The 113,754-nt window shown below is 55.3% G+C and carries 97 protein-coding genes, 3 tRNA genes, 3 rRNA genes and 1 other RNA gene; 60 read left to right on the top strand and 44 right to left on the bottom strand.

The annotated features are described in order from the left end of the window. The first annotated feature begins 1,161 nt into the window (after positions 1–1,161). From CAP48_RS16475 to rrf, 5 genes are all read left to right on the top strand, one after another. A 16S ribosomal RNA gene (locus CAP48_RS16475) occupies positions 1,162–2,704 on the top strand. A 237-nt stretch (positions 2,705–2,941) separates the two neighbouring features. Next, positions 2,942–3,018, top strand: a tRNA-Ile gene (locus tag CAP48_RS16470). A 12-nt stretch (positions 3,019–3,030) separates the two neighbouring features. Further along, positions 3,031–3,106: transfer RNA gene (locus tag CAP48_RS16465), tRNA-Ala, on the top strand. A 500-nt stretch (positions 3,107–3,606) separates the two neighbouring features. Then, positions 3,607–6,482: ribosomal RNA gene (locus CAP48_RS16460) — 23S ribosomal RNA — on the top strand. Positions 6,483–6,701: 219 nt separating this feature from the next. After that, positions 6,702–6,814 (top strand): 5S ribosomal RNA (gene rrf, locus CAP48_RS16455). Together the 16S, 23S and 5S rRNA genes with 2 tRNA genes alongside form the textbook arrangement of a ribosomal RNA operon. A gap of 324 nt (positions 6,815–7,138) precedes the next feature. On the opposite strand, the gene CAP48_RS16450 is transcribed toward rrf, so the two are convergent. Continuing rightward, on the bottom strand, positions 7,139–8,155 hold the full coding sequence (locus CAP48_RS16450; protein ID WP_100698613.1) for a LacI family DNA-binding transcriptional regulator: 1,017 nt from the start codon (positions 8,153–8,155) through the stop codon (positions 7,139–7,141). A 242-nt stretch (positions 8,156–8,397) separates the two neighbouring features. On the opposite strand from CAP48_RS16450, the gene hisD reads away from it, so the two are divergent. From hisD to CAP48_RS16430, 4 genes are all read left to right on the top strand, one after another. Further along, positions 8,398–9,711 carry a histidinol dehydrogenase gene (gene hisD / locus CAP48_RS16445; RefSeq protein WP_100698611.1) on the top strand — a complete coding sequence of 438 codons (1,314 nt, stop codon included), beginning with the start codon at positions 8,398–8,400 and terminating at the stop codon, positions 9,709–9,711. Between the two features lie 20 nt (positions 9,712–9,731). Then, on the top strand, positions 9,732–10,499 hold the full coding sequence (locus CAP48_RS16440; protein WP_100698609.1) for an SDR family NAD(P)-dependent oxidoreductase: 768 nt from the start codon (positions 9,732–9,734) through the stop codon (positions 10,497–10,499). A 76-nt stretch (positions 10,500–10,575) separates the two neighbouring features. Further along, positions 10,576–11,943, top strand: a complete 1,368-nt coding sequence (locus CAP48_RS16435; protein ID WP_100698607.1) for an MFS transporter — start codon at positions 10,576–10,578, stop codon at positions 11,941–11,943. 51 nt (positions 11,944–11,994) lie between these two features. Continuing rightward, complete coding sequence (locus CAP48_RS16430) at positions 11,995–12,999, top strand: galactitol-1-phosphate 5-dehydrogenase (RefSeq protein ID WP_100698605.1); 1,005 nt, start codon at positions 11,995–11,997, stop codon at positions 12,997–12,999. A 247-nt stretch (positions 13,000–13,246) separates the two neighbouring features. Here the strand turns inward: CAP48_RS16430 and CAP48_RS16425 are convergent, their stop codons facing one another. After that, positions 13,247–15,448, bottom strand: coding sequence for a TonB-dependent siderophore receptor (locus CAP48_RS16425; protein ID WP_242444527.1), 2,202 nt, complete (start codon positions 15,446–15,448; stop codon positions 13,247–13,249). Positions 15,449–15,799: 351 nt separating this feature from the next. Here CAP48_RS16425 and CAP48_RS16415 point away from each other — a divergent pair, with 351 nt between their 5' ends. Next, entirely contained in the window at positions 15,800–16,114 is a 315-nt protein-coding gene (locus tag CAP48_RS16415; RefSeq protein ID WP_100698601.1) for a hypothetical protein, read from the top strand. Between the two features lie 82 nt (positions 16,115–16,196). Here CAP48_RS16415 and CAP48_RS20270 read toward each other — a convergent pair whose 3' ends face one another. The 6 genes from CAP48_RS20270 to CAP48_RS16385 all read right to left on the bottom strand — a co-directional run bounded on the left by CAP48_RS20270 (position 16,197) and on the right by CAP48_RS16385 (position 21,050). Continuing rightward, positions 16,197–16,385, bottom strand: a complete 189-nt coding sequence (locus tag CAP48_RS20270; RefSeq protein WP_161495287.1) for a hypothetical protein — start codon at positions 16,383–16,385, stop codon at positions 16,197–16,199. Positions 16,386–16,442: 57 nt separating this feature from the next. Next, positions 16,443–17,675, bottom strand: coding sequence for an L-fucose:H+ symporter permease (gene fucP / locus CAP48_RS16405; RefSeq protein ID WP_100698597.1), 1,233 nt, complete (start codon positions 17,673–17,675; stop codon positions 16,443–16,445). A gap of 83 nt (positions 17,676–17,758) precedes the next feature. Continuing rightward, the gene (locus CAP48_RS16400) at positions 17,759–18,103 is read right to left on the bottom strand and encodes an L-rhamnose mutarotase (protein ID WP_100698595.1); all 345 of its coding nucleotides are present in this window, start codon (positions 18,101–18,103) and stop codon (positions 17,759–17,761) included. Between the two features lie 13 nt (positions 18,104–18,116). Beyond that, on the bottom strand, positions 18,117–18,893 hold the full coding sequence (locus CAP48_RS16395) for an SDR family oxidoreductase (RefSeq protein WP_100698593.1): 777 nt from the start codon (positions 18,891–18,893) through the stop codon (positions 18,117–18,119). Between the two features lie 18 nt (positions 18,894–18,911). Next, positions 18,912–19,736 carry an amidohydrolase gene (locus tag CAP48_RS16390; RefSeq protein ID WP_100698591.1) on the bottom strand — a complete coding sequence of 275 codons (825 nt, stop codon included), beginning with the start codon at positions 19,734–19,736 and terminating at the stop codon, positions 18,912–18,914. 36 nt (positions 19,737–19,772) lie between these two features. After that, complete coding sequence (locus tag CAP48_RS16385) at positions 19,773–21,050, bottom strand: L-fuconate dehydratase (protein WP_100698588.1); 1,278 nt, start codon at positions 21,048–21,050, stop codon at positions 19,773–19,775. 149 nt (positions 21,051–21,199) lie between these two features. On the opposite strand from CAP48_RS16385, the gene CAP48_RS16380 reads away from it, so the two are divergent. Next, complete coding sequence (locus CAP48_RS16380; protein ID WP_100698586.1) at positions 21,200–21,925, top strand: FadR/GntR family transcriptional regulator; 726 nt, start codon at positions 21,200–21,202, stop codon at positions 21,923–21,925. A 234-nt stretch (positions 21,926–22,159) separates the two neighbouring features. On the opposite strand, the gene CAP48_RS16375 is transcribed toward CAP48_RS16380, so the two are convergent. Then, the gene (locus CAP48_RS16375; protein WP_100698584.1) at positions 22,160–22,435 is read right to left on the bottom strand and encodes an SWIB/MDM2 domain-containing protein; all 276 of its coding nucleotides are present in this window, start codon (positions 22,433–22,435) and stop codon (positions 22,160–22,162) included. Between the two features lie 384 nt (positions 22,436–22,819). On the opposite strand from CAP48_RS16375, the gene pyrC reads away from it, so the two are divergent. After that, complete coding sequence (gene pyrC, locus CAP48_RS16370; protein WP_100698582.1) at positions 22,820–23,881, top strand: dihydroorotase; 1,062 nt, start codon at positions 22,820–22,822, stop codon at positions 23,879–23,881. A 29-nt stretch (positions 23,882–23,910) separates the two neighbouring features. Next, positions 23,911–24,591, top strand: coding sequence for an O-methyltransferase (locus CAP48_RS16365; protein WP_100698580.1), 681 nt, complete (start codon positions 23,911–23,913; stop codon positions 24,589–24,591). Here the strand turns inward: CAP48_RS16365 and CAP48_RS16360 are convergent, their stop codons facing one another. Then, positions 24,592–26,412 carry an ATP-binding cassette domain-containing protein gene (locus CAP48_RS16360; RefSeq protein WP_100698578.1) on the bottom strand — a complete coding sequence of 607 codons (1,821 nt, stop codon included), beginning with the start codon at positions 26,410–26,412 and terminating at the stop codon, positions 24,592–24,594. A gap of 134 nt (positions 26,413–26,546) precedes the next feature. On the opposite strand from CAP48_RS16360, the gene rnpB reads away from it, so the two are divergent. The 15 genes from rnpB to ftsZ all read left to right on the top strand — a co-directional run bounded on the left by rnpB (position 26,547) and on the right by ftsZ (position 44,563). Then, an RNA gene (rnpB, locus tag CAP48_RS16355) (RNase P RNA component class A) lies at positions 26,547–26,928 on the top strand. Between the two features lie 252 nt (positions 26,929–27,180). Continuing rightward, positions 27,181–27,609 carry a division/cell wall cluster transcriptional repressor MraZ gene (gene mraZ / locus CAP48_RS16350; protein ID WP_100698724.1) on the top strand — a complete coding sequence of 143 codons (429 nt, stop codon included), beginning with the start codon at positions 27,181–27,183 and terminating at the stop codon, positions 27,607–27,609. Continuing rightward, positions 27,609–28,688, top strand: a complete 1,080-nt coding sequence (gene rsmH, locus CAP48_RS16345; protein WP_100698576.1) for a 16S rRNA (cytosine(1402)-N(4))-methyltransferase RsmH — start codon at positions 27,609–27,611, stop codon at positions 28,686–28,688. Before mraZ ends, rsmH begins: the two co-directional genes overlap by 1 nt. After that, positions 28,670–29,014: a cell division protein FtsL gene (ftsL, locus tag CAP48_RS16340; RefSeq protein ID WP_100698574.1), complete on the top strand. Its 345-nt coding sequence runs from the start codon at positions 28,670–28,672 to the stop codon at positions 29,012–29,014. Before rsmH ends, ftsL begins: the two co-directional genes overlap by 19 nt. Then, complete coding sequence (locus CAP48_RS16335) at positions 29,011–30,831, top strand: penicillin-binding protein 2 (protein WP_100698572.1); 1,821 nt, start codon at positions 29,011–29,013, stop codon at positions 30,829–30,831. The genes ftsL and CAP48_RS16335 overlap by 4 nt, the downstream gene beginning before the upstream one ends. Next, positions 30,828–33,626, top strand: a complete 2,799-nt coding sequence (gene murF, locus CAP48_RS16330) for a bifunctional UDP-N-acetylmuramoyl-L-alanyl-D-glutamate--2,6-diaminopimelate ligase MurE/UDP-N-acetylmuramoyl-tripeptide--D-alanyl-D-alanine ligase MurF (protein ID WP_100698570.1) — start codon at positions 30,828–30,830, stop codon at positions 33,624–33,626. Before CAP48_RS16335 ends, murF begins: the two co-directional genes overlap by 4 nt. Further along, a complete protein-coding gene (mraY, locus tag CAP48_RS16325) occupies positions 33,616–34,785 on the top strand; it encodes a phospho-N-acetylmuramoyl-pentapeptide-transferase (protein WP_100698568.1) in 1,170 nt (389 codons plus the stop codon). Before murF ends, mraY begins: the two co-directional genes overlap by 11 nt. Further along, complete coding sequence (murD, locus tag CAP48_RS16320) at positions 34,782–36,314, top strand: UDP-N-acetylmuramoyl-L-alanine--D-glutamate ligase (protein WP_100698566.1); 1,533 nt, start codon at positions 34,782–34,784, stop codon at positions 36,312–36,314. Before mraY ends, murD begins: the two co-directional genes overlap by 4 nt. Continuing rightward, positions 36,311–37,531, top strand: coding sequence for a putative lipid II flippase FtsW (ftsW, locus tag CAP48_RS16315; protein WP_100698564.1), 1,221 nt, complete (start codon positions 36,311–36,313; stop codon positions 37,529–37,531). The genes murD and ftsW overlap by 4 nt, the downstream gene beginning before the upstream one ends. Next, positions 37,528–38,616 (top strand): undecaprenyldiphospho-muramoylpentapeptide beta-N-acetylglucosaminyltransferase, encoded by a 1,089-nt coding sequence (murG, locus tag CAP48_RS16310; protein ID WP_100698562.1) that lies wholly within the window; start codon positions 37,528–37,530, stop codon positions 38,614–38,616. Before ftsW ends, murG begins: the two co-directional genes overlap by 4 nt. Next, a complete protein-coding gene (gene murC / locus CAP48_RS16305) occupies positions 38,613–40,028 on the top strand; it encodes a UDP-N-acetylmuramate--L-alanine ligase (protein WP_100698560.1) in 1,416 nt (471 codons plus the stop codon). Before murG ends, murC begins: the two co-directional genes overlap by 4 nt. After that, positions 40,018–40,980: a D-alanine--D-alanine ligase gene (locus tag CAP48_RS16300; RefSeq protein WP_100698558.1), complete on the top strand. Its 963-nt coding sequence runs from the start codon at positions 40,018–40,020 to the stop codon at positions 40,978–40,980. The genes murC and CAP48_RS16300 overlap by 11 nt, the downstream gene beginning before the upstream one ends. Continuing rightward, on the top strand, positions 40,981–41,790 hold the full coding sequence (locus CAP48_RS16295; protein WP_100698556.1) for a cell division protein FtsQ/DivIB: 810 nt from the start codon (positions 40,981–40,983) through the stop codon (positions 41,788–41,790). Continuing rightward, positions 41,787–43,016, top strand: coding sequence for a cell division protein FtsA (gene ftsA / locus CAP48_RS16290; protein ID WP_100698554.1), 1,230 nt, complete (start codon positions 41,787–41,789; stop codon positions 43,014–43,016). The genes CAP48_RS16295 and ftsA overlap by 4 nt, the downstream gene beginning before the upstream one ends. 314 nt (positions 43,017–43,330) lie before the next feature. Further along, positions 43,331–44,563, top strand: a complete 1,233-nt coding sequence (gene ftsZ / locus CAP48_RS16285; RefSeq protein ID WP_100698552.1) for a cell division protein FtsZ — start codon at positions 43,331–43,333, stop codon at positions 44,561–44,563. A gap of 230 nt (positions 44,564–44,793) precedes the next feature. On the opposite strand, the gene CAP48_RS20265 is transcribed toward ftsZ, so the two are convergent. Beyond that, on the bottom strand, positions 44,794–44,952 hold the full coding sequence (locus tag CAP48_RS20265) for a hypothetical protein (protein ID WP_161495286.1): 159 nt from the start codon (positions 44,950–44,952) through the stop codon (positions 44,794–44,796). 102 nt (positions 44,953–45,054) lie between these two features. Here CAP48_RS20265 and lpxC point away from each other — a divergent pair, with 102 nt between their 5' ends. Beyond that, the gene (gene lpxC, locus CAP48_RS16280; protein WP_100698550.1) at positions 45,055–45,978 is read left to right on the top strand and encodes a UDP-3-O-acyl-N-acetylglucosamine deacetylase; all 924 of its coding nucleotides are present in this window, start codon (positions 45,055–45,057) and stop codon (positions 45,976–45,978) included. Here lpxC and CAP48_RS16275 read toward each other — a convergent pair. Next, positions 45,957–46,460: a DciA family protein gene (locus CAP48_RS16275; RefSeq protein WP_100698722.1), complete on the bottom strand. Its 504-nt coding sequence runs from the start codon at positions 46,458–46,460 to the stop codon at positions 45,957–45,959. The genes lpxC and CAP48_RS16275 overlap by 22 nt on opposite strands. A 60-nt stretch (positions 46,461–46,520) precedes the next feature. On the opposite strand from CAP48_RS16275, the gene CAP48_RS16270 reads away from it, so the two are divergent. Both CAP48_RS16270 and secA read left to right on the top strand, forming a co-directional pair. Next, complete coding sequence (locus CAP48_RS16270) at positions 46,521–47,561, top strand: peptidoglycan DD-metalloendopeptidase family protein (protein WP_161495285.1); 1,041 nt, start codon at positions 46,521–46,523, stop codon at positions 47,559–47,561. An 83-nt stretch (positions 47,562–47,644) separates the two neighbouring features. Continuing rightward, positions 47,645–50,395, top strand: a complete 2,751-nt coding sequence (gene secA, locus CAP48_RS16265; RefSeq protein WP_100698546.1) for a preprotein translocase subunit SecA — start codon at positions 47,645–47,647, stop codon at positions 50,393–50,395. 338 nt (positions 50,396–50,733) lie between these two features. Here secA and mgtE read toward each other — a convergent pair whose 3' ends face one another. Together mgtE and CAP48_RS16255 are read right to left on the bottom strand one after the other, a co-directional pair. Then, positions 50,734–52,215: a magnesium transporter gene (gene mgtE, locus CAP48_RS16260; protein ID WP_100698544.1), complete on the bottom strand. Its 1,482-nt coding sequence runs from the start codon at positions 52,213–52,215 to the stop codon at positions 50,734–50,736. A 20-nt stretch (positions 52,216–52,235) separates the two neighbouring features. After that, positions 52,236–53,087, bottom strand: coding sequence for an inositol monophosphatase family protein (locus CAP48_RS16255; RefSeq protein ID WP_100698542.1), 852 nt, complete (start codon positions 53,085–53,087; stop codon positions 52,236–52,238). A gap of 71 nt (positions 53,088–53,158) precedes the next feature. Here CAP48_RS16255 and CAP48_RS16250 point away from each other — a divergent pair, with 71 nt between their 5' ends. From CAP48_RS16250 to CAP48_RS16240, 3 genes are all read left to right on the top strand, one after another. After that, positions 53,159–55,249: an FAD-dependent oxidoreductase gene (locus CAP48_RS16250; RefSeq protein WP_153045719.1), complete on the top strand. Its 2,091-nt coding sequence runs from the start codon at positions 53,159–53,161 to the stop codon at positions 55,247–55,249. Positions 55,250–55,378: 129 nt separating this feature from the next. Beyond that, a complete protein-coding gene (locus CAP48_RS16245) occupies positions 55,379–57,604 on the top strand; it encodes a glycoside hydrolase family 31 protein (RefSeq protein ID WP_369806369.1) in 2,226 nt (741 codons plus the stop codon). 108 nt (positions 57,605–57,712) lie between these two features. Continuing rightward, positions 57,713–57,788: transfer RNA gene (locus CAP48_RS16240), tRNA-Lys, on the top strand. A gap of 97 nt (positions 57,789–57,885) precedes the next feature. Here the strand turns inward: CAP48_RS16240 and CAP48_RS16235 are convergent. The 3 genes from CAP48_RS16235 to CAP48_RS16225 form a co-directional block, all read right to left on the bottom strand. Then, the gene (locus tag CAP48_RS16235; RefSeq protein WP_100698540.1) at positions 57,886–58,755 is read right to left on the bottom strand and encodes a DNA-binding transcriptional regulator; all 870 of its coding nucleotides are present in this window, start codon (positions 58,753–58,755) and stop codon (positions 57,886–57,888) included. A gap of 110 nt (positions 58,756–58,865) precedes the next feature. Further along, positions 58,866–59,615, bottom strand: coding sequence for an HpcH/HpaI aldolase/citrate lyase family protein (locus CAP48_RS16230; RefSeq protein WP_242444525.1), 750 nt, complete (start codon positions 59,613–59,615; stop codon positions 58,866–58,868). A gap of 49 nt (positions 59,616–59,664) precedes the next feature. After that, positions 59,665–60,621 carry a tripartite tricarboxylate transporter substrate binding protein gene (locus tag CAP48_RS16225; RefSeq protein WP_161495284.1) on the bottom strand — a complete coding sequence of 319 codons (957 nt, stop codon included), beginning with the start codon at positions 60,619–60,621 and terminating at the stop codon, positions 59,665–59,667. Between the two features lie 211 nt (positions 60,622–60,832). On the opposite strand from CAP48_RS16225, the gene CAP48_RS16220 reads away from it, so the two are divergent. Further along, positions 60,833–61,258: a nuclear transport factor 2 family protein gene (locus CAP48_RS16220; protein WP_242444535.1), complete on the top strand. Its 426-nt coding sequence runs from the start codon at positions 60,833–60,835 to the stop codon at positions 61,256–61,258. 22 nt (positions 61,259–61,280) lie between these two features. On the opposite strand, the gene CAP48_RS16215 is transcribed toward CAP48_RS16220, so the two are convergent. The 7 genes from CAP48_RS16215 to CAP48_RS16185 all read right to left on the bottom strand — a co-directional run bounded on the left by CAP48_RS16215 (position 61,281) and on the right by CAP48_RS16185 (position 67,776). Further along, positions 61,281–62,150, bottom strand: a complete 870-nt coding sequence (locus CAP48_RS16215) for a hypothetical protein (RefSeq protein WP_100698538.1) — start codon at positions 62,148–62,150, stop codon at positions 61,281–61,283. A 42-nt stretch (positions 62,151–62,192) separates the two neighbouring features. Then, complete coding sequence (locus tag CAP48_RS16210; protein ID WP_100698536.1) at positions 62,193–62,819, bottom strand: flavin reductase family protein; 627 nt, start codon at positions 62,817–62,819, stop codon at positions 62,193–62,195. Then, a complete protein-coding gene (locus tag CAP48_RS16205) occupies positions 62,820–63,680 on the bottom strand; it encodes an amidohydrolase (RefSeq protein WP_100698534.1) in 861 nt (286 codons plus the stop codon). Positions 63,681–63,833: 153 nt separating this feature from the next. Continuing rightward, a complete protein-coding gene (locus CAP48_RS16200; protein ID WP_100698532.1) occupies positions 63,834–64,652 on the bottom strand; it encodes an amidohydrolase in 819 nt (272 codons plus the stop codon). A 10-nt stretch (positions 64,653–64,662) separates the two neighbouring features. After that, entirely contained in the window at positions 64,663–65,685 is a 1,023-nt protein-coding gene (locus tag CAP48_RS16195; RefSeq protein WP_161495283.1) for a tripartite tricarboxylate transporter substrate binding protein, read from the bottom strand. 341 nt (positions 65,686–66,026) lie between these two features. Continuing rightward, positions 66,027–67,016: a tripartite tricarboxylate transporter substrate binding protein gene (locus CAP48_RS16190; protein ID WP_100698528.1), complete on the bottom strand. Its 990-nt coding sequence runs from the start codon at positions 67,014–67,016 to the stop codon at positions 66,027–66,029. Positions 67,017–67,392: 376 nt separating this feature from the next. Further along, complete coding sequence (locus CAP48_RS16185) at positions 67,393–67,776, bottom strand: hypothetical protein (protein WP_100698526.1); 384 nt, start codon at positions 67,774–67,776, stop codon at positions 67,393–67,395. Positions 67,777–67,802: 26 nt separating this feature from the next. On the opposite strand from CAP48_RS16185, the gene CAP48_RS16180 reads away from it, so the two are divergent. From CAP48_RS16180 to CAP48_RS16100, 15 genes are all read left to right on the top strand, one after another. Next, positions 67,803–68,999 (top strand): MFS transporter, encoded by a 1,197-nt coding sequence (locus CAP48_RS16180; RefSeq protein ID WP_100698524.1) that lies wholly within the window; start codon positions 67,803–67,805, stop codon positions 68,997–68,999. A 375-nt stretch (positions 69,000–69,374) separates the two neighbouring features. Continuing rightward, entirely contained in the window at positions 69,375–69,908 is a 534-nt protein-coding gene (gene sodC / locus CAP48_RS16175; RefSeq protein WP_100698522.1) for a superoxide dismutase family protein, read from the top strand. A gap of 136 nt (positions 69,909–70,044) precedes the next feature. Beyond that, positions 70,045–70,377, top strand: a complete 333-nt coding sequence (locus CAP48_RS16170) for a YnfA family protein (RefSeq protein WP_100698520.1) — start codon at positions 70,045–70,047, stop codon at positions 70,375–70,377. Between the two features lie 6 nt (positions 70,378–70,383). Next, entirely contained in the window at positions 70,384–71,898 is a 1,515-nt protein-coding gene (locus tag CAP48_RS16165; protein ID WP_100698518.1) for a patatin-like phospholipase family protein, read from the top strand. Positions 71,899–72,047: 149 nt separating this feature from the next. After that, the gene (gene rraA / locus CAP48_RS16160; protein ID WP_100698516.1) at positions 72,048–72,545 is read left to right on the top strand and encodes a ribonuclease E activity regulator RraA; all 498 of its coding nucleotides are present in this window, start codon (positions 72,048–72,050) and stop codon (positions 72,543–72,545) included. Positions 72,546–72,839: 294 nt separating this feature from the next. Continuing rightward, the gene (locus CAP48_RS16155; RefSeq protein ID WP_100698514.1) at positions 72,840–75,167 is read left to right on the top strand and encodes a TonB-dependent hemoglobin/transferrin/lactoferrin family receptor; all 2,328 of its coding nucleotides are present in this window, start codon (positions 72,840–72,842) and stop codon (positions 75,165–75,167) included. Positions 75,168–75,229: 62 nt separating this feature from the next. Then, positions 75,230–76,282 carry a hemin-degrading factor gene (locus CAP48_RS16150; protein ID WP_369806368.1) on the top strand — a complete coding sequence of 351 codons (1,053 nt, stop codon included), beginning with the start codon at positions 75,230–75,232 and terminating at the stop codon, positions 76,280–76,282. A 34-nt stretch (positions 76,283–76,316) separates the two neighbouring features. Continuing rightward, complete coding sequence (locus CAP48_RS16145) at positions 76,317–77,162, top strand: hemin ABC transporter substrate-binding protein (RefSeq protein WP_192871347.1); 846 nt, start codon at positions 76,317–76,319, stop codon at positions 77,160–77,162. Further along, positions 77,152–78,162 carry an iron ABC transporter permease gene (locus tag CAP48_RS16140; protein WP_100698508.1) on the top strand — a complete coding sequence of 337 codons (1,011 nt, stop codon included), beginning with the start codon at positions 77,152–77,154 and terminating at the stop codon, positions 78,160–78,162. The genes CAP48_RS16145 and CAP48_RS16140 overlap by 11 nt, the downstream gene beginning before the upstream one ends. After that, positions 78,159–78,974 carry a heme ABC transporter ATP-binding protein gene (locus tag CAP48_RS16135; protein WP_242444524.1) on the top strand — a complete coding sequence of 272 codons (816 nt, stop codon included), beginning with the start codon at positions 78,159–78,161 and terminating at the stop codon, positions 78,972–78,974. Before CAP48_RS16140 ends, CAP48_RS16135 begins: the two co-directional genes overlap by 4 nt. A gap of 817 nt (positions 78,975–79,791) precedes the next feature. Beyond that, positions 79,792–82,611 carry an aconitate hydratase gene (locus CAP48_RS16120; protein WP_100698502.1) on the top strand — a complete coding sequence of 940 codons (2,820 nt, stop codon included), beginning with the start codon at positions 79,792–79,794 and terminating at the stop codon, positions 82,609–82,611. A 332-nt stretch (positions 82,612–82,943) separates the two neighbouring features. Then, on the top strand, positions 82,944–83,372 hold the full coding sequence (locus CAP48_RS16115; RefSeq protein ID WP_100698500.1) for a GFA family protein: 429 nt from the start codon (positions 82,944–82,946) through the stop codon (positions 83,370–83,372). A gap of 332 nt (positions 83,373–83,704) precedes the next feature. After that, positions 83,705–83,911, top strand: a complete 207-nt coding sequence (locus tag CAP48_RS16110) for a CsbD family protein (protein ID WP_100698498.1) — start codon at positions 83,705–83,707, stop codon at positions 83,909–83,911. Between the two features lie 264 nt (positions 83,912–84,175). Continuing rightward, positions 84,176–84,925 (top strand): AzlC family ABC transporter permease, encoded by a 750-nt coding sequence (locus CAP48_RS16105; RefSeq protein WP_100698496.1) that lies wholly within the window; start codon positions 84,176–84,178, stop codon positions 84,923–84,925. After that, on the top strand, positions 84,912–85,247 hold the full coding sequence (locus CAP48_RS16100) for an AzlD domain-containing protein (protein WP_161495282.1): 336 nt from the start codon (positions 84,912–84,914) through the stop codon (positions 85,245–85,247). Before CAP48_RS16105 ends, CAP48_RS16100 begins: the two co-directional genes overlap by 14 nt. A gap of 119 nt (positions 85,248–85,366) precedes the next feature. On the opposite strand, the gene CAP48_RS16095 is transcribed toward CAP48_RS16100, so the two are convergent. From CAP48_RS16095 to CAP48_RS16080, 4 genes are all read right to left on the bottom strand, one after another. Continuing rightward, a complete protein-coding gene (locus tag CAP48_RS16095) occupies positions 85,367–86,167 on the bottom strand; it encodes a thiazole synthase (protein ID WP_100698492.1) in 801 nt (266 codons plus the stop codon). A gap of 18 nt (positions 86,168–86,185) precedes the next feature. Next, positions 86,186–86,413 carry a sulfur carrier protein ThiS gene (gene thiS, locus CAP48_RS16090; protein WP_100698490.1) on the bottom strand — a complete coding sequence of 76 codons (228 nt, stop codon included), beginning with the start codon at positions 86,411–86,413 and terminating at the stop codon, positions 86,186–86,188. Next, complete coding sequence (locus CAP48_RS16085) at positions 86,410–87,483, bottom strand: FAD-dependent oxidoreductase (RefSeq protein ID WP_100698488.1); 1,074 nt, start codon at positions 87,481–87,483, stop codon at positions 86,410–86,412. The genes thiS and CAP48_RS16085 overlap by 4 nt, the downstream gene beginning before the upstream one ends. Positions 87,484–87,660: 177 nt before the next feature. Then, positions 87,661–88,098, bottom strand: a complete 438-nt coding sequence (locus CAP48_RS16080) for a hypothetical protein (RefSeq protein WP_100698486.1) — start codon at positions 88,096–88,098, stop codon at positions 87,661–87,663. Between the two features lie 126 nt (positions 88,099–88,224). Here CAP48_RS16080 and recQ point away from each other — a divergent pair, with 126 nt between their 5' ends. Continuing rightward, positions 88,225–90,057: a DNA helicase RecQ gene (gene recQ / locus CAP48_RS16075; protein WP_100698484.1), complete on the top strand. Its 1,833-nt coding sequence runs from the start codon at positions 88,225–88,227 to the stop codon at positions 90,055–90,057. A gap of 59 nt (positions 90,058–90,116) precedes the next feature. On the opposite strand, the gene CAP48_RS16070 is transcribed toward recQ, so the two are convergent. Beyond that, positions 90,117–90,908 (bottom strand): (2Fe-2S)-binding protein, encoded by a 792-nt coding sequence (locus tag CAP48_RS16070; protein ID WP_161495281.1) that lies wholly within the window; start codon positions 90,906–90,908, stop codon positions 90,117–90,119. Then, positions 90,902–93,064 carry a TonB-dependent siderophore receptor gene (locus CAP48_RS16065; protein WP_242444523.1) on the bottom strand — a complete coding sequence of 721 codons (2,163 nt, stop codon included), beginning with the start codon at positions 93,062–93,064 and terminating at the stop codon, positions 90,902–90,904. Before CAP48_RS16065 ends, CAP48_RS16070 begins: the two co-directional genes overlap by 7 nt. 158 nt (positions 93,065–93,222) lie before the next feature. On the opposite strand from CAP48_RS16065, the gene CAP48_RS16060 reads away from it, so the two are divergent. Continuing rightward, entirely contained in the window at positions 93,223–94,173 is a 951-nt protein-coding gene (locus CAP48_RS16060) for an AraC family transcriptional regulator (RefSeq protein WP_100698479.1), read from the top strand. Positions 94,174–94,533: 360 nt separating this feature from the next. Here the strand turns inward: CAP48_RS16060 and ruvB are convergent, their stop codons facing one another. From ruvB to CAP48_RS16010, 10 genes are all read right to left on the bottom strand, one after another. Beyond that, entirely contained in the window at positions 94,534–95,586 is a 1,053-nt protein-coding gene (gene ruvB, locus CAP48_RS16055) for a Holliday junction branch migration DNA helicase RuvB (RefSeq protein ID WP_100698477.1), read from the bottom strand. A gap of 100 nt (positions 95,587–95,686) precedes the next feature. Continuing rightward, a complete protein-coding gene (locus CAP48_RS16050; protein ID WP_100698475.1) occupies positions 95,687–96,961 on the bottom strand; it encodes a TRAP transporter large permease in 1,275 nt (424 codons plus the stop codon). Between the two features lie 54 nt (positions 96,962–97,015). Next, positions 97,016–97,516, bottom strand: coding sequence for a TRAP transporter small permease (locus CAP48_RS16045; RefSeq protein ID WP_100698473.1), 501 nt, complete (start codon positions 97,514–97,516; stop codon positions 97,016–97,018). Positions 97,517–97,548: 32 nt separating this feature from the next. Next, a complete protein-coding gene (locus CAP48_RS16040) occupies positions 97,549–98,529 on the bottom strand; it encodes a TRAP transporter substrate-binding protein (RefSeq protein ID WP_192871346.1) in 981 nt (326 codons plus the stop codon). 182 nt (positions 98,530–98,711) lie between these two features. Further along, positions 98,712–99,278 (bottom strand): Holliday junction branch migration protein RuvA, encoded by a 567-nt coding sequence (ruvA, locus tag CAP48_RS16035; RefSeq protein WP_100698471.1) that lies wholly within the window; start codon positions 99,276–99,278, stop codon positions 98,712–98,714. Between the two features lie 118 nt (positions 99,279–99,396). Further along, on the bottom strand, positions 99,397–99,948 hold the full coding sequence (ruvC, locus tag CAP48_RS16030) for a crossover junction endodeoxyribonuclease RuvC (protein ID WP_100698707.1): 552 nt from the start codon (positions 99,946–99,948) through the stop codon (positions 99,397–99,399). 56 nt (positions 99,949–100,004) lie between these two features. Further along, on the bottom strand, positions 100,005–101,594 hold the full coding sequence (gene purH, locus CAP48_RS16025; protein ID WP_100698469.1) for a bifunctional phosphoribosylaminoimidazolecarboxamide formyltransferase/IMP cyclohydrolase: 1,590 nt from the start codon (positions 101,592–101,594) through the stop codon (positions 100,005–100,007). Positions 101,595–101,604: 10 nt separating this feature from the next. Beyond that, the gene (locus CAP48_RS16020; RefSeq protein WP_100698467.1) at positions 101,605–101,841 is read right to left on the bottom strand and encodes a helix-turn-helix domain-containing protein; all 237 of its coding nucleotides are present in this window, start codon (positions 101,839–101,841) and stop codon (positions 101,605–101,607) included. 35 nt (positions 101,842–101,876) lie between these two features. Further along, the gene (dusB, locus tag CAP48_RS16015) at positions 101,877–102,890 is read right to left on the bottom strand and encodes a tRNA dihydrouridine synthase DusB (RefSeq protein WP_100698465.1); all 1,014 of its coding nucleotides are present in this window, start codon (positions 102,888–102,890) and stop codon (positions 101,877–101,879) included. 49 nt (positions 102,891–102,939) lie between these two features. Beyond that, on the bottom strand, positions 102,940–104,097 hold the full coding sequence (locus CAP48_RS16010) for an FAD-dependent monooxygenase (protein ID WP_100698463.1): 1,158 nt from the start codon (positions 104,095–104,097) through the stop codon (positions 102,940–102,942). A 121-nt stretch (positions 104,098–104,218) separates the two neighbouring features. Here CAP48_RS16010 and CAP48_RS16005 point away from each other — a divergent pair, with 121 nt between their 5' ends. After that, a complete protein-coding gene (locus CAP48_RS16005; protein WP_100698461.1) occupies positions 104,219–104,653 on the top strand; it encodes a hypothetical protein in 435 nt (144 codons plus the stop codon). A gap of 54 nt (positions 104,654–104,707) precedes the next feature. Further along, positions 104,708–105,643, top strand: coding sequence for a cytochrome c oxidase assembly protein (locus tag CAP48_RS16000; protein ID WP_369806362.1), 936 nt, complete (start codon positions 104,708–104,710; stop codon positions 105,641–105,643). A 2-nt stretch (positions 105,644–105,645) separates the two neighbouring features. On the opposite strand, the gene CAP48_RS15995 is transcribed toward CAP48_RS16000, so the two are convergent. The 3 genes from CAP48_RS15995 to CAP48_RS15985 all read right to left on the bottom strand — a co-directional run bounded on the left by CAP48_RS15995 (position 105,646) and on the right by CAP48_RS15985 (position 107,433). Further along, positions 105,646–106,641, bottom strand: coding sequence for a YheT family hydrolase (locus CAP48_RS15995; RefSeq protein ID WP_242444522.1), 996 nt, complete (start codon positions 106,639–106,641; stop codon positions 105,646–105,648). Positions 106,642–106,787: 146 nt separating this feature from the next. Continuing rightward, positions 106,788–107,246 carry a nuclear transport factor 2 family protein gene (locus CAP48_RS15990; protein ID WP_242444521.1) on the bottom strand — a complete coding sequence of 153 codons (459 nt, stop codon included), beginning with the start codon at positions 107,244–107,246 and terminating at the stop codon, positions 106,788–106,790. Next, a complete protein-coding gene (locus CAP48_RS15985; RefSeq protein ID WP_100698457.1) occupies positions 107,236–107,433 on the bottom strand; it encodes a zinc-finger domain-containing protein in 198 nt (65 codons plus the stop codon). The genes CAP48_RS15990 and CAP48_RS15985 overlap by 11 nt, the downstream gene beginning before the upstream one ends. A gap of 228 nt (positions 107,434–107,661) precedes the next feature. On the opposite strand from CAP48_RS15985, the gene CAP48_RS15980 reads away from it, so the two are divergent. The 3 genes from CAP48_RS15980 (at position 107,662) to CAP48_RS15970 (ending at position 110,270) form a co-directional block, all read left to right on the top strand. Continuing rightward, complete coding sequence (locus tag CAP48_RS15980) at positions 107,662–108,426, top strand: AzlC family ABC transporter permease (protein WP_100698455.1); 765 nt, start codon at positions 107,662–107,664, stop codon at positions 108,424–108,426. Beyond that, entirely contained in the window at positions 108,423–108,743 is a 321-nt protein-coding gene (locus tag CAP48_RS15975; RefSeq protein ID WP_100698453.1) for an AzlD domain-containing protein, read from the top strand. The genes CAP48_RS15980 and CAP48_RS15975 overlap by 4 nt, the downstream gene beginning before the upstream one ends. Positions 108,744–108,851: 108 nt before the next feature. Beyond that, on the top strand, positions 108,852–110,270 hold the full coding sequence (locus tag CAP48_RS15970; protein ID WP_100698451.1) for a DEAD/DEAH box helicase: 1,419 nt from the start codon (positions 108,852–108,854) through the stop codon (positions 110,268–110,270). 170 nt (positions 110,271–110,440) lie between these two features. Here CAP48_RS15970 and CAP48_RS15965 read toward each other — a convergent pair whose 3' ends face one another. Then, on the bottom strand, positions 110,441–110,827 hold the full coding sequence (locus CAP48_RS15965; RefSeq protein ID WP_100698449.1) for a thioredoxin family protein: 387 nt from the start codon (positions 110,825–110,827) through the stop codon (positions 110,441–110,443). A 66-nt stretch (positions 110,828–110,893) separates the two neighbouring features. On the opposite strand from CAP48_RS15965, the gene CAP48_RS15960 reads away from it, so the two are divergent. The 3 genes from CAP48_RS15960 (at position 110,894) to CAP48_RS15950 (ending at position 113,478) form a co-directional block, all read left to right on the top strand. Further along, the gene (locus CAP48_RS15960) at positions 110,894–111,706 is read left to right on the top strand and encodes an EI24 domain-containing protein (protein WP_100698447.1); all 813 of its coding nucleotides are present in this window, start codon (positions 110,894–110,896) and stop codon (positions 111,704–111,706) included. A 48-nt stretch (positions 111,707–111,754) separates the two neighbouring features. Next, entirely contained in the window at positions 111,755–112,564 is an 810-nt protein-coding gene (locus tag CAP48_RS15955) for a molybdopterin-binding protein (protein WP_100698445.1), read from the top strand. 107 nt (positions 112,565–112,671) lie between these two features. Further along, complete coding sequence (locus tag CAP48_RS15950; protein ID WP_100698443.1) at positions 112,672–113,478, top strand: IclR family transcriptional regulator; 807 nt, start codon at positions 112,672–112,674, stop codon at positions 113,476–113,478. Positions 113,479–113,754 lie beyond the last annotated feature (276 nt).

Genomic DNA, 113,754 nt, shown 5'->3' with positions numbered 1-113,754 from the left:
GTTTTGAGCGCAGACATTGTCGTTTTTGGACTAAACCCCACATGGATTCTGACCAACAGCGCCCGAGAGCGTGGCGAGCAGGGCATAGTTAGCGCAGTTTTGCCGAAAAAAACGGTGAGAAACCGCTGCCTGCGTTATTGCGATTGAGCGGTGATGTTGCATTTTTGTCGCAAAAAACGGACATCATTGGGGGGCGCGTAAAAAGAATAAGAAATGTCGCAAAAAAGCGAATCTGAATCAAATCATGCGCTTAGGGTAATTACGGATCAAAAAGGGATGGGGCGGGGCAAAGTATTTTGTCGATGAGGCTTGCCAAGGGGCAAATGGCTTGCTATAGTTTCGATCTTTCCTGCTTAACAAACAACGCAGGGCACCTCAAGAAGGGTACCGCAAGAGCGGCAAATTCTTTAGGTAAATCAAGGCGTTGTTAATATACTTCGGTATGTTTGGGGTGGGGGAATCGCAGCCGGTGTGGCGAGCAGTTATGAGTGGTTTTATGTTTTTGGCGGTTGCCTTGGCAGCGGTCGATAAGGAAACAGAAGGCTGATCATGAAGATCTAGAAAGTGAAAATAGTTCTTGCTTTTTATTTCAAAGTGATTCATAATAGCGGGCTACGCTACTGAGAAGTGAAGTGGTTTTGCAGTCAGTGGCAGGGTTTTTTTGGAAGTGAGTGAGAAAAGAAATTTTCGAGCTGTTGCAAAAAAGTCTTGACAATAGAAACCAGATGCTTCATAATCTCGTTTCTCTGCTGATGACACACAACGGTGTGACAGCGGCAAGAGGCAGAAGCGGTAGGGTAAGTTGTTGACTGAGTTAGTCGTCACTTACTTAGGTAGTACAGAATTTCACAGTATGCGATTCCTACTTTATTAAGTATGAACGCCGAATGTGACAGCGCAATGTCACCGCTTGGTCCAATGGGAGCAAGAAGAAAAATGTTCTTTAACAACTAACAGCCGATAAGTGTGGGCGCTTGGAATGAGTGCGCAACATGGTCTATCCGGGGGTACCTGGTTAGATTGTGATGCTAACAATATATATTTTAAGCGCTCACTTGAAATACAGAAGTAAGGTTTATATCACTATAAACGTTATTTCTTTTGAGTGAAGCAGCGACCATTTACCTATTTAAACAGTTAAATGGCAATTAAACAGAGATTAAACTGAAGAGTTTGATCCTGGCTCAGATTGAACGCTAGCGGGATGCCTTACACATGCAAGTCGAACGGCAGCGGAAAAGTAGCTTGCTACTTTTGCCGGCGAGTGGCGAACGGGTGAGTAATGTATCGGAACGTGCCCAGTAGCGGGGGATAACTACGCGAAAGCGTGGCTAATACCGCATACGCCCTACGGGGGAAAGGGGGGGATCTTAGGACCTCTCACTATTGGAGCGGCCGATATCGGATTAGCTAGTTGGTGGGGTAAAGGCCTACCAAGGCAACGATCCGTAGCTGGTTTGAGAGGACGACCAGCCACACTGGGACTGAGACACGGCCCAGACTCCTACGGGAGGCAGCAGTGGGGAATTTTGGACAATGGGGGAAACCCTGATCCAGCCATCCCGCGTGTGCGATGAAGGCCTTCGGGTTGTAAAGCACTTTTGTCAGGGAAGAAAAGGTTTCGGATAATACCCGGAACTGATGACGGTACCTGAAGAATAAGCACCGGCTAACTACGTGCCAGCAGCCGCGGTAATACGTAGGGTGCAAGCGTTAATCGGAATTACTGGGCGTAAAGCGTGCGCAGGCGGTTCGGAAAGAAAGATGTGAAATCCCAGGGCTCAACCTTGGAACTGCATTTTTAACTACCGGACTAGAGTATGTCAGAGGGGGGTGGAATTCCACGTGTAGCAGTGAAATGCGTAGATATGTGGAGGAACACCGATGGCGAAGGCAGCCCCCTGGGATAATACTGACGCTCATGCACGAAAGCGTGGGGAGCAAACAGGATTAGATACCCTGGTAGTCCACGCCCTAAACGATGTCAACTAGCTGTTGGGCCCTTCGGGGCTTAGTAGCGCAGCTAACGCGTGAAGTTGACCGCCTGGGGAGTACGGTCGCAAGATTAAAACTCAAAGGAATTGACGGGGACCCGCACAAGCGGTGGATGATGTGGATTAATTCGATGCAACGCGAAAAACCTTACCTACCCTTGACATGTCTGGAATCCTGAAGAGATTTAGGAGTGCTCGCAAGAGAACCGGAACACAGGTGCTGCATGGCTGTCGTCAGCTCGTGTCGTGAGATGTTGGGTTAAGTCCCGCAACGAGCGCAACCCTTGTCATTAGTTGCTACATTTAGTTGAGCACTCTAATGAGACTGCCGGTGACAAACCGGAGGAAGGTGGGGATGACGTCAAGTCCTCATGGCCCTTATGGGTAGGGCTTCACACGTCATACAATGGTCGGGACAGAGGGTTGCCAAGCCGCAAGGTGGAGCCAATCTCACAAACCCGATCGTAGTCCGGATTGCAGGCTGCAACTCGCCTGCATGAAGTCGGAATCGCTAGTAATCGCGGATCAGCATGTCGCGGTGAATACGTTCCCGGGTCTTGTACACACCGCCCGTCACACCATGGGAGTGGGTTTTACCAGAAGTAGTTAGCCTAACCGCAAGGGGGGCGATTACCACGGTAGGATTCATGACTGGGGTGAAGTCGTAACAAGGTAGCCGTATCGGAAGGTGCGGCTGGATCACCTCCTTTAAGAGCGAAGCGCACGAAGCGAAAGCGTCCACGCTTATCGGTTGTTAATAAGAACGAGTACAGCGGTCTGTGTACGAAGTTGTGTCGGTAGGGATCTTGATGGGTTAATACGGCTGGCTTTGTATATGGATGAACAATCAGGTTTCGCTGGGGTTGGCTTGGCGAGTGAAGGGCTGCGGGATGCGCGAAGCGTATTTGAGTGGCGTCTCACGAGCGGTTGCTGACTGATGTGAAGTTGGGTCAGTAGCTCAGTCGGTTAGAGCACCGTCTTGATAAGGCGGGGGTCGTTGGTTCGATTCCAACTTGACCCACCAAACAGGTTTGTTGGGGGATTAGCTCAGCTGGGAGAGCACCTGCTTTGCAAGCAGGGGGTCGTCGGTTCGATCCCGTCATCCTCCACCATCATGATTGGCGTGCCGAGATTGTGGCGCACCAGGTACATAACAACGTTCTTATTGACGAACACACAGAATTTAAGTGCTTTCTTTTTTAGAAAGGAAGTGCTAGAATACTGATCCTCTCGAATTTGGGTTTACCCGAATGCGGGAAGGGCAGTGACGCATTATTGGCTGTATATGTTCTTTAACAATTTGGAAGAAGCACAACTAAAGTATTCAAAGGGTACTTATGCGATCCACCAGGGTCGGGTAAGTAAACGATGAAAAATTGGGTTGTGATTGCATTATTTTATGAAGTTCTATTAACTCAAGCTTCATGATCGAATGCGCTTGTATCTTGTGGGTCAGGATTTATTCTGGTCTGTGGGGTGTGAGTGGATTTGAGAATGAGGAATGACATTGATGAACGGCACACAAACGCAAAAACTCAGCATGTTTATACGGTGAATTCAAAAGGCACTGTATAGACGAAGCAGTAAATTCCTATAGCCTTTAGTGTTATAGGATCAAGTGACTAAGTGCACATGGTGGATGCCTTGGCGATCACAGGCGATGAAGGACGTTATAGCTTGCGAAAAGCTACGGGGAGCTAGCAAATAAGCATTGATCCGTAGATATCCGAATGGGGCAACCCACTGTCTTTTAGACAGTATCCTGTACTGAATACATAGGTACAGTGAAGCGAACCGAGTGAACTGAAACATCTAAGTAACTCGAGGAAAAGAAATCAACCGAGATTCCGAAAGTAGTGGCGAGCGAAATCGGAACAGCCTGGACGAGATAGCAGCATTGGTAGTTGAACGGGATGGAAAGCCCGGCCGTAGCAGGTGATAGCCCTGTAGACGAAATCTTTGCTGTGGTACTAAGCGTCGAACAAGTAGAGCGGGACACGTGAAATCCTGTTTGAACATGGGGGGACCATCCTCCAAGGCTAAATACTCGTGATCGACCGATAGTGAACCAGTACCGTGAGGGAAAGGCGAAAAGAACCCCGGAAGGGGAGTGAAATAGATCCTGAAACCGTGTGCATACAAACAGTAGGAGCCTCCTTGTGGGGTGACTGCGTACCTTTTGTATAATGGGTCAGCGACTTACATTCAGTGGCAAGCTTAACCGAATAGGGAAGGCGCAGCGAAAGCGAGTCCGAATAGGGCGATTTAGTCGCTGGGTGTAGACCCGAAACCAGATGATCTATCCATGGCCAGGTTGAAGGCACGGTAACACGTGCTGGAGGACCGAACCCACTAATGTTGAAAAATTAGGGGATGAGCTGTGGATAGGGGTGAAAGGCTAAACAAATCTGGAAATAGCTGGTTCTCTCCGAAAACTATTTAGGTAGTGCCTCGCGTATTACTGCCGGGGGTAGAGCACTGTTATGGCTAGGGGGTCATGGCGACTTACCAAACCATGGCAAACTCCGAATACCGGCAAGTACAGCGCGGGAGACAGAGCACTGGGTGCTAACGTCCAGACTCAAGAGGGAAACAACCCAGACCGCCAGCTAAGGTCCCTAAATATTGCTAAGTGGGAAACGAAGTGGGAAGGCATAGACAGTCAGGAGGTTGGCTTAGAAGCAGCCATCCTTTAAAGAAAGCGTAATAGCTCACTGATCGAGTCGTCCTGCGCGGAAGATGTAACGGGGCTAAGCAATATACCGAAGCTGCGGGTGTACGGATTTATCCGTACGCGGTAGGAGAGCGTTCTGTAAGCCTGTGAAGGCAGCTGGAGACGGTTGCTGGAGGTATCAGAAGTGCGAATGCTGACATGAGTAGCGATAAAGGGAGTGAAAAGCTCCCTCGCCGTAAGTCCAAGGTTTCCTGCGCAACGTTCATCGGCGCAGGGTGAGTCGGCCCCTAAGGCGAGGCAGAGATGCGTAGCTGATGGGAAGTTGGTTAATATTCCAACACCATTGTTAAATGCGATGGGGGGACGGATTGCGAAATGTGAGCGGGTGATTGGTTGTACCCGTGACTGGTACTGAGAAGGCGGTTAGGTAAATCCGGCCGCGTAATTCAAGGTATTGGTGCGAAGCGAATTTATTCGTGAAGTCATAGGAAGTGGTCCCAGGAAAAGCCTCTAAGCTTCAGTTTAACAATGACCGTACCGCAAACCGACACAGGTGGACGGGATGAATATTCCAAGGCGCTTGAGAGAACTCAGGAGAAGGAACTCGGCAAATTAATACCGTAACTTCGGGAGAAGGTATGCCCTAGTAGCGTGTTAAAGCGCGAATGGGCCGCAGAGAATTGGTGGCTGCGACTGTTTATTAAAAACACAGCACTCTGCTAACACGAAAGTGGACGTATAGGGTGTGACGCCTGCCCGGTGCTGGAAGGTTAAGTGATGGGGTGCAAGCTCTTGATCGAAGCCCCAGTAAACGGCGGCCGTAACTATAACGGTCCTAAGGTAGCGAAATTCCTTGTCGGGTAAGTTCCGACCTGCACGAATGGCGTAACGATGGCCACACTGTCTCCTCCTGAGACTCAGCGAAGTTGAAGTGTTTGTGATGATGCAATCTCCCCGCGGCTAGACGGAAAGACCCCATGAACCTTTACTGTAGCTTTACATTGAATTGTGAACCGGCCTGTGTAGGATAGGTGGGAGGCGTTGAATTACGGTCGCCAGATCGTAGGGAGCCATCCTTGAAATACCACCCTGGTTTGTTTGCGATTCTAACCTAGGCCCGTTATCCGGGTTGGGGACAGTGTATGGTGGGCAGTTTGACTGGGGCGGTCTCCTCCCAAAGTGTAACGGAGGAGTTCGAAGGTACGCTAGGTACGGTCGGAAATCGTGCTGATAGTGCAATGGCATAAGCGTGCTTGACTGTGAGACTGACACGTCGAACAGGTGCGAAAGCAGGACATAGTGATCCGGTGGTTCTGAATGGAAGGGCCATCGCTCAACGGATAAAAGGTACTCTGGGGATAACAGGCTGATACCGCCCAAGAGTTCATATCGACGGCGGTGTTTGGCACCTCGATGTCGGCTCATCTCATCCTGGGGCTGTAGCCGGTCCCAAGGGTATGGCTGTTCGCCATTTAAAGAGGTACGTGAGCTGGGTTTAAAACGTCGTGAGACAGTTTGGTCCCTATCTGCCGTGGGCGTTGGATACTTGACGGAGCCTGCTCCTAGTACGAGAGGACCGGAGTGGACATACCTCTGGTGTATCGGTTGTCATGCCAATGGCATTGCCGAGTAGCTATGTATGGAAGAGATAACCGCTGAAGGCATCTAAGCGGGAAACTCGTCTGAAGATTAGGTATCCCGGGGGCTAGACCCCCCTGAAGGGTCGTTCGAGACCAGGACGTTGATAGGTCAGGTGTGTAAGCGTAGCAATGCGTTTAGCTAACTGATACTAATTGCCCGTGCGGCTTGATCCTATAACTCTGCAGGTTATACGTAGCCATGGTAATCATGGTTGCTACAACTGCGCTGAGCAATAGCGGTTGAGTGTCGTTCAAAAAACTGAAGTAAATTGCAGCAAAATCAATCACCAACGCAAGATTGACTCATCTGCCCGATCGAATACAACTAGCTTGTGCTTCTTCCAAATTGCTAACGCATAGCAACCAGCTAGCGCTAAGCCATACCAGCTTACGCTTGACGACCATAGCAAGGTGGACCCACTCCTTCCCTTCCCGAACAGGATAGTGAAACGCCTTTGCGCCGATGATAGTGGATGGACATCTGTGAAAGTAGGTCATCGTCAGGCTTTTTATTCCTTCAAACGCCCCGCAATGTCGCCATTGCGGGGCGTTTGTGCGTTGGTCTCCAATTCGCGGTAGACCGCATGCTTGTCCTGCGCCTATACGTGTATCGCACACGAGTGGATAGCAGGGGCTGTGTATAGACCGCATTCTTGCCGCACACATACGCTCAAACATCGTACGCAATCTCGCTAAACCCACATCGACATGGCCGCGCAAGCGGCCTTTGTCTTATCAGCAGACGCCCCGCCTCACCCGGCTTGAATACGCTTGTTCTTTTTTACCTGCGATGATTGGCGCTTTTCTTCGCTCAGTTCCATCGTGTCTTGTCAGTCTGGATCAGCAGGAGGCCGGCCCGTTGTTCCCCGGACGATCAATTCGATATCAAGGCAAACAGAGACGGGTCGGGCGTCCTTTTCTATCCATTCCAGTACAGAATGAGCGCACTCGATGCCCAGTTCGTATGTAGGCAACTGCACTGTGGTCAATCCTGGTGGCAGGTGAGAGACAATAGGCAGATTATCGCAGCCCACAATGGACAGATCCCGGGGTAACTGTATACCGTGTTTTTGCGCTTCAAACATGCATCCCATTGCCAGAACATCGTTTCCGCAAAAAATAGCGGTGGGAGGCGCCGGCAATTGCATCAGGCGAGCCCAGCCTGAGCGTCCGCCTGGAAAACCAAAGGGCTGTTCGATCAGATTCCGTTTTTCAAATTCAATGTCATGGCGTTGCAAGGTGTCGATGAACCCGTCAGCACGTTGCCGTGCCCTGTCGTTGTAGCGGGTATAGCCTGAAATCATGCCAAAGCGCTTGTGTCCCAGCGAGACCAGATGCTCGGCGGCCAGTTGCCCGATAAGACGATTATCGAAGGCAACGGAAGGGTAGCTTTCGTGAGTGGCCCAGGCCACCAGCAGTGGCGTGCCACTGCGTCGCACCAAATCCCAGGTTGTGTCTGAGTGATGCACGCCAACCAGCACCAGGGCGTCTATCCGGGTTTCTAACAAGGCACGCACTTGCTGGGCTTCAGTCTCAAGATTATATTCATGCGCTGCGATCAGCAGCTGGTAGCCATGAGCGGCCAGGGTTGTTTGTAATCCTTGGACAGCCAGGGCAAATATCGAATTATCCAACGTTGGCACCACCATGCCGACTGTATGGCCATGGCCAGACGCCAATGCCCTGGCTGATCCGTCCATGAAATAGTTCAGTTCATCGATGGCACGTTGAACCCGTTCACGGGTCGCGGGCCTGACCGATGCTGGATTGGATAAGGTTCGGGATACGGTTGCTACTGACACTCCTGCCAGGGATGCAACGTCAGCGATGCGCGCCCGGTGTTTCATGGCTTGCCTCTGTCTTTGTTGATAAACAGAATGAATTATAAGCCGTTGTGCACGCGAATAATTTAATGTTTATGCATTGACGAATGTCCGCTACTTCCCTACAATAAAATGTAAGCGCATACATTAAACGACGAGTTTAGTTCCATTAATGTAAGAATACGAATATAAACTTAGTAAATACAACGTATTAGTAACGATATTATTTATATTTAATTGAAAGCGAATACATTCAGGAGGAAAAAGTGGCTATTGAATACATGAAGAAAGCCGACAAGACGCCAGAGTCGGAAACGGGAGCTGCCAGAGCAGTTGTGGATGAAATGCTGGCCGATATACGCGAGCGCGGCGAAAAGGCAGTACGTCAGTATGCAAGCAAGCTGGACAAGTGGACCGGTGACATCGTGATGAGCGATGCGCAGATCAACCAGGCGACCCGCGATATTCCCGCTGCGATCAAGAACGATATTGAGTTTGCAGTGCGTCAGGTTTATGACTTTGCGGTAAGCCAACGCGAATCTGTCAGGGAGTTTTCAGTGCAACTCGATGGTGGCGTCACGGCCGGCCAGCGGGTATTGCCTGTCAATGTTGTTGGCTGTTACGCACCGGCAGGCCGCTATGCGCATATTGCATCGGCTTATATGGGTGTGGCCACAGCCAAAGCGGCGGGAGTAAAGAATATTATCGCTTGTTCCAGTCCGTTCCGTGGCGGTGCCATGCATCCGTATGTTCTGTACGCCTTTCGCACGGCCGGGGCAGACACGATCATGACGCTCGGCGGCGTGCAGGCCATTGCCAGCATGGCTTTTGGTTTGTTCACGGGCACACCGGCAGATGTCGTGGTTGGGCCAGGTAATAAATTCGTTGCCGAAGCCAAGCGCAGTCTGTTTGGCCAAGTGGGTATCGACGTATTTGCGGGTCCTTCAGAGGTCGCTGTGATTGCCGATGAAACTGCTGATCCGGAAATTGTGGCTAGTGACTTGGTGGGCCAGGCCGAGCATGGACATGAGTCGCCGGCATGGCTGTTCACGACGTCACGTTCCCTGGCGCAAGAAGTTGCGAGACGCGTACCACAACTTATCGAGCAGCTCCCCGGTCTTGCCCGGGATGCCGCCACTGCAGCCTGGCGCGATTATGGCGAAATTGTCATTTGTGATACCCGAGAGGAAGTGGCCGTGGTATCGGATCGCTATGCATCGGAACATCTCGAGGTTCAGGCCAAGGATCTTGACTGGTGGCTTGAGCGCCTGACTTGTTATGGCTCGCTGTTTCTGGGTGAAGAATCTACCGTGGCCTTTGGAGACAAATGCAGCGGACCCAATCATGTATTGCCAACCAAAGGCGCGGCGCGGTACTCGGGTGGGCTATCGGTCCATAAGTTCATGAAAACACTGACCTGGCAGCAGATGTCCAAGGAGGCCGTCAGGCAGATCGCCCCGGTGACGGCACGAATATCGCGACTGGAAGGCATGGAAGCCCATGCCCGTACTGCCGATGATCGACTGGCAAAGTACTTTCCCGGAGAAAAATTCGATGCCGGTCAAGCCGTGACGGTATAAGCCAGCGACAGGAGGCAAGTATGAAAAACAAGGCTATGTTCGATCTTTCCGGCAAAACAGCCCTGGTGACAGGCGGCAATTCGGGTATTGGCGCGGCCGTTGCCAGGGGGTTGGGGCTGGCTGGGGCAAAGGTGGTCTTGGTGGCCCGGCGCGAGCAGTCGTTGCAAGAGCAGGTCGCGCTCCTGGCTGAAGATGGTATTGAAGCGCGTTATAAGATATGTGATCTGGCCGACCATTCCGCGCGGCAGGCATTCGCCAGCGAGGCAGGGGCCCGCGCCGGAGCAATCGATATTCTGGTCAATGCCGCAGGAGTTAATCTGCGCCAGCCGTTTGAGCAGGTCGATTATGAAGCCTGGCGTCTGCAAATGGAGCTTCATCTGGCAGCGCCATTCTTTTTGACCCAGACGCTGGCCCCGGCAATGAAAGAAAATGGCTGGGGCCGCATCATCAATATCGCCTCTTTGCAGTCGTATCGCGCATTTGCGCATAGTGCCCCGTATGGCGCCGCAAAGGGCGGCGTCGTACAACTGACGCGCGCCATTGCGCAAGAATGGTCGTCACATGGCATTACATGCAATGCAATTGGTCCGGGTTTTTTTCCGACGCCATTGACCGCTTCTGTATTTGGCGATGCAAGCCTGAGCCAGCATCACGCCGACCAAACCTGTATCGGCCGCAACGGTCGACTGGACGACTTGCACGGGGTTGCGGTGTTTCTGGCCAGTGACGCCTCAAGCTATATCACCGGACAGGTAATCATGGTCGATGGGGGCTACACAGCGAAGTAGGCAGTATTTCCTGCGGCAGCATTTTGCCGCTCATCAATATAAAAGCAGAATAAAAACGCTATGGAGCAGAGACAGCATGAACACTTCAGCACAAGGGCAGGCCCGCGTTAATCTCCACCGCGCGACCGTATCCAGCCTGTTTGGATCCATTATCGAGTGGTACGATTTTTTCTTGTACGGCGTTGTGGCCGGATTGGTATTTGACAAGCTTTATTTCCCTGGTGATAACGAGTTTATTTCCACAATGCTGGCGTATGGCACCTTTGCGCTTGGATTTGTGGCCAGGCCTCTGGGCGGTATCATATTCGGGCACTTCGGCGATACGGTTGGTCGCAAGAAAATGCTCATGCTCACGTTGCTGTTGATGGGCGGAGCGACAGTGGCGATCGGCTTTATTCCTACCTATGCCCAGATCGGAATCTGGGCGCCCATTCTTCTATTGTTCTTTCGTATTATTCAGGGGATCGGGCTTGGCGGAGAGTGGGGCGGCGCAGTCTTGATGACTTACGAGTCGGCTCCGCCGGCGCGCCGTGGTTTTTTCAGCAGCATTCCCCAGACCGGCATGTCGCTTGGGCTGGTTCTGGCTTCGGGCGTGGTTGGCTTATTATCGTGGCAGCTAAGTAACGAAGACTTTTTGTCATGGGGTTGGCGTGTCGCGTTTCTGCTAAGTGGTCTGATGGCGCTGGTGGGTGGCTACATTCGCAATCATGTGTCTGAGTCGCCCGAGTTTGAGGCGATGAAGCACAAAGCAAAAACCGAGAAGCGGATCGAGAAGCCCGTGTTGCCACTGGTCGACACGCTGCGTCGGTACCCGCGAATAATCTTGGCGTGTATGGGTGCCCGCATGATCGACGGGGTCTTCTTCAACGTTTTCGGGGTATATTCGCTCAATTATCTGACGCGTGAGCTGGATCTGCCTCGCACACAGGCTCTGATGGGTGTCATGATCAGTGCGGTATTGATGACATGCTTCATTCCGTTCTGGGGCGCGGTGGCCGATCGTGTCGGCAAGGCGCGTGTATACGGACTGGGTGCGCTGTTTGCTGCATTATCGGCGTTTCCGGCTTTCTATGTCATGCAGACCTTTTCCCACAATGTGTATCTGGTCTGGCTTGCCATTATTATTCCGTTTGGCATATTCCATGCGGCGGTGTTTGGCACTATGTCATCGTTTTTTTCCTCGTGTTTTGATGCGAAAGTACGCTATACCGCGATTTCATTTGTGTATCAGCTTGCGGGCGTACTGGCCGGTGGACTCACTCCCATTGTCGCAACGGTGCTAACGGACATCAATGGCGGCGATCCCTGGTTGTTATGCCTGTATGTGCTCGCAGCTGGTTTGCTCAGTGTTGCGTGCACTCGGTGGATTGCCCGGCATGTTCCTGACCACGCAACATCGGCGGGTCGCGAGATGACCGGCGCCGCACAAACCTCAATCTCTTGATTTAGCAGCGGATCCGGCCTGCGCCGGGCCGCATACAAGGAGTTCTATCAAATGAAAGCACTGGTTTATACCGCACCCAACGAAATGACGCTGCAGGAGCGTCCGCTGCCAGATCTGCACGCGGGCGAAGTCGTTCTGAAAATTGATGCCGCAGGCATTTGCGGTTCTGATATGCATGCCTATCACGGGCACGACCCAAGGCGTAAACCCGGTCTTGTTCTGGGGCATGAACTGGCGGCCACGGTGACTGAAAGCGCGAGCGATTCAATCGGGGTTGGCCAGCGGGTGACGGTCAATCCGCTAATCACCTGCGGCGTGTGTCAGTACTGCATGCAGGGAAGAGATAATTTGTGCAGCAATCGCGGCATGGTTGGTATGTCGCGTGCTGGTGCGTTCGCGCAATTTATGTCGGTGCCGGCCAAATCAGTCGTGCCGATTCCCGACGATATGTCACCCGTGGTTGCTGCCCTGACAGAGCCGGCCGCCACAGTGCTGCATGCGATAAATCTGGCGATGGGAAAAATGCATCGTCCCTTGCCGGAGGCGCGAGTGCTGGTCATTGGCGGCGGGGCAATCGGCTTGCTGACCGCCATTTTGCTGCGCGCATACGGCTGCAGGCTTGTTGATTTGGCTGAAACCAATGCCTTGCGGCGCGCCTCGGCCGAACAGCATGCCGGTTGTGTCTCTATCGATCCAGTGGCCCATGCGCCCGCTCATGACAGTTATGATTTTGTCGTGGACGCTGTTGGCGCTGCACCCACGCGCAACACGGCGTTCAACTGCGTACGACCGGGTGGCACGATATTGCATATTGGACTGCAGGACTGGAGCAGTGAGATTGATATGCGCAAGCTGACCCTGTCGGAGGTCACATTGCTGGGAACGTACACATACACCATGGCAGACATGTACGCGACTGTGAACGCATTGCACAATGGCACCTTTGGCGATCTGTCGTGGGTTGAGACGCGCACGCTAGAGGAGGGTGTGGCGGCATTTACCGGGCTGGACCGTGGGAGCATTGCGTCCGGAAAAGTGGTATTGTTGCCGCATTGATAACGGCTATGGCGCAACCGTTATTGCAACGACTATCCAACGGTTATCGCCGTTGGCATTGATTGCCACTGCCACTGCTATCACATCCGCTATTGCAACCGATATCACTATTGTTCTGGCAAGCGCTATTGCCATCGGCCCGCGTCGCGACACAAATCATTGACGCGCCATCTCATCCGGTCGACAGAAAGCCGGACCAATAAACGGGTCCGGCGATGTTAACGAGCGTCATTTCATGGGCGGTGCACTAGAATTCCATCTCGGCCGATAAAAGAACGGTGCGCGGCGCGGCTGCCGTAGCCACGGTCAGCCGTGTACTGCTCGATAGCCAATACTTTTTGTTCAACACGTTCTGTACGCTTGCGCGCAATGTGAGAGGCCTGCCCTGGAATGTCGTGCGATAGCGTGCGCTCAGGTCATAGCGTGTCCACGATGGCAGTGTGAGGGTGTTTTCTGCATCATAAGGCGTTGCTGCTGTGTGGATGGCGCGCCCACCGAGACTGAAGCCGGGCACCCAAGGCAAGTCCCAATCAGCGGCCAGATTGAACGTACGCTTTGGTACCCCATTGGCCCGGTTGCCCTGGTTGAGCTCTCCTGCGGTACGACGCAGCTTGGCATTATAGAAAGTTGCGCTGGCCATCAGGCGCAGTCCGTCCGTGACTTCACCGACAGCAGAAAACTCCACGCCGCGATTACGCTGTTCGCCATCGTAACTATAGATATTGGTGTCCGGATCGGTAATCGCATTTGGACGGTCTACCTGGAAAACGGAAACCGTGGTCATGACGCGACCCCAGTCCACTTTTACACCGGCCTCGTACTGTTTGGACTTATAGGGCGCAAATACCTCGCCGGCATTGGCAGCAGTGGCCGGGGCTGTACCACCCGTGGTCAGGCCCGAGGTGAAGTTTCCGTAGATTGATACATTATCCAATGGGCGCACGACAATGCCAAACAGTGGCGACACGGCGCTTTCATCATAGGACGAAGTGACTGCGCCACCGACATTGAAATTCTCGGACTTCACTTGCTGCCTGCGCAGTCCGCCAGTAACCAGAATGCGATCATCGGCAAATGACAGCGTATCGGTCAGCGAAATACTAGAGAGTCGGGTTTCCGAATCTCTGTTGGGTGACTGACGATCACCCGTCATGGGTACCAGGCGCACCGGGTCGTAGATATTCGAATCGATTGTCTGATTTAATGGCGCAGACAAATAGAAGCTTCCCGCTTCAGATTTGAGGACTGAGCCGGACAACGACACTAAGTGATTGATGCCAAAGGTGGAAAATTTCGCGCGCGCGCCGATCTCGGCAGTCCGGCTGCGCGAATAGGCGTCATACCAGGAATTGATGACCCGAAAATTGCCCAGCGCATCGACGGCATCCGTGGTGCGCGCGGAAGGAAAGTCCTGTTCGCTGGCACCGTAATGATAGCCCGCAGCGGCATATACCATCAGGCTGTCGGAAATATCGTATTCCAGCCTGGAGGCGATGGTCGAGTCGCGAATGGTCAGGTCAGCGCCCGAATAGATGGCGCGATGGCCCGAAGGCGTTGACGGAATATAGGCAATATCTGGATGGAAGCCGTTTTGCGCACGAAAGTTGTCAACATTCTCGCGCTGCGAGTAGGCGTCCAGTGACCAGCGCAATTTTGCCGAACGATAGTCCAGCGAGAGTGCGCCAAGGGCGAATTTTTGCCGGCCGTCATCCAGGCTTGTCTTGCCGTTGCGGTATACACCATTAAAGCGTATGCCCCACTGCTTGTTGTCCCCGAAGCGGCGTCCCATATCCAGGTGCGCGCCCAGAATTGACTTGCTTTCATAAGTGGTAGTCAGACGGGTCAACGGTTCGTCGTCGGCCCGCTTGGTCACGATATTGATATTTCCGCCGATACTGCCGGTCGGGCTAATGCCGTACATCAGCGTACCCGGTCCCTTGAGCACTTCCACGCGCTCCATCATGGCTGTGGGCATGCGGTTGGCCGAGGCCAGACCATATAGTCCGTTAAAGCCCACATCGCCGCTGTTAACATCGAAACCGCGGATCTGGAAGTCCTCGCTGAAACTGCCCGTTGACGTCATCACGCGGACTGACGCTTCATTGACCACCACGTCGGCTAGCGTGCGGGCTTGCTGGTCATCAAGAAATTGTGAGGTATAGTTGGTGGTGCTAAACGGCGTATCCATGACGTCTGACGAACCCAGCACGCCAAGACCGCCGCCACGAGCGACCTGCCCGCCGGCGAAGGGCGCGGCAAGGCCGTCCTCGGCACCAGTTGCCATGATAGGCGTCAACTGTACGACGCTGCTATCGGCGTACGCCGCGAGTGGCAATCCCAACATAGTCATGCCAAGCGTATTGACCACAAGGCGGTTCATGAGTGAGGCCGAAATCGGCGACAGTGTTTTGCTGGCGGGATCAAGCCTCACAGGCTGAGTGGTTCTCATGAACGTGCCTTCCATTGATTTCGAAAGGCTGAATTATATAACATTAATGATAATGATTATCAATATCCGCATCATTTTTATTGCATACGCCATGCAAAGAAGATGTCGGTCCTCGTTATACGGGGTCCGCGAAGTCAATAGGGACAGATCCGGGGTGCTGTGCGGGCACAACGCGGCAAAGGAAAACGTCCTGGTCGTTTTTGGTCTTGACTTGGTTTTAAATCTGCACCTGTACCTGTCCTGTACCTATATCTATACCGGCACTCATATTCAAGGAGCGAGGCGCGAACGGGCCGTGTTTTCACGGGGTACTGAACGATGCGATAATGGTCACTTTTGAAAGTGAATGTGATGACTGAACAGGCTGTTTTGAAAGTGGTATTTCATGCACCAACCACGGATGCATTGCAACGAGCTCGGAGCAATGCCGGCAATCTGCTACGGGATGAGCCAGGCGCGCAAGTGAAAATTGTGCTCAATGCCCAGGCGGCGATTGCTGCGCTGGATGATCAGCACGAGGTACTTGATGCCATCACCTGGTTATGCCCGAACACGCTGAATCGGGCCAATCGCCAAAACAGAGCGCCGCTGCAGGTGCTCGCGCAAGGCGCTATTGTTGAACTTGTCCGGTTGCAGCAACAAGGGTGGGCGTACATTCGGGCGTAAACGTAGCTGTGTACCCCGTTTTAAGGGCCGCGACGGAAACGTGCTGTATATAGAGCATATGCAGCATATAAAGCTTGAAGCCTTAAAGCATACGAGGCATGCCAGACACATCCGACACATCCGACACATCCGGCATATCAGGCATATCAGGCATATCAGGCATATCAGGCATATCAGGCATATCAGGCATATCAGGCATATCAGCCATCTCAGCCATCTCAGCCATCTCAGCCATCTCAGCCATCTCAGCCATCTCAGCCATCTCAGCCATCTCAGCCATCTCAGGCCAGCTTGCACTGGTCACCTGGAATGGGGCGGGCCAAGCCTGTCACTTTCCAGTTTTGATGCTAAGCCTGTTATACAGTGCGGCGTAAACTGCCACAATGATGAAGCAAACCAGTGGCAGGCCGTAAGACAGCGCAGTGTGATGCCCATCCGCAATTTTGCCCATGAAATAAGGCATCACGGCGCCTCCCACAATGGCCATAATCATGAACGAGCTGCCAATTTTTGTTTTCGAGCCCAGATTTTTTACGCCCATGGCGAAAATAGTCGGGAACATGATGGACATGAAAAAGAAAATGCCAATGGCGGCGATACTGGCCACGCCTGGAAGGCCAGTCATGACAATGCCGCAAAGCACGATATTGATCAACCCGTAGATAGCTAACAGGCGAGAGGCCGGGACGCGTGTCATGATTCCGGTGCTGACAAAGCGGCCGATCATAAAGGCCAGCAAGCCTATCGAGAGCAGATAGGAGGCATCTTTGGCTTCAAAACCGCTCCAGGTTTCCAGCGTAAGGTTAATAAAGAATGCGCCTACCCCCACTTGGGCCGCGACATAAAAAAATTGAGTAATCACACCTGCGATAAATTCCCGGTGGGAGGCAAGAGACCGCTGGTTGGCGGATGCGTTTTTTTCATCGAGCGCGCTTTCTGCATCGCGCAGATCGGGTAGCCTGGTGCGTGCAAACAGTATGATCAGCAATACGACAACAACGGCAATGGCGACATAGGTCGTTGTGACCGCGCCGTTCTGGGCGGCAGGCTGTTGGCCAGTGGCGCCTTCAAAGAAAAACAGACCGCCGATTAACGGCCCGCAGAACTGGCCAAAGCCGTTGAACGACTGGGATAAATTCAATCGAGTCTCTGCCGTTTCCGGTGCTCCCAGCGCTGAGGAATAGGGATTGGCTGCCGTTTCCAGAAACCCCAGACCGCAAGCCAGCACAAACAGTGCGAATAGGAAAAAGGGGAACGTCATGGCGCTGGATGCAGGCACAAATAGCAATGCGCCGATCGCGTAGAGTGAGAGGCCCGTAATGATGCCGGCCTTATATCCTTTTTTCGATATGAACATCCCCGCGGGCAAAGCAATAATGAAATAGGCTCCAAAGTATGCAGCCTGCAGCAGCCCCGACTGCGCTTTGGAAATATGCAGGGCGTCCTGGAAGTGTTTGTTGAGCACATCCAGTAGTCCATAGGACAGACCCCACATAAAGAAAAGCGTGGTAACCAGAATGAAGCCGGTGCGGTACTGAGGGGTGGTGATGGCGTGTTTCATGAATATCTCCGTTGTCGATCTTGACTTTTTTTATCGATAGGATGGTTTGGTTGGTTATTGCAGGCGTGATTTTTTGACGTGTCTTATTGCCGTTTCAGGTCGAATATTTTTTCCATGGCAACCCATTTTTCGCCAGCGGACGTCCACGGTGTTGGCATTTGAAACTGCCACATCAGGGTTTCCCATTCCTTGACCCTAGGTTCGGTCGCGGCGATAGCGGCCGCGTATTCAGGGCTGTATGTGTCGTTAACTTCCATGATCATGAACAGACGGGTGCCGATGTGCCAGATCTGCATATCATTGATGCCGCTAGCGTAAATACTGGCTTTGACTTCTGGCCAGATTTTCGTGTGCAGCGCTATATAGGTTTGAATTTTTTCCGGATCGTCTACCAGATCCAGCGCCAGGCAATATCGCTGATGTCTCATGCATTTCCCCGCATCAGGCGATGGCACGATCAAGATGTGTATAGCCGCCATCGACGAACAGACATTCGCCTGTCGTATGCGATGATCGGTCTGACAGCAAAAATACCACGGTGTTGGCAATCTCGCGTGGCGTGGTCATGCGCTTTTCAAGGGGAATGCGAGCAGTGATACCTGCCAGCTTTTCTTGCGGGTTATCAAAACTGCTGATCCACGATTCGTATAGTGGCGTCATTACCTCGGCAGGGATTACGGCATTGACCCGGATCTTATCGTTTAGCAGCGCAACGGCCCATTCCCGTGTCAGCGCGAGTCGTCCGCCGTTGGCAGCGCAATAGCCACTAGTTTGACCCTGGCCGGTGATGGCTGTTTTTGAGCCTATATTGACAATACTGCCCTGACTTTTTTTCAAATAGGGCAGGGCATGGTGGACAATCGTAAAGTAATGCACCAGATTTTTTTCCAACGACTGACGAAATTGCGCGACGCTTGCCGTAAGCGCAATATTGTCGTTGACCCCGGCATTGTTGACCACGCCGTCGATACGCCCATATTGTTCGGCGGTCGCGCTGATGGCGGACTGACACGCCGCCTCGTCCATCAGATCCAGTTGCTGCAAGCCATATCCTGATGCTGATCCCGCCAGCTTTTCCTGCAGCGACGGCGACAACGGTGAGCGAGTGAAAATGACAGGAATAGCGCCTTCCTCTGCCAGCGTCAGACTGATGGCCTGGCCAATGCCCGACCCGCCACCTGTCACGATAATGACTTTGTTTTTCAAATTCAAATCCATTTGTCTCTCATCCTTCAATTACAGTTGGTATATTTTTACAGGTGTAGCCAGTTGCACCTGCTTGGCCTCTGCCAGCGGCATATGGCGTGTGTTTTCTTTCCAATAGTCAAGTAGCTGTTCGTATGAATGGCTCGCCGAGGACACGGGCCAATCGGAGCCCCACATGAGACGTTCCGTGCCAAACAGCGCCCAGACAGTGTCCACATAAGGCTGCAAATCGGCGGCGGTGGCGTGGGCTCCGACTTCCGTCACCAGCCCCGATATTTTGACTGTGACGTGAGGTAAAGCAGCGAGCTTGCGCATATGTCCCTGCCACGATTCAAATGCTGACGAACACGTAAAATCAGGTTTGCACAGGTGGTCAATGACAAGCCAATGTTTGTCATGACGCGTGCAGAAGCTGACCACAGCAGGCAGATCGATCTGACGAGCGAGCACTTCATAAACGTAATTGTGCTGCTGCATTGCTCGGACGCCGCGTTGCAGACCCGGGTGTTCGTTTAGATAGTGCGAAGGCTGCGGCTCGTCCTGGATCAGGTGGCGAAAGCCTTTAATGTGGGGATGGTTGCTAGCCGTTTGCAGTTGCGGTTCAATCCCCGCGTCAAAATCCCACCAGCCAATGACGCCTTTGATGATGGGAAATTGCTCTGCAAGCTGCAGCAGAAAGTTATTTTCGTCAAGCGTGGTTCTGGCCTGTACAGCAATGAGTCCGCTGACGCGTGCCGTAGTGAGCGCGGCTATATCGCCTGGCAAGCGGTTTTGTTTGAGTGCTACCTGATGCTCGCCAATCCATGAAAATTCATCACGGTTGTAATTCCAGAAGTGAACATGCGTATCAATCATAAAAATTGTCCCCTTAATGATTTTTCTTTACGCAGATCAGCCTTTAAAAGCGTACTGTCGACGAGATTGCGGTTTCATCTCTATACTGAAGCCGGGCGCAGTAGGCGGCATATATGCTGCGTTACGGATGACGCAGGGGTCCATAAAGTGTTCATGCAGATGATCCACGTATTCGGTGACGCGGCCTTCGCGTGTTCCGGAAAAGCACAGATAGTCAATCATTGAAAAATGCTGTACGTACTCGCACAATCCGACGCCGCCTGCGTGCGGGCACACAGCAAGCTTGAACTTGGCAGCCAGTAGCAGTACGGCGAGCACTTCATTGACCCCGCCCATGCGGCATGCGTCAATCTGCACAATGTCAATCGCCTGTCGGCTCATAAATTGTTTGAACATAATCCGGTTTTGACACATTTCGCCTGTGGCGACCTGTATGGGGGCAATAGCCTGCCGGATTTGTCGATGCGCTTCGATATCGTCGGGGCTGGTAGGTTCTTCGATAAACCAGGGGTTGGCAAAAGCCAATTGCCGAATCCACTCAATGGCCTGATCGGTTTCCCAAACCTGATTGGCATCGATCATCAGCTTGCGTTGCGGTCCGATGATGTCCCGGGCAATTCGGACACGGCGCTTGTCGTCTTCCAGATTATGTCCGACTTTGAGTTTGATGTGATTGAAGCCCTGATCGACTGCTTCCTGACACAGGCGAGCCAGCTTCTCATCGCTGTAACCCAGCCAGCCGGCTGATGTCGTATAGCAGGGGTATCCTTCGGCCAGAAGCGACGCTTCTCGTTCTTCCTTTGCCTGAGCGCAATCGCGGAGCAACTGCAACGCTTCGTCGCGACCAATGGCGTCGGTCAGGTAGCGCAAGTCAATGCAATCGAGCAGTTGTTCCGGACTCATATCTGCAATCAGCTTCCATACCGGTTTGCCTTCCATCTTCGCCCATAGATCCCAGATGGCGTTGACCACGGCACCGGTGGCCAGGTGCATGGCGCCCTTGTCGGGGCCGATCCAGCGCAACTGGCTGTCGCCCGTGAGCGTGCGCCACATATCGGCGGGAGACGATTTGACGCTATCCATATCAAGGCCGATGACCAGATGGCGCATCGCCTCAATGGATTGACAGCAAATTTCATTGCCCCTGCCGATGGTGAAGGTCAAGCCGTGACCTGCCAGAGAGGGGACATCGGTGTGCAGGATGACGTAGGCGGCTGAATAATCCGGATCAGGATTCATGGCATCGGACCCGTCCAGAAAGCTTGATGTGGGAAAGCGAATATCCAGCACTTCCATTTGGGTGATCTTTGTCATGGTGTCTCCTGTAACGCTATAATGTTTTCAACTGATCAGACCAACCTGTAAATCTGCCTAATTTGGTCAGACCAGTTTAATTGGTCTGTACAATTTAGGCGAAATGGCGACAGTTTGCAAGTTTTTTCAATCAATTATTAGAGTCATCCATGGAAAGTGATCGCGTTTACCAACGGATTGCCGCAAGCATCCGCGACAAAATCCAGAATAATAGTTACCCGGTGGGCAGTCGTATCCCGCCTGAAAGAGAGCTCGCCAGCCAGTTCCAGGCAAGTCGCACTTCGGTGAGGGAAGCGATTATTGCGCTTGAGGTGTCGGGCTGGGTTGAGGTCAGGCTAGGCAGTGGCGTGTACGTACGCCAGCGCGGGCCGGCTCAGGTGACTCATGAAGATCCGCCGATACATCCCAAATTGTTACCCCATCTTGCGACCTCAACAGAGGTGACACCATTTGAATTGTTGCAGGCGCGTCTTTTGCTGGAGCCGGAAATCGCGGCGCTGGCAGCACAGCGGCGCAGCGACGAACAAATGCAGGCCATTAAAGAAGCGTATCTGATGAATGTTCAGGACAATTTGAATCACTCCCAGGATCATATCGGTGATCGGCTATTTCACATCCGAATTGCCGAGGCGGCGGAAAACGGCGCCTACGCTTTTTTTGTGCGATATCTTTTGGGCAAACAGTACACCGAGCTCTTTGGTCGATTACAGCAGCTGTATACACCGGACGATATGCCCTTGAGGTCGCAATTGGAGCATCATCACATATTGCTTGCACTGGAAAAGCAGGACGCAGATGGGGCAAGGCAGGCCATGCGTGCGCATCTGACAAATGTAATTCGGATTTTTATGCGCAGTGTTGAAAGCGTGTCGTGATAATGACGGGCAAGCGGGCACAATGGCATCTGCGCTGTTGGCCGAGCCATGCAACCCTTGCTCGCGCCATTTGAGCCATGCATTTGTGCTGCCCGCGCTATTGGAACCATGCGTCCCTTCGTCACTGCTGCATGAGCCATGCAAACCCGTTCGAAAAGAAGGGAATAAAAACTAAAAAAGACATAAAAAAACGAACCCCTCGGGATTCGTTTTTTCTGGGTAATGCACAGCCGATTATTTCAGATGTGTGCTGACCAGTTTTGTCATTTCGAACATGCTGACCTGGTCTTTACCGAAAATGGGGCGCAGTTTGTCGTCGGCGTTGATGTTGCGACGGTTTTTGGGATCCTGCAGATCGTGTTTTTTGATGTATTCCCAGATTTTCTTGGTCACTTCTGTACGAGGTAACGGATCACTGCCGATTACTTGAGCCAGCTCATCGCTGGGAGTCAGCGGTTTCATGAAAGCTGCGTTTGGCTTACGGGCTGGTTTTTCTGAAGTTGTTGCCATATTTGTAAATCTCCATAAAGGCGTGTGTATATTCGTACAGGCAGAGAATAACGTGTAATTTGCCTCTTGCATAGTTTTTTTTTGCGGCAAATTGAAGAAAAATACAAATATTGTTTTTTATATGCAAGATAGAAGAAGTTAACCAAATTAGCTTGGTCGTTAACGCGGTTTTCGGTTTTTTCCGATAATCTGCCATTTGTTAGGAATTATTAGCATTGTGGCCGGCAAGCCGCGATAAGCGGGGCCGCTAACGAATTTTCAGCCCGCATTCAGCGCAAACACTCGTCTTTTATGGCGACTTTCAACCCGGGCCCGACGCGCAAGCCTCAATTTCCCCTGCGGTTTTCTGTATAGTATGGGTCATCAAAAGGACTCCATGAACTTATGCTGATTACAGATACCGCCATTACCCTTATTCAGCCAGATGACTGGCATTTGCACCTGCGTGACGATGAGGCACTGCAGGCCGTGGTCGCGCATTCGGCGCACCAGTTCCACCGCGCCATTATCATGCCCAATCTGCGACCACCGGTCACCACCGTGGCACAGGCCGGCGCCTATCGGGACCGTATCGTTGCGGCGCTAGGCAAAGCAGGCAGCGATGCGGCTGCGTTTACGCCATTGATGACGCTTTATCTGACTGAAGGGACGACGGCGGAGGAAATCGCGCTGGTCGCGCAATCGGATTTTGTGCATGCAGTCAAACTCTATCCTGCAGGCGCGACGACCAATTCGGATGCGGGTGTGACTAATTTGCTGGATCAGTGCGACAAGGCGCTGGCTGCGATGGAAAAACACGGCGTACCATTGCTGGTGCACGGGGAGGTGACCGACCAGACCGTCGATCTGTTTGATCGCGAGGCCGCATTCATTGATCGGGTGATGATTCCGCTGCGTCAGCGTTATCCGGCGCTCAAGGTCGTATTCGAGCATATTACGACCAAGGAGGGCGTCGATTACGTGACGCAGGCAGAAGGACCGATAGCAGCCACGATCACGGCGCATCATCTGCTTTTTAACCGCAATGCCATTTTCACGGGCGGCATCCGGCCTCATTATTACTGTTTGCCGGTATTGAAGCGCGAAACGCATCGTCTGGCGCTGGTGGCTGCGGCCACGGGAGATAGCGACCGGTTCTTCCTGGGAACCGATAGCGCGCCCCACGCCCGCGGGCTGAAAGAGCATGCCTGTGGGTGCGCCGGCTGTTATACGGCCTTGCACGCCATGGAACTGTACGCCACCGCATTTGAGCAAGCCGGACGACTGGACAGGCTAGAGGCTTTCGCCAGCTTGAATGGTCCTGCCTTTTACGGATTGCCGGTCAATACTGCAACAATAACACTGGAGCGCAAGGCCTATGATATTCCCTATACGCTTGCCTACGGCGCGACCGAACTGGTGCCGTTGGCAGCAGGCGAAACATTGCAATGGTCATTTGCCGGTTAACCCTTGTATCTATATAGAATCAAACCATCATGAAAATTCAAATTACTCCCCAACGTTACCTCGCAGTCGATGATTATTTCAACAACCTGCTTCTGGCAGACGACACGATCCCTGCCAAAGTGCTTGCGCATTGCGAAGCGCACGCCATGCCGGCGATTCAGGTGGCGCCCAACCAGGGCAAGTTGCTGAACCTGCTGGTGCGAATCAAGGGTGCCCGACGCATCCTGGAACTGGGCACGCTGGGTGCTTACAGTACGGTGTGGATGGCGTTGGGTATGGGGCCGGATGGGCGCCTGCTGACGCTGGATTTTGACGAAGAATATGTGAAAGTGGCGCGTGAAAGCCTGCGTATTGCGGGCGTGGAAGATCGGGTCCAGATTCGCCTGGGGCGGGCAGCTGATTCAATGCAGGCGCTCATTGATGAAGGCGCTGCGCCTTTTGATTTTATTTTCATGGATGCCGACAAGGAAAACAATCCTATTTATTTGGAGCTGGCGTTAAAGCTGTCAGCGCCGGGCACCGTGATTGTGGCCGATAATGTGGTGCGTCAGGGGCAGGTTCTGGATGCGCACTCAGAGGGTACCAATATCCAGGGGCTGCGTCGATTCTTCGACGACATGGCAGGAAATGCCAGTCTGTCGGCCACGGCCTTTCAGACCGTGGGCAGCAAAGGCTGGGATGGCTTGTCGGTGGCTATTGTTAACGGCTGATCAGCCGTTTTTCTTGCTCTCAAGCAGTTCCCAGCGTTCCAGTTTGGCTAGCAGCGCCTCTTCAATTTCCAGCAACCGCTCGTGAATGCCTGCGGCCTTCTCGGGGCCATCCGCATATAGGTCAGGCTCCGACAGAAGTTGCGTCAGTTCGCCCTGTTCTGTTTCCAGCGCCACAATGTCCTGAGGAATGCGATCCAGCTCCTGCTGTTCCCAGTTGCTAAGTCGCCCCGATTTGCCTTCTTTGCGTACGTTTGTCTGTGACTGACCTGCTGTGCTTTTTGCTGAACCCGACGTGGCTGCATTGTCCTGTCTGGCCTGTATGGAAGCCGGGCGCTGCGACAGCCAGTCATCATAGCCGCCGACGTAATCGCGCCACTGGCCATCGCCTTCGCAGGCAATGGTCTGGGTAATCACATTGTTCAGAAACGTTCTGTCGTGGCTGACCAGCAGCACGGTGCCGGAAAATTCCTGCAGCAGTTCTTCGAGCAGTTCCAGGGTCTCAATGTCCAGGTCGTTGGTGGGTTCATCCATGACCAGAACATTGGCCGGACGCGCAAAAAGACGAGCCAGCAGCAGGCGCGCGCGCTCTCCACCCGACAGGCTCGACACTGGAGACTGGGCTCGCGCCGGAGAGAAAAGGAAGTCGCCCAGATAACTCATGACATGCTTTCGCTGGTTGCCGATTTCCACCCATTCGCTGCCAGGGTTGATCACTTCAGTCAGCGCGGCATTGTCATCAAGCTGCTCACGCATCTGGTCAAAATAAGCGACGGACAGATTGGTGCCCAGTCTGACGTTGCCGCTGTCGGGTTCGAGTTTGCCCAGGATGATCTTGAGCAGTGTCGTCTTGCCGGCGCCATTGGGGCCGATTATACCGATTCGGTCGCCGCGCATAATGGTCGTGGAATAGTCGCGGATCACTGTTTTGTCCGCAAACGACTTGCTGACGTTTTCCAGTTCGGCGACCAGTTTGCCCGAGCGCTCACCAGTGGTCACCGCAAAGTTTACATTGCCGACGCGTTCGCGCCGTTCACTACGCTCGCGCCTTAACTGCTCCAGCCGTTTTACCCGACCTTCGTTGCGGGTGCGGCGGGCTTCCACGCCCTTGCGTATCCACACTTCTTCCTGAGCCAGGACCTTGTCAAAACGCTCATTCTGCAACCTTTCAGCGGCGAGCCATTCGGCTTTGTGCACCTGCCACTGGCTGAATGAACCCGGATAGCTGTGCAGTTTGCCGCGGTCAAGCTCCACGATGCGGGTTGTGATCGCATCCAGAAAACGCCGATCATGGGTGATGACCACGCATGCACCGCGATTTTGCAAAATGCGTTTTTCAAGCCAGGCAATGCCCTGAAAGTCTAGGTGGTTGGTCGGTTCGTCCAGCAGTAGCAGATCGGGTTGCTCCACAAATGCCTGCGCCAGGGCGATGCGCTTGCGGGTGCCACCGGACAGGCCGGCAATCACACTGTCCGGCGACAAGCCCAGTTCTTCAATAATCATGTTTGCACGTGTTGGCCGTTGCCAATCTTCGGTGCTTAGAAAATCGCCGACGATCGTATCGTAAATCGTGCCATCTTCGGGAAGTTGCGGCTCCTGTTCGACGGTCATGGAACGCAGTGATCCGAGGCGCGAAACTTCGCCGTCGTCCGGGTCGGCGCGGCCGTCCAGTATGCGTAGCAAAGAAGATTTACCGGCGCCGTTGCGTCCGATCAGGCCAATGCGGTCTGCCTCATTAATCGTAAGCGTGGCGTGGTCGAGCAGGGCATGATGGCCGAAGGCCAGTTGAGCGTTCAGAAGCGTGATGAGCGTATTTGCTGCCATAAGGAACTGCGAACCTGAAAAAGAGCCTGAAAGAGCTGAAAATTAAACAATACCAACATTGTCTCATTATTCCTGGGCCCACTTGTGGATATCGCTGGCTAGAGGGGCATTATCACGGTTACAATAGTAGTTGCAGGGAAGGTTGGGCAATCGCGGTACATTGGTATCGAGGAATGTCCGGACTCCGCAGGGCAGGATAGCGGCTAACAGCCGTCCGGCGGCTTACGCCGTTGAGGAACAGGGCCACAGAGACGAGACTGGCGCGCGGGCTTAACCGCACTGATACGGCAACTTCCGTATGGCGTCATCCGCAAGGATGACAGCGCGTCAGGGTGAAACGCGGTAACCTCTATCCGGAGCAACATCAAATAGGCATGCGTGTGATTCGTCACGAAGGGCGGCTCGTCCAAGCATGCGGGTAGATGGCTTGAGTGCCTTAGTAATAAGGTTGCCAGAGGAATGATTGCCAACCGGGAAACCGGTTTACAGAATCCGGCTTACAGACCTTTCCTGTTTTCTTTTGCTTACACGTCGCTAATGTTAATAAATGCTAATAATTATTCCGAAATTAGCGACCGTTTCTGACATTTCCTTGTAATTAATTTTAACTCCCTGATTTTTAATAAAAAAAATTTCGCGTTTTCGGCGAAGTTGGCTAAGTCTTTGTTGTGATTGAAAAAAGTCAACGAAATAGAGCTTGACCATTTGCGCGCATTCACTTAAAGTGGGAAAAAGTAGGATTTTGTGCAAAATTGTGGGATAAAAGTGATATTTCAGGGGAACAGTGCACTCACGCTGGATGCCAAGGGCCGGATGACTATTCCGACCCGGTATCGTGACGCCCTGGCCGAAGCCGCAGACGGCGCCCTGACGGTGACCCGCAATTTTGACGGCGGTTTGCTTATTTACCCCAGGCCGGTATGGGAAGAGAAGCGCGAAGCGATTATGGCTTTCCCCATGTCGGCCCGTCATGTACAGCGCATGTTGCTGGGCAATGCCCAGGATGTGGAAATCGATGGTTCGGGTCGTATTCTGATCGCGCCGGAACTGCGCATGGCGACCAGCATTGTGAAAGACGTGGTGCTGGTGGGTATGGGGAAACACTTTGATTTATGGGATGCCGCGATCTTTGCGCAGCAACAGGCGCAGGATCTGGCCAAGGGTTTGCCAGACAGTCTTGAGCATTTTTCACTGTGATGGCAAACGCGGAATACGAGCACAAGCCGGTTTTGTTTGAAGAAACCGTCAATGCACTGGTACTTGCCGATTTTCATGCCAAATCTGCAGCAGTCCGGCAGTGGGCGCCACCGGCAAAGCGCGATGGTGTGTTCGTAGATGGAACTTTTGGTCGGGGTGGGCACAGTCGCCTGCTGTTGTCCGCCCTGAGCGAAAGTGCCAGGTTGTTTGTGTTTGATAAAGATCCGCGAGCGATCGAAGCGGCAATGCAGTTAAGTCGCGAAGATGCCAGGGTCACGGTTGTTCATGATGGCTTTGCCACCATGGTGCAGGCGCTGGCCGAGCGGGGCGTGACGCAGGTAGATGGCGTCATGATGGATTTAGGCGTTTCATCGCCACAGATTGACGATGCTGCCCGGGGGTTTTCGTTCATGCGGGACGGGCCACTGGACATGCGAATGGATACAAGTCGCGGTCAGACGGCTGCGCAATGGCTGGCTCAGGCCAGTGTGGACAACATCAAGGAGGTCATTAAATATTATGGCGAAGAACGGTTTGCTTTCCAGATTGCAAAGGCGGTTGATGCTCGCCGCCAATCCAGCCCTTTGTGCACAACGCTCGAACTTGCCGAGCTCGTCGCAAACGTCGTCCGTACGCGGGAAAAAGGTCAACATCCGGCCACACGTACCTTTCAGGCTATACGGATTCACATCAATGAAGAACTCAAGGAACTGGCGGACACCCTCGCGTCAATTCTGAAGGTGCTGGCTCCACAAGGAAGAATGGCGGTGATCAGTTTTCATTCTCTTGAAGACCGTATGGTCAAGCAGTGCTTTGCCGCAGCCTCGACGCTGCCGGCTGAGCTTGCCCGTATGCCTTTGCGCGAGAGTGAAATGCCTGATCCTGTGCTGAAAAACCTGGGCCGGGTGCTGGCCCAGGAAAATGAAGTTCGCGCGAACCCGCGCTCCCGTTCCGCAGTGCTGCGCATCGCCGAGCGCACCGGTGCGGCCTGGAATCAGGCGCATGAAAATGCGATTCGCTCGGCGCTGCCTGGCATGGACACACAGAAAAGGAGAGGGTCATGGCCCGCCTCGCACTAATTTTTCTGATCGGTTTTTTCATGTACAGCTCCATCTCACTGGTGTCGAGCCGCTACCAGCAACGCCTACTCTATATTGATATCGGACGCGCCCAGGCAGCGGAACGCGCGCTGGAAGTCGACTGGCGTCACCTGCTGCTTGAGCGCGCGCAACTGACCACCAGCGCCAATATCGACCGGGTGATGTCCGATAAGCTCAGTATGCAAACCCCACAGATTAATCAGACCGTTTTCATCAAGGAAGCGGAAATGAAAGCAGGCGTTGCCCGGGCGGCAGCGGCCACCAAAAAATCTGCTGCCTCACCGGCGCCAGGGGGAGCGCAATGAAGCTGAATCTGGATTTGTTCAAATCAAAAAAAACACCACGCGGCGGTTACCAACCCGGTAAACGCACGCCCCAGCACCATTACTACAGCAGCAGCCCGGTACTGCATGTGCAGATTCCCAAGTGGCGCGCGCGTTTGCTGTTTGTCGTGATCAGCCTTGGATTCACGACAGTGATCGCCAAGTCACTTTACCTGCAGACCATGAATAATGATTTTCTGCAGGCCGAAGGCGGTAAGCGCTACGAACGCACGTTGGTGCTGCCGGCCAGCCGAGGTCGCGTGCTGGATCGCAACGGAGAATTTCTTGCAACCAGCATTCCGGCGAAAGCGATCTGGGCTTCACCCGAAGAGACCCGCAGCGCTACCCCTGAACAGTTGGCGCGCCTGGCACAGTTGCTGAACATGTCGCTTAAAGACCTGACGACACGCCTGAGCAGCTCGGATAAAACCTTTGTCTACCTGCGTCGCCAGGTGGCCATGGAGCCGGCGGCTGAAATCCAGAAAATGAAAATTCCCGGTATCGGCCAGTTGTCCGAAACCCGCCGCTCCTACCCGCAAGGTTCGCTGATGGCGCACATTGTGGGCTTTACCAATATCGAAGATCGCGGTATTGAAGGCGTCGAGCTGGAGTTCAACAAACAGTTGTCGGGCCAGTCCGGACTGCGCAAGGTGCTGCGTGATCGCCTGGGTCGCATTATCGGTGACACACAAGAAGTCGAGCCGGCGCGCGATGGTCAGAACCTGGAACTGACGGTTGACAGCCGCGTGCAGTTTCTGGTCTCCAAAGCGTTGCAAAAGGCGATTACCGAACACGAAGCGTCTTCGGGCGCGGCCGTGGTGGTGGACGCCCAGAATGGCGAAATTCTGTCAATGGTCAGTCTGCCTACCTACAACCCCAACAATCCGCAAGAGCGGCGGGGCGTTGCATTGCGCAACCGGGCCATCACCGACACGTTTGAGCCGGGCTCTATTGTGAAGCCGCTGGTGGCGGCCCTGGCGCTGGATGCAGGCGCAGTTACCACCAAAACCAAATTCAACACTGGACGCGGCACTTACCGCTATCACGGTGCAACGATTACGGACGTCAGTACGCGCAACGGTGTGCTGGATGTGGCGGGCATTATTCGTCGCTCAAGCAATATCGGCATGACCATGATTTCTGAGCGTTTGCGTTCAGACCAAATGTGGACCGTTTTCAATGCGCTCGGATTTGGGCAGGCGCCCAATATGGGATTTCCGGGCGCCGCTTCCGGACGGGTGCGCCCGTGGGAGCGCTGGCGTCCCATCGAACGGGCGACCATGGCGTATGGCTATGGCCTGTCCGTTTCCCTGTTGCAAATGGCGCACGCCTATACGGCACTGGCCCGCAACGGCGATATGATCTCGCTCTCGCTCGTAAAAAATCGGTCCAATCCCACCAGTATTCAGATCTATAAGCCCGAAACCGCACGTTTGGTCCGGGAAATGCTCGAAGGCGCCGCCGGCTCTGAAGGTACAAAAATCCAGGGCAAGGTGATGGGCTACCGCATTGGCGGCAAAAGCGGCACCGCGCGCAAAATTATTAACGGACACTATAGCCGCAAGGATTATCGTGGTTCGTTCGTGGCAATGGCGCCGATTTCCAAGCCACGCATTATCGTGGCTGTCACGCTTGACCAGCCACGCAAGGGCGGCTACTACGGCAGCGTGATTGCGGGTCCGGTCGCGGCCACTATTATTGAAGATACGCTAAAGTATCTGGCCGTCCCGCCGGACGCGCCAATCGAACCGGCTCCTCTTGAGGCGCGTAATATCGTACCCAAGAGGACGCAAGGATGAACGGCAAAAAGATAGCGGATTGGCTTGCGAGCCATGTCACGGATAAAGCGGATTTACGGCTAGACTCCAGAGACATCCAGACCGGGGATGTCTTTGTTGCTTGTGCGGGCAGCGTCGTTAACGGCCTGGCCTACATTCCCGATGCGATCGAAAACGGCGCGGCAGCCGTTATTGTTGACGTAACTGACCCGCAACAGGCCCCGGCAATGCAGGATGCCACGTATGCTGTGCCGGTGCTGCCCATCGTCAACTTGCGCGCCCAGTTGGGCGACATCGCCGACACTTGGTATGGCCATCCATCGGAAGCCGTTGCGGTCATCGCTGTCACCGGTACCAACGGCAAAACCTCTTGCGTGACCTGGATTGCAGAAGCTTTGAATGCGGCAGGCAAATCCTGCGCTACCATTGGCACGCTGGGAACCGTGATGCCCGATGGCACCAATCTGGGTGGTTATCTGACTACGCCGGATGTACTTACATTGCACCGGCAAATTGCCCAAATGCGCGAGGCCGGCGTCCAATACGTCGCGATGGAAGCCTCTTCCATCGGCATCGAGCAGGGGCGCATGGACCGATTGCGCGTCAAAGTGGCCGCATTCACCAATCTGACGCTGGATCATCTGGATTATCATCAAAGCATGGCTCGCTATGAAGCGGCCAAGGCGGCGTTATTTGCCTGGCCGGGCCTCAGTCATGCCATCGTCAATGTCGACGACGAGGCCGGCGCACGGATTTTTGAGGACACCACGGCGCAGGCCAAGGCAGGCTATTCGCTCAAGGCCGCACCGCTTGCGGCGTTTACTGCTGTCGAGCACGAGTTCCGTGATTACGGTCTGGTTTTTACGCTCAGAACCCCCAATGGGGATGCTCAAGTGACAACGCGCCTGATCGGTGAGCATTCCATTGCCAATATTCTGTTGGTGGTTGCCGTGTTGGATGCCCTGGGCATTCATTTGCGGCAAAGCGCCGGATTGGTTTCTCTGCTGACCCCGGTGCCGGGACGCCTGCAAACGGTCCCGCCGATAGCGACAGATCCGGTCAGAAAACGGCCGCTGGTCGTGGTCGATTATTCCCATACGCCTGATTCGCTGGAACGCGCATTGCAGGCCCTGCAACCGGTAGCCACTGCCCGGGGCGGCAGCCTGATATGTGTCTTCGGTTGTGGTGGCGACCGGGACAAGACCAAGCGGCCAATTATGGGGCAGATTGCGGCGCGCCTGGCAGACCAGGTGCTGGTGACCAGTGACAATCCGCGCACCGAAGCGCCCGTCGATATCCTGAACGATATCCTCAGGGGCATGCCCGAAGGCGCTGTGGCCGAGCAGGATCGCGGCTGCGCGATCATCCAAATGATTCTGAAGGCATCGGCTGCCGATGTGGTATTGGTCGCTGGCAAGGGACACGAGACCTACCAGGAAATCAACCACGTACGCCAGCCATTCGATGACTTGCAATGGTCCCGGCTGGGACTGCTGTTGCGTGATCAGCCGGGTATTTCAACCGACTCCAGGCATATTCCTGAGAAGGGACTGTTTATTGCCATCCGTGGCGAGCTGCACGACGGTCATGATTTCATTGACGATGCCAGGCAGGCAGGCGCTGTTGCTGCTTTGGTCAGTCGTCGCGATCCCGCTGTGGACGTGCCGCAGATCGAGGTTGCCGATACGACGCTTGCCCTGATGAGCATGGGTCACGCATGGCGTCGCCAGTTTTCGCTGCCCCTTATTGCCGTTACCGGCAGCAATGGCAAAACTACCACCAAGGAAATGATCTCCAGCGTGCTGGCCGCTGCGGTCGGCGTTGATCATCGCTTTGCCACCGAGGGCAATTTGAATAACCAGTGGGGCGTGCCGCGCAGCCTGCTGCGGTTAAGGCCTGAGCACCGGATGGCGGTGCTGGAGCTGGGCATGAATCACCCCGGCGAAATAGAACAACTGGCCGCATTGTGCGAACCCGGTATTGCCGTGGTCACCAACGCGCAGCGTGAGCATCAGGAATTTATGCATACCGTCGAAGCGGTGGCCATCGAAAACGGCCAGGTGTTGCTTGCCTTGCCCGCAGATGGTACCGCCATATTCCCGGCCGATGAGCCTTATGCTGGTCTATGGCGCGAATTGGCCGGCGAGCGTCGTGTCCTGACTTTCGGGCAGACGGCAGACGCCGATTTTTACGCCGAATCTGTGGCCTGCGATCCGCTGGGCATTTCGTTTGTCATGAAAACGCCTGCCGGACAGATCGACGTGCGGCTGGCCATCGCTGGCGTGCACAATGTTCGCAATAGTCTGGCAGCGGCCGCTTGCGCGCATGCGGCAGGCATCAGTCTGGCCGACATCCGTCAGGGTCTGCAGACGTTTGCCCCGGTCAAGGGACGAATGCGCAGTCATACGCTATCGGGCGGCCTGACACTTGTCGATGACTCGTATAATGCGAATCCGGACTCTGTGATTGCAGCGATTGACGTCCTTGCCACACTACCGGCGCCCACGGCACTGATTCTGGGCGATATGGCCGAAGTCGGCGAGAACGGACCACAAATGCACGAAGAGGTCGGGCAATATGCCCGCAACAAAGGCATCACATATGTGTTCACCTATGGCGATGCCAGTGCCCAGGCTGCAAGGGCGGCGGGTGCGGCGGCAGAACATATGACAGATATACACGAAATTGCAGAAAGGGTAGTTGCAAGACAGCCCGCAAGCATACTGGTAAAGGGCTCTAGATCAATGCGGATGGAACGGGTAGTGCAGGACTTGTTGTCCTGGTCAGAAAAAAACGAGGCCGGTCATGCTATATGAACTGACCCAGTGGCTCTCTCCGACGTTTTCCGTCCTGAGTGTCTTTGAATACATTACCTTGCGTGCCATGTTCGCTTGCGCAACGGCGCTGTTTATCGGGCTGATGGCCGGCCCGCAGGTGATCCGCAAGCTGACCGAACTGAAAATCGGCCAGGCGGTACGCAGCTACGGCCCTGAAACGCATCTGGTCAAAAATGGGACACCCACCATGGGTGGCGCGCTGATTCTGATCTCCATCGGCATTACGACACTGTTATGGGCCGACCTGAGCAACCGGTTCGTCTGGGTGGTGCTGCTGGTCACCTTCGGTTTTGGCGCCATCGGCTGGGTAGATGATTACCGCAAGGTGGTGCATCGCAATCCGGAAGGTATGTCCTCGCGAGAAAAGTTCATGTGGCAGGCCATTATCGGCCTGATTGCCTCTGTGTACCTGACTTTTGCGGTCTCGGCGCCGGCCAATGCCGATATTTTCCGCCTGATGTGGGCCTGGGTAAGCAGTGGCTTTACTATGCCGCTGCCGTCCCGCGCCGACCTGATCGTACCGTTTTTCAAAAGCGTGAGCTATCCGCTGGGCGTTTTCGGATTTGTGATCCTGACCTGGATGGTGATTGTCGGCGCCAGTAATGCCGTCAATTTGACTGATGGCCTGGATGGTCTGGCTATTATGCCAACTGTCATGGTCGGCAGCGCGCTGGGCATTTTTGCCTACGTAGTGGGCCGCGTCGATTACTCCAAATACCTGCTTTTCCCTTATATCCCTGGGGCGTCCGAGGTGCTGGTGCTATGCGCCGCGCTGGGTGGCGCCGGCCTGGCCTTTTTATGGTTTAACGCCTATCCGGCTCAGGTGTTCATGGGCGATGTGGGGGCGCTTGCGCTGGGCGGCATGCTGGGAACAATCGCCGTAATCGTGCGTCAGGAAATCGTGCTGTTCATTATGGGAGGCGTATTTGTCGCCGAAACCCTGTCGGTCATGATCCAGGTGGTGTGGTTCAAATATACGAAGAAAAAAACCGGCACTGGCCGGCGAATATTGCGCATGGCGCCATTGCACCACCATTTTGAAGTGGGTGGCTGGAAAGAAACCCAGGTGGTTGTGCGCTTCTGGATTATAACAATGATGCTGGTTCTGCTTGGACTGGCAACGCTGAAACTGCGATGACAACAGATACCGACGGCACAGCCGTCTTTCCTTCTTGTGTGTTGATTCTGGGCCTGGGCGAGACAGGGCTGGCCTCGGCGTTGTGGTGTCTGCGCCAGAATGCCGCGCTGCATATTGTTGACACGCGCGACAACCCGCCTGGTCTGGTCGCCTTGCAGGAACACGGCGAGGCGGACATTACCCAGTTTTTGGGTGAGCAGGCGTTTACAGACGCCGCGCTCGAAGGGGTGCAGCAAATTGTTCTGAGCCCCGGTCTTGCGCCTTCGGAGCCCGCGTTGGCCGCCTTTTTACACAAGGCGCAGCAACGGCAGATCCCCATTATCGGCGAAATCGAATTGTTTGCCCTGGCGCTGGCTGATCTTGCCGCAGCACAAGACTATCGGCCACGCGTGCTGGCCATCACCGGAACCAACGGCAAGACCACCGTTACTTCGTTGACGCAGGCCATGCTGCAGACGGCCGGTAAAACGGCCATTGCTGCAGGCAATATCAGTCCGTCGGCACTGACTGCGCTCATGCAGGCTATGGACACCGAATCGCTGCCCGAAGCCTGGGTGCTGGAGCTGTCCAGCTTTCAGATGCAGACGACCCGATCACTGGTTCCGGATGCTGCCGCGGTATTGAATTTGACGCAGGACCACTTGGATTGGCACCGGGATATGCAGGAATACGCCGCCGCCAAGGCCAGTTTGCTGGCGGCCAGCCGTATTGCGATTGTCAACCGCAACGATGCTGCCGTGGTTGCGATGGTCGCCGATATCCATGATGTGCAGGTGCGCAGCTTCGGTGTGGACGGCCCGCCTTTGGTGGGCGACACCGGCATGGAAAGCGCACATGGCGTGCTGTGGATTACCGCCAGTGAAAAGGACGACTTTGAACTGCCCGAAGCGCCCAGCGCACGTCGCAGGAAAAATGTCGAAAAACCCAAGCGCAAGGCCGGCCTGCTCAAGCGCCTGATGCCGGCCGACGCCATGCAGATTCGGGGGCAGCATAATATGCTTAATGTTCAGGCTGCCATGCTGCTATGCAGGGAGCTGGGCATCGGCTGGGGGCCCATGCTCAACACCTTGCGCGAGTTTTCCGCCGGACTGTATCGAACACAATTTGAACGCAGTATCCGTGGTGTCGATTTTTTTAACGACAGCAAGGGCACTAACGTGGGTGCAACCGCGGCGGCGCTTGACGGCATGGGTCGCGATATCGTGCTCATTGCGGGCGGTGTAGGCAAGGGGCAGGATTTTTCACCGCTGGCTGCGCCCGTACGGCGCTGTGCACGCGCCGTCATTCTGATGGGTCAAGCCGCCGAGCAGATTGAACAGGCTCTGGCGCAAACCGGCGTTGCGTGCCATCGTGTGCCGTCTATGCAAGCCGCAGTCAGCCAGGCGCTGGCGCTGGCTCAACCGGGCGATGCGGTATTGATGTCGCCTGCGTGTTCCAGTTTCGATATGTTCGAAAGCTATGCGCATCGGGGCCAGGTGTTTTCCGAGGCCGTGCAGGAACTGGCGCTGGATAATGGAGAAGTGGCATGAGTCTGCTGGGCGACTTGAGAGCGAGCGTCAATGCGGTCAAGCCTGGCCGCACCAGAATGCGCAACTATGATTTGCTGCTTACCGCAGCGGTTGCCACGCTTCTGATGTTCGGCCTGCTGATGGTTTTCTCGGCCTCCATCGCACTGGTAGACGGCCCCAAGTACGCCAATTCTACCCGCTATTATTTCTTTCTGCGCCATGCGATTTTCATTCTCATTGGCCTGATCGCCTTTGCCGTTACGATTTCCATGCCCATGCATATCTGGGAGAAGTTTACGCTGCCGCTGTTTTTTGCGTCGCTGTTTTTACTGGTGCTGGTGCTTATCCCGCATATCGGAAACGAAGTCAACGGCGCATACCGCTGGATTCCGCTGGGGCCACTAAATTTTCAGCCCTCGGAATTGACCAAGCTGGCCATCCTGCTGTTCGCCGCCGACTATACCGTGCGCAAGCAAAAATACATGCATAATTTCTGGCGGGGCTTTGTGCCAATGATGGTCGCTCTGGGTGTGGTCGGTATTTTGCTGTTGCTGGAGCCCGATCTGGGCGCCTTCATGGTCAGCGTCTCAATCGCCGTCGGCATTCTTTTTCTGGGTGGCATCAGCGCCGTGCTGTTTCTATTGCTGGTTGCCGTATTGCTGGGCTGCTTTGCCTTGCTGATTCTGATGGCGCCATGGCGTGTGAAGCGTATTTTTGCTTATCTGGATCCGTTTGATCCGGAAACGGTCCAGTCTACCGGCTACCAGTTGGCGCATTCGCTGATCGCTATCGGGCGTGGTGAATGGTTTGGTGTTGGGCTGGGCGCCAGCGTCGAGAAACTGCATTACCTGCCTGAAGCCCATACCGATTTCATCATGGCAGTAGTGGGCGAAGAGCTTGGATTTGTCGGCATTATTGCCGTGGTAGTGCTGTTTTTGGTCATCGTGCATCGTGGATTTGAAATCGGCAGGCAGGCCATTGCCATGGATCGCGAATTCAGCGGTCTGGTGGCCCAGGGCGTGTCCATCTGGATGGGCGTACAAGCGCTGGTCAATCTTGGCGTCTGCCTGGGCCTGCTGCCGACCAAAGGCCTGACACTGCCACTGGTCAGTTACGGGGGCTCATCTATTGTGATGAACCTGATTGCGATTGGCATTCTGATGCGCGTGGACTATGAAAGTCGCCTGATGATGCGGGGAGAGCGCCCCGACCGAAGGCCCTTGCGAGAATATCGATGAATAGCGTTCGATCTGAATCACGTACGTTACTGGTGATGGCTGGCGGAACCGGCGGGCATATTATGCCCGGGCTGGCCGTTGCCGCACAAATGCGCGAGCGTGGCTGGCAGGTCGCGTGGCTGGGCAATCCGGAAAAAATGGAAGGCCGGCTGGTGTCTGCTGCTGGCATTACTCTGTTGCCGTTGCACTTTGCCGGCTTACGGGGCAAGGGTCTGGTGGCTTTGCTCAAGCTGCCCTTCATGTTGGGCAAGGCCTGCCTGCAGGCGCGACGAGCCATCAGGCAATGTCGGCCCACAGTCGTGCTCGGAATGGGCGGCTATGTTGCTGTGCCCGGTGGCCTGATGGCCAGAATGGCAAACATTCCCCTGGTTATTCATGAGCAAAATGCGGTTGCCGGTACAGCGAACAAATGGCTTGCTAAAATGGCAGCTTTTGTATTGACGGGTTTTCCAGACGTGCTGCCCAAGGGGCAGATGGTAGGCAATCCGGTACGCACCGAACTGGCAGGCACGCCCGAACCCGGCGTGCGCTATGGCGCGCGGGATGGCGCCTTGCGAATTCTTGTTGTGGGTGGCAGCCTGGGCGCGCAGGCGCTTAACTCCGTGGTACCTGCCGCCATGGCGCTGATTGCGGCTGAGCAGCGTCCGCAGATTACGCATCAGGCTGGCGAGCAGCATATTGCCAGCCTGCAGAATGCTTATAAGCAGGTAAGTGTCAGCGCACAATGCGTGGCATTCATTGACGATATGGTATCGGCCATGATGTCGGCCGATGTGATCATCTGCCGGGCCGGCGCGATGACGGTGGCCGAAGTGGCCGCGGTCGGTGTGGCCGCGCTGTTTGTGCCGCTGCCGCATGCCATTGATGACCATCAGACCGCAAATGCTGCCTGGCTGACCAGTCGCAATGCGGCCTGGGCTCAGCCCCAGAGCCAATTTACCGCTGCCTGGCTGGCCGAATGGATACAAAGTCGTACTCGTGATCAATTGATGCAGACCGCAGTGGCTGCCAGGGCTTGCGCCAGAACGCAAGCCACGCAGGCTATTGCGGATATTTGCGAGCGCGCGAGCGCAGGGAAAACATGAAACATCGGATTAGACACATTCACTTTGTCGGTATCGGCGGCTCCGGTATGAGCGGTATTGCCGAGGTCCTGGTGAATCTTGGATACACTGTGAGCGGCTCGGATTTGCAGGAATCGGCCGTTACCCGTCGCCTGGCAGAGCTGGGTGCGCAGATTTTCATCGGGCATCATGCCGAAAACGTCGGAGAAGCCGACGCGATTGTGACATCGACCGCCGTAGCCAACAGCAATCCCGAAGTGCTCACCGCCCGTGCCAAGCGGATTCCGGTAGTGCCGCGCGCCATCATGCTGGCAGAGCTGATGCGCCTTAAACGCGGTATCGCCATTGCGGGCACGCACGGCAAGACAACCACCACCAGTCTGGTGGCAAGTGTGCTGGCTGCTGCCGACCTGGATCCCACTTTTGTGATCGGCGGTCGCTTGAATTCTGCCGGCGCCAATGCGCGGCTGGGGCAGGGCGAGTACATCGTAGTCGAGGCCGATGAATCGGACGCCTCATTTCTGAACCTGCTGCCTGTCATGTCCATCATCACCAATATTGATGCAGACCATATGGATACCTATGGCCACGACATGACGCGGCTCAAAAGCGCCTTTGTGGAATTTACCCAGCGCATGCCGTTCTACGGTAGCGCAATCGTCTGCGTAGACGACAGCAACGTTCGCAATATTATTCCATTTATCTCGCGCCCGCTGGTCACGTATGGGTTTGGCGAAGAGGCCATGTTCCGGGCGGTCAATGTCCGGGCGCAGCAGACTCAGATGGCGTTTACCGTGCAGCGGCGCGTGACGCCCGCCAAACGCCTGCCCGATCTGGAGATTGTGCTCAATCTGCCGGGTCGGCACAACGTGCTGAACTCACTGGCGGCCATCGCCGTAGCCACCGAGCTGGAGCTTAGCGACGCCGATATCGTCAGTGCGCTGGCCGGCTTCAACGGCGTTGGACGTCGCTTTTCCTATACCGGTGATTTTGCCGTTCCGGCCGATCATGGGGGTGGCACGTACACCTTGATCGACGACTATGGACATCATCCCATTGAAATGGCGGCGACTGTCGAGGCGGCCCGTGGCGCCTGGCCTGAAAGGAGACTGGTGCTGGCGTTCCAGCCTCACCGATATACGCGCACCCGGGACTGCTTCGAGGATTTTGTCAATGTACTGAGCCGGGCCGATGCCGTGTTGCTGACCGAAGTGTACGCTGCCGGGGAGCAGCCCATTGTGGCAGCCGATGGTCGCGCGCTGTCGCGGGCACTGCGCGTTGCAGGCAAAGTCGAGCCGGTTTTTGTCGAGGATGTGGCCGATCTGCCACAGGCCGTTGTTGATTTTGTTCGTGACGGCGATGTTGTTGTCGTCATGGGGGCCGGGTCCATTAACAAGGTCCCGGGGCAGTTGGGAGAGCGCAATGAAGAATGATTTTGGCAAAGTCGGCGTATTGTATGGCGGCCGGTCTGCGGAACGGGCCGTATCGCTCGTGTCGGGCAAGGGCGTGTACGAAGCTCTGCTCAGCAAAGGAATAGACGCCCATCTTTTTGATACCGCCGAGCACTCCCTGGCAGAACTGGCGACTGCCGGCTTTGATCGCGTTTTCATCGCCCTGCATGGGCGCTATGGCGAAGACGGATCACTGCAGGGCGCATTGGAGTTACTGCGCATTCCCTATACAGGCAGTGGCGTGATGGCGTCGGGCCTGGCCATGGATAAAATCATGACCAAGCGAATCTGGAACGAGCAGACAATTCCCACGGCGCCTTATTGCATGGTCCGAAGCCGCCAGGATATGGACCTTGCCGCCAAAACACTGGGTTATCCGTTTATTCTCAAGGCGCCGCATGAAGGTTCGACGCTGGGACTAAGCAAAGTGACAGGCGCGCATGAACTGTCTGCCGCGTTTGACGACGTGCATCAGTTTGATAGTGAATTGCTGGCCGAAAAATTCATTGCCGGGCGCGAGCTGACCGTTGCGATTCTGGGCAAGGGCGATGATGCGCGAGCCTACCCGATAATCGAAATCGTGGCGCCTGACGGCAAATACGATTTTGAACACAAGTATGTATCCGAAGAGACGCAATACCATTGCCCGGCAGATTTGCCGCAAGCGCTGGCCGCCAGTATCCGGCAGACCTGCGAAAAGGCATTTGTGGCCGTGGGCTGCGAGGGATGGGGGCGGGTGGATGTCATGCTGGACAAAGACCATCGCTATTTCCTGCTGGAGGTCAACACCTCTCCTGGGATGACGCCGCATTCGCTGGTACCCATGGGCGCCAAGGCTGAAGGCGTCAGCTATGCCGATTTATGCGTGCAGATCCTGGTGCAAGCCAGCTGCAAGATTCAACCGACCAGCGCCGTTGCGGAGCCACAACTGTAAATGATTACGCCAAGCGCCCGTATTACCAACTTTATCGCCAATATGATCATGCTGTTGGCGGTCGTGGTAATGCTTGGCGCTGGCGGATACTGGTTGATTCACCGGCCCATGTTCAACCTGACGCGCATCGTGATTGAGCCACTAAAGGGCAACAAACTGGAATATGTGTCACCGGCCAGTATCCAGCAAACCATTGCCGGCAAGTTGCGGGGCAATTTTTTTACCATCAATTTGCCCGAATCGAAAAAATTGTTCGAGCAGTCGCCGTGGGTGCGGCATGCGGACATTACCCGCGTCTGGCCGGATGGTCTGCTGATCAAAATTGAAGAGCAGGAGCCGTTTGCCTACTGGAACGAGCGGGAAATGATCAATACCTGGGGCGAAGTGTTTACAGCGAACCAGGCGGAACTGCCGGAAGATGCGCAATTACCACAGTTTAACGGGCCCACTGGGTCGGAAATGCTTGTTGTGCAGCGTTATGCCGAGCTGGTGCGCTGGCTGGCGCCGCTAAATTTGGGAGTAGATGAGATTACGCTTAGTGATCGCTATGCATGGCGTGTAGAATTGAACGATAATACTAAACTGGTATTGGGCAGAGACCCGGGGGCCGATGCATTAAACCCACATGGCGGGCAGGGTGCGGTATCATTCGCATCTACGATTGAACGTTTTGTTCAGGCGTGGCCTGTTTTAAAAGAAAAGGTAGCTGGCCGGCAGATCACCCAGGTGGACTTGCGTTATACCAAAGGTTTTGCCATCACCTTCGAGCCGGCAGCGACAACACAATCGGATAGTAAAGAGAAAAAATGACTCGTGACCTAAAGGACCTCATCGTTGCTTTAGACATAGGCACCAGCAAGGTGGTGGCAGTGGTGGCTGAAGCTTTGCCTGAAGAAGGGCGCTTTGAAGTAATCGGACTTGGACAGCATGAATCCAAGGGTATGCGCAAAGGGGTCGTGGTCAATATTGAATCCACGGTCAATTCCATTCAGCGGGCTCTTGAAGAGGCTGAGCTGATGGCCGATTGCAAAATCCGTGAAGTGTATACGGGCATTGCCGGCAACCACATTACCAGCTTTAACTCCAGCGGCATGGTTGCGGTCAAGGACAAGGAAGTGTCTGAAGCCGATGTCGCCCGCGTGATCGAGACCGCCAAAGCGGTCAACATACCCACCGATCACCAGGTGCTGCATGTACTGACCCAGCAGTTTATTGTCGATTCGCAGGAAGATATCCGCCAGCCGGTTGGCATGAGCGGCATCCGGCTTGAAGTGCGCGTGCATATTGTCACCGGCGCAGTCAGCGCGGCTCAGAATATTGTCAAATGCGTACGCCGCTGCGGCCTGGAAGTGCAGGACCTGATTCTGCAGCCGCTGGCCTCATCCATGGTCTGCCTGACCAACGATGAAAAGGAGCTGGGCGTCGTGCTGGTCGATATCGGCGCCGGCACCACCGATATTGCTATTTTTACCGGCGGCGCCATTCGTCATACCACCGTGTTGCCGGTATCCGGCGATCAGATCACGGGCGATATCGCAGCCATGCTGCGCACCCCAACGCCCGATGCCGAAGAAATCAAATTGCGCTACGGGATTGCCAAACAGGCGCTGGCCCATCCTGATGAACTGATCGAAGTGCCCGGACTGGGTGATCGGGATGTGCGTCGTGTCAAACGACAAACCCTGGGTGCGGTGATCGAACCGCGTGTCGATGAGCTGTTCAAGTTGGTGCAGCAGGTAGTCAGGGACTCGGGATACGAAGATCTGATTGCCTCGGGCGTCGTATTGACCGGTGGCACGGCGCTCATGCCGGGCATTGTTGAACTGGCCGAAGATGTCTTTCTCAAACCGGTACGCGTTGCCGTTCCCGACTATCGCGGCAGTCTTGCCGACATGGTAAGGAATCCGCGTTTTTCAACTGTGATGGGCTTATTGACCGAGGCGCGCGTGCAGCGTTTGCGTGGCGGTAAGATTAAGCAACAAAATGGTACGCTAAAAGATATCATTTCCCGCATGAAGGAATGGTTTATGAATTAGAATACTGAAGAGGCGCAACAGTTGCTTCGGCAGTAGTCACAAGGGGCATTTGTCATGCTTTTTGAAGCGTTGTGAAGATGGTGTAAATGTTTTGTCAAACACAATGCAGGATTGCAGTAAACGCAGCACAGCTTTTTTGCCAGATCGCGTGGCAGCGCGCAAATCAATAACTGCCAAATAATGGCCGGGCAGATGGCTATGGAGACGGTTCAAGTACGATGCGAGACAGGCGCTGGCATTGTTTTTGAGACGGTTTCCGAAAAATGCAGTGGAACTTTTTCGTTAATACGTTTCGGAATACAGGAGTTGGGAATATGGACTTTCAATTATTGGACGATAGCAACAACAGCGGCACCGTAATCAAGGTGATCGGTGTGGGCGGTGCAGGTGGCAATGCCATTTCACACATGATGCGTGCCGGCCTCAAGGGCGTGGATTTTATCTGCGCAAATACAGACATGCAGGCGCTGAGCGGCACTGAAGCGCCGGTTCAGATCCGTCTGGGCCGTAGCGGTTTAGGAGCGGGCGCCAAGCCGGAGCAAGGCCGTGCAGCAGCAGAAACGGCGCGTGAAGAAATTCGCGCAGCGCTCAACGGCGCCAATATGGTGTTCATTACTGCGGGTATGGGCGGTGGCACAGGTACCGGAGCCGGTCCTGTTGTGGCCGAAGTGGCCAAGGAACTGGGTATCCTCACAGTGGGTGTGGTGACAAAACCCTTTACGTTCGAAGGAACTAAACGACTGCGCGCTGCTGAAGAAGGCATCGCAGATTTGTCCAAGCATGTCCATTCCCTGATCGTGGTGCTGAACGAAAAGCTGTACGAGCTGATGGGCGACGACGCTTCCCAGGACGACTGCTTCAAGGAAGCCGACAACGTCCTGTACAACGCCTGCGCGGGCATTGCAGAAATTATCAATGTTCAGGGTAACATTAACGTCGACTTCGAAGACGTGAAAACAATCATGGGCGAGCATGGCCAGGCCATGATGGGTACTGCCGTTGCATCGGGTCCCGATCGTGCGCGTATTGCCGCAGAAAACGCGATTGCCTGCCCACTGCTCGAAGGCGTGGATCTGAACGGGGCACGTGGTCTGCTGGTCAATATTACCGCCAGCCGCTCGCTCAAAATGAGCGAAACTCGCCTCATCAACGAAATCATCAGCAGTTACGCCGCCAAAGACGCCACCATTATCGTGGGTAGCGCCTATGACGACGATATGGCCGACGAGCTGCGTGTTACCGTTGTTGCAACGGGCTTGGGTCGCAAGCAGCCTGAACTGGTCGTTAACAATAGCGCCGATGAAGAGTTTGATGTTCTGACCGGCACCCACGGCGGCAACACCGATCTGTACGGCGGCAGCTTCCTGAACCAGCCTAGCGGCGGGCGCGCTCCCGCTCCTGTGCCTCCTACCGTGATCCGTTCTGGTCGCGGCGGCGGTGGCACAGCGCCTAACAAGGCTCAGTTTGAACAGCAAGTTCGTGCCATGGAGTCTTCGGGTGTCGAGCGTTTCGACATTCCCGCTTTCCTGCGCAAACAGGCTGACTGACTGATCGCCGTTTTGTCCCAACACCGAGTCCGGGCTGCTGCCCGGTCCGGACCCGGTTTCCCTTTTGAAATGGCTCCTTACAGGAAAAACGACCCTTTTTGGGTCGTTTTTCTTTGATTTTGCGGTTTGTTTCCGATGTCAATTGAAACAGCTCGTGCCGTAAATACGCGCTTTTTAGCCTTAATCAGAGTAAAATACTCGGGAACGATAGGTGTCTTTGACATCAGGTATCAAATATCGGCTTTTGCAACCGGCGTCACGCGACAATTCTGCTGTAACGCAGTGTTTACGTAACGCGACACCAAAGGCACCGCAGCTTTCATGGCTTGCTGCGCCTGGCTTTCGGGCAATCCCAATAGCTGTGCGACATTGAAGTCCTCACCCCGCATCGCGCACTTTGCGATCACCAACACGGGCAGTGACAGGCCGCCACCACACCTGCCGATGGTGTGTTCATGAATTGAGTTATATTTTTGTAAATTGAGAATACGATGCTACGACAAAGAACCATCAAGAATCTGGTGAAAACCACCGGCGTCGGCATGCATTCGGGTCGCAGGGTTGAAATTACATTGCGCCCTGCGCAGCCCAATACCGGCATTATTTTTCACCGGGTCGATACGCCCGAGGTTGTCGATTTACCCGCTGTTGCAGACAAGGTCGGCGACACGCGGATGGCGTCAGTGCTGCAAAATGGCGATGTGCGCGTTTCCACAGTTGAGCACCTGATGTCTGCGCTGGCAGGCCTGGGAATCGATAACATCCACGTCGACCTGAACGCCGAAGAAGTGCCCATCATGGACGGCAGCGCCGGCACCTTTGTGTATCTGCTGCGCTCGGCCGGCATTGTGGAGCAGGACGCCCCCAAGCGATTTTTGCGTGTGCTCAAAACCATTGAAGTGCAGGACGGTGAAGGAGAAAACGCCAAATGGGCCCGACTGGAGCCCTATGCCGGATTCTCCCTGGCCTTTTCGATCAACTTTCATCACCCGGCCATTGACTCCACGGCCAGTTTCGCCGAGGTCGATTTCGCGCGCGATTCCTACACCCGCGAAATTGCCCGGGCCCGTACCTTTGGCTTCGCACAGGAAGTCGAAACCATGCGTGCGCATGGCCTGGCACGCGGCGGCAGCCTGGACAATGCCATCGTGATGGACGAATTTCGCATTCTGAATTCTGACGGTCTGCGTTACGATGACGAATTCGTCAAGCACAAGATTCTGGACGCGATTGGCGATCTGTATCTGATCGGTTATCCCTTATTGGCGCGCTATGTGGCCTGCAAGTCCGGCCATGCGTTGAATAACAAGCTGGCGCGCACACTGCTGTCTCAGCCCGATGCTTACGAAATCATTACCTATGATTCTGCAGCGGCAGCAGCCGATGCCGTCAGTCAGGACTGGCGTTTGGCCTGATGTTTTTCAAGGATGCGGGCCAGGGTTTCGGCCAGTTCCTGATTATTCGTGGCCTGTTGCAGGTCAACGAGTGCATGCCGGGCCTGATCGCTTAAATCCTGGCTGATAACGGGGGGCGTTGCGACCCCCGTTATAGGCGCAGGTCTGAGTCCGGCCTGAATTTTTATGCGGATTTCATCCACGCGTTGCCCTTTGGCGACCAACAGCTGATGTATAGTTGTGGTCAATTGCCGAATTTTTGCTGCGTGAGCTGCGCTGGGGACAGCAATAATCAGGGTGCCGTTCTCCAGTCCGACAACGCGACACGCATGACCTACCGGGAGTTGCAGTGCCTGCGCGATCAGTCCCTGTATCAGGTTGAACTGTGCAGCGGTCTCCAGCAACCGGCTCCGGCGGGCGTCATGTCCCAACCAATTTGCGGCCGTTTTACCTTCGCCTCGATCGCGGCGCGAAGTACCTTTTTTTTTGTAAAACAGAGCCATTATTTTTTAACAGGTACGAAATTGAAAGAAGAGCAACATGCTTCGCAGAATACCACTCCTGTGAAGACAAAGAAAGTCTGGGCATTCAGTGTATCAATGATGAGCCTGGGCCTGGCGGTTGCTGCTGGTGCATTGTTGGAACGCCATTTCGGGCTGCCTTCGCTGCCCGTGGCCGAAGAGGTGGCCTCGGTAGAATCCAGGCCCGAAGCACTGCGTGATGCGGCGCTGATCCGGCATAACCTGAACGTGATGGCCTCACAGATCGGGCAGTTGCGGGCCAAGGCCGATACCATCGCCCGCCTGGGCGAACGCCTGGCGGCCACTACGGGCGCCGATGCCGAAACATCGGAATTGCACCAACTGCTTAGCCAGAATGTCCAGGCCAGTGACGAGCCGATGGAGGATCTGGAACCGGAGAATCATAGCGTGGTCTCGGCAGAAGAACTGGGTCGTGAACTCGATAGTCTGAAGTCGGCCTTGTCGCACGGTGATGATATGCTCAAGCTGACTGACCTGGCCATGCAAATGCGGGGTGCCCAGTTGCAGCGTACGCCCACCGCCATTCCCGTTTCCATGAACAAAGCCAGAATCTCATCAACGTATGGCTGGCGCAAAAATCCCGTCACGGGGCGCTATATGTTACATAGTGGCGTTGATTTTGCCGCGCCTGCCGGCACTTCCGTGTATGCGGCGTCGGCCGGCATCGTCATATCAGCAGGAATGATGAGCGGTTATGGTAACGTCGTCGATATTGATCACGGCAATGGCGTGGTCACTCGCTATGCGCACAATTCAAAGCTGCTGGTCAAGGCCGGCGACCTCGTGGCCAAACGACAGGTTATCGCCAAGGTCGGTAGTACGGGGCGCTCAACCGGTGCGCACGTGCATTTCGAAGTTCGTGTCGATGGCGAACCTACAGACCCGATTGCCTTTCTGAGCCAGATGTCTTCGTCCACAGCGGTGGCCAGTGCCGAACCCGATAGCCTGCTCGAACGCGCAGAGCAGGTCGGCGCAGCTGCGCTCAGCAGTAAAATCGTCACTGATACAAAAGAGCGCGTCAAGTTGCCTTCCGGAATCACTACCCGGCCCCGTATGCGTTAAACTAATATGATTTTCTCGTGATGACTCACTAACCTGTCAGGAAGAACACCCATTGAATTTTTCCTGATTACTCTGAAAGCAGAATGATTTCTTTACTCAAAAAAATTGTTGGCAGCCGTAACGATCGCCTTCTGAAGCAGTACCGCAAACTGGTTACCAGAATCAACGGTCTGGAAAAAACCATCGAAGCCCTGTCCGATGAGGCGCTGGCGGCGAAAACCGAGGAATTCAAGGCTCGCTATCAACAGGACGGAGATCTGGACGCCATGCTGCCCGAGGCGTTTGCCGTGGTGCGCGAAGCGTCGCGCCGTGTGCTGGGCATGCGTCACTTTGATGTACAAATGATCGGCGGTATTACCCTGCATTACGGCAAAATCGCTGAAATGCGTACCGGTGAGGGTAAAACCCTGATGAGTACGCTGCCTGTGTATCTGAATGCGCTGACCGGCAAGGGCGTGCATGTCGTCACGGTCAATGATTATCTGGCGCGACGCGATGCGCAGCAAATGGGGCGGTTGTACAACTTTCTGGGCCTGAGCGTGGGTGTGGTGGTGCCAGAACAGGACAGTGCCGAAAAGTTCGCCGCTTATCGCGCCGATATCACTTATGGTACCAATAACGAATTTGGCTTTGACTACCTGCGCGACAATATGGAATATCGCGCTGAAGACCGACGTCAACGCGAACTGAGCTACGCCATTGTCGACGAAGTGGATTCGATCCTGATCGATGAGGCTCGTACTCCGCTCATCATTTCTGGTCAGGCCGACGACAACACTGAGTTGTATGTCAAGATGAATCAGGTGCCGGCCATGCTCACGCGCATGGCTGCCGAACCCAAGCCGCAGGAACCTGAGCCGGAAGGCGACTTCTGGGTTGATGAAAAGTCCCAGCAGATTTATATGTCCGAAGCCGGACACGAGCACGCCGAAGAAATTCTGACGCGCCTGGGCATGCTGCCGCAAGGTGAATCGCTGTATGAGCCGCGTCATATCACACTGATGCACCATCTGATGGTGGCATTGCGTGCCCATAATCTGTTCTTTCGCGACCAGCATTATGTAGTCAATGACGGCGAGATCGTCATCGTGGACGAATTCACCGGCCGTTTCATGGCAGGACGGCGCTGGTCCGATGGCCTGCACCAGGCCGTGGAAGCCAAGGAAGGGGTCGCAATCCAGAACGAAAACCAGACACTGGCGTCGATCACGTTCCAGAATTTTTTCCGCATGTACAAGAAACTGGGCGGTATGACCGGTACAGCCGATACTGAAGCCTACGAATTCCAGGAAATCTACGGCCTGGAAACGGTCATTATTCCAACCAACCTGCCGATGGTCAGGGATGATCAGAACGACCAGATTTTCAAGAACGATCAGGAAAAGTTTGCGGCCATCATCAAGGATATCCGCGATTGTCACCAGCGCAATCAGCCGGTATTGGTCGGCACCACGAGCATTGAAAACTCCGAAGTCCTGTCCGAACTGCTGAAAAAAGAGAATCTGCCGCATGACGTGCTCAACGCCAAGCAGCACGCGCGTGAGGCCGAGATTGTGGCCGAAGCCGGCAAGCCGGGCAAAATTACCATTGCGACCAATATGGCCGGCCGTGGTACCGATATCGTGCTGGGCGGCAGTATCGAGAAAGCCATTTCTCTGGTGCGCGCAGACGATACACTCACGCCGGCCCAGAAAGACGAACGCATTGCCGCTATTCGTGAAAAATGGCTGCCCGTCAACGAACAGGTCAAGCAGGCCGGAGGCTTGCGCATTATTGGTACCGAAAGGCACGAATCGCGCCGGATTGACAATCAGTTGCGGGGCCGTGCCGGTCGCCAGGGCGATCCGGGATCGTCTCGCTTCTATCTGTCGCTGGACGACTCGCTCATGCGCATTTTTGCGGGCGATCGCGTGCGCGCCATTATGGACCGGCTGGGCACCGATGGCGAGCCTATTGAAGCAAAAATGGTTTCGCGGTCGATTGAATCGGCGCAGCGCAAGGTGGAAGGCCGCAACTTCGATATTCGCAAGCAATTGCTTGAATACGATGATGTGTCCAACGACCAGCGCAAAGTGCTGTACGGTCAGCGCAATGAAGTGCTGGAAGAGGCCGATTCCGGTCCGCTGGTTGCCAACTTGCGCGATGCTGCCATTACCGACTTTGTGCGCACGTACGTGCCGGCTGAAAGCATGGAAGAGCAGTGGGATATTCCTGCGCTGCAGACGGCTCTGGAAGCCGAATGGCAGGTCAGCCTGCCGTTGGTCGACATGGTGGATAAAAACGAGAACATGAGTGACGAGGACATCGTGGAAGCGGTGCTGGCTCAGGCTCGCGAGAATTACGAAACCAAAGTGGCGCTGGTGGGCAAGGAACAGTGGATCTCGTTTGAACGCGCCATCTTGTTGCAAACCATTGATACGCTCTGGCGCGAGCACTTGTCGTCACTGGATCACCTGCGTCAGGGCATCCATCTGCGGGGTTACGCGCAGAAAGATCCGAAGCAGGAATACAAGCGTGAAGCATTTGAGCTGTTTTCCTCCATGCTGGAGCGAATCCGCAATGAAACGGCACGCGTGCTCATGACAGTTCAAATCCAGTCGCCCGAGCAGGTTGAGGCCGCCGAAGCCGATGCTGCGCAGTCGCATGTATCAAACATGCAATTTCATCATTCAGACTATGATGAAGCCCTGGCCAATGCTGACATTAACGAACAGGGCGATGTATCTGCCGGTGGCATCACCGTCAAGAATATGGTGGGTCGGATTGGTCGCAATGATCCTTGCCCGTGCGGCAGCGGCAAGAAATACAAGCATTGCCATGGCAAGCTGAGCTGATCACAAAGCGGTCGGGCTGACCGCTGCGGCGATTGGTGCCGGTCGCGTTGGGTGCCAGCCGTCCGTACGTGTGTTGTCAGCTTTGCGTCGGGTGCTCGCTGCGCGTGGTTGTCATTACGGCACAAGCATCTTCAAATTCATGAAAACGCCCCTAAGGCTGGATTGCGGTCCCGTGTCTGGGACGTTTTTTATTGTGGGTTTCTCATGTGTGCCGCCGACGGGCGATGGTAAATGGACGCTTGATAGGGGCGCGGCGGCCGAAATGCAACTGCGTAGTGCGTCCGTTGCTGGCGCGTGTAGCCACGCGCCGATCTGATAAACGCCGGTCCTAATAAAACCTAGATAAGAAACAGGTTAGCCAGACCCAGGAACACGAAGAAACCTAGCGAATCGGTGGCAAAGGTCAGTAGCACAGACGAACCAATGGCCGGATCCTTGCCGAAACGGTCGCGCGTCAGTGGAATCAGGACGCCAAGCATGGCCCCTATCAGCATATTGCAGACCAGTGCAGCCATCATCACGGCCGCAATGGACAGGCTGCGTGAAACAAGCCAGGCAAAAACGGCTGCCACCAGGCTGCCGGCAATACCGACCAGAAATGTCACCACAAACTCGCGCTGCAGCAGCGATTTGACGTTATTCGATGTAATGCGACCCATAGCCAGGGCGCGAATGACAAGCGTCATCGTCTGGTTGCCGGAATTGCCGCCGATGCCGGCCACAATTGACATCAGGAAAGCCAGAATAACAATGGTGCTGACGGTGTCTTCAAATTGCGAAGCGACATACGCGGCGCAGGACGCGGTGCACAGATTCAATAACAGCCATGGCGCCCGGTTGCGAATGGCGTTCGAGACCGGCGCAAAAATATCCTCTTCCTGCAGACCGGCACGCGACAGGTCCTGTTCCTGCGAGTCTTCACGAATGACATCCACCACTTCGGCAATGGTCAAACGCCCGATCAGCCGGTTCTGCTGGTCCACGACCGGTGCGGAAACCAGGTCGTAACGTTCGAACGCGCTGGCCGCCTCGCGATCCTCGTCATCCGGACCCAAAGAAAGATAGTCGGTATTCATGACGTTTTTCACGATGGTATCCGGGTCGCTCACCAGCAAGCGGGAGATGGCCAGCACCCCCTGTATGTGGTCGTCTCGGTCCACGACAAAAATCTGGTCGGTATGATCGGGCAGTTCGCTCAGGCGGCGCAGATAACGCAGAACCACTTCGAGGGTGACATCGTCGCGCACCCGGACCATCTCGAAGTCCATGATCGCGCCAACAGTACCTTCCGGGTAACCCATGGCTTCGAGCAGTTGTGCTCTTTCCGCATCGGTCAGCCCTTTCTGTACTTCGGCCACGATATCCGGCGGCAAGTCGGCTGCGAGGTCGGCCAGTTCATCGGCGTCCAGATCTTCGGTAGCCGCCAGCAGATCGGCCCGATCCATAGAGGCAATCAGCGACTCCCGGACCCAGTCATCAACTTCCAGAAGAATATCGCCATCGTATTTTGAATTGACGAGGCCCCAGATCAGCTGCCGCTCTTCGGTAGGCAACGATTCCAGAATAAATGCGATATCGGCCGGGTGCAGGGCATTGAGCGTGTTGCTCAGTTCGGCTTCATGCTGGCGCCGGATCAGGCCTTCGACCAGTGTTGACTGATCGTCGTCGGCTTCCTGGCGATGCACCAATTGTTCGACAATCGCATGCTTTTTCAATAACTCCTGAATGCGTTCAAGCGCAAGCTGCGCATCCTCTGTGTCAAGTCTGCGCGGCACATTGACGAGAATGGCTTCGGTTGATTGTTGATTTTTTTGCGCCATGACTGTCTCTACTGGTTAAGCTATTGCGAGTTAAGATGAGGGGCGATCATTCCAGAGAGCGCCGGGAACAGGGCATTGCCCGCAGCCACGACATAACCATTGATCGGCCATGGATCTTTGCCGTACATATCGTCTGCGCGGCCCTGTGCTTCACGCACGAGAAGCGCGCCAGCGGCAACGTCCCACGGGGCCAGGCCCATTTCAAAGTAGCCGTCGAAGCGTCCGCAAGCGACCCAGGCCAGATCCAGTGCTGCAGCGCCGTTGCGACGCAGACCGCGCGTGGTGTGAATCGCGGTATCGAAGATCGGATTGTATTGATTCTCAAAGGAAAAATCACGAAACGGGAACCCCGTAGCAAGCAGCGAGTCTGCCAGCGTTGCAGTTTTGGAACAGGAGATACGCTGGCCGTTGAGCCAGGATCCGGTGCCGGCCACGGCGGTAAAAAGCTCTTCGCGGTTTGGGTCATACACAACCGCAACGATGGGGGTGTCGCGCTCCAGTGGCTCGCGCGCTTGCGGCAATATTGTACCAGCATGGGCAATGAGGCCGAGCGAAACGGCATAGTGCGGTATGCCGTGTAGATAATTGGTCGTGCCGTCAAGCGGATCAATGTACCAGGTGGCGGCGCCCTCGGGCGTGCCGCCCGTTTCTTCGGCGACGATGCCAAACTGTGGCGTCAATTGTGCGAAGGTATCCAGAATTGCCAATTCCGCTTCCTTGTCGGCCTGAGAGACCAGGTCGTTCCTGGCTTTGTGATCGATGATCAGGTCGGACCGTCGATGTGAATAGGCCTGAAGTACCGACGCTCCCGCATGGGCAGCCTTGATGCCGGCGTCAAGTGCAATACCGAAGTCGATGAGGGAAGATGACATGCGTGATACTCCGTCTGAGTTTGAATCGGAACAGCAGCCGGGACAAATCCCGATAAACAAAAGATTATAAAATGAATACCTTTGCCCAGGTTCACATTGCAGCAAAACCGGGTATTCTTTATGACTACGACGCGATCGCATGGTATGGCGGGCCGGTACAGGCGCGAGCCACCGACGCGTGTCTGCCGTATTGCCGCAGGGAGAAAAAGTGGATGGGTGATGCCCTGAATAATGTCAGTGCCGTACTGGAACGGGCCATGGTGCATCTGCAAAAAAATATGCGGCAGGAACAGGTTTATACGGCCATCGTGCTTACTGCGCACCGCGCCGATGCTGCGGCCACGTTGTTGACATACTGGCAGCGCGAGGCACCTGCGCAGGCTCGATTGCATTTGGTGTTTTTTGAAGAGGTGGCCAGTGATCCGTCACAAACCCCGTCCAGTGCCGGCGCGTCGGCTTGTGCTGCTCTGAATACGCCTGCCAGAGATCCGGGCAATGCGCGCGCAAGCCTGAATGCGCTGCTGTCGCCGTCTGATAATGCCGGGGTACCGTTGTTGCCCGGGGTCCATCGTTTTGATGCGCCAGCGCTGCGAATGACGGTCACGCGCCTGATCGGCCCGCTGGCCAGCACCTTCTCGCAATTGGTCGCCGCCGTAGACCTGGTCCTCACAGATTCAAGCGGCGGGGTGGTCGATGTTGCCCATTATGCCGACAGCGTACTGCGCATGGCGGCGCCAACACTAGCCGTTGTCGCACCCGAGCCGGTGCTGGATCCGATACAGCAAGCCATCAGGAACAAGGGTTCACGTCATTTGGACCGGTACACGCTGGGCGGGGACTGGCAGGTGCTGCTCGCCGGGTTGCACAAACCGGCCAAACCGTGCGTCGCTGCGACCCGGACCGCCTGGGTTATCGGAGGCAGCCTGGCCGGCGCGGGTGTTGCCTATGCGCTGGCCTTGCGCGGCTGGCGCGTTCATGTAACCGACCCGGCGCTGGTTGCGAATCAGCCGGGACCGCAGGCTGGCCATCTTGCTGCCGCGCTTACGCCGCTTATTTCTGCGGATGATAATTTTAAAGCGCGCCTGAGCCGGGCCGGGGTTTATCGCGCGCATCAGCGCTGGGCTGATTTCGGTCCGGATATTATCCCTTCGCAAGAGGGAACGCTGGAGCTGGCTCGTAGCAAAGGGCATGCGCGGGATCTGTTGCAGGCCGTACAGGCTATGGCGTTTCCGCAAACCTGGGTCCGGCTGGTTGAGCCGCAGCAAGGAGCGATGCTGGCTGGCGTTGGCGTGATGCGCCACGGCGCATACTTTGCCAAAGGCATGGTCGTTTCGCCAGCTGCGCTTATTAAAAAACTGTTGTCGCATCCGAATATATTCTGTCATGGCACGCAAGTTGACGCCTTGAGCAAAGGGGAACAAGGATGGCAATTGCAATTTGAGCGCGATGGCCAAATTGAGCAAGTGGGCGAATGCGACACCGTGATTCTGGCGACCGCGGCCCGCACCCCCGCACTGTTGGCACGTAGTGGACTGGACCAGCAGACGCTGCGCTCGGGACGCAAGCAGCAGACGCTGCCGGCCATTATGTCCATGGATACGCTGGCAGGACAGGTCATGCATGTTCCGGCGGATTCGTTGCCGCAGGTGCCTGCCAGTGTGATCGGCGCGGAAGGGTATTTTTTGCCGCCGGTGCGAGGGCAGTGCGTTCTGGGCAGTACCTACGAGCGGCAGCCGGCGCCACAAGGAGGCACGTTTAGTGGCCAGCAGCAGATTGTGGACAAGCTGGCGCCGGCGTTGAAGCCGATGGTGCTGCAACCCGTGGCCAATGCCCTCGCAGCGGCAGGCGCGCGTGTCGCCGGAGCGCAGTTGGCCGCTGCGGGTTTGCAGCAGTCAACACAGATCGTGGCAGTTGAGGGGCAAGCCGCAGCGGACAGCGACGCGCCCGTCTTTGACGGCTGGGCCGGCACTCGGGCGGTTATCCGCGGTCGCCTGCCGGCCTTCGGTCCCGTGCGCCACGCCCCTGGGCTTTGGCTGGCTTGTGGTTATGCGTCTCATGGTCTGACCTGGTCGTCGCTGGCCGGCGATGTTATTGCCGCCATGCTCAACGCAGAGCCGGTTCCGCTGGAGCGCGATCTGCTGCAGGCGGTGGCGCCGCGCTGAAAAACCTGCGGAAAAGGCCCCTTCGCGCTTTGTTTTTTAGCCAAAACCCGGAATTGATTTTATTTTGTGTGGTAAATGAGTCAAAATAAGCGTTTTTAGGGAATCTCTTGCCCGTTTCCATGCCCCGGTATTTTCCCCTCACTGAAAAGAACTCACGTGATTCAATTTGATCGTCTTGTATTCAAGTCCGCTCATGCTACGCATGCCGAGTTTTCTACGGACACTGATTTATTGTTGCGCGTCGAGGCTCACGCCCCCGGCGTATTCAGGATCCTGGCAGGGTTGCCCGACAGGCTCTGCGAAGATAAGCAAACTGCCCGTCAGAAACAGCGCCAGGCGCTGACCATCGCGCGCGATGAGTGTATCGGTGACATGCTCACCGAATCGCTGATCGACGAATCGGGTTGGCGCTTCACGCAGGGTGACTTCTCTCTGGTCATCTGCAACAGCCCGCTGAACATTTCACTGTACCGCGGCGACACATGTCTTTTGTGTACCGACGATGACTTTGAAACGCCGCTGGTCATGGAGGCCCAAGATGCGCAGCCGGCCCATTGGTCGGTCATGTTCGATCTGCCGGACAACGAGCCGGTTTTCGGGCTTGGCGAAACCACGGGCGACTTCAATCGTCGCGGCGTGGAAGTTGTTTCCGACCTGAACGACTTCCGTTATCTGCCGCTTGCCTGGAGTTCCAAGGGCTGGGGCGTTTATGTGAACTCGCTGGAGCGGGTCATGCATGACCCTGGCACGCAAGACAATCCCAACACCTATCAGATTTTTATCGATGGTCCGGTCTTTGATCTGTTTCTCTTTGCCGGTGATGTCCCCGAGATTTTTAATCAGTATTCTGCACTCACCGGTCGGGCCGGCCAGCCCCCCTTGTGGGCGATGGGTGCCTGGATCCGCCAGCAGGCAGGGCAGGAGACGCAAAGTTTTATTACCCAGGCCGAAGCCATGCGTCAATCCCAGTTTCCACTGGACGTACTGGATTTTGCCCAACCGTCCATGGTGCAGTTTCAGGCAGACAAGCTGGCGCTCGAATGGGACGCCAGCCGCATAGAAGATGCGCGTCGCACGCTCGGCGCGCTGCGTGAAAAGTTTTTTGAAGTCTGTGTGCCGTCTTTTCCCGGCGTGCCGAAAAACTCGGTTCTGTTTGATGACCTGGAAGACCGCGGCTGGCTGCTCACCGATGACGATGGCAATGCCTTTGTCTTTGACGGCGTGCCGGAAAACGGCAACGTGTCATTTGGTCTGCTGGATCTGACCTATAAAGATGCGTATGCATTCTGGGTCGAGCGGCATCACCAGTTGGTTGACGAAGGCGTCGGTGCATTCCACAGTTCATTGCCGCTAGAGATTCCCGATGGGGTCAATGCGCGCAATGGCGAATCAGGCGCGCTTCTTCGGGAGTTGTATCCGCTCTTGCTGCGCCGGGCCCTGTTTGACGCCGTATCTATGAACAAGACCCCGACAGAAGGGGTGGTGCCGTCTGCCGACCTTATCATGGCCGTGCAACGCGTAGCATGGCAGAAAACGCTTCCCACAAGCAATGATTGGGATGGCCTGACGCAATGGTTGCGCCAGGCGCTTTCAGCCCAGGCCAGCGGCGTGATCGCGGTCACGCATGATTTGGGTAACGCCGCGCAGCTCGATGGGGATACCCCATTGGATGCCAACCTGTATTTGCGTATGTTGGGGCTTTGCGTCTTTTCTGCCGGGTTCTCTTTTCAGGCGACGCCCGCATTGTTGCCAGACGCCTATCCGGAAGAGGTCCAGGCGCAAATCCGTACCTTGCTGGGGCTGCGCTATCGCTTGATTCCGTATATCCATGGTGTGATTGAAGATGCCGTACGCACCGGGATGCCGGCGCAGCGCATGATGGCGCTGGCCTATCCGGACGATATCAAGGCGCGCGCCTGGGACCAGCAATTTATGCTGGGTCCGGCGCTGCTTGTGGCACCCGTGTTGCAGCCGGGCTCGTCAGTCAATGTGTATCTGCCCGAAGGCGATGCCTGGTGGGACCTGAACCTCAACCAACGCTATGAGGGCGGCCAGGTGCTCACGATTGAATGCGGACTGGACTCCGTGCCCGTATTCGGGCGTGAGGGCCACATGCTCTGTCTGGGGCCCGCTATCCGGCATATGGGAGAGTTCAACTCCGCGCGTATCCTGGATGAAGTCTGGATGTTCGGTATGCCCATGCATAACCCGGTGGTCATGCGCAACAAGATTCGCGTTATGCAGATGCAGGGCTCAAGTTATATCAAGGGCCTGGAAGGACTGAAGATTCTTCAGTCAGATGGGCTTGAAGTCAAACGCCGCGGCGCAGAAGTGCGCATTTCCCGCGAGCGTTAAATTTGTTGGAAAAATGGCGACATGGAAAAAAATTAGAATTTCTTTGTCGCAATTGTGCAAATAGTATTGACAGGAAATTCTAATTCCTTCATAATCTTTTTCTTTCCTGGGCTGGTAGCTCAGTCGGTAGAGCAGTGGACTTTTAATCCATTGGTCGCGAGTTCGAGTCTCGCCCAGCCCACCAGGAAGCTCTTGTAGAGAGAATAATTTAGCCGCTCCGTAAAAGAGCGGCTTTTTTATTGCCATATTTCGGTATTGGGTTTCTGCATGGAGCGAGACTGCTATTGTTCTGGCGGTAATACGGGCGCATCGCTGTTCTTATCATTCCCCTTGCGACGCTTAGCCTGTTTGACGGGGGGATGGTTGGCAAATTGCTCTGTCTTATCCAGATCGAGCAGGCGATCGCCAATGTTGCGAGAGAGATCCTGCAAATCCGACAAATAGGTGGATGCGGCTTTCTTCTCAGTCAGAATCGAGGAAAAGAATGTGATGCCCACTGTGGCAACCACACGGTTCTCAACGATAACCGGGACCGCAATTGTTTGTGAAATGGGGCGAACCGCCTTGTGCCTGGTCGCATAGCCAGCCCGACGTATATCGTCAAGCAGCCTGCAAAAAGTCATTCGGTCTTTCGCCAGCAAGTCTTCAGCGTCGTCAGAGAGCGCCAACGCATCAAGAATGATTTCCTGTTCGTGTTTGTCGCAGAATGCCAGATAGGCACGGCCTAACGCGCGGCTGGCCATGCTCAGGCGCATATTGATGGTCGAATGCAGAAGGGCTAGCGGGGATAACGGTATGGTGCTGTATCGCACTACGACAGCATTGTCTTCAAAAACAGCAATTGCCATCGGCCATTTGACTTTCAGTGTCATCGCATCCATTAAAGACATGGCTGCCTCGACAATTTTGGGTTCGCTGTGATAGCCCACTGACAGCGTTCGAACGCCCGATGTCAGATAGTATGCACCGTGTTGTGGCGCATGACGTACCAGTTTAAGACTTTCTAACGTACGCAGCAAACGTACGATAGTCGGCTTTGGCAGGTCTGTCTGGGTATATAACATTTCCACAGTAGACACTGCCTGCCGATTCATTGCCTGCAATAAGACAATGGCGCGCGTAACAGACCGAATGGGTTGAGAGGTGCTCAAAACACTTCCAGATTAAATATAGAACCAGCTGATTGCAGTGGATTCGTGAAAGGTCAGTCTCTGGACCATCAGACCCGGCTAAGCCATCATATTACACGACACAGCAGTAATTATGCGGTGCTTGAGCGTGTTGCTGCGGCTTGTGCGGCCTGACGCAGCAACGATTGATCGGAACCTAGTACGATCCAGTTTGCTCCCTTTTCCACGAACACATCTCGCTCGCCGATATTCCCGACAGCCACGCCGGCAATTTTTCCTGCTGACTTCGCACAATGGATCGCGTGCTCGCTCGCCTGTACGACACTTGCGTGCTTGGGGTCATCAAGGCCGAAGGAAAGCGCTAGATCGGCTCTCCCAATAAAAATCCCGTCAATACCTTCAACATTCAATATTTCTTCGACTGATTCCACGGCCATTTCACTTTCTATTTGTGCAATGATGAGATTGCCCTCGGCAGCGCTCAGACAGTCTTTCATACTCAATGTTCCATATTTTGCAGCGCGAGGCGAACTCGAAAAACCACGCTCTCCTCCCCTGTAACGGGCCCTGGAAACCACTAACTGCGCATGCTCGGCAGTGTCCACATGCGGCACGAGCAATCCAGCAGCGCCAACGTCAAGCACAGAAAGAATAGTTGAAGAAGCCATGTCTGGAATGCGTACCATCAAAGGCCAGTTAGCGGCCTTGCCGGCAAGCATAAGCATGTCCAATGCTGAACGATCCAGTGGTGCGTGCTCAGCGTCGAGTACACCGAAATCCAGCGAGGTGAGTCCTAAAATTTCAATTACATGGGGCGAATTGGTTTTAACAAAAGTGCCAATATGCGTTGCATTTGGGGAAGGTCTGGATAATTTCATCATGCTCGCTCCTAAAAGCGTGTCGGATATTCAGGATGCTGCAAACTGGGCGCTATTTGATTTTCATTCCCATGTCTTGCATCAGCTTGGTGAAGTATGTGTCCTCCTCCTGCACGGCTTCGGCATATTTGGCAGGACCCAGAAACTCGATTTCGTTGTAGCTATCTCGCATGAGGTCAACATAGTGTTTGTCTGAGACCGCATACTCGACGGCCTCAGAAAATTGCCTGACAATCTCACGAGGGGTTTCGCGAGGCATGAAGAAGCCATAGCGCGATACCACAGCAACATCCACGCCTTTCTCACGCATTGTAGGCACATCGCTGGACGTAGGGAAGCGTTGCTCGCCGGTTACGGCCAAGGCAACCAATTTGCCGGCTTTGACCTGCGGCATGACGATGCTTGGTGTGGCAACAGCCGTTTCTACAATATCGCTAAGTAACGCAGTCAGTGCGGGCCCGCCCCCTTGGTAAGGAACTTCCTCTATTGATATTCCGGCAGCCGCCGCCATTGCATCGGCGGCCATTTGCGTAGAGGTGCCATGTCCAGGTGAAGCGTAATTAATCTTTCCCGGCTCGGATTTGGCCTGCGAGAGGAAATCGTCGAATGTTTTCATTCTGGAATTGGCGCGTGCCACGAGCGTAAAGGGGATAGATATCACATTGGCAACCGGTGCGAAGCTTCTCCAGGTATATGTCGCGCCGGTGACCTTAGGCGCAGTAACGATAGCGCCACTGCCTGCAAACAGGACCGTGTATCCGTCCGGCTTGCTTGATGCAACACGAGCTGATCCAACAACACCGCCGGCGCCACCTACGTTCTCAACAACGATTGGCTGGCCGAGCCTTTCCTGTAAGCGCTCTTGCAAAGGTCGTATATACAGATCAGACCCGCCTGGTGCATAAGGCACGATGACCCGAATGGGTTTCACAGGGTAATCACTTGCGGAAAATCCTGTCTGGGGAAGCATGAACACCCCCATCGCAGTGGCAAATCGTATGAAATTCAAGACGTGTCTCCCTGGCATTTATTGTTGTGTCGATTCTGTTTGCTACTTTGGAAATGAGTATACGGATCTGGAAATAGGCCGCCAACCATTGTGTTTCAGCTTTCCGACAGACGAAATGTTGTCTCATGCTTGTGGTCGCTGATCATGGACTGCAGTAACATGAAAGCCATTCTATAAATCCACTTTTTATGTGAGGATGCTGATGCAGGAGATGCTTTCAGTGCGGCACGAACTCGAGGCGCTGGCCATTGAGTACTGGCATGAGGTCGACGCGAATCGGGGGGATAAGGCGCACGAATTTTATACCGAAGACGCAACTTTTTCGACCAGCCTCAGGACCCGTCAGGGGCACAAGGAGATACAAGAGTTTTATCAGTCACGCAGGCAGCGGGGCGCACGCCTTTCGTTACATATCGTGCAAAATTTCAGGATAGCCAAAATGCAGGATAAGCTGGCGTGCTGTAATTACATTTTGAGTCTATATGCAGCAGATGGTGAGCCCGTCCTGCCTTCCAAGGCTCCGATCATGATTGCGACGGTACAAGAAACCGCAGAGCGTCAACCCGACCGCACGTGGCGATATCGAGACCGCACACTCACTGCACTGTTTCGTGACGACACACCCACTACCGGTTGATCCGGTTACTGGCTGGACCGGGTTATTCATCCCTGGTGTAATCGCCGGCATTATATACCCACCCTTTGGCAATGAAATCAGCCCGAGGGGGCGAAAATATATCCACCAGAATGTGCTCCTCTTCTCCCACCCCTTCCGTGGTATGCACGAGATTGACAGGAATGACCAGAAGAGAGGGAGAGGACGCGACACAATGCTCATCGTCCTGCCAAAGATCGGCATTCTTGCTCCACTCGACACGAAGATGATGGACAAAATTACCCCGGATTGCAAGAGAGCCTTGCTCATGGTTGGCGTGGCGATGAGGACTTAGCTGCGAACGCGCACGTGGTCCGTGGTAAGCCACCCAATTAATACTGAGCGTTTGTGTCTGAATGATTTTCAGGCGCGGATTGTCTGCTGCAGAGGCGATATCGTCTAATAGCAGTACCTGGACTTCCCCGTTGCCAACACACCTGCGATAGGGAGTTCCGATGGGATCAATGCGTGGGTCCGGATCCGAATAGGCCTCCGCGTTTAACGCCTCCTCCATATCGAGATCGACCCGGGAAGACGCGATCACGGCATATCGTCCACCGGGTTCGACCGCGAGAGTAAACGCCCCTGCTGGAACGATGCATGCAGCACCAGCCGTTGCCGGAACAGCGGGCTTGTTTTCGCGGAGAATTTCGCCGCCAGTATCGGGCATGAGCACCAGCGTTTCGTATTCGCTTTCTATGGCAATCGTTTCTTTGACATCGCTGGCTTCAATCCATTCCATCAGGAAATTTTGTCCCCGCATCAACCAGCGTCGCAGCGATCCCACTTGTTTCGAGAAGGCTTCATCAAAGTGTTGAAAACTCCGCTTTCTGACGCTGAGTTCGCTGTTCGCCTGATCTGAAGATAGTGACATACTGATTCTCCTTGAGAAGTAAGTAACAGCGTTCCGGTGTTGCTAACCTGCACGGCGAAACGGAGCGGGCATCTGTAATATTGTGCCGACAGTCGCGTAGTCGAATCCGCCCAGACGTGTAAGTGGCTTGGCGCGAACCACATCAAAACGGCCTTCTGCGGTCAAAAATTGTTCTGCCATGTGTATTCCAACGACTCGTCCAAACACAGTGCTGCTTCGTGTTTCTCCGGGGTATTCAGCTAGTATTTCCACGATCTGCAGAAGTTCACATTCGAGATTTGCCGGCGCATCTGCAACCCGAGGTGCTCGTACCTTCACCGACGGCGCTTTTTTCAGATTTGCAAGTTCAAATTCGTCTACGCCATGAGGACAGGGTGTTGAAGTCAAATTCATCGCTTCGCGTAAATCCCATGACACCAGATTGGTTACAAATTCCTTTGTTTCTCTCACATTCGCGAGGGTGTCTTTTTCAGCTCGGTCATCCGGTGTATTGCAAGAAAACATTACGACTGGCGGGGCAGTTGATACCAGATTGAATTGGGAAAATGGCGCCAGGTTCACTTGTCCTGAGTGACTGATTGTGCTTATCCAGCCAATCGGGCGCGGTGCGACAATCGCATTGAATAAGGAGCGTTTGAAGCCCGATGTCGAAAGAGGGTCAAGAAACATTTATTGTCCTTCAAATCCAAAAATCCGGGCAGGGTTTTCCCATAATACTTTGCGCCTATCCTCGATGGCCGGAAACCACCGGGACAGTACTGAGAGTTCAGGACCATAATCTATTCGAGCTCGAGCGCGAAGAAATGGCCAATCGGATCCCCAAATGCAACGGTCTACCGTAAACGCATCGATGAGCTTTTCAACATAGGGATCGGTATCGTAATAGGGCCATCCCTGTTTTGAGCAGCGAAAAACGGCAGATAGCTTGATAATCGCATTATGTGAACGGCCAAGTTCCAGCAATGCCTGAAATCCTTTCTGTTCGACACCGTTATCGAGCACCGGTCTGCCGCAGTGATCAATGACTATAGGCGCCTTGCAGAGCTGCAGAATACGTTTGGTTTCCAGAAGATGAGCTTCCTCGTGGTAGTGAATCTGCACGATAAGGCCGCGCTCCTGCGCCAACGATAGCAGTCGTGCTCCGCCGGCCCCATCGATAGCCGGACTGGCAGGAAAGCTCAGGTTGAAGCGGACTCCAATGATGCCCGCATGCATCATTGTGTCCAGTTGGGATTCTGATATATCATGAGGTACAACTGCTATCCCCTTGAAACGTCCACCGGAGGCGGCAATTACGTCCAGCATATTACGGTTATCAACGCCGTACCCACCGAGTGGATTAATCAATACAGCATGGCTGATTCCGTGGGCATCCAATACAGCGCCGTATTGTTTGGCCGTCCCTGTTTCATTGGGCAGTATTGAGAAACCGCTACTTTCATGGAAAGGGTACTTCTCGAGGTCATACACATGAGCGTGCGTATCGACGGCAAAGGAGGGCTGACTGTCTGGTGACGTAGTTGAAATCATGGTATGTACAATAGGGATAAATGCATAGTCTGATTGAAGGCTCAGTGTAGGAGGGCTTAAATTTTGCGTCAACGGCAAGTTCAGAGCTTTTCACACGATGGAAAGATGGCAGGTCCTGAATAACTCAGGGAAAGCAGAAAAATCTTTGCAGGATCATGAAAAATATAGCTTTAATGCCGTCTCGCCTGCAATCTTGCGACGTGCCTGCTGATTGGGCACCCACCTTGTAAAGGCCGCTATCGTGTCGGCGTAACTTACCCGATCCTCAAAGGCCGCAAAAGGCCAATCACTTCCCCACAAGAGACGTTCAGGGCCTGCTGACTTGAGAAGCTCGGCGGCGCATGTGCTTGCTAAATTTTCAGAGGGCAGCCTGAAGCCAGCAGACAATTTGACCCAGGTATTGCCTTTGTCGACAGATCGCAATACTGCCTGAAAACCTGGCGCATTCAGACCATGTTGCTCATCGGGACGCCCGAAGTGATCTATCACCACTTTCACACCGGTCTGTTCTAATAAACGCAGGGTTTCCGGCAGGCGGTAACTGTCGTCATGCACATGCACGTGCCAATCGAGGTCCGCGACACGCTTGAGTAAATATTGGTACTCATCTGAGGCAAGATCAGGCCGGTTCTCGACGTTTCGCCATTGCAATCGTATACCGACTACGCCATCGGCTTTCATCCGCTCCAGCGTGTACATGTCGAGCCGTGGGTGAGCGATGATGGTCGTACGTAGACGGGGATGTTGCCGACACGCTCTAATGTGATAATCGTTGTAGTCACCATAGATGCTGGCAGCGGCGAGTACGGCGAACTGCACGCCGTGCCTGTTCAGAACCGATAGATAGTCTTTCATGGACGCGTCATGCGCAGGTCTGTGCCAGGCCCGTGCATTCAAGGGCATATCAAGGGTATAGAGGTGCGCGTGAGTGTCCACCAGAGGCGCTTCGGCAGATGCAGGTTGAGATATCATGATAGTTGTATTATTTGGTGGTTGATGAAGAAAGCCGGGCCGCGAGTGGCTGCCACTTTTCAAGCTCAGCGCTGATGAAGTCTCCAAAGTGGTCAGACGTTCCGCCCAGCGGTCGCAAGCCCATTTTGTCCAGACTGGCACGGTCGTCCTGACGATTTAAGAATGCATTGCCACGCTGATTCAGTGTGTTAACGATTTCCGCGGGGGTCCCGGCTGGACCCACCAATCCGATCCATCCTGTTGATGATGTCGGAATGCCAGATTCGCGCAAGGTCGGTGTATTCGGCAGGGACGGGTCTCGCTTCTCTCCCAAAGACGCGATGGCTCGCGCTTTGCCCGATTCAATTTGCGGCAGGTAAGTCGGCACGAGGTCAATACTAAAATCAACCACACCCGCTACCAGATCGTTCATGGCAGGCGTTGAACCCTTATAAGGAACGTGAATCATCTTTGTGCTGGTTTGCTCTTGTATCATCTCGCCTGCCATATGGCCCATCGATCCATTGCCTGCGGAGGCGTAGTTAAACTTTCCAGGCTCTTTCTTCAGGGCCGAAATCAATTCGGGCATGGTCTTGACGGCAGTTGAAGGATTGGCGACCAGCACCAAGGGTGCTTCCGCAATCAATAGGATCGGAGCAAAATCAGTTACCGGGTCAAAAGACGTGGTCTCGTACATCAGTTTGTTTAACGACAACGGGCCGGTCGTCGAGAGCAGCAACGTGTACCCGTCGGCCGGTGCTGTTGCGACGAACGTTGCACCGATATTGCCGTTGGCGCCCGCACGATTTTCAACGATAAAGGGCTGCCCCAGTGTGTCTGCAAAATATCTGGCCATCAATCTAGCTAACAAATCTGTCGAGCCGCCAACGGGGTAGGGAACGATAATACGAACCGGTTTGCTGGGCCATGCTGACTGAGCATGTGCGCAGGAGACCGCTGCTAATGAGAAGATGCCTACTATCGTTAGGGTCAAACGAGAAGCGACCCGATAACAAACAGTGAATAGCGTGAAACGATGGGCGAAAATTCTCATTTTTGTCTCCATAATTATTTGAGAAAGTGTTGCATGTCATTCTATCGTTAACTATTTAGCGTAGGCTACGCGACAAAATGAATATTTCGCTGGGCGGAATGATAGTGCAGTCAAGAAACGAAAATACGGCACTTGTGGACGGCCTGTTTCACTATTTATACACGGTGAAGCATGCCGTTCTGGCTTGGCGACGAGACCTCAGAGGTCGTTAACCATTGCAGATGGATAGGGTTTTCGAGCGACACTCGGGAATAACTAAACCAATAAAAATGCCTGGCTCCGACCGGGACTGGAGAAAAAGTCGAATGGAGGCCGTCGATTGTCAGAGGACACGTTATTTTTCATTGCTGACCACCAAGATTTATTGCCGTGGCAACTTCACCGTAGGTTTCGAGTTCGAAGGCCAATTTTTCAGCAAACTGCGTTGGCGTTAATGGTTTTGCTGCGACGCTACCTTGGGCGAGCAGAGCCTTTTTAAACTCGTCAGTTTGAATAATCTCATTTACGTCATTGTTTATCCTGGAGACAACTTCTGACGGTGTGTGTGCCGGGGCCAGGAGACCGTGCCATGTACTGACGATAAAATCGGGTATGCCACTTTCGGCGAAAGTCGGAACGTCCGGCAACTGTTCCAGACGCTCATTCGAGGCAACAGCCAAGGCTCGCAATTTTCCCTGCTTAAGGAAACTCATGACGCTGCCGGTCGACGGCATTGACATATCTACGACTCCACCGATCAAGTCTGTCAAACCCTGCGAAGCCCCCTTGTAGGGTACATGCATAATTTTGGTCCCTGTTTTCAACTGGAATATTTCACCCGCCAAATGGGGGATACCACCGATGCCCTGCGAGGCGTAGCTAAAGTTTTCGGGTGCTTCTTTTATGGCCTCTATCAGTGGGTCGAGTTTTTGATAGGGGGAGTTCGCGTTCACTACCAATATATTATTGACGTCAACGGTCATCGCTATGGGTGTGAAAGATGTCTCAACGTCGTACCGCAAATCTTTGTTGACGAATTTGTTCAGGTTATGGCTGGTGGCGGTTACAAGAATGGTGTAGCCATCCGGCTTGGCATGCGCGACGAGGTTGGCAGCGATTGTACCGTTAGCGCCCGGGCGGTTATCTACAATAACGGACTGCCCCCAACGTTTCGATAGCGCTTGCGCGAGTAGCCGTGCAGACTGATCAATGGCTCCTCCTGGGCTATAGCCCACAACAAAAGTGACCGGGCGGGCAGGAAAATCTTCAGCCGCGGAAGCGTTGCAGAATAAAGCTGCGAAAACAGCAAAAGTGCATGCGAAACCGCGACGTAATTCTGCTTGGATTCTCATGAGTGTTGTCTCCTTAAATTCAGACTTTTTTGTTGTTTGCGCAATTGCGAATGCAATATGTCGTTATTCATACTCGGCGTGACCAGAGTGGGAACTAAGCGTCCAAGTGTAAGAGACGATTTTAAATTGCGTCAACGACAGGGTTCGAACTTTTCGCGTGACGAAATATGCAATTCGAAGGGAACCTCTGTGGCTGACCCTGCAATGTCACCGGCGCTTTTCCGATTCGTGGGAACACTAGTTCGGCAAAGCAGATGGCTTCTTCCTGATATGGGTAACCGGGCAGAACAAATGTATCGATGCCGAGATCAGCGTACTGCTGCAACCGTTGCGCGATTGTTTTGGGAACACCGACAAGCCAGATACCAGCGCCGCCTCATATCAAACCATCGCCGCCCCGTATCTTGGGCGCCACTTCAAGGCAATCACGCCTGCCATGATGCAGAGTGCTCATGCGTTGCAGCCCGACGGAGTTTATTTGCGCATAGTTTTTCTGGGTGCGCGATTGTTCTAGCCCACTAGGAAACGCTTGTAGAAAGAGTAATTTAGCCGCTTCGTAAGAAAGCGGCTTTTTTATTGCCCACTCGTATATAGTCTTTTTACCTACTCGAATATTGTCGTGTTTCTTGCAATTATAAAATTTCTGTTTTGTCGCACGAAAGGTGTTGAATGACTGACGAGCTTGATAAAAAAGTAATAAAAGAACGTAATGTGCTGCGCCGCTGTCCCTGTGAACACGGCGGTTAAAATGACTGGACATTATCCCGCTTGAGCAAGGACAGCCCCATGGCAGACAGCAGTTTCAGTTTAAAAAGCATCGCCGTACCCGCATATGGCCCGGCGCTGCTTTTCGGATTTGCCAACGGCGCGATTCTTCCTGTGATTGCATTGAGCGCCCGCGATCTGGGTGCAACGCCTGCGCTGGCCGGGCTGATTATTGCACTGATCGGTCTGGGCTCGCTATTGGCCAATATTCCTGCTGCCCTGATCACGTCGCGCATTGGTGAGCGTCGCGCGCTGTTGTGCGCTTCGGCCATCACGATCGTGGCCGTACTGCTGTGTATTTTTGCGGGTCATGTGCTGTTACTGGCGTTGGCAACGTTGCTGATAGGCATTTCAACTTCGGTCTTCTTTCTGGCCAGGCAAACCTATATGATTGAGGCCGTGCCTTTTTACATGCGGGCCAGGGCGTTGTCCGTTCTTGGCGGGGTGAACCGTATCGGCATGTTTGCCGGGCCGTTCGCTGGTGCCGCAGTGATGCATTTTGTCGGATTGTCTGGCGCCTACTGGGTGGGCGTGGTCGCTTTGTTGGCATCCTGGGTGCTGACATACTTCATGCCTGACCTGAAGGTGAAGCCTACAACCCAGAATGTGTCTTCGGCGCAGCCCCGCATGATGCGTATTGCACGTGAACATGCGAGTGTCTTCATGTCACTGGGTCTGGCCGTATTGCTGATCAGCGCCATGCGCTCTGCAAGACAGATTGTGATTCCCTTGTGGGCCGATTATATCGGCCTGAGCCCGACTGCGACATCGATTGTATTCGGCTTGTCCTCAGCCGTCGATATGCTCATGTTCTATCCTGCCGGCAAGATTATGGACGAATGGGGGCGGCTATGGGTTGCCTTGCCGTGCACACTGATTATGGGTATTTCGTTTGTGATCATGCCTTTTACCATGACAGTGTTTTCGTTTATCGTGGTCGCCATGCTGATGGGACTGGGCAACGGATTTGGCTCGGGAATCAATATGACGCTGGGCGCGGATGCCTCGCCCGATCATGGACGCACCGAATTTCTGGGGCTTTGGCGGCTGATCAGCGATGTCGGCACTAGTGCCGGTCCCTTCCTGTTGTCCGGCATGACCGCGCTGGTCTCGCTGGGAGCGGGCATTATGTTGACCGGCGGCTTCGGATTTATATCCGCCGCTATTTTCTGGCGTTTCCTGCCGCGCCCGCGCAAGATGAAAGTACGCGGCAAGTAAACCATAGGCATTTGCAGATCGATGGTGCCAGTGCATTCTTTGCATCCCGGACGGCCTCGCAGATGTTCGGCCTTTGCGTCCCTTACGGCTTTACGTCTGTACCTGTCTCGTATTGGTGCACGTTTGACGTCAGTAGTCCTTTTGCGTCAGTAAATGCTTTGTCTCAATAAACGTTTGTATGAGTGCGCCTTTGCATAAGCGAACCATTTGCACCGGCTCGCCAATTGGCTAATCCGTTGGGCTGCCTTCATGTTGCCGCGGCACCGGCGTTCATGACAGATTCGCATCCAGTTATTAGCAATTGAAACATTGATTTGATCGCGGCGTTTTGGATGGTAGCCTTTTACTTTGTTGTTTTCATTCAAGGAGTACGTCATGAGACTGGAAAAACTGTTGCTGGCAGGTGTGTTGAGTGCAGGAATGGTGACTGGCGCGGTCGCCGCTGAACTGAAAGTGACCATGAATGAGGCGACCGAGTCGGGAAGCGGTGAGGCGGTGGGGGAGGTGACCGTCAGCGAGACGCCTTTCGGCCTGCTTTTCACGCCGGATCTCAAGGGGCTTAGCCCTGGTGTGCATGGCTTTCATGTGCACGAAAATCCCAGTTGTGATGCTGCTGAAAAAGACGGCAAAACGGTGCCTGCGCAGGCAGCCGGCGGTCACCTTGACCCCGACAAGAGCGGCAAGCATGAAGGACCTTACAGCGAACAGGGACATCTGGGCGATCTGCCCGGCCTGGTGGTTGCCGCTGACGGCACCTCCACTTACCCGGTACTGGCGCCTCGGCTCAAAGACCTGTCCGACGTGCAAGAGCATGCGCTCATGATCCATGAAGGTGGGGACAATTATTCGGATCATCCCAAGGAGCTCGGCGGCGGGGGCGGACGTATGGTGTGCGGCGTGATCAAATAGGGTAGCCGCGCCAGCCTGTGTCTTTTGCGTTATGCCTGGCTGCCAGGCGCTTATCCAGCAGCCACGCCATGGCTTAGACGCAACAGTACAATACGCGGTATGATCAGCACAGTTTCCATTTCATCAGGGGCGCGCTGTGCTGCGGGTTTTCTTTCTCTTTACGCTTACCGCGATTGCAGAAATCGGCGGTTGCTACCTGTTCTATTTCTGGCTGCGGCGTGACGGTAGCTGGTGGGTGCTGGCCGCGTCCCTGGTAACCCTTGTCTTGTTTGCTTGGCTGCTGACCCTGCATCCGGTGGCTACCGGTCGTGTTTATGCGGCTTATGGTGCAGTTTATGTTGTGGTGTCCGTGCTGTGGTTAAATCTGGTGGATCGCAGTTCGCTATCGGGACTCGAATGGGCCGGGCTGCTGCTGGCGCTTGTCGGAATGGGCATGATGGTGTCGGGTTGGACAATCACACATAAGTAGATCGCCATGCGGATTCACACACTGTTCATCATTTTTCTGCTGTCGTTGCTTGCGGCATGTTCGTCCCTGGCGCCGTGGCAAAATCCGCCGCTGCCACCAGGCACGATCGATACCGGCGTCGATAGCGGACGGCTCAATGAACGGACCGATCCGTCTTTTGTCTTTGTGCTTAGTATTTCCGGCGGCGGTGCGCGGGCCGCGGCATTCGGATATGGTGTACTCAAGGAGCTGGCCGATACGCAAATCCGGTGGAACGGGCAGACCCAAACCTTACTAAGCCAGGTGGACGTGGTGCGCGGCGTTTCAGGCGGCAGTATTATTGCCGCCTATTACGCACTCAATGGCAGCAAAACCTTCCCCGCTTTCAAGCAGGATTATCTGTACAAGGACTTCCAGCAGAGCCTGGTGTCTGCCATTTTGAGTCCGCAGAATTTTGCCGCAGCGGTCTCGCCCACGCTTGGCCGTGGCCATGTGCTGGCGCAGAAGCTGGATGCACTGTATGACGGCAAAACCTATGAAGACCTGTACCGCCATCCGCATGCAGACCTCATAGTACTGGCGACCGATTTATCCCAGGGCACAAGTTTTGAATTTTCTCCCGACCAGTTGGCGACCATGTGCACCGATATCCGCAAGGTACCGCTCTCGTTTGCTGTGGCCTCGTCGGCTGCCGTGCCGATGGTGCTGTCGCCATTGACCCTGAAAAATTATGCCGGACAATGCGACTACGCGTTGAACAAACGTGCTGAGGTCGCGCGGCTGCAGGGCGATTACCGAGTGCGCGCGTACCGGGAAGACGTTTTGAGTTACCTCGATAGCAGCCAGCGGCCCTATATTCATTTAGTGGACGGCGGGCTGTCGGACAATCTGGGCGTGCGCGGGCTCATGGATCGCGTCACGCTCGGGGTCGGCCAATTACGTCGTGGTCGCATTGGCCAGGGTACGGTTAAAAAAGTGGTGTTTATGGTGGTCAATGCCGAACGCGATCCCAGTGTGAATATTGATAAAAGCGCAAGTGTGCCCACGCTGTTCGATGTCTTTGACACGATCATGTTCAGCACGTCCGGTCGTGTGACTAAGCAGACCATGCAAATGGTGGAAGACGCTGGCACGCAGTGGGCATCGTTAAAAAAATCGCTCAATCCCCGGTTACAGGCGCTGCTGACGCCCGATGCGCAGTTGCACGTTGTGCCGGTCAGCCTGCGCGATGCCCCTTCGGGGCTGGTGGTGCCGCGTCGGGATCTGCTGCGCATTCCCACACTGTTTACCGTTAACCGCAAGAGTGTGGACGCGCTTATCGAGGCTGGCAGACAAACGTTGCGACAAAATCCGCAATATCAGGCACTGCTGCAAGAGCTGGGCGCCGGGCCGGCGCTCAAGTCCGTTTCCACAACTGCGTCCGTGGCTACCGATCCGGCATGGCAGTCTGCTAGGCCAACGCGGGCGCGGCAGGGCGGGCCAGCAGGCTCAGCGACGCCCGCTGTCCCTGTCGGGACCGAGACGCTTTATTCAGGCCATTAGGCGAGCGTAGCAGCGCTGGGACTGCGGCCCTGGCCAGCACTGGACAGCAGCCAGGGCGTAAAAGCGGACATGCTATGAAAACCGATGTTTTTTGTCGTGCCGATCTGGTATAACAATGGCTATTTCCATCACCTCCACGGGAGTTTGCCATGTCTGTATCACCCCTTGCCGCGCTGATCACCTGCGATATCATGGATCAGTATCCGTCGCTGCCGTCATGCGATACCCAGTTCAGATCGTTTGGGCGCCGCCGCGCCATGGCAGGCAAAATCCGCACGGTAAAAGTCTTCGAAGACAATACTTTTATCCGTCAGGTGTTATCCGAGCCAGGAAAGGGGGATGTGCTGGTCGTGGACGCGGCCGCCTCTCTGCATTGCGCCGTGGTGGGCGATATGATCGCCAAACTGGCGCTGGATAACGGCTGGTCTGGTGTAATCGTGTATGGTGCGATCCGCGACAGCGAACAGATTGACGCCATGGATTTTTGCGTGAAGGCCCTGGGCACCAACCCGCGCAAGAGCGGTAAAAACAGCCTTGGCCTGATTGACGTACCGGTTACCTTCGGCAACATGACGTTTGTGCCGGGCCAGTATCTTTATAGCGATGCCGATGGCATTGTTGTTTCTGCCGAACCCGTTTCGCTTTAAAAGATTCGTTCTTGATCCGAAGCCCGTGTTCCAACACGGGCAGCCTCCGGCCTATTCCCAGCCCATTCCCAGCCGTCCTTACCATTCTCAATGAACACCTCAGCCGCTGTGGGCCCAATCGCGCGTTTGTCGTCAATGAATGCTAATGTGATTGATAATTACTCTCATTCATAGTATTCTTCGTTTTCAGTTATTTCAACATGTATCTCCCGTTTGCCCGTTTTTTGTTCAAACGGAAGATGGCCTCGCGCTGGTATCCGGCTATGCGAAGTCCCCTAAATTTTTTCTGCAACTATGAAACACGTCTATATCTCACACTTCCGCCTGACACTGCTCGCATCCTTGCTTTGCGGCGTGGGTGTCGCCCAGGGACAGACCGCCACCGACAGCACAAACCCCAGCGTCTCATCAACCGGGTCCGTTCCACGATTGGGCGAGGTACATGCCCACGCCGAGCCTGCGGCCGCGAGCTGGGAAACTACCACCACAGCAGCCGAAATTGCGGATAAACAAATTCAGAACTGGACCGATCTCGGACGGCTGGTTCCCGGTCTGGATTTCAACCGAAGCAATAGCAGCGTCAATATGCGTGGTCTGGATGGTAATCGGGTCCGCATCCAGGAAGACGGCATCCCGCTACCCTGGCTGGATGACGGCAGCCGCGATGTCAAGGGCGGTCTGGAGACCTTTAACTTCAACACGCTTTCCTCTGTCGATGTAGTGCGTGGCGCTGGCGCAGGCGATTCCTCCGGTCTGACCGGCACCGTGATTCTGCGTGGCCTGCGTCCGGACGATCTATTGACCGACGGCAAGGACATCGGTTTGTTGGTCAAGGGCACGCACGACGGGCTCGATAACAGTGTTGGCGGCGATATGGCCTTCGCGGCTCGGCTGGGCGCTTCCACCAAAATGCTGATTCAATACGGCATCAGTACCGGCAGCGAAAGAAAAAACGGTGGAGATATCGGCGGTTACGGCCGCACGCGCACCAAGATGAATCCGGCCGATTACACCAGCAAAAATGTGGGCCTGCGGCTTGAGCACGAACTGGCGCCTGGCCACACGCTTGGTCTGGGGGCAAGCTCCTTCAGGCTGGATCGCGATATTGAGCAGATGCATGACCAGAATACAAGTACCTTTGCAATCGGCAATAATGACCTCACCGAGAGGATGAAGCGCGATCGAATCTGGGCAGATTACAACTACAAGGCAACGCAGGCTTATTCGGCGCTGGATGAGGCCGGCGTCCAGTTGTACTGGAGCAAGACCCGGCTGGAGCAGAATCAGAATGCCATCCGCAATAAAGTGTTTGATCCGCGTTCTGAAATAATACCGGGAAATCCATATCGATACGGATATCCCTACGGGCCCTACGAGCGCAATAACAGTATCGAGCAAAAAGGCTGGGGCGCCAATCTGAGCGCGGGCGGTTATTGGGGAGATGCTGCATTGCGAGGCCACTGGACCGTAGCCGGCACCTTTGCAAACGATACTTATGAGCAATATTCAGCAGGATTTGACAACTGCCCGGAAATCCCACCGGGCCTGGCTGCGCCTTTCGGCCCGCGCACCTGCGACTTCCTGCATTCCAACCAGGGAGATACGCCCAAAGTGAACAGTCGCGACTGGTCCTTGTTCGCCAGCCACGGCTTTATATGGAATGACGGCCAGTTTGAACTGACGCCGGCACTCCGTTACGACGGGTGGTCGCGCAAACCCAGGACCGGTGGCAGTTTTGCATCTAACGAGAACGGCTATGAAAGTGAACTGCTAAATCGCAGCGGTAATCAGGTTTCTCCATCGCTTGAGTTTGCCTGGAACGCTTCAGATGTGTATCGTTTCACCGCCCGCTACGGATATGGCTATCGGGCGCCAACTGCGCCAGAACTCTTCCTGCAGTATGGGTCGCCGGCCAACTACATGCGCAAGGGCGATCCCAATTTGAAGCCTGAGCGCAGCCGCGGCTGGGAGCTGGGCTTTCAGGCCAGGGGGCAGGTTGTCGGCGGTTCTTTGAATATCTTTGAGACACGCTACAAGGATTTCATTGAGAACGATGTTCCCGTCGGTCCCGATTCTCCGTTCTATGCCCTGATGCAGCAGGGTCTGTATCCCAATGGTGTCTTCACCTATGCCAATCGTGATCGCGTCCGTATCTATGGTGCCGAAGCCTTGGGTTACTGGAACATCAACGAGAATCTGTATACCCGTGCTACTGTTGCATGGACAGTAGGCAAGGATCTGGAAACGGGCCAGCATCTGAACTCGGTGGCTCCGCTCAAAGGCACGCTGGCGCTGGGCTATAAGACGCAGCAGTGGGGGGCCGAAACCGTATGGACACTGGCAAACAAGCGCGATAAAGTGGAGTATCGCGAGGCCACCGAAGAGGCCCCGAATGCTGATTTTCGGGCGCCCGGTTATGGTACGCTTGATGTACACGGCTGGTGGGCCCCAGCCAGCTTAAAAGGCGTCAAGTTCCAGCTCAGCGTGGTCAATCTGTTCGACAAGAAGTATTGGAATGCGCTTAGCGTGCCCACTGCAGGTCCTAACGCTATCCCTCGTCCGGTAGACTATTATTCGGAAGCCGGCCGTTATGTACGAGTGTCAGTCAGCTATCAGTATTGACCGACCATAATTTAAAGACTGGCCGGGCCGTCGCAAGATCGCCCGGTCAAAACCGTTTAGCTATTATAAGAGAGAGATTCATGATACAGAGCAATGATTTGAAAGCCCGTTACGATGCCTTATTGCAGGATGAGCCCAAGATGCGCATACGCAATGCCGCACAACAGCTGGGCGTGAGTGAAATGGAACTGGTTGCGGCGCAGTGTGGCGATATTGAAGCCATCCTGCTCGAAGGCACGCCCCAGACCATTTTCAAGGAACTGCAAACGCTGGGCGAAGTCATGCTGCTGACACGCAACGAATGGTGTGTCCACGAACGCCATGGCCGTTATGAATCGGTCAAGGTAGGCAATGGTCCTGTCGGCCTGGTACTGGGTGCCGATATTGACCTGCGCGTATTTTTCTCGAGCTGGAAATATACCTGGGCCGTGACGCAAAACGGTCGCAAAAGCGTCCAGTTTTTCGATAAAGCAGGCATGGCGCTGCACAAGGTGTATTGCACCGATAAATCGGATATGGCAGCATATGATGCGCTGATAGAAAAATTCCGAGCCGTCGCTCAGGAACCGGCCCCGGTTGACAACACGCCGGCCGAGCCTAAAACCTATGCCAGCGAAGTGCCAGAATCGTTGCGCAAAGATTGGCTGGCCATGACAGATACCCACGATTTTGCCGGACTGCTGAAAAAATGGAATCTGCCACGTTTGCAGGTGCTGGAAAATGCCGGGCAGGACCTGGCGCAACGCGTAGACAACGAGGCGATCGAAGTCATGTTGAATAAAGCGGCGCAAACCGACCTGGCTATCATGTGCTTTGTCGGCAACAAAGGTATTATCCAGATTCACTCGGGCCCGATAAAAAAGCTCATGCGTACCGGTCCCTGGTTCAATATCCTGGATCCAAAATTCAACCTGCATCTGAATACGACGGCCATTCACAGCACATGGATTGTGAACAAGCCGACAGAAGATGGCTGGGTGACCTCGCTGGAGGGGTTTACACAAGACGGTGAGCAGATCGTCCAGTTCTTCGGTGCCCGCAAGCCGGGTGTGCCTGAAATCAGGCAGTGGCGTGAACTGCTGGAGTCGCTGTGCAAGCAACCGTTGGCCGCGTGATGGCACTGCCGTATCTTCAAAACGGAATGAATCGATGAAAAAAATTGCCATCGCCCGTTGCCTGGCCGTGCTGGCTGTCGTCAGTTTTTTCTGTGGCGGCGCCAGCGCGCAGCAGGCCCAACGTATCGTCTCTCTTGGCGGAACGGTGACAGAAATCATTTACGACTTGGGCATGCAAGACAAACTGGTCGCCGACGACCAGTCCAGTCTATATCCCGAGGCGGCAACCAAATTGCCGCGTGTCGGCTATTATCGCGCGGTGCCTGCCGAAGGTGTACTCTCGCTAAAGCCGGATCTTGTGATCGCATCTGAAAATGCCGGCCCGGCGGCTTCGCTGGAAAAAGTTCGCTCGGTAGGGGTAGAGGTGATCACCGTCTCCGATAAACCGACGATCGAATCCCTGTATGAACGCATCGAACAAATTGCCCAGGCACTGGGCGTTCCGGAAAAAGGCAAGTTGCTCGCTACCGATATCCAGGCCAAGGTCAAGCAGGCGCAGGCTGGCACCAGTGACAGTCTGCGTACCGTGCTGATCATTAACCGCACGGGCGCCAAGCTGATGGCCGGCGGCGACACCACGGCCAGCGCGATCATGGAAATGGCCGGTCTGGACAATGTGCTTAAAGCGCAACGCGGTTACAAGCCTGTATCGGCCGAAAGCCTGCTGTCGCTGAAGCCGGAAATGATTATCGTGACCAGCGGCTCGCTTGAAGCGGCTGGCGGCATGGATAAATTCAAATCAGACCCTGCCATTGCCTTTACACCCGCCGTCAAAAACAATCGCATTGTCGTCATGGACGATTTGCTGGCGCTGGGTCTGGGGCCCAGGGTCAGTGTCGCGATTTCCCAATTGAAGGCTGCCGCCGGTCATGCAAATTAACGCTGCGCCGGGCGGGGGCAGGGTCAGAAAATCCTTTGTCATTCTGCTGCTGGTACTGCTTGGGGCAGTGATTCTTGGTAGCGTGAGCGGCGCCGTGGTTATTCCGATCCATCAATGGTGGCCGGTGCTCACGGGCGGGCAGGGCGATGAAACGCAATTGCTGCGCCAGGTTTTTCTGGACATCCGATTGCCGCGCGTTGTTTTTGGCATTATCACGGGTGCGGCATTGGCGCTCTCGGGCGTTGTCATGCAGGCGCTGTTTCGCAATCCGCTGGCCGAACCAGGTCTGATCGGGGTATCTGCCGGTGCGGCGCTGGGTGCCGTTTCGGCCATTGTGCTCACCGCAGCAGGCTTCTGGGTCATATCCTTTGCTGCTTTTGCTGGCAGCCTGCTGAGCACCTGGATGGCGTATCTGGTGGGACGGCGCTATGCCGGCGTTGCCGGATTGTTGCTGGCCGGTATCGCCATCAATGCGATTTCCGGCAGCCTGATCGGTTTGCTCACTTATATTGCCACCGATACGCAACTGCGCGATCTCACTTTCTGGGGCATGGGCAGCCTGGCGTCTGCCAACTGGCGTACGATCGGCGCGCTCGGTCCGTGGGTGATACTGATTTGTTTGTTGTTGTGCCGGGAATGGCGTGCGCTCAATGCGTTGCTGCTCGGTGAGCGCGAAGTATTGCATCTTGGGTTCTCCATGAAGCACCTGCGCCGTCGGCTGATCGTCGGCATTGCGCTTCTGGTGGGACCGCTGGTCGCAGTCACCGGCGGTATCGGCTTCGTGGGACTGGTCGTGCCACATTGCCTGCGTATGATCATGGGTGCAAACCACCGGCATCTGCTATCGGCCTCGATGGCCGGGGGCGCCCTGGCCCTGGTGTTGGCCGATTGGCTGGCGCGGGTCGTGGTTATTCCAGCAGAGTTGCCTATTGGCCTGGTGACCAGTCTGATTGGCGGGCCGTTCTTTCTGTGGTTACTGGTAAAAAGGAATATGCGATGACCGCCATGGAACAATGCATGCGCGGTACGGACCTATGTGCGACTCGCGGACGACGCCAGGTGTTGCGCAATATCTCTATTGAAATCAGACGCGGCGAAGTGCTTGCATTGCTTGGCGCCAATGGCGCCGGTAAGTCGACCCTGTTATCCCTTCTGGCGCAGGAAAGCCAGGATGCCGGCACGCACGACAGCGGCATAGTTTTTATCAATGGCCGGGACGCAACATTGCAATCGAGCCGGGAACAGGCGCGCCAGCGCGCAGTCTTGCCCCAGGGCAGCGGCCTGACATTTGACCTTGGTATCGAAGAAATTATTCAGATGGGGCTGTATCCGTATCCGGAACTGGACCCCGCACAAGCAAGCGCATTGCTGCAGCAGGTGGCGGATACGGCCGGTGTACAGGATTTGCTGGATCGATCGTGGACGACGCTTTCCGGTGGCGAAAAGCAGCGCGTGCAATTTGCCAGGGTACTGGTACAACTGCTGGCCAAGCGTGATGACCAAGAGACCCGTTATCTGTTGATGGACGAGCCCACGTCGGCGCTGGATCCGAAGCACCAGCACGAGTTTTTTCGTATCGTCTCTAACCTGGCGCACAAGGATAAAGTGGGTGTGATGGTGATCGTCCATGATATCAACCTGGCCGCCCAGTATTGTGATCGCATCGCATTGCTGGCGGACGGGGAACTGGTGGCCTGCGACGCGCCTGACCGCGTGCTGACCCGCGAGAACTTGTATGCGACTTATGGTATTTACAGCCGGACCATGACGCATCCTTTCCGACAGGACAAATTGCTGGTCGTCTGGGAATAATCGCTATACGCCGCCCGCTAACGCATATGAATATGACACCTTAGCGTTCTGTCCTGGTCACTTTTTTCTTTCCACAATGCGCCTGGCAGAACGAGCAGTGGGAGGGGCCGTTTGGCGTGCCGATGCACGCAAAGTGACATGCCAAACGGCATAAAATCAGCGCTGTAATATTTGCCCTCCCGCTATGTCCCCATAGATCTGATTATGAATCACCGGCCCAATGCTATCTGTAATAAGCATGATGGGCAGCCGGCGGGATAGAAAGCCCGTCTTTATCACAATCATGGGCTTGCCACTATCTTCGGGTTGGCCCGAGCCGGCCGGCAAGCCAAAACCAGTATGCATAATGCGACAAGTGACAGACTGGTTTGTATACCTCACCAAGTTATGGCATGATTCCTGTATGGAGCGCCGGCATCAGGGGCGCCTGTATTGCGTACGTCATTCAGCAGGACATTCAAGCGCTTTCGTTGCGGCAGGACCTATCGGTTTAGTGGATTTACCAAGGGAAAGCGTACCACTCAGTTCATTTTTCATGGCCACAAACAGGATATTGCGATTGTTGTTTTGTGCAATGCGTTCACAGTCGTGTTTGAAGGCGGTAGCCCTGGGCCTGACCTGTCGCCAGCCATGGCGGCCAATTGGGATGCACTTGCCATGATCCGGACCGTGTGCGTTTTTTGGGCGGGCGTGAGTACGAATTGGGCATCTTCATGCGGCTACCCGCGCGCGGCAGACATTAACGGCATTTATTGGCGAGACGGGTCGCAACATTATTAGCAGGCCTGGAAAATTTATGAACAAGGAGAGAAGCGTCATGAAAAGTATGGACAGTTTTGGAGCTCGCAGCGTACTGGAAGTGGGAGAAGATTCCTATCGGATTTACCGGCTTGACGCGCTAAAGGATGAAGGACTGGATGTTGCCTCGCTTCCCTATGGCCTGAAAATTCTGCTGGAAAATCTGCTGCGCACGGAGAACGGCAAAGACATTACCGCCGCAGACATCCGCGCGCTTGCCGCCTGGGATCCCGATGCACAGCCCGATCGTGAAATCGCGTTTACACCGGCCCGCGTGGTGCTGCAGGACTTTACGGGTGTTCCTGCGGTAGTCGACTTGGCCGCCATGCGCGAGGCGATGCATGCGCTGGGCGGAGACCCTGCCCGCATCAATCCGCTGGCGCCGGTAGAACTGGTCATTGACCACTCGGTCATTGTGGACGTGTTTGGACAGCCCAATTCATTTGAGAAAAACGTCGAAATTGAATATCAGCGCAATCTGGAGCGCTATCAGTTTCTGCGCTGGGGCCAGCAGGCGTTCCAGGACTTCAAGGTCGTGCCGCCCGGAACCGGCATTGTCCATCAGGTCAATTTGGAACACTTGTCGCGCGTGGTCTTTACGGCCGATGCCGATGACGATGGTATGAAAGTGGCTTACCCCGACACCTGTGTGGGTACGGATTCTCATACCCCAATGGTAAACGGCCTGGGCGTCGTTGCGTGGGGTGTAGGGGGGATCGAAGCCGAGGCGGCCATGTTGGGCCAGCCGATTTCCATGCTGATTCCCCGTGTGGTTGGCTTTAAGCTGACCGGATCGCTGCCGGAAGGCACGACCGCGACCGATTTGGTATTGACCATTACCGAGATGTTGCGCAAGCACCGCGTGGTAGGAAAGTTCGTCGAATTCTACGGGCCGGGCGTCGCTGCTGTGCCCCTGGCCAATCGGGCAACTATCGGTAATATGAGCCCGGAATATGGCTCGACCATCTCTATTTTTCCAATTGACGCGGAAACCCTTCGTTATCTGGCGTTCACGGGCCGCTCGCCCGAGCAGATTGCACTGGTTGAAGCCTATGCCAAGGCGCAGGGACTATGGCATGATCCCGAGGCAGAGCCACGCTATTCAGAAAAACTGGAACTGGATCTGTCCCAAGTGGTCCCATCTATCGCTGGACCCATGCGCCCGCAGGACCGCATTGCGCTATCAGACGCCAAAACGTCCTTTCGTGGCGCACTCTCCGCATCCATTGGGGAGCCTGAGAATGACCCCGATGGCTATGACAAAACCGTAGAAGAGTCGTTCCCTGCTTCGGATCCGCCGGCGCATGAAGAGGGCGAATCAGCCAATGCTTCGCCCACCGATCATGTGGAAGAAGCGCCCAAAGACAATAGCCGTGCACGCGCTCCGATTCCTGTTACGTTTGCCAACGGTGAGCGCGGGCATATTGATCACGGCTCGGTTGTGATTGCCGCCATTACTTCCTGTACCAACACGTCTAACCCGACGGTGATGATCGCAGCGGCGATGCTGGCCAAGCGGGCTGTGGAAAAAGGCCTGAGTCGCAAGCCGTGGGTCAAGACCAGTCTTGCGCCCGGCTCTCGCGTGGTGACCGACTACTATGAGCGTGCAGGTTTGACGCGCTATCTTGATGCTTTGGGATTTAATCTGGTGGGCTACGGCTGCACAACGTGCATCGGTAATTCCGGCCCGCTGATTCCGGAAGTGAGCCAGGCGATAAATGACAACGATTTGTCGGTGGTGTCCGTGTTGTCGGGTAATCGGAACTTTGAAGGCCGCATTCATGCGGAAGTCAAGATGAACTACCTGATGTCGCCGCCGCTGGTGGTCGCTTATGCGCTGGCAGGCACTATGGATATTGACCTTTTTAACGAACCGCTGGGGCAGGGCAGCGACGGGGAAAACGTTTACTTGCGGGATATCTGGCCATCAGCGGCACAAGTGCAGGAAGTCGTAGACAGCGCAATCATGTCCGACATGTACACGGGCGGCTATGCCGATGTCTTTGCGGGTGACGAACGCTGGCGTGCTTTGTCTACGCCTGAAGGCGAGCGCTTTGAATGGAACGAATCGTCTACTTACGCGCGCAAGCCGCCGTATTTCGACAACATGGGACGCGAGCCCGAACCGGTCTCGGACATACAGGGGGCCCGTGTTCTGGCCATGCTTGGCGATTCGGTCACAACCGACCATATTAGTCCGGCCGGCTCCATTGCCAGAACGTCTCCGGCCGCAGCCTATCTGACTGAACACGGTGTTGAACCGAAGGATTTCAACTCCTACGGATCGCGGCGCGGAAACCATGAAGTCATGATACGCGGCACCTTTGCCAACGTGCGACTACGCAATCGCCTCGCACCGGGCACCGAAGGCGGCTTTACCAAAGACTTTACACGCAGCGACGAACCGGTGACGACGATTTTCGAGGCATCACGGTCCTATATCAGCAAAGGCATACCTCTGGTCATTCTTGCGGGCAAGGAATATGGTTCGGGTTCATCGCGCGACTGGGCGGCAAAGGGTACTGTGTTGCTTGGGGTGCGGGCGGTCATCGCCGAGTCCTATGAGCGCATTCACCGCTCGAATCTGTTGGGCATGGGCGTGCTGCCACTGCAATACCCAGAAGGGCAGGACGCAGCCACGCTTGGCTTGACCGGAAAAGAACACTTTGACATTACCGGTGTCGTGACGCTCAATCAAGGTATCACTCCGGCAACGGTTCGTGTGCAGGCCGATGACATCGAGTTCGACGCGATTGTTCGCATTGATACGCCTAGCGAGGCTTCCTATTATCGCCATGGTGGGATTATGCAATATGTTCTGCGCAGTCTGCTTGACTGATCTTTTCTATCGGGTATTAGCCGGCCACGCCTTCCCAGAATTTGCCGGGCGTGGCCGGCGCCCGTCGATCAAAACGATACGCCTGGAGCATGAATCATGAGCGACACGATTCACAAGCATCACGATCGGCGAGAAGAACGATCAAGAAAAACAAGCCACAAAAAAAGCCACAAAAAAACGGGTCACAAAAAAACAATGGACGAGCAACAGAATTGACGGACAACAAGCTTACCGATTAGGAACCGTGATCGACCAACAGTTTAAATCGCCCAAGACCTGTGATCGACAATAGCCTGACGAAATTTGGGCTTGGCCCCTCTAAGGAGAAGGCATTGAGCGTTGTAAACATCAAGGGCGCCTGTCATTGTGGTGCAGTCCGTTTTACCGTCGCACTTCCCGAGGGCCTGCCGCAGGTCAGGCGCTGCAATTGTTCGTATTGCCGAATGAGAGGCGTGGTCGTGTGCACAGCTGGTCTTAACGATATTACCTACCAGAGCGGGGAACAATGGCTGACGCGCTATCAGTTCAATACGATGACCGCTGAACACTATTTCTGCTCTCGCTGCGGTATCTATACCCACCATCGTCGGCGATCAGACCCCGCGCAAGTCAGTGTGAACGTGGCGTGCCTGGAAGGCGTGAGCCCATTTGATTTTCCTTGTGTGCCCGTCGAAGAGGGAGGCAGTCATCCACTGGACGATCCCGCAGCGGCAACTTTGGCGGGCACCTTGAATTATGTGGCTGCCCGAAACGGAAACTAGTTGTGTGTCGTCCCAAAACAGACACATCGATGATGTGGTCGCTCAAAACAGACATTAAGTGATGTCGGTGTCCGAAAAACAGACTAAGCCAGCTCGACGAGTAAAGCCGGGCGCCGCAAGTGGTTGACCAATTTCAGGGAAGCATGGGCGCAATTACCATTGCGCCTGTAATATACGTTTGCGATGATTAGCTGGAATCAGAAGCATACCCTTATTGCGACTACATACGCTTCTTAAGTGTATGTAACAAAGCCTTGTTCTGGCCAATGATATCGTTAATATAAAGTGTGGTTTTCTACCAGATCGCAGTAATGCCATACAAGGAGAAATTTATGAATCCGGACGATACCGACGCCCGATGGGAGCAACTCAAAGGAGCGGTGAAAGAACGCTGGGGCGATTTGTCAGACGACGACTTCACCGAGATCGATGGCGATGCACAGAGATTGTGCGGGATATTGCAGGAAAAATATGGCCGCACCCGCGCCGAGGCCGAACAGGAGGTCGACAATTTCTGGACCCAGCACAGTCTTCAGTAAATAACGCTAGCCTCGCTACTGCCAACTGCCAACTGCCTGTAGGCGGAGGCATCTGCTATCCTTGTGTCTGAGTCGCGACACAAAACCGGCCAACGAACACTGCATTATGTCTGACCAGGATACTGGCCGCAGCCGGCAACTCGCGTTGCGCGCGCTCCCAAGACTGCTGCGCGACTAAAGCGTTTGCCCAGGCCGTATATTGCCGCTGGATTTGAACTTGATACCTGTGATGTAATAGCGGTCTTTACAGGAGAGTCAGTCGGAATGTCGGTGTTACTCAGTGGTTGGCGTGGTGTCCGGGCAGGCGTGCCGGTGTTGCTCGGCTATGTGCCGGTCGCGATGGCATACGGGATCGCAGCAAACGGTGTGGGGCTGTCGTTTTGGGAAACGCTACTGGTGTCTGTATTTGTATATGCGGGCGCTTCGCAATTTTTCATTCTGGCGGCGATCAAACTGGGGACTCCATTGTCCGGCATTGTGGCAATGGTGTCTTTGCTTAATGCGCGTCACCTGTTATATGGACCACTTATTGCAAGATGGTTGCCCCCATCGTTGCATCGTCGCTTGCAGGCCGCATTTTTGCTGACTGACGAAGTGTTTGCTACTGCCTTTCACGCAATGGGACAGCAGCCGGCCAATGCACAATTTGCCTGGTATATGGGGCTTGGGCTGACGGCATGGTTATCGTGGATCGGCGGCACAATCATCGGGCTGGTCGCCGGATCTGGCCTGATCGCACAGTTTCCGCAAGTCGATCAGATTTTGCGTTTTGCCCTGGTTGCCCTGTTTGTTTCGCTGGCTGTGCTCAGCGTAAAGCGACCAATGTTGCTCGCGCTTTTCATCGCCGTCCCGGTCACCTTGCTTTGCCTGATTTACGCGGGGGCAACACCAGCCATTCTGGCTGGCACGGTCATGGCCTGGCTGTGCTTTTCTCCCGCCGATAGTGATGCCGCCAGAAATGACGTCATCGAGCACAATCACGACCTTGGTGGAGGCACGCATGGGAAACACTGAGTTTTGGCTGGCCATCGCTGTGATGGCGGTTGTGACCTGGCTGAGTCGCGCCTTGCCGTTTGTCTTAATGCGCAAGTCCAATATCTTTGGTCGCCTGGCTTCGGGCCGGTTTGTCATCCTCGGGCCGGCGCTGCTGGTATCCATGTCGGTTGTCGTGGTGTATTCCGATTTGCAGCAGGACTCGGACATTGCATCGATCCTGGTCTATTTTTTCGGTCTGATTGCGGCGGGTGTCTGTGCCAGGCTTACCGGTAACGCCGGGTTTTCTGTGCTGGCCGGAATGGCCGGCTATGCGGCGGCGCTGTTTCTGCTGCCCATATAAGCCGCTCCGGGTCGCCCTTGAGTCGGCCTCGAATCGGCTTCGACTATGTCTCGGATGTGCCACGTATAGGCTTCGAATCAGCTTCAGGTCAGCTTCGGACTAGCCACGTTACAGCCTCGTTACAGCAGAAAAGGCCGGCCAGTAACTTGAGTGGAGGGAACGGCCATATCCTGCCGGGCCATGATGCCGGCTTCAAATCCCATGCGTCCGGCCTGTATGGCCAGTTTGAACGCTGCGGCCATGTTTACCGGATCGTGGGCCTGCGAGACGGCCGAATTGAGCAGGACGGCATCATACCCCATTTGCATGGCTTGCACCGCGTCCATGGGCGAGCCAATACCGGCGTCTACAATAAGCGGCACGTCCGGCAGACGAGCCCGCAGGGTGCGCAGTGCGTGCGGGTTGGTCAGGCCCTGTCCGGATCCGATAGGCGCTCCCCACGGCATTAGGATCCGGCAGCCGGCATCCAGCAGGCGGCGGCAGGTCACCAGATCGTCGGTGCAATAGGGGAAAACTTCAAAACCGTCTTTGACCAGTTCCTCGGCAGCGCGAATCAACTCTATCGGATCCGGCTGCAGGGTGTAGTCATCGCCTATCACTTCCAGTTTGATCCAGTTCGTGCCGAAAATCTCGCGTGCCATCTGCGCCAGGGTGATCGCTTCGCGTCCTGTCTTGCAGCCTGCGGTATTAGGCAGCAGATGCAGGCCGGAATCCTTGAGCATCTGAAAAAAGGAATTGTCCAGTGCAGCACCGGCGCCGCCCGATGCCGAGGGTGTCAGCTGCCGCTTGAGCCCGACAGTGATTACCGCTGCACCGGAAGCGGTAATGGCGTCCTGCAATACTTTGGGCGACGGGTAGCCCGCAGTGCCTAGAAAGAAGCGACTTTCCAGCAATGTGTCTGCAATAGCAAATGGTTTCATATTTGTGATGCGTGCGGGTTAGCCGCCGGTGATAGGGCTGAAGGTAAATACCTGATCGCCATCGGACAACAAGGTGTCGCTGCGCTTCAGACGAGGAATAAAAGTTTCATTGACCGCCGTGGCAATGGCCGCCGGATCATCCGGCTGGCCGGCCTCGCGTTGCAAATAGGCAATCAGGTCGGCCAGGGAACTGCCGCTGGCGATTTCATGGTTGGTACCGTTGACGGAAACGTGAATAGTGCTCATGCCGTTTGTATCAGCTCGAAATCGGGTTCAAATATTGATTGTAGGGCCTTTTCCACGACGGCGGGCGCAATCAGCCAGCCATGCCGGAACAATCCATTGATGCGTGTCAGGCCGTCTTCGTTCTCTATGCGGGGCAGATTGTCCAGCAGCGCCGGTCGCAGGTTGACTTCGGTGTGGATCAGGCGCGCTTCGGCCAGTTCGGGCAGCACACTGTGCGCCGCGGTCAGCAGTTCGACGGTACTGCGCAGCGATACCGGCGAGCGGTCTTCGCTTTCGATTTCGCTGGCGCCCACAACCACCGTATCGGGCGCTCGGGGTACGATATAGACGCGATAGCGTGGGTGCAATAAACGAACGGGCCGGCTAAGGGTCAGGTCGCTGGCCTGCAGCCAGAAAATTTCACCGCGCACACCACGTACATTGCGGCAGTTAAGCTGGTGGCTGTTGGCATGCGGGCGCTCGCGGGCGCCGGTGCCGCGCACATCGAATACCCAGTCAAACTCGTGGACGCCCTGTGCGGTCTGCAACTGTCGGGGTTTCAGGCTGATGACAGGTGTTCCCCAGTGCCAGCTGGTGTTGTCTGCAGATTCGGCAAGAGCCTGCATGGCCTGTACCGTGTGGATCTGCCCTTCACCTTCCAGCATCCAGGCGTGCCCCGGCCCTTGAATCGAGGGCTCCAACGCCTGCAACTGATCACGGGTAAGTGTCCTGGGACGGGCATGCTGTGGCGCTTTTGCGTCCAGCAGTGACGTCAGGCGGGTTGCCGCACCTTCGTCGCCGCGGTGCGCCACCAGCAGGCTGCCGCGGATATGAAATTGCACCGGCAGGCTTAGTGAGGGAACCAGCGCCGACCAAAGTTCGATAGAGCGCAAGCCCATACCGAAAACTTCGGTATCGCCGCTTTCAAGCTCGGCGATGGGACTGAGCATCCCGGCGGCGGTCCAGCCTGCGGCGATTCTGGCCCCGGCGCTGGTGGCTGGATCAAATACGGAAACCTGATGACCCTGGCGCGATAGCACCAAAGCGAGAATGCGCCCCAACAGCCCGGCGCCGGCAATGCCAATATTCATGTGATAGTTTGCGAGCCTGGCGGCCCCGTGAGATTCAATTCGATACGACAGTATATCCCTGTCCCGGCTTGCTGGATCAGCGAGCCCGAGCTGGCGTAGCAATTGTGGAGCATCTGGATCCATCATGCCACGCCCGCCTGGCGCCTGTGATTGCTGGCCCCAGGCCCATGTTAACGCCTATCTACCCAGCTTTTGCTGCAGATTGGGTCCATATTGCAGTGCCACCGATGTCAGGTCATTTACAATGGTGGTCGCACAGCTGCCGCTGGACTCAGACAGGCAGATCCGGATGTGCTGCTGGATATTGAGCCAGGGATTGATGGGCGATGCGACATTAACGATATCGACATTTTCCGCAATGGCCGTAAAGCGGCCTTCCCGTGTGGGGTCAGCGCCTTGCAGGTTCAGGCGGGCCACCGCCTGGTTCATATCGTTGACTAGCGTCAACGTTTGGGAATTGGCAATCTGGTTGCGCACTTGCGCAGTAATATAGGTGCCGATCGGATCATTCGGCGTATTGCCAAATACGTACACCGGAATTTTTGCCAGCGCAGATTGTGCAGCAATGGCAAGAAGGCAGCCCGTGGCCCCTGCCAACATCTGTGTGATTTTCATATCGACTCTCCGTAGCGGTATAACGATTATAATCACTTTATCCCTGTGCCAACGGCGTTTCCTTAAAGCGCCAAGGCTTAAACCTTGTCAGTTAATTACCGGCTTTACTTTTGTGTCTCATTTCTAGTGTCTGATTCCACCACCCCGCTGTCTGTCCTGAAACGTGTTTTTGGATACGATTCCTTTCGAGGCCAACAGCAGGCCATTGTTGAACATCTGATCGCAGGTCACGACGCGCTGGTGCTGATGCCAACGGGCGCCGGCAAGTCGCTGTGTTACCAGGTACCTGCGCTTATTCGCCCGGGGACCGCTATCGTGGTCTCGCCGCTCATTGCGCTGATGCAGGATCAGGTCGATGCGCTGCGCGAACTGGGTGCGCGTGCCGCCTTTCTCAACTCCAGTCAGGAATGGGAAACCATTCGCGAAGTCGAAAACGCCTTTGTGCGTGGCGAACTGGATTTTCTGTATGTTGCCCCGGAGCGCCTGCTCACCGATCGTTGCCTGCGTTTGCTGGAGCGCGGGCGCATTGCCCTGTTTGCCATTGACGAGGCCCATTGCGTCTCGCAATGGGGCCATGATTTTCGTCCCGAATATCTGGGCCTCTCGCGTCTGCAGGAGCAGTGGCCCCAGGTGCCGCGCATTGCGCTGACGGCCACCGCCACACCGCAAACCCGCGATGAAATCGCGCAGCGACTGGGGTTGACACAAGCGCAGCATTTCGTGGCAGGATTCGATCGCCCCAATATCCGATATGTCATTGTCGAAAAAAACGATGTGCGTCGCCAGTTACTGGGCTTCATTCGCCAGGAGCATGCGGGCGATTCAGGTATCGTCTATTGCCTGTCGCGCAACAAAACCGAGGACACTGCAGAGTTTCTTTGCCGCGAGGGCATTGATGCCATGGCCTATCATGCGGGCCTGCCGGCCGAATTGAGGGCGCAGCGCCAGGCCCGTTTCCTACGGGACGACGGCGTGGTCATGGTGGCCACGATTGCATTTGGCATGGGCATCAACAAGCCCGACGTGCGATTCGTGGCACACATCGATCTGCCCAAATCGGTCGAGGGCTATTATCAGGAAACCGGCAGGGCGGGCCGGGACGGTCTGCCTGCCACGGCCTGGATGGCCTACGGGCTGCAGGACGTCGTGCAGCAACGTAAAATGATTGACGACTCCACGGGCGATGAATTTTTTAAGCGCCGTTCGGGTGCGCAACTGGACGGCATGCTGGCCCTGTGCGAAACCGTGCAGTGCCGACGCACGCGTTTGCTGGCCTATTTCGGCCAGCAATCCGAGTCCTGCGGCAATTGTGACGTCTGCCTGACCCCGCCTCAAACCTGGGATGGCACCGTGGCGGCGCAGAAGATTCTGTCGGCCATTTATCGTCTGCATCGCGAACGTGATCAGCGATATGGGGCAGGGCACCTGATCGATATCCTGCGTGGCAAGCGTACCGAAAAAGTGGTGCAGCATTCGCATGACACCTTGTCTGTGTTTGGCATTGGCCAGGATATTTCCGAGCAGGGCTGGCGCAGTGTGCTGCGGCAATTGATGGCTGCTAATGTTGTGACGGTTGACGGCGACGGTTACGGAACACTGGCGCTGACCGAAAAAAGCCGCAGTGTCCTCAAGGGCGAGCAGGTGCTGATGATGCGCAAGGAATCGGCGCGGGCAGCGGCAAAATCACGCAATATCATGCCTCGCGGCAAACGCGAAGTTCGCGTGTTGTCGGCTGCGGCGCAGGCGCGATTTGAAAGCCTGCGGCAATGGCGGCGCGATATTGCCAAAGAGCATGGCGTGCCGGCTTACGTGATTTTCAAGGACGATACCCTGGCGCAAATCGCAGAACAGGAACCCAGCACGCTCAGCGATCTGGCGGCCGTCAACGGCGTCGGGCAACATAAGCTGGATACCTACGGAGACGCCATTCTCACGTTTCTGGATGAACTGGAGTCCTGACGCTAGCGGCGCGATGGCAATCGCGGCAGGTCGCCAATTTTGCCTGTATCACGACAACGCTATGGCTCATCCTTTGTCTCGGCATGCGCGCGATCATGTTCTGCCCAATCGCGGGCCAGTAGCGGCAGGCGCTCTTGCAGCGGGATCTTGGGACAGTTGCTGCAAAGGGGGGCGTTCGGACACCGGAAGTATTGGCAGCAGACCCGGCGGTTCAGCGAGAGCCGGTCAGGCAGGCCATAACCGCTCATGTCGACGTCCAGATAACCACTTTCCGACGCAAGCCCGATAGCACTCAGCCAGATTTGGCCTCGCACGCGAATATGCGCGTTATTAAATTGCGGCAGGTCATGGTAGTAAAGCAGCAGTGCGGCAAGCACACTGTCGGCCGTGTGGCGTCCTGCGAGCTTGGCAGCCAAAGGCGTGATGGTATTTAGCTGCTCCCGTATCTGCTCCAGGCTTTCGGCAAGTGCGGTGGCCGGCGCCATTTCGTCTGAAATCGCCCGTGTAATGGCCTGTTCGGGCAGGTAAACTTGCTTTGCCAGACCCTCTGCAAAGCGAATCTGCATCTGGCGGGCATCGACCAGGCAGCGATGATGTTCGTAGGTAAGGATTGTTGTATAGACGGGCACCCACATGCAGGTGCGCCAGGTATGGGCATTCCAGTAGTGGCGGCCGGCCTCCGGGTGAAGCCGTGCCACGTCGTCAAATAGCAATTGCAATGCATCCTGCCGAACCCGCCCGAGGGTCAGGTCGGCGGGGCCGCAAAGGGGAGCCGCTGAAACCGGCAGCAGGCGCCCAAGCGCCTGCTGCAATTGCTCATAGAAGGAACTGTCTTCTTCTTGAATCACCATTTGTAGCTGAAGGTGGCCTTGATATTGCGCTTTTCTCCATAGTAGCAGAAGTTGGTGGTCGCGCATGATGCCACATAGGTCTTGTCGGTGACGTTGTTCACATTCAAACGGACAGTGGCGCCTTTCAAATTCGAATTCATGCGGCCCAGGTCATATTCGGCACCCAGGTCAAGCAGCGTATAGGACGGCACTCGCACGGTATTCTCGTTGTCGGCCCAGCTTTTGCCAACATAGCGCGCGCCCGCTGATAATGCCAGGCCGTTGTTCATGCGGTAGCGGCCCCATAGGCTGGCCATTTGCTTGGGTGCCTGGAAAGGGCGATTGCCGGCATTGTCGCCTTTTTTCAGCTTCATATTGTTCATGGTATAGCTGGCCATGACAGTGAAGTTGTCGGTGATATTGGCGTTGGCTTCCAGCTCGATGCCGCGCGAATGCACCACGCCCAGCGGCACGTAGTAACTGGTAGCCGAAGAATGCCGTGCAGCCACGTTTTCCTGCTTCAGATCATAATAGGCGGCAGACAACATGACATTTTCGTTGGGCTGGTATTTCACGCCCGCTTCATATTGCCTGGCTTCCGTTGGCGGCAGCACCTGATCGTTGATGTCGGTGTAGCCGTTGGGGTTGAAGGATTCGCTGTAACTGGCGTATGGCGAAATTCCGTTGTCAAAGGCGTAGCTTAAGCCGGCGCGGAACGTGGTATTGCTGCCCTTATAGCCCGATTTGGTGTTGAGCAGGGGATTGCGGTTGTCCAGATCCACGATATCGTGACGAATACTGAACAGACCGGTCAAAGCACCATAACGGACGGTGTCCTGCAAATACATGCCGAACTGTTCCAGCGTGCGATCAAAGGGCTCGCTGGAATAAATATTCAGGCCCGGATTGCCATAGACCGGATCGAAGGCGTCCAGCGGATTGGCCATGCCCGAGTCCCACTGGCCACTGGCGTTGCGATGCTGGTAGTCAAAGCCCGCGATGATCTCGTGCGAAGCTGCGCCGGTATGCACCACCGCTGTCAGGCTAGTATCGAACTGATGAGCTTCCAGTTCTTCCTGGCCACCGGAATAGTATCGGTTCAGCGAGGTTTCATCGTACCAGCCATAACCATAGAACTGCGCCATTTTGGATTTCAGGCTGGTCATCCGGAAAGAGTTCTTGAATGTCAGATTAGGCGTAAAGTCGTGCTCGAACTGGTAGCCCAGCATGGAGAGCGTGCGGCTGAATCTTCCGCCTTCGTCGTCGTCCGAGAATTTCGGTGAAATGCGGCGTCCGTTATGATCGGTGTTGATTGTGGCGTCTGCTGGAAAACCGCTATGAAAGCCAGTGCTGGGGTCTTTCTGAAAGTAGCCCTGCAACAGCAGGCGGCTGTTTTCACCCAGTCTGAATTTCAGTGACGGCGCCAGTGTATAGCGCTCGACCCGGTTGTTGTCGAACTGGGTCTTGCTGTTGCGCGTAATGCCTACGACGCGATAGGCGGCGTTGCCTTCCTTGTCTATCGGACCGGTCATATCAAAGCCAAGATGGGTTTGCCCCATATTGCCGATGCCGGCTGTGATCTCGTGGTAGGGTTCATCCAGCGGCCGTTTTGAACTGTAGGAAACCAGGCCGCCCGGTGAGTTGCGTCCGTACAGCACGCTGGTGGGGCCGCGATATACGTCGATGCGCTCCAGTGTGTACGGATCGATCTGTACAGAACTATAAGTGCCCGAATCGCTCAGGACTTTTTGGCCATCCAGATTCAGATTGTCAGTGCTGTTTTCGTTAAAGCCGCGCAGGCTGATGTAATCGTAGCGGGTAGCACCACCCACCAGGCCGGTAAAGGCGCCGGGCGTATAGCGCAGCGCATCGGTTCCGGTGGAAGCGCCAATGGCATCAATACGATCCCGTGTCAGCGACGAAACCGAGTGCGGCGTTTCGATCCAGTCCATGTCGGCGCGACTGGCCGCGCGGCTGACTGTGGATTGAAAACCAAAGGTGGGTTCGGTCGATGTCGCGTCGCTGGTCGCGCGAATAATACCCAATTGGGCGACAGGAGTGGTTCTTGCCTGTTCCTGTTGCGTCTGAGCCTGGGCACCGGAAACAGAAAGAACGGTAAGCACGGCGACATACAGGATGCGAGGTACCGCTGAACAGCGAACCATGGACGGGGTCATGATAGAAAAATATCCTTAAAATCAATATACAACACAAATAAGAATGATTGTTATTTATAATCCGTTCATTATAGAAATAATGCCAAATTTCATATGAAATATGTCAGAAAACATAGATTTTTTGTTGCAAAATTGTCTACATACGGACGCCGTGATTGATGACTAGAGCCTTTACCTATGCCGATTTCGTCCAATATGGTGAGCAGTACGGAGTCACGCATTATCTGCCCGAGGCCATTGTGCAGGATGCAACCCGCCATCAGGAGACGCTGGCCTACGGTCAGGTGCGCGAACATGTGCTGTGCCAGGGTGTGACGATACTGCATACCGATATGCACTTTCTGGTGCCGTATCACGCCCAGTCCCGGGTGCAGAACGCGTATTCTTTTGCCATGCTGCTCAACGGCCAGTTGCGCATTGGCCGCGAGCGCTCGCCGTTGCAGACGGTAGGTCCGGCCTGCGGGATCAATACCAGTTACCGAAACGAGCGCATGCAGACCCACTATCTTCCCGGCATGCGCCTGGCCGCGCTGGACGTCGTGGTGGACGAGACGCAAATTGTGCAGAACGCCTATACGGAAAGGCTGCTCCCCATTCTGGGCGCAGCGCCCGCGACATTTGCCGTTGCTGAACAGGATGATGCCTTTTTGGATAGCGTACGCCTGCAATTGCAGATAGCCCAGGACGACAGCGTTGGGTCCCTGGTGTATGAAGCGTTGGGACTGCAGTTGCTGGCAAGGGTCAGAGCAACGCCCGGCGCGCCGGCCGAATGGCAGAGCAACGACAGACTCAGTCGAGAGGATCATGACAGGCTGGGGGCGCTGCGCGAATATATTCGTCGCGAGCCCTGGCAACTGCATACCATTGGCTCCATGTCGCAATTTACCGGCATGGGCGAAAGCGCATTGCGCAAAAAATTTCAGTTGAAATTCAATACGTCGATCATGGCGTGCGTCAAGGAATATCGGTTGCAAATGGCGCAGCGATTTCTGGAGCAGGGTGAATCGGTCGAAAAAGTGGCGCTGCTTGCCGGCTACCGGCACAGCAGTAATTTTTCCACAGCTTTCAAACGGCGCTTCGGCGTCAATCCGCGCCGCTGGTCATTTTAGTGGATCGTCAGGGATCTGGCAGGCCCGCGGCAAGCAGAATCAGGCTGGCAGTCGGAAGTTCAAGGACGACCCATCTCAAGAGGATAAGAACCGCAAGTAGAGCAGGCGCTCAAGTGAGGCAGCATCTCAAGAGGGCAGGATCTTAAGAGGAGCAGGATCTTAAGAGGAGCAGGATCTTAAGAGGAGCAGGATCTTAAGAGGAGCAGGATCTTAAGAGAGCCGATTCTCAAGGGAACCAAAACCTCACCGGACAGAAACCTCAAGCCTTGGCAGAACCCTAAGGGGCAGGCATGCGCTCAAAGATCGGTCGATTGCAGGATCGGTGTCGTTGCGGCCCCGGCGCTACGGTTTCCTGGACATTCAAAACAGCGGCTTGTTCGGTCCTTCAGGCGGCGTGCAACCCAGGTGTTGCCACGTTGTCAAGGTCGCCACGCGCCCCTTCGAGGTGCGCTGGATGTAACCCTGTTGAATCAAATAAGGTTCAATCACGTCTTCAATGGTATCGCGCTCTTCGCCGACTGCCGCCGACAGATTGTCGATGCCTACCGGTCCGCCATCGAATTTATGCACAATGGTTTCCAGAATTTTGCGATCCATCAGATCCAGGCCCATGGGGTCGACATCCAGCATGGCCAGTGCCGCCGTGGCTGCGGCATTGTCGATCACACCATTGGAGCGCACGTCGGCGTAGTCGCGCACGCGGCGCAGCAGCCGATTGACAATACGTGGCGTGCCGCGTGAGCGACGCGCGATCTCGTGCGCGCCTTCGGGCGTAATGCCGGCATTGAGCAGGTGAGCGCTGCGCGAGACGATGCGGGCCAGTTCTTCGGTGTTATAGAACTCCAGGCGTGAGACAATGCCAAAACGATCGCGTAGCGGATTCGTAAGCATACCTGCGCGGGTAGTGGCTCCCACCAATGTGAACGGTTGCAAGTCAATTTTGACGCTGCGCGCGGCCGGCCCTTCCCCGATCATGATATCAATCTGGAAGTCTTCCAGCGCGGGATAGAGAATTTCTTCTACGACAGGCGACAGGCGGTGAATCTCGTCAATGAACAGAACGTCGTTTTTTTCCAGATTGGTCAGCATGGCTGCCAGATCGCCGGGTCGTTCCAATACCGGGCCTGAGGTCTGTCGAAGCTGCGATCCCATTTCCCGTGCAATGATATGCGCCAGCGTGGTTTTACCCAGCCCCGGAGGGCCAAATAGCAACACATGGTCCAGCGCTTCCTGGCGCATACGCGCAGCTGAAATGAAAATTTCCAGCTGTTCCCGTACTCGCACCTGGCCGACATATTCGTCCAGCGCCTTGGGACGCAGGGCGCGTTCAATGGACTCTTCGTTCGGCGTCATGGGCTCCGGAGAAACAATGCGGGGGGCAGCGCTGGTGAGCGCGTCGTTTTGAATGGACATGGGGCAGCGGTATCTTCTTCAGGACTGAGGGTCTGGACCTATTTTACCTGAATCACCGAGTTGCGCTGTCCCGGGGCGGCCGATATGTGACGGGATTCCGTTAACGGTATGCCAGATCGCGCAGAACTAGCGAGATCCAGGGCAAGTAGGTAATCAATAGCAGGCATAGCACGATGACACAGACAAACGGAATCAGTGACTTAAACAGCCTTTCTATCGGCAGCTTTGCCACCGCGCATGCGGCAAACAGATTTACGCCAAAAGGAGGCGTAATCATGCCCAGGGCAAGATTGACTACCATGATAATGCCAAAGTGCGTGGGGTCCACGCCAAACTGCTGGGCGACCGGTAGCAGCAGCGGCGCCAGCACGACAATGGAAGCGGAGGTCTCAATGAACATGCCGATAATGAACAGGGCGGCATTGACGCCCAGCAGGAATGCGACCTTGTCGCTGAATATGTGGCTGAGCCACTCGCCCAGCATGTTTGGCACGCCGGCGCGATTGAGCAGGAATCCGAAAAGACCGGCATTGGCGATTACAAACATGATAATTGCGGTGGAAATCACGGTCCGGTGCAGTGTTTCGGTCAATAGGCCGAATGAAATGCGGCGATAGACCAGGGCGCCGACGACCAGCGCATACACCACGGCCACCACCGATGCTTCGGTGGGTGTAAACACGCCTCCATAGATGCCGCCAAGAATGATGATCGGCATCAGCAGCGCCAGAAAGGACTGCCGGAAAGCCGTCAATAACGGTAGCCGCCCGTCCCCGTCCTGTTTTCCGTAGCCATGGCGCCTGGCATAAATCCATACATATAGCATCAGCGCAAAGGCAATCAATACGCCAGGGAAGATGCCCGCAATGAACAGTTCGCCCACCGACGTGTCGGTAGATACGGCAAACAGAATCATGGGAATCGAAGGTGGAATAATCACGCCAAGTTCGGCAGCCGTTGCCTGCAGCGATGCGGAAAATGGCTTGGGATAGCCATGGCGCACCATGGCCGGAATTAGGATAGCGCCGACGGCGAACGTGGTGGCTACACTGGAGCCGGCCACCGCGGCAAAGATCATGCATGTGATAATGCAGGCCATGGCCAGGCCGCCCTGTACCGAGCCGACCAGGCTTTTGGCAAAATTGACCAGGCGCTCTGAAATGCCGCCAGCTTCCATCAGGTTGCCGGCCAGAATAAAGAAGGGAATGGCCACCAGCGGATATTTATCCAGTGCGGCAAAGAGCTGCTGGGCAATTACCAGCCAGTTGATGCCGGCGACATACACGCCGAACAGACTGGCCAGCCCGATGGATACTGCAACCGGGATGGTCAGTGCAAAGCAGACCAGCATGGATAAAATCATTATTTGCGACATAGTCTGTCTCGAAGGCGGTAGGAGTGGAGCGAAAGCATGGCGCTCATGCTTTTTTTACAGCAAACTCAGGTCTTCTTCTTGGGATTCGCGTCTGGCATTGGCCCATTGCACGATGACGGCCAGCAGCGCCAATGCCATGCCAACGGGGATGGCGGCGTAAATCCAGGAGATGGAAATGCCCAGGCTCGGAATCGTCTGAAAGCGCACCCGATAGGTCATGAGCGCGCCGATCCAGGTCATCAATCCGAAAAAGATCGCCATGATAAACATCACCAGATGTTCCAGGCGGCGCTGCCACGGGTCTTTGAGCAAAGAGTGCAGCATTTCCACCTTGAGCATGGCGCCCTGACGACAGGCCAGCACTACGCCCAGCAGAACCAGCCAGATCATGGCAGTACGGGTCCAGCCCTCACTCCAGTCCGATGGTTCCTGCAAGACAAAGCGCGCGATGACCTGGTAAAAAGAGGCGCAAACCGCCGACACCAGAAACAGCTGGGCAAGGACGGAAATCAGACGAAACAGGGTACTGTCCAGCAAGCGTGTCAATGTGGTCATTCAGGCCTCCGTGTTCAGCCAATGCATGCGGGTCACTGGGTATTGCGGATCGATTCGACCAGCTCCTTGCCGAATTTTTTGTAGTACTCGGGATAGACCGGCTCGACTGCCTTCACAAAGGCATCGTGATCGACCTGGTCTTGTACCTGCATGCCTTCTTTTTTCAACGTTTTAACGCCACTGGTTTCCACATCGTCTACAAAAGTGCGCATGGCTTTGGCTGCCGCCAGGCCGGCCTCTTTGAATTTGGTTTTGTCTGCGTCGGACAGGCTTTCATAAACCGAGGGTGAGACAAGGATCAGGGCCGGACCGTAGACATGTGCCGTCAGCGACAGGTATTTCTGCATTTGCGACAGCTTGGCCGAGACAATAACGGATATCGGATTTTCCTGGCCGTCAATCGTGCCTTGCTGCAGGGCGGTAGCCACTTCAGGCCAGGCCATTGGCGTGGGCAGCATGCCGACTTTGCGGAAGGCCGTTATATGAATCGGATTTTCAGTCGTACGGATTTTCAGACCCTTTAGGTCAGCGGGTGTCTTGACGGCACGTACGTTGTTAGTCAAATGACGGAATCCCTGTTCGCCCCAGGCCAGTGCAACCAGGCCTTTGGCCGGAAACTCGGCCAGCAGCTTTTGGCCGATCGGGCCATCCAGCACCTTGCGGGCGTGATCCAGGTCGCGGAACAGAAAGGGGATATCGATCACGCCGGTTTCAGGCACAAAGTTCAGTGTTGCTCCGGTAGAGACAACAGCGGCGTCAATCGTGCCCAACTGCAGTCCTTCGATGACTTCGCGTTCACCGCCCAGGGCGCTGTTGGCGAACTGTTGAACCTTGAATTGACCATTGGTGCTCTGGCCAATGGACTTTTCAAAAGCGTCTGCCGCAACGCCATAGTGTGACGATTTGGATAACGCATAGGCCATTTTAAGTGTCTGTTCTGCCATGGCCGGCGCCATGACAAAGGCTGATAACAGGCTTGTTGCCAGGGCTTTTTTGATCCAGTGAGCGCGCATTATATTGTCTTCCCAAAGTGGGTGTTATAGGTCGGAATAAAAATATCGGGTAACTGTACGGCAATATTGGCGGCGCACTGCGTAATTCGATTGTGATTAGTGCAAACCCTAGGAAAGAGACCGGATAGCGCAACGTATTGGCCGCGGAAAGAAAAAAGCCACCTGTGAAAGGTGGCTGAGCATTAACTGGAAAGCGCCTTGAGTGCAGCGCGGATGCCGTCCGAGACGCCCAGGTCGGCCGGCAATGATTTGACTGTTGCCCGCGCTTCGCGATCAGAGTAGCCAAGCGCCAGTAACGCATTGAGCACGTCGTTCTGGCCTGTCACTGCAGGCGTCGCCGGTGCGATGGCATCGAGCTTGCCACGCAGTTCCAGCAGCAGGCGTTCTGCCGTTTTTTTGCCAATACCGGGCACCCGGGTAAGCAGGGCGGTCTCCTGCTGCGCGACTGCCGCTGACAGATCCGCACTGCTCATGCCCGACAGAACGGCCAGTGCGGTGCGCGCGCCAATGCCGGTGACCTTAATGAGGGCGCGAAAAGTGGCGCGTTCCTCCTGTCGCAGAAAACCATAAAGGACATGGGCATCCTCCCGGATGGCCAGATGGGTATATAGCGTGACTTTCGCGCCCGCTTCAGGCAAATCATAGAACGTGCTCATGGGCACGTCGATATCGTAGCCCACACCATTGACATCCAGGCATAGACCCGGTGGTTGTTTTTCAATCAGCAGGCCGGTCAGTCGTCCGATCATCAGTCACTCCACAAACCCTGTTTTGCCAGGGATCATCATAAAAAAACAAACAGGTATGGTACACCAGGGTGCCGTTGCGGTTGGTGTGTTGGCGCAAGCGGGTGTTATCGTCGCGGAACTAATCAATCAGCCGACCGGCGCGCAGGCGGCTGCGGCCACGGCGGGCGCCCATCAGGAGATCCCCGTCGCTCAAGCGTGAGGCCAGTGGCGCCGCGTGTGCGTGGCAGATGGCGCAGGCCAGTGCGTCGGCCGAATCCGGCGCGGGCAGACTGTTCAGTGTCAGCAGGCGTTGCACCATATGCTGTACTTGCTCCTTTTGCGCATGACCATTGCCGACCACGGCTTTTTTGATCTGCAGGGCAGTGTATTCGGTCACATCCAGATGCCGGTCAGCCAGTGCGCACATGGCCGCGCCACGGGCCTGGCCGAGCAACAGCGTAGAGGCCGGATTGGTGTTGACGAAAACTTTTTCCAGCGCAGATTCGGTGGGAGAATAAGTATCGACCACTTCGCGGATGCTATCGAGAATAACTTTAAGACGTTCGTGCAGGGGAATATCCGAGGGGACCACGATGGTGCCGCTGCCCACGTAGGAAATGCGCATGCCGGCAGCATCTATGACGCCAAAACCGGTGCGACGCAAGCCCGGGTCAATGCCAAGAATCCGCAACATCAATGACTCCCTGGAATAACCCCGGCCAGGCCGGGGCGATATGACAACTGCAATTAGTGGCGGAAGTGCCGGGTGCCGGTCAGGACCATGGCAATACCGTGCTCATCGGCTGCGGCGATCACTTCGTCATCGCGCATGCTGCCTCCCGGTTGAATGACGCAATCGGCGCCCGCCTTGACGATAACATCAAGCCCATCGCGGAAGGGGAAGAAGGCGTCGGACGCGGCTGCCGTATTCTGCAGCGACAGCCCGGCGTTTTCTGCCTTGATCGACGCGATGCGGGCCGAATCAATTCGGCTCATCTGACCGGCGCCCACGCCGTAAGTCATGCCTTCGCGACAAAAGACAATGGCGTTGGACTTGACGAACTGGGCGACATTCCAGGCAAATAGCAGATCATCCAGTTGCTGCGCTGTCGGCTGCTTGCGCGTGACAACTTTGCAGTCGGCCGCTGCCAGCGGTTTGTGGTCGGGATTCTGCACCAGCCAGCCGCCGCCGACCCGCTTGACGTCAAAGGCATTCTGGCCGTCCCCGAGAGCAACGGTCAGGACACGGACGTTTTTCTTGTTGGCCAGCAATGCCAGCGCATCGGGGGTGTATTCTGGCGCGAGCAGCACTTCCATGAACTGTTCGCTGACGGCCTGCGCAGTCGCTTCGTCAACGATGCGATTGAACGCGATGATGCCGCCAAAAGCTGACGTCGGATCGGTCTTGAATGCCTTGCGATAGGCGCCCGCAGCATCTTCGGCGACCGCGACCCCACAAGGATTGGCATGCTTGACAATCACGCAAGCAGGCGCGGCGAACGTGCGCACGCATTCCCAGGCTGCGTCGGCATCGGCAATGTTGTTATAGGACAGTTCCTTGCCCTGCAATTGCGTATAGTTGCCCAGGACCCCGGCAGGTACGCTGGCGTCCAGATAGAACGCGGCGGACTGATGCGGGTTTTCGCCATAACGCAGCGACTGATGTTGATTCAACTGAATGGTCAGTGTATCGGGCCAGCTTTGGCGGGCCGGTGCGTTTTCCTGCTCGGGCTCGGTATCGGTAATTGCGCTCAGATAGTTGGCAATGGCGCCATCGTAGGCAGCGGTATGTGCATACACTTTTTTGGCCAGGGACAGACGCAAGCCGTAAGATGTGCGGCCTTGTTCATCGAGCTCGTGCAGCACGGCCTCATAATCGGATGGGTCAATCACAACGGTCACGCCGCCTTGGCGTGTACCGTGATTCTTTGCAGCGGCACGCAACATGGCCGGGCCGCCGATGTCGATATTTTCAACGGCATCGGCAAAAGTGCAGCCGTCCTTGGCAACGGTTTCACGAAAGGGATACAGGTTGACGACCAGCAGATCGATCGGATCGATATCGTGTGTTTTGAGTGTGTCCAGGTGCGCCTGGCTGTCGCGTCGCGCCAGCAGACCGCCGTGAATGCGCGGATGCAGGGTCTTGACGCGGCCGTCCAGAATTTCGGGCGACTGGGTGTGTTCTGCAACCTCGGTTACATCCAGTCCTTCTTTTTTCAACAGCGCCGCGGTGCCGCCAGTTGACAGAAGTTTTACCCCACGGCTGTGAAGCGCGCGGGCGAAATCGACGATACCGGTTTTGTCCGATACGGAAAGTAAAGCGGTCTTGATAGTCATGAGCGAATAATTACAGTAAATGATGAGAAATCAGTTTCTTGCGCAGCGTGTTGCGGGTAATGCCCAGCATGTCGGCAGCGCGCGACTGGTTGTTTCCGGCCTTGTCCATGACGACTTCAAGCAGCGGCTTCTCTACGCAACTTGTGACCATGTTCCAGAGGTTGCCGGCTTCGCCGTCGCCCAGTTCTTTAAAATAAAGTTCGAGGTTTGTGCGTACACATTCCTGAAGATCTTGTGTGTTGTTCATAATGGCGGTGTTGGGGAAATTTTTGTTGTTTTGACTTAATGGACTGCAGCTGGTGGAACCCGCGGTGCCGATTCGTTGACCAGCTTGGTGAACCACTGATTGACTGCATTGTACTGCTCCTGACAGGTTTCGAGGCGATTCATTTGTTGCCGAAACAATTCTGCATCGGGCAGGCTGCCGATATACCAGCCGATATGCTTGCGAGCCGTGCGCACGCCGGTATACTCGCCGTAGAAGCCATAGTGATTGTCAAGATGGGCAAGCAGGACGTCGCGCATGTGCTCCCATGACGGCGGCGGCAAGAACGCGTCCGTGTTCAGATAATGATTGATTTCGCGGAAGATCCATGGATTGCCTTGCGCGGCACGGCCAATCATGATGGCATCGGCACCAGTGTAGTCAAGCACGTAACGCGCCTTGACCGGATCGGTGATATCGCCATTGGCAATGACAGGAATGGAAATGGCGGCTTTCACAGTTGCAATCGTGTCGTACTCTGCCTGTCCGGTGTACAGATCGCAACGCGTACGACCGTGCAGCGTGAGCGCCGCGATGCCTGCGTTTTCGGCCAGTCGCGCAATGCGCAGCGCATTGCGGTTTTGCCTGTCCCAGCCGGTGCGCGTTTTGAGCGTAACCGGCACTTCATAGGGGCGGCAGGCGGACACCACCGCCTCAAGAATGCGCGCCACCAGGTTCTCGTCGCGCAATAGCGCCGAGCCGGAGGCAACATGACATACTTTTTTTACAGGGCACCCCATATTGATGTCGATAATGCGGGCCCCCTTGCCGATATTGAAGATGGCCGCCTCCGCCAGCATGGCAGGATCGGCTCCGGCAATTTGTACCGCTATCGGGTCGATCTCGCCGTCATGATTGAGCCGCCTTGAGGTTTTGACGCTTTCCCATAATGCCGGGTTGCTGGCGGCCATTTCTGAAACCGCATAGCCGGCACCCAGCTGTTTGCACAGCTGACGAAAAGGCCTGTCGGTCACGCCCGCCATGGGCGCGACAAAGACGGGGTTGGGAAGAGACCAGTTGCCAATTTGCATGAGCGCATTTTAACCAAGGTTTGGCAGGACAGCCGCATAAGCCGTTGCCCTAGTTTCGATATCCCTGCAACAGATGGCGGGCCAGCGGTCGCCTGAGTGGTTCTGTCAGATCCAGCGCCAGCAGGGACAAGCCGCAGGCGTGTTCAATCAATGGATTGCCGGTGGTAAAGACGCGCGGCATCAAATCGGTCAGTTGACGGGTGATGTTGCGATCGGCGCGACGCGCGCCTGCAAACGCGCGCAGTGCCGGTCCTGGATCCTGATGCGGGTTGAGCAACCACGGTTGCAGGGCGCCCATCAGTCCTCCCACATCGCGTAGCCCGAGGTTCAGCCCCTGGCCTGCCACCGGATGCAGAGCCTGAGCCGCATTGCCGATAGTCACGATACGATCGTCGACGGTGTTTTTGCTTACGCTAAGCGCCAGCGGAAAAATATGGCGCGATTCCAGAACGGTAAGCGGCCCCAGGCGGTCGCCGAAATGCTCGCTCAGTGCCCGCGAGAAAGTCGCCTCGTCTGCAGCCAGCAGCGCGCGGGCGCGCGCCGGCGTGGTGCACCACACAATAGACTGCGCATCGGTAAAGACCGGATGCGGCAGTACCGCCAGCGGACCCTCGCGCGTAAACCGCTCCCATGCCCAGTCTGACCTTGGCAGCTCAGCGCGGGCTGAAGTGATAATGGCATGCTGGTTGTAGTCCCGCAGTCGGGTGTCTGGTTTGGCGCCATCGCATTGCACGACAATACGAGCGCGATAGGTTTTGCCGTTCTGGCTGATGCTGGCTGCGCCATCAGTTGTCCTGCTTGTTACTGTGGCGGGCGCTCCGGCAAGGCGTGTGGTGCGTCCTTCATTTACCTGCTCGTGCAACCGGGCGGCAATAGCTCGGTACGGAACAACATAGCCCAGCGCCGGAACATCGAAATCGGTATGGGATATGAGTGTTCGTCCCAGGCGACCTTTCTGGGAAACATGTACAGTGCGGATGGGCGAGAAATGGTCGGGCCAGCCTTGCATCTGTTCCAAAAAGACTCGGCTGCCATGATTGAGGGCAAGAACCCGGGTGTCGCTGGCAGGATTATGCATCTGCGGGTGGTCAGCCTGGAACAGGGCAACCGTCGGCAGCGGACCGGGCATTCTGTCCAGCGCGCGGGCCAAAGCCAGGCCAACCGGACCGGCGCCAATGATCGCAATATCGAAATCAATATTTTCCATGCTGCTATTTTACCCTTTTGCCCGAAAAAAACTGGCGCACGCACCTGTGCGCCTGTGTGTCGTACAATATAGCCTCCAAAGTTGGCACAGTGCCTGACATAGTTCAAATGTTGAATCAGAAATGCTGAATCAGTTGTGGCGGGCCAGGCCTGCAAACCATTTTCGTTCCAAGGCCGTCGCCGGGTTGCTTGCCTGTTTTTTGGGTGTGCTGGGTCTGCAGGGGTGGTATCTAAAGCGCCCCATTGCGCCTGTCATTACCTTGTACAGTCTGATCATGCTGGCCTTGTCGTTCACCCAGGCTGTCTGGTGGGATTCCATACCGTTTTTCTTCCTGTTCGTTCCGCTTTGGGCAGGCTTTATCGAATCGGCGTTTTACTGCCTGACTTCGGATGAAAAATTTGATGCGCTTTATAATGTTAATCAGGTAAGGCGCAAACCTTCAGGGGTGCCGCCAGGGCTCGTAGCGCTGCTCAATTTGCTTATTGCCGGCATGGTGTCCATGTTTACCCTGTCCATGGTCGTGGCGCACGTGATCTGCCAGCAAATGACCTGCTAGTCGCCTTAATGCCGTTTGTGATACGGCGCAGATATCTTCAAGAGGTTTTATTCAATGGATCTGGACTTGATGCACTGGCTTCGGCCCTGGGAGTTTTCTCCCACGCTGATTGCCCTGTTTATCCTTGCCGGCTGGCTGTTTGTGCGCGGCACGCGAGTGCATCGCGTCACGCTGGCGCGCAAGCTCCTGTTCTGGACCGGCTTCGTGATTCTGTATCTGTCGCTGCACACCCACGTTGATTATTACGCCGAACGCATGTTTTTCGTTCACCGCATCCAGCATCTGGTGCTGCACCATCTGGGACCGTTGCTTATTATGGGAGCGTATCCCGGACAGGTGATGCGCGCCGGTCTTCCCATGCGTGCCCGTGTCTGGCTGCGCGACTATCGTCGCAGTTTTTCGGGAAGATTCATTACCGGGCTGCTCACCAACAAAATACTGGTGCCGGTCCTGTTTGTTTTCCTGGTGCTGTTCTGGCTGCTGCCAACCATTCAGTTTTATTCCATGCTCGACTGGCGCCTGTATCGGCTCATGAACTGGTCTGTTGTGTTCAGTGGATTTATGTACTGGAACCTGATTCTGGATCGTCGCCCGTACGTTGCGCCTGTCTTGACCGCCAAAACAAGGCTCGGCCGCTTCTTTCAGTGGACCATTGCCTCGGGCTCGCCAGCCGTGCTGTCGCCGGGGGCGCGTATTCTCTCGCCAATTATTACGATGTTGCCGCAAATGATCGTGGGGGCCGTCATTACGTTTACCACGACAGACATTTATCCGCTGTTCGATCTTTGCGGACGCGCGTTGCCCATGTCGGCAGTGACTGATCAGAGCATCGGCGGGCTGACCATGTGGATCCCGGCAGCGATGGTGGAGGCCTTTGGTCTGTTATTCGCCTTGGCGACGATGATGCGCCTGTCTGCCAAGGGGCGCCAGAAAACCGGCAGGCAGATGCGCGAAATGCGTCTTGCGCAGCAGCAACTAAAGGTGGTGTGAAGTTATTGGTTCAGCGTGAAAAACCGCTCGAGCCGACGCGGCAGCCAGGTCAGTTCGCCACGCCCGGCGCCGCTGGCAAAGCCGGCATGTCCACCGGTGTACGGATAATGCAGCACAACATGATCACTGGCCTGATCGGGGCCCGGCAGACTGGCTTCGGGAATAAAGGGATCGTTGCGCGCAATCAGTAGCAAGGTGGGTACCTGTATGGCTTGCAGAAAATATTTGCTTGAACAGCGCGCCCAGTAATCCAGTCCACTGCGAAATCCATGCACCGGACCAGTATAGGCATCGTCAAACTGCAACAGGGTGCGTGCCTGCAACGCTTTGCGCCAGTTGACCGCTCCCGGGAAGGCACCGGCTTTCTGCCGCAGTTTATGGCGCATCGAAGCCAGAAAGTGCGGGGTATATAAATAGCGCCCGACCAGGCTGGTTTGCAACTGCATGCCGGTGGCAACCAGATCTACGGGTACCGAGATGCCCGCCACGCCATTGAGCCATGACAGTTGTCGGCCTTGTTCTCCGATGTACTTGAGCAGGGCGTTGCCCCCCAGAGATACGCCCGCCGCATGCCAGCGCGCCTGTGGCAACTGGCTGCGAACCTGCTCCAGGATAAATCCCACATCTTGCGAGTCGCCGGAAAAATAAGAGCGGGCCAGCCGGTTTGGCTCGCCCGAGCAGCCGCGAAAATGGGCAACGGCGACCATCCAGCCACGTTCAACAAAATGCGCGCCGATCGCCTGCGCATAGTGACTTTGGCTGCTGCCTTCCAGTCCGTGGAAAATGACCAGGGCTGGGCCGTCAAATTCGCAATGAGTATGGCTTTGCTGACCGGCCCAGTCAATGTCCACGAAATCGTCATCGGGCGTGTCCAGCCGCTGTCGGACAAACTGCTGCGGCACCCGTCGACCCCATTTCATCGCGGCAATGGTCTGCAAATGGCCTTCGCATTGCCAGGCAGGCGAAGGGCATGGGTCAAGAATGAGTCGGGCAGTCACAGCAAGTCCGGTGATTCGGTTTTGTCAGGTTCAGGATAAATGTCGGCTGGTTGCGTCAGGGGTGGCGTAGGGGCCACGATTCTTGCATAGTCCAACGCACAGAGGCAGGGCTTGCAGGCGATCGTCGGGCGGGCCAACAACCGGGATTAATGCAGCAAATTTGGGATATCGTGCATTTCCGAAAGCAGAATATCCGATGGGGCGGGCGCCGCGTGATGATGAACCAGATGCCAGCCGGTGCGGCCCTTGTGGTAAACATTGGTTGCATAGAACAGCAGTTCACGATTGCCGCGTGGGGTATTGGCCTGCACTTCCTCAATCAGGATATGTATGACGGTCATGCCATAGGTAATCACAACGGGGTGGTGGGCATAAATGTGGACCGGGCCGCTATTGAGAAGCTCCTGCCAGGAGGCCTGGATGGCACTAGTGCCGGTCAGGCGCTCACCGCCCGGGTGAATGCAGACGGTTTCTTCGTCGTCGGCCCAGGTGTTCATGACGCGCATGACATCCCCCAGGCGCAACGCTTCATAGAAGGCCTGTTCGACTTCGTCGGGGCTGGCGAACACTGCGCGCTTGGGGGCAGCCGTGCTTTTAGTGCCCATGCACTTTCTCGCCTTCTTTGAGCCGGTATACGGTGCCGCAATAGGGGCAGGTTGCCGAGCCGGTCTTGCTGACCTCAAGAAACACGCGTGGATGCAAACTCCAGGTGGGCGCGTTCGGGCCAGGACAATAGACAGGCAAATCGCTGGCGGACACCTCGACGGGCGCCGGTTGTACTTGTGCAGACATCAGTTACTTCCTAAAAAAGCGGAAAGACATGTTGCGCGCGTTGTGCATTGTGCGAATAACGCGCGGGTTTGGTGCGAAACGGCCGAAGTGTTGCCGTACAGCGTCACTTGGTCTGGCCGGTTACGTGCTAACGTATTATATTTCTGCCTTGGGGCAGGCGCAATGGGATGATCTTGCCCTGCGTTCATGCGCCGCTACCCAGTGTATTGTACAGCACAAGGATCTATTTTGTTTTCCCCGTTTATCGTTTTGGCGCGGGTTTTGCCTGCTGCCAGCCAGGCGCACCGCCTGGCGCGTCGACAGGCCGCCCAATTGGGGATGCGGGCGGTGGCGCCTCACCTGCTGGCGTTGTCCGCCTGGGGGTTTGTGTCCGGCGTGGCCATGGTCAATTATGGTTTGTCCTTTTGGCAGTCCATGATCATGTCATTGTGGGTATATGCCGGCTCGGCCCAGCTTACGGCACTGCCCCTGATGGCGGCAGGCGCGCCGGTATGGATGGTGTTTCTGGCCGGATTTATTGTCAATATCCGGTTTGTCATATTTGGTGCTACGCTTTATCCCTTTTTCGAGCGTTATTCCCATTTCAAGCGACTGGTGCTTGGGTATCTGCTGACGGATATCAACTATGTCGTCTTTGTCAGCCTGTTTCGTCATGTTCGCCAGAAGCGGCGCACCGTTTATGTATGGACCTACCTGTCCATGGGAACCGCGATTGCTATGGCCTGGCAGTTAAGCACCCTGGCTGGTGTATTGATCGGTGATCGCGTGCCGCGCGAGTGGTCGCTGGAGTTTGCTGGTGTGCTGACGCTGATGGCGGTGGTTATCCCGCTGATCAAGGGCCGTCCCATGCTGGTTACGGTAGCGGTCGCGGGCGTGGTGGCCTGGCTGGGCCAGGCGCTGCCGCTGCGCATGGGCTTATTTATTGCCATTGTGGCCGGCATTGCTGCCGGCATGCTGTCGGAAAAGGCCATGACCCGGAGCGTGCGCGCATGAGCGACACGTACATTGCACTTGTCATTGTGCTACTGGGTATCGGCAGCTTGCTGACGCGGGCCGGCTATCTCATGCTGGGCCAGTATTTCCCTTTGAGCAAGACCGTCAGCCGCGGCTTGCGCTATGCGCCGGTGGCGGCCTTGACCGCCATTATTGTCCCCAGCCTGTTGCCATGGGCAACAGGGCAATGGCCCCAGGTGGGTGCCGAGTTTTTTGCCGCCGTGGTAGCCGCGCTGGCTTTTTTGCGGGTGCGCAATATACTTTTCATGATCGCGGTGGGAATGGTCGTTCTGTGGTTTTTACGCTGGTTTTTCTGAGGCTTTCTCCCCACTTGACGAGCCAATGGGCGTAGATGGGCACACGAGTAGAGTAAAATGACGTTTTCGCGGCCTGCCGCAATTTTCAGTTCCCTTCACATACACTTAATGACCGACGCCAATACGACTACTTCCGGCAAAACGCCTGCCTTCGAATCTTTTACCGAGGTTGGCCTGCATCCCGACCTGCTGAAGGCGGTGATGGCCAGCGGCTATACCAAGCCCACGCCCATCCAGGAACAGGCGATGCCGCTTATCATGGATGGTCGCGATATCATGGGCGCTGCCCAGACGGGCACCGGCAAGACAGCGGCCTTTACGCTGCCGCTGTTGCACCGACTGATGCCCATGTCCAATAGCAGTATGTCGCCTGCCCGCCACCCGGTACGTGCGCTGATCCTGGCCCCCACGCGGGAACTGGCCGATCAGGTTGCCGAGAGTGTAAAACGCTACAGCCACAGTTCTCCATTGCGCGTGGCTGTTGTTTTTGGCGGAGTGGACATGAACGCCCAGCGCGACCAGTTGCGCAAGGGCTGCGAGTTGCTGATCGCCACACCGGGGCGGTTGCTGGATCACATTGAGCAGAAAAATGTCAATCTGAGCCAGGTCAGTGTGCTGGTGCTTGATGAAGCCGATCGTATGCTCGATATGGGATTTCTGCCCGATCTGGAGCGGATCGTCCGGCTGTTGCCCAAACCCCGGCAAAGCCTGCTGTTTTCGGCAACATTCAGCAATGATATTCGCAAGCTGGCGCGCAGCTTTTTGAACAATCCGGTGGAAATCAACGTGGCGCCAAGCAATGCCACGGCCGAAACGGTTACCCAGATCGCTTATCCGGTAGCGCCCAATGAAAAGAAAGCAGCCGTACTGTATACATTGAAGTCGCGTAATCTGAGCCAGGTCATTGTTTTTGTCAACACCAAGATCGGTGCCAGCCGGGTGGCCAGGGAACTGGTCAGTGAGGGCATCAACGCCGAATCCATTCATGGTGACCGTTCGCAGGCCGAGCGCATCAAGGCGCTTGAAGGATTCAAGTCCGGCGACATCGCTGTCCTGGTGGCAACCGACGTTGCCGCCCGCGGGCTTGACGTGGCTGGATTGCCCTGCGTGATTAATATGGATTTGCCCTATAACGCCGAAGACTACGTGCATCGTATCGGCAGAACGGGCAGGGCCGGCGCAAAGGGCGAGGCCATCGCCTTTTATACGCAAACGGAAGAGCGTCTGCTCGAGGATATCGAAAAGCTCATCAAAACGCCGGTACCACGCGGCGTTTTGTCCATCCCAAGCATTTTTACGGCGCGCGGACATCATCCTGCCCGTACCGCCACCGGCAAACCTGAACGATACAAGAAAACTTTCCCCGCCACCCGGGCGACGCCGATAGACGATTTTTTCTTCCGCCCCTACGAGCCGGCCAAGCGCAAGGCAGAGCCCGAGCCCGCGTCTACCCACCGCTCTGACGGGCACGGGCCCAAACCCATGCTGGCGGTCTTGCTGGGTGGTCGTCCCAATACGGAAAACTAACGGTTCGGCCGCGTTCAGCCTCTTGAAACTGCGGCCTGCCACTCCCACATGCCCGATCAGATCATGGTTCGCAAGTTGCTGGCGGTATCGTCCAGCGAAAGGCCATGCATGGAGCTAAAAGCCTGGTTTGTTGCCCATGTGGATGGAACCGGCGCTGAGGCAATGAGGTCTCAGACCAAAGCGGCCAGTAGCACACGCAGGTCGGTCGGCCCAGGGGCGCTGCTGTCGGGTTCTTCTTGCACGGCTTGCAGCATGCGTTCCAGATGACTGATGTAGGGAAGCATCGTGCCGAAAAATCGGGTTTGCCCGCCAGTCTGGATAAGTAGGGTGGGAAAATTCTCTACATCAAGATCATCCAGCAATTCAGGATGGTCTTCAACGTCAACCCATAGGAACAGGTGCTGCGGGTAGCGTTCACTCAAGGCCTGGAACGCGCCGCGATAATCGCCGCAAGTATCGCACCAGGCAGCGCAATAGCACGCAACAAGCCAGGTGTTGGGATTGTCCAGCGCCTGAAGCAACTGGGGCACATGCTGGCCGGGGTTTTGTACGAACATAATGAATCTGCAAATAGGTCGCGGTTGGATCTGAAACCATTTACGCCGTAGCGCAAAAGGCAAGTCATGCAAAATAGTACACCATTCGGGCAGCAATCAGACAGTATTCCGTCACCGTACGAGGGCGTTGGCCGGGCTTTCGGTCGGGCGATAGTCTCCCAGATGCAGCCGCGTATGTTACTGGCACTGCTGCTGCCTTTTGCCGCCGCCCTGATCGCCATGCTGTTCTTTGCCCGATTTTTGTGGGAACCCTTGTCCGACTGGCTGGATGTATTCATCACGCAATCGACGTTCATGACCGAGATGGAAAGCTGGATCGCTGCTGTTGGATTATTTTCCGTGACGGTTTATCTGGTTCATATTGCGATGTTTGTCATTATGGTCACCGTTGGCAGCAGCATCGGTCTGCTGATTGCTGCCGTTCTGGTCATGCCCATGGTCGTCGGTCATGTGGCCCGCACCGATTACCCGGAACTGCAGCGTCGTGGCAGTCAGGTATTTATTTCAAGCATGATAAATTCGACCAAGGTAATGGCAGTATTTATTGTGGGCTGGGTGTTGACCCTGCCGTTTTGGCTGATACCGCCGGTTGCCATTGTGCTGCACGTTTTCTGGTGGGCATACGCGTTTACCCATATGTTGCGCTTTGACGCGCTGGTTGAACATGCAACGCAACAGGAGCGGGCGCTAGTCATTGGCCGCCAGCGTAGCGGCGGATGGCTGATCGGCACGATCTGCGCGATGATCAATCTGATTCCGCTGACCTGGATTTTACTGCCCGTGTTCACCTCGCTGGTTTATGCTCATCACGGGCTGTTTGCGCTCTGGCAACTGCGTGGGAATGCCCCGCTGCGATTGCCAGCACAGTCCAACCTTTAGCGTTAGAATAGCGTCATCCGCAGACGGGTCAACAACAGGATGAGTACTATGAACGATAAGGCAGCACGTAAAATAAGTTTGATAATTGTGGGAGACGAGATCCTGTCCGGCCGTCGCCAGGACAAGCATTTGTCCAAAATCATTTCGCTGCTTGCAGCGCGTGGGATGCAGTTATCGCGCGCCGAATTTCTTCCTGATGATCTGGAAACGTTGATCGCAGCCTATAAGCGTAGTTTCGCCTCCGGCGATATTGTTTTTTCCAGTGGTGGCATTGGCGCTACCCCCGACGACAAAACCCGTACGGCGGTCGCTCAGGCGCTGGGCGTGCCGCTGGCGCTGCACCCGGAAGCCGAAAAACTCATCACGGAACGCTTTGCGCAACTGGCGCTGGAAGGTCGGGGCACCCATGACCCAGGCTCACCGGAGAACCAGCGCCGCCTGGCAATGGGCGTATTTCCTGTCGGGGCCCAAATTGTGCCCAATCCCTATAACCGCATACCAGGGTTTTTCATTCAGGACCATACGTTTGTTCCGGGATTTCCCGAAATGGCGTGGCCCATGGTCGAATGGACGCTGGACAACCGGTATGCCGATTACCAGAACCTGTCTCAGCTCGTATCTCACAATATACTGGCTTATGGCGTTCCCGAATCCCGGATCACGCCAGCGCTGGAGCATATCGAAACGCACTGGTCCGGTATCAGCACGTTCAGCCTGCCCACCATGGGGCAGGGCGCAGGCGCCTATATTGATCTGGGAGTCAAAGGCGAAGAGCCCGCCGCCAGCGTCGCCTTTGATTATCTGAAGGGTGAAATACTGCGCGTAGGCGGCCGTTTTCATCCGGATAAACCCGCATAAAGCACGAGTTTGTCATGTTTTGGCATAAATAGGACATTGTCGGGTTCCTATTTTTCACAATATGATATAGAATTTATTGCACTGCAATATTCTGACCACTTATCATTATGGCAAACCGGCTTTTAACCACGCAAGCGGTATCCGATTCCGACAGGCCCGATGTCGCTTCAGGCATCAGTATCCAGGTATTGGAACGTACAATGAAAGTGCTGGATGTTCTGGCGGACCAGCCACATCCGGTGTCGTTGAAGGACATCGCGGCGCTCACGGCGCTGCATGCGTCAACCGCTCATCGTATTTTGAACGATCTGGCAGTAGGGCGCTATGTCGAGCGCGTCAACAATGGCATGTATCAATTGGGTATTCGGCTCCTGGAGCTGGGGGCGCTGGTCAAGGACCGGCTCAATGTGCGCGATGTTGCGCACGTTCATTTGCAGACCCTGCACCATCTGACCGGCCAGACTGTTAACCTGTCCATCCAGCAGGGCGACGATATCGTCTATATTGACCGTGCCTGGAGCGAGCGCTCAGGAATGCAGGTGGTGCGCGCCATTGGTGGGCGAGCCCCCTTACATCTGACTTCTGTCGGCAAACTTTTTCTGGCCTCGTCCGATGCCCGTTATGTTCGCGCCTATGCAATGCGCACGGGCCTGTCGGGCAATACCCGCAATAGCCTGACCGACCTGGACCGCCTTGAGCGAGACTTGAGCTTTGTCCGGCGTCATGGCTACGCACGGGATAATGAAGAGCTTGAGCTGGGCGTGCGCTGCATCTCTGCCGGTATCTACGACGATTCGGGCAAGCTGGTGGCCGGCCTGTCCATTTCCGCACCCGCAGAGCGCCTGCAGGAGGAATGGGTGGAAATGCTGGTGAGCACTGCAGCAAAAATTTCTGCCGCGTTGGGCTACGAATAAGGCAGGGTCAGCGCTTTCAGCGCTTGTGGCTGGTCCGCCAGGCGCCATGTTTATGTCATGGCGCAGTCATCAAACCCCTATATTATTCAATAAATTATCGCGTTCGCACAGCAAAGGGCTTTGTTTTTGTTGCGATGCACAAAAATAACTTGACGCACTGAAAACGACGTGTATAATTTAATTGGTGCAATGCAATAAAAAGATGGATGACAACCCCGCGAGTGAAAAGACATTGCCGCCAACGCAGCAAGCTGTTTTTCGGCAGTTGCCCGTTGC

Source organism: Advenella sp. S44, assembly GCF_002810445.1.
Classification (GTDB): domain Bacteria; phylum Pseudomonadota; class Gammaproteobacteria; order Burkholderiales; family Burkholderiaceae_B; genus Advenella.
Note: the sequence above shows the minus strand (reverse complement) of the source record. Positions and strands in the feature narration are given on the sequence as shown.

Bases quoted from the DNA above. Each gene is read 5' to 3' on its own strand.
- CAP48_RS15975 (WP_100698453.1), top strand. From the start codon at position 108,423: ATGAGCGACACGTACATTGCACTTGTCATTGTGCTACTGGGTATCGGC.
- CAP48_RS15950 (WP_100698443.1), top strand. From the start codon at position 112,672: ATGGCAAACCGGCTTTTAACCACGCAAGCGGTATCCGATTCCGACAGG.
- CAP48_RS16155 (WP_100698514.1), top strand. From the start codon at position 72,840: ATGAAACACGTCTATATCTCACACTTCCGCCTGACACTGCTCGCATCC.
- CAP48_RS16300 (WP_100698558.1), top strand. From the start codon at position 40,018: ATGAAGAATGATTTTGGCAAAGTCGGCGTATTGTATGGCGGCCGGTCT.
- CAP48_RS16430 (WP_100698605.1), top strand. From the start codon at position 11,995: ATGAAAGCACTGGTTTATACCGCACCCAACGAAATGACGCTGCAGGAG.
- CAP48_RS16105 (WP_100698496.1), top strand. From the start codon at position 84,176: ATGTCGGTGTTACTCAGTGGTTGGCGTGGTGTCCGGGCAGGCGTGCCG.
- CAP48_RS16120 (WP_100698502.1), top strand. From the start codon at position 79,792: ATGAAAAGTATGGACAGTTTTGGAGCTCGCAGCGTACTGGAAGTGGGA.
- CAP48_RS15970 (WP_100698451.1), top strand. From the start codon at position 108,852: ATGACCGACGCCAATACGACTACTTCCGGCAAAACGCCTGCCTTCGAA.
- lpxC (WP_100698550.1), top strand. From the start codon at position 45,055: ATGCTACGACAAAGAACCATCAAGAATCTGGTGAAAACCACCGGCGTC.
- CAP48_RS16415 (WP_100698601.1), top strand. From the start codon at position 15,800: ATGACTGAACAGGCTGTTTTGAAAGTGGTATTTCATGCACCAACCACG.
- CAP48_RS16180 (WP_100698524.1), top strand. From the start codon at position 67,803: ATGGCAGACAGCAGTTTCAGTTTAAAAAGCATCGCCGTACCCGCATAT.
- ftsW (WP_100698564.1), top strand. From the start codon at position 36,311: ATGAGTCTGCTGGGCGACTTGAGAGCGAGCGTCAATGCGGTCAAGCCT.
- CAP48_RS16365 (WP_100698580.1), top strand. From the start codon at position 23,911: ATGAAAATTCAAATTACTCCCCAACGTTACCTCGCAGTCGATGATTAT.
- CAP48_RS16380 (WP_100698586.1), top strand. From the start codon at position 21,200: ATGGAAAGTGATCGCGTTTACCAACGGATTGCCGCAAGCATCCGCGAC.
- CAP48_RS16210 (WP_100698536.1), bottom strand. From the start codon at position 62,819: ATGTTTCTTGACCCTCTTTCGACATCGGGCTTCAAACGCTCCTTATTC.
- CAP48_RS16000 (WP_369806362.1), top strand. From the start codon at position 104,708: ATGGATCTGGACTTGATGCACTGGCTTCGGCCCTGGGAGTTTTCTCCC.
- rsmH (WP_100698576.1), top strand. From the start codon at position 27,609: ATGGCAAACGCGGAATACGAGCACAAGCCGGTTTTGTTTGAAGAAACC.
- CAP48_RS16200 (WP_100698532.1), bottom strand. From the start codon at position 64,652: ATGATATCTCAACCTGCATCTGCCGAAGCGCCTCTGGTGGACACTCAC.
- CAP48_RS16295 (WP_100698556.1), top strand. From the start codon at position 40,981: ATGATTACGCCAAGCGCCCGTATTACCAACTTTATCGCCAATATGATC.
- CAP48_RS20265 (WP_161495286.1), bottom strand. From the start codon at position 44,952: ATGCGGGGTGAGGACTTCAATGTCGCACAGCTATTGGGATTGCCCGAA.
- CAP48_RS16275 (WP_100698722.1), bottom strand. From the start codon at position 46,460: ATGGCTCTGTTTTACAAAAAAAAAGGTACTTCGCGCCGCGATCGAGGC.
- rraA (WP_100698516.1), top strand. From the start codon at position 72,048: ATGTCTGTATCACCCCTTGCCGCGCTGATCACCTGCGATATCATGGAT.
- ruvA (WP_100698471.1), bottom strand. From the start codon at position 99,278: ATGATCGGACGACTGACCGGCCTGCTGATTGAAAAACAACCACCGGGT.
- CAP48_RS16085 (WP_100698488.1), bottom strand. From the start codon at position 87,483: ATGAATATTGGCATTGCCGGCGCCGGGCTGTTGGGGCGCATTCTCGCT.
- CAP48_RS16425 (WP_242444527.1), bottom strand. From the start codon at position 15,448: ATGAGAACCACTCAGCCTGTGAGGCTTGATCCCGCCAGCAAAACACTG.
- CAP48_RS15990 (WP_242444521.1), bottom strand. From the start codon at position 107,246: ATGGGCACTAAAAGCACGGCTGCCCCCAAGCGCGCAGTGTTCGCCAGC.
- ruvB (WP_100698477.1), bottom strand. From the start codon at position 95,586: ATGTCCATTCAAAACGACGCGCTCACCAGCGCTGCCCCCCGCATTGTT.
- CAP48_RS16390 (WP_100698591.1), bottom strand. From the start codon at position 19,736: ATGATTGATACGCATGTTCACTTCTGGAATTACAACCGTGATGAATTT.
- CAP48_RS16190 (WP_100698528.1), bottom strand. From the start codon at position 67,016: ATGAGAATCCAAGCAGAATTACGTCGCGGTTTCGCATGCACTTTTGCT.
- ftsZ (WP_100698552.1), top strand. From the start codon at position 43,331: ATGGACTTTCAATTATTGGACGATAGCAACAACAGCGGCACCGTAATC.
- murD (WP_100698566.1), top strand. From the start codon at position 34,782: ATGACAACAGATACCGACGGCACAGCCGTCTTTCCTTCTTGTGTGTTG.
- sodC (WP_100698522.1), top strand. From the start codon at position 69,375: ATGAGACTGGAAAAACTGTTGCTGGCAGGTGTGTTGAGTGCAGGAATG.
- CAP48_RS16450 (WP_100698613.1), bottom strand. From the start codon at position 8,155: ATGAAACACCGGGCGCGCATCGCTGACGTTGCATCCCTGGCAGGAGTG.
- CAP48_RS16005 (WP_100698461.1), top strand. From the start codon at position 104,219: ATGCTGAATCAGTTGTGGCGGGCCAGGCCTGCAAACCATTTTCGTTCC.
- CAP48_RS16185 (WP_100698526.1), bottom strand. From the start codon at position 67,776: ATGTCCAGTCATTTTAACCGCCGTGTTCACAGGGACAGCGGCGCAGCA.
- CAP48_RS16100 (WP_161495282.1), top strand. From the start codon at position 84,912: ATGGGAAACACTGAGTTTTGGCTGGCCATCGCTGTGATGGCGGTTGTG.
- ftsL (WP_100698574.1), top strand. From the start codon at position 28,670: ATGGCCCGCCTCGCACTAATTTTTCTGATCGGTTTTTTCATGTACAGC.
- CAP48_RS15960 (WP_100698447.1), top strand. From the start codon at position 110,894: ATGCAAAATAGTACACCATTCGGGCAGCAATCAGACAGTATTCCGTCA.
- CAP48_RS16095 (WP_100698492.1), bottom strand. From the start codon at position 86,167: ATGAAACCATTTGCTATTGCAGACACATTGCTGGAAAGTCGCTTCTTT.
- CAP48_RS16165 (WP_100698518.1), top strand. From the start codon at position 70,384: ATGCGGATTCACACACTGTTCATCATTTTTCTGCTGTCGTTGCTTGCG.
- CAP48_RS16135 (WP_242444524.1), top strand. From the start codon at position 78,159: ATGACCGCCATGGAACAATGCATGCGCGGTACGGACCTATGTGCGACT.
- CAP48_RS16385 (WP_100698588.1), bottom strand. From the start codon at position 21,050: ATGACAAAGATCACCCAAATGGAAGTGCTGGATATTCGCTTTCCCACA.
- CAP48_RS16050 (WP_100698475.1), bottom strand. From the start codon at position 96,961: ATGTCGCAAATAATGATTTTATCCATGCTGGTCTGCTTTGCACTGACC.
- CAP48_RS16400 (WP_100698595.1), bottom strand. From the start codon at position 18,103: ATGAGACATCAGCGATATTGCCTGGCGCTGGATCTGGTAGACGATCCG.
- CAP48_RS16335 (WP_100698572.1), top strand. From the start codon at position 29,011: ATGAAGCTGAATCTGGATTTGTTCAAATCAAAAAAAACACCACGCGGC.
- murG (WP_100698562.1), top strand. From the start codon at position 37,528: ATGAATAGCGTTCGATCTGAATCACGTACGTTACTGGTGATGGCTGGC.
- CAP48_RS15965 (WP_100698449.1), bottom strand. From the start codon at position 110,827: ATGTTCGTACAAAACCCCGGCCAGCATGTGCCCCAGTTGCTTCAGGCG.
- mgtE (WP_100698544.1), bottom strand. From the start codon at position 52,215: ATGGCGCAAAAAAATCAACAATCAACCGAAGCCATTCTCGTCAATGTG.
- CAP48_RS16360 (WP_100698578.1), bottom strand. From the start codon at position 26,412: ATGGCAGCAAATACGCTCATCACGCTTCTGAACGCTCAACTGGCCTTC.
- CAP48_RS16215 (WP_100698538.1), bottom strand. From the start codon at position 62,150: ATGTCACTATCTTCAGATCAGGCGAACAGCGAACTCAGCGTCAGAAAG.
- CAP48_RS16375 (WP_100698584.1), bottom strand. From the start codon at position 22,435: ATGGCAACAACTTCAGAAAAACCAGCCCGTAAGCCAAACGCAGCTTTC.
- CAP48_RS15985 (WP_100698457.1), bottom strand. From the start codon at position 107,433: ATGTCTGCACAAGTACAACCGGCGCCCGTCGAGGTGTCCGCCAGCGAT.
- CAP48_RS16250 (WP_153045719.1), top strand. From the start codon at position 53,159: ATGAATACCTTTGCCCAGGTTCACATTGCAGCAAAACCGGGTATTCTT.
- CAP48_RS16065 (WP_242444523.1), bottom strand. From the start codon at position 93,064: ATGACCCCGTCCATGGTTCGCTGTTCAGCGGTACCTCGCATCCTGTAT.
- CAP48_RS16145 (WP_192871347.1), top strand. From the start codon at position 76,317: ATGAAAAAAATTGCCATCGCCCGTTGCCTGGCCGTGCTGGCTGTCGTC.
- pyrC (WP_100698582.1), top strand. From the start codon at position 22,820: ATGCTGATTACAGATACCGCCATTACCCTTATTCAGCCAGATGACTGG.
- ftsA (WP_100698554.1), top strand. From the start codon at position 41,787: ATGACTCGTGACCTAAAGGACCTCATCGTTGCTTTAGACATAGGCACC.
- CAP48_RS16070 (WP_161495281.1), bottom strand. From the start codon at position 90,908: ATGGTGATTCAAGAAGAAGACAGTTCCTTCTATGAGCAATTGCAGCAG.
- dusB (WP_100698465.1), bottom strand. From the start codon at position 102,890: ATGCAAATTGGCAACTGGTCTCTTCCCAACCCCGTCTTTGTCGCGCCC.
- CAP48_RS16395 (WP_100698593.1), bottom strand. From the start codon at position 18,893: ATGGATTTGAATTTGAAAAACAAAGTCATTATCGTGACAGGTGGCGGG.
- CAP48_RS16060 (WP_100698479.1), top strand. From the start codon at position 93,223: ATGACTAGAGCCTTTACCTATGCCGATTTCGTCCAATATGGTGAGCAG.
- CAP48_RS16110 (WP_100698498.1), top strand. From the start codon at position 83,705: ATGAATCCGGACGATACCGACGCCCGATGGGAGCAACTCAAAGGAGCG.
- thiS (WP_100698490.1), bottom strand. From the start codon at position 86,413: ATGAGCACTATTCACGTTTCCGTCAACGGTACCAACCATGAAATCGCC.
- CAP48_RS16435 (WP_100698607.1), top strand. From the start codon at position 10,576: ATGAACACTTCAGCACAAGGGCAGGCCCGCGTTAATCTCCACCGCGCG.
- murF (WP_100698570.1), top strand. From the start codon at position 30,828: ATGAACGGCAAAAAGATAGCGGATTGGCTTGCGAGCCATGTCACGGAT.
- CAP48_RS16255 (WP_100698542.1), bottom strand. From the start codon at position 53,087: ATGTCATCTTCCCTCATCGACTTCGGTATTGCACTTGACGCCGGCATC.
- CAP48_RS16080 (WP_100698486.1), bottom strand. From the start codon at position 88,098: ATGAAAATCACACAGATGTTGGCAGGGGCCACGGGCTGCCTTCTTGCC.
- CAP48_RS16020 (WP_100698467.1), bottom strand. From the start codon at position 101,841: ATGAACAACACACAAGATCTTCAGGAATGTGTACGCACAAACCTCGAA.
- CAP48_RS16205 (WP_100698534.1), bottom strand. From the start codon at position 63,680: ATGATTTCAACTACGTCACCAGACAGTCAGCCCTCCTTTGCCGTCGAT.
- CAP48_RS16440 (WP_100698609.1), top strand. From the start codon at position 9,732: ATGAAAAACAAGGCTATGTTCGATCTTTCCGGCAAAACAGCCCTGGTG.
- CAP48_RS16045 (WP_100698473.1), bottom strand. From the start codon at position 97,516: ATGACCACATTGACACGCTTGCTGGACAGTACCCTGTTTCGTCTGATT.
- CAP48_RS16040 (WP_192871346.1), bottom strand. From the start codon at position 98,529: ATGCGCGCTCACTGGATCAAAAAAGCCCTGGCAACAAGCCTGTTATCA.
- CAP48_RS20270 (WP_161495287.1), bottom strand. From the start codon at position 16,385: ATGGCTGAGATGGCTGAGATGGCTGAGATGGCTGAGATGGCTGAGATG.
- CAP48_RS16230 (WP_242444525.1), bottom strand. From the start codon at position 59,615: ATGATGAAATTATCCAGACCTTCCCCAAATGCAACGCATATTGGCACT.
- CAP48_RS16010 (WP_100698463.1), bottom strand. From the start codon at position 104,097: ATGGAAAATATTGATTTCGATATTGCGATCATTGGCGCCGGTCCGGTT.
- purH (WP_100698469.1), bottom strand. From the start codon at position 101,594: ATGACTATCAAGACCGCTTTACTTTCCGTATCGGACAAAACCGGTATC.
- CAP48_RS15955 (WP_100698445.1), top strand. From the start codon at position 111,755: ATGAACGATAAGGCAGCACGTAAAATAAGTTTGATAATTGTGGGAGAC.
- CAP48_RS16195 (WP_161495283.1), bottom strand. From the start codon at position 65,685: ATGAGAATTTTCGCCCATCGTTTCACGCTATTCACTGTTTGTTATCGG.
- CAP48_RS16140 (WP_100698508.1), top strand. From the start codon at position 77,152: ATGCAAATTAACGCTGCGCCGGGCGGGGGCAGGGTCAGAAAATCCTTT.
- mraY (WP_100698568.1), top strand. From the start codon at position 33,616: ATGCTATATGAACTGACCCAGTGGCTCTCTCCGACGTTTTCCGTCCTG.
- secA (WP_100698546.1), top strand. From the start codon at position 47,645: ATGATTTCTTTACTCAAAAAAATTGTTGGCAGCCGTAACGATCGCCTT.
- CAP48_RS16220 (WP_242444535.1), top strand. From the start codon at position 60,833: ATGCTTTCAGTGCGGCACGAACTCGAGGCGCTGGCCATTGAGTACTGG.
- murC (WP_100698560.1), top strand. From the start codon at position 38,613: ATGAAACATCGGATTAGACACATTCACTTTGTCGGTATCGGCGGCTCC.
- fucP (WP_100698597.1), bottom strand. From the start codon at position 17,675: ATGAAACACGCCATCACCACCCCTCAGTACCGCACCGGCTTCATTCTG.